Annotated in this window: 100 protein-coding genes (2 of these 100 running past the window's edge); 36 read left to right on the forward strand and 64 right to left on the reverse strand. The window is 71.2% G+C overall.

All coding sequences use genetic code 11. The features are described from left to right. The 4 genes from WMF29_RS30720 to WMF29_RS30735 all read right to left on the reverse strand — a co-directional run. A protein-coding gene (locus WMF29_RS30720; RefSeq protein ID WP_437323687.1) for a sodium-translocating pyrophosphatase crosses the window boundary here: on the reverse strand, window positions 1-370 show its start. The gene continues 1,685 nt to the left of window position 1, outside the view; the window shows 370 of its 2,055 coding nt (coding positions 1-370); the start codon lies at window positions 368-370; the stop codon falls past the left edge of the window. 309 nt (window positions 371-679) lie between these two features. Beyond that, a complete protein-coding gene (locus WMF29_RS30725) occupies window positions 680-1,102 on the reverse strand; it encodes a DUF1810 domain-containing protein (RefSeq protein WP_437323688.1) in 423 nt (140 codons plus the stop codon). 68 nt (window positions 1,103-1,170) lie between these two features. Further along, entirely contained in the window at window positions 1,171-1,851 is a 681-nt protein-coding gene (locus WMF29_RS30730; protein ID WP_437323689.1) for a hypothetical protein, read from the reverse strand. A 326-nt stretch (window positions 1,852-2,177) separates the two neighbouring features. After that, complete coding sequence (locus WMF29_RS30735; RefSeq protein WP_437323690.1) at window positions 2,178-3,683, reverse strand: DUF5050 domain-containing protein; 1,506 nt, start codon at window positions 3,681-3,683, stop codon at window positions 2,178-2,180. A 525-nt stretch (window positions 3,684-4,208) separates the two neighbouring features. Between WMF29_RS30735 and WMF29_RS30740 the strand changes: the two genes are divergently transcribed. Both WMF29_RS30740 and WMF29_RS30745 read left to right on the forward strand, forming a co-directional pair. Continuing rightward, complete coding sequence (locus WMF29_RS30740; RefSeq protein WP_437323691.1) at window positions 4,209-5,084, forward strand: hypothetical protein; 876 nt, start codon at window positions 4,209-4,211, stop codon at window positions 5,082-5,084. 46 nt (window positions 5,085-5,130) lie between these two features. Continuing rightward, window positions 5,131-5,877: a hypothetical protein gene (locus WMF29_RS30745; protein WP_437323692.1), complete on the forward strand. Its 747-nt coding sequence runs from the start codon at window positions 5,131-5,133 to the stop codon at window positions 5,875-5,877. A 147-nt stretch (window positions 5,878-6,024) separates the two neighbouring features. Here WMF29_RS30745 and WMF29_RS30750 read toward each other — a convergent pair whose 3' ends face one another. Then, complete coding sequence (locus tag WMF29_RS30750) at window positions 6,025-6,543, reverse strand: four helix bundle protein (protein WP_437323693.1); 519 nt, start codon at window positions 6,541-6,543, stop codon at window positions 6,025-6,027. A gap of 245 nt (window positions 6,544-6,788) precedes the next feature. On the opposite strand from WMF29_RS30750, the gene WMF29_RS30755 reads away from it, so the two are divergent. Both WMF29_RS30755 and WMF29_RS30760 read left to right on the forward strand, forming a co-directional pair. Further along, the gene (locus WMF29_RS30755; protein WP_437323694.1) at window positions 6,789-7,541 is read left to right on the forward strand and encodes a DNA/RNA non-specific endonuclease; all 753 of its coding nucleotides are present in this window, start codon (window positions 6,789-6,791) and stop codon (window positions 7,539-7,541) included. A gap of 338 nt (window positions 7,542-7,879) precedes the next feature. After that, window positions 7,880-8,824: a hypothetical protein gene (locus tag WMF29_RS30760; RefSeq protein WP_437323695.1), complete on the forward strand. Its 945-nt coding sequence runs from the start codon at window positions 7,880-7,882 to the stop codon at window positions 8,822-8,824. A 137-nt stretch (window positions 8,825-8,961) separates the two neighbouring features. Here the strand turns inward: WMF29_RS30760 and WMF29_RS30765 are convergent, their stop codons facing one another. The 8 genes from WMF29_RS30765 to WMF29_RS30800 all read right to left on the reverse strand — a co-directional run bounded on the left by WMF29_RS30765 (window position 8,962) and on the right by WMF29_RS30800 (window position 19,416). Next, window positions 8,962-9,411 (reverse strand): hypothetical protein, encoded by a 450-nt coding sequence (locus WMF29_RS30765; RefSeq protein ID WP_437323696.1) that lies wholly within the window; start codon window positions 9,409-9,411, stop codon window positions 8,962-8,964. Beyond that, window positions 9,408-9,800, reverse strand: a complete 393-nt coding sequence (locus tag WMF29_RS30770) for a DUF4150 domain-containing protein (RefSeq protein ID WP_012238290.1) — start codon at window positions 9,798-9,800, stop codon at window positions 9,408-9,410. The genes WMF29_RS30765 and WMF29_RS30770 overlap by 4 nt, the downstream gene beginning before the upstream one ends. Window positions 9,801-9,809: 9 nt before the next feature. Continuing rightward, window positions 9,810-10,454, reverse strand: a complete 645-nt coding sequence (locus tag WMF29_RS30775; protein ID WP_437323697.1) for a DUF3540 domain-containing protein — start codon at window positions 10,452-10,454, stop codon at window positions 9,810-9,812. A gap of 19 nt (window positions 10,455-10,473) precedes the next feature. After that, complete coding sequence (locus tag WMF29_RS30780) at window positions 10,474-11,523, reverse strand: pentapeptide repeat-containing protein (RefSeq protein ID WP_437323698.1); 1,050 nt, start codon at window positions 11,521-11,523, stop codon at window positions 10,474-10,476. Next, the gene (locus WMF29_RS30785; protein WP_437323699.1) at window positions 11,520-14,162 is read right to left on the reverse strand and encodes a DUF2169 family type VI secretion system accessory protein; all 2,643 of its coding nucleotides are present in this window, start codon (window positions 14,160-14,162) and stop codon (window positions 11,520-11,522) included. Before WMF29_RS30785 ends, WMF29_RS30780 begins: the two co-directional genes overlap by 4 nt. A 34-nt stretch (window positions 14,163-14,196) precedes the next feature. Further along, window positions 14,197-14,652, reverse strand: a complete 456-nt coding sequence (locus WMF29_RS30790; RefSeq protein ID WP_437323700.1) for a hypothetical protein — start codon at window positions 14,650-14,652, stop codon at window positions 14,197-14,199. Between the two features lie 108 nt (window positions 14,653-14,760). After that, window positions 14,761-17,154: a type VI secretion system Vgr family protein gene (locus WMF29_RS30795; RefSeq protein ID WP_437323701.1), complete on the reverse strand. Its 2,394-nt coding sequence runs from the start codon at window positions 17,152-17,154 to the stop codon at window positions 14,761-14,763. 108 nt (window positions 17,155-17,262) lie between these two features. Continuing rightward, entirely contained in the window at window positions 17,263-19,416 is a 2,154-nt protein-coding gene (locus tag WMF29_RS30800; RefSeq protein WP_437323702.1) for a DUF2169 family type VI secretion system accessory protein, read from the reverse strand. A gap of 281 nt (window positions 19,417-19,697) precedes the next feature. Between WMF29_RS30800 and WMF29_RS30805 the strand changes: the two genes are divergently transcribed. After that, on the forward strand, window positions 19,698-19,862 hold the full coding sequence (locus WMF29_RS30805; RefSeq protein ID WP_437323703.1) for a hypothetical protein: 165 nt from the start codon (window positions 19,698-19,700) through the stop codon (window positions 19,860-19,862). 91 nt (window positions 19,863-19,953) lie between these two features. On the opposite strand, the gene WMF29_RS30810 is transcribed toward WMF29_RS30805, so the two are convergent. Beyond that, window positions 19,954-21,591 carry a glucose-6-phosphate isomerase gene (locus tag WMF29_RS30810; protein WP_437323704.1) on the reverse strand — a complete coding sequence of 546 codons (1,638 nt, stop codon included), beginning with the start codon at window positions 21,589-21,591 and terminating at the stop codon, window positions 19,954-19,956. A gap of 143 nt (window positions 21,592-21,734) precedes the next feature. Between WMF29_RS30810 and WMF29_RS30815 the strand changes: the two genes are divergently transcribed. The 3 genes from WMF29_RS30815 to WMF29_RS30825 all read left to right on the forward strand — a co-directional run bounded on the left by WMF29_RS30815 (window position 21,735) and on the right by WMF29_RS30825 (window position 26,073). Next, the gene (locus WMF29_RS30815) at window positions 21,735-24,668 is read left to right on the forward strand and encodes a 2-oxoglutarate dehydrogenase E1 component (RefSeq protein ID WP_437323705.1); all 2,934 of its coding nucleotides are present in this window, start codon (window positions 21,735-21,737) and stop codon (window positions 24,666-24,668) included. Then, complete coding sequence (locus WMF29_RS30820; RefSeq protein ID WP_437323706.1) at window positions 24,665-25,135, forward strand: PaaI family thioesterase; 471 nt, start codon at window positions 24,665-24,667, stop codon at window positions 25,133-25,135. Before WMF29_RS30815 ends, WMF29_RS30820 begins: the two co-directional genes overlap by 4 nt. Before the next feature lie 215 nt (window positions 25,136-25,350). Next, the gene (locus tag WMF29_RS30825) at window positions 25,351-26,073 is read left to right on the forward strand and encodes a hypothetical protein (RefSeq protein WP_437323707.1); all 723 of its coding nucleotides are present in this window, start codon (window positions 25,351-25,353) and stop codon (window positions 26,071-26,073) included. A 21-nt stretch (window positions 26,074-26,094) separates the two neighbouring features. Here WMF29_RS30825 and WMF29_RS30830 read toward each other — a convergent pair whose 3' ends face one another. Further along, complete coding sequence (locus WMF29_RS30830; protein WP_437323708.1) at window positions 26,095-26,256, reverse strand: hypothetical protein; 162 nt, start codon at window positions 26,254-26,256, stop codon at window positions 26,095-26,097. 327 nt (window positions 26,257-26,583) lie between these two features. Between WMF29_RS30830 and WMF29_RS30835 the strand changes: the two genes are divergently transcribed. Then, entirely contained in the window at window positions 26,584-26,943 is a 360-nt protein-coding gene (locus WMF29_RS30835) for an S-adenosylmethionine decarboxylase family protein (protein WP_437323709.1), read from the forward strand. 55 nt (window positions 26,944-26,998) lie between these two features. On the opposite strand, the gene WMF29_RS30840 is transcribed toward WMF29_RS30835, so the two are convergent. Beyond that, window positions 26,999-28,423 (reverse strand): peptide MFS transporter, encoded by a 1,425-nt coding sequence (locus WMF29_RS30840; protein WP_437323710.1) that lies wholly within the window; start codon window positions 28,421-28,423, stop codon window positions 26,999-27,001. 489 nt (window positions 28,424-28,912) lie between these two features. On the opposite strand from WMF29_RS30840, the gene WMF29_RS30845 reads away from it, so the two are divergent. The 3 genes from WMF29_RS30845 to WMF29_RS30855 all read left to right on the forward strand — a co-directional run bounded on the left by WMF29_RS30845 (window position 28,913) and on the right by WMF29_RS30855 (window position 31,975). Continuing rightward, entirely contained in the window at window positions 28,913-30,046 is a 1,134-nt protein-coding gene (locus WMF29_RS30845; protein ID WP_437323711.1) for a hypothetical protein, read from the forward strand. A 245-nt stretch (window positions 30,047-30,291) separates the two neighbouring features. Beyond that, window positions 30,292-31,716 (forward strand): proteinase inhibitor, encoded by a 1,425-nt coding sequence (locus tag WMF29_RS30850; RefSeq protein ID WP_437323712.1) that lies wholly within the window; start codon window positions 30,292-30,294, stop codon window positions 31,714-31,716. A gap of 103 nt (window positions 31,717-31,819) precedes the next feature. Next, a complete protein-coding gene (locus tag WMF29_RS30855) occupies window positions 31,820-31,975 on the forward strand; it encodes a hypothetical protein (RefSeq protein WP_437323713.1) in 156 nt (51 codons plus the stop codon). 131 nt (window positions 31,976-32,106) lie between these two features. On the opposite strand, the gene WMF29_RS30860 is transcribed toward WMF29_RS30855, so the two are convergent. The 3 genes from WMF29_RS30860 to WMF29_RS30870 all read right to left on the reverse strand — a co-directional run bounded on the left by WMF29_RS30860 (window position 32,107) and on the right by WMF29_RS30870 (window position 36,795). Beyond that, window positions 32,107-33,864, reverse strand: coding sequence for a hypothetical protein (locus tag WMF29_RS30860; protein ID WP_437323714.1), 1,758 nt, complete (start codon window positions 33,862-33,864; stop codon window positions 32,107-32,109). A 349-nt stretch (window positions 33,865-34,213) separates the two neighbouring features. Then, window positions 34,214-35,707: a hypothetical protein gene (locus tag WMF29_RS30865; protein ID WP_437323715.1), complete on the reverse strand. Its 1,494-nt coding sequence runs from the start codon at window positions 35,705-35,707 to the stop codon at window positions 34,214-34,216. 8 nt (window positions 35,708-35,715) lie between these two features. Next, on the reverse strand, window positions 35,716-36,795 hold the full coding sequence (locus tag WMF29_RS30870) for a multiheme c-type cytochrome (RefSeq protein ID WP_437323716.1): 1,080 nt from the start codon (window positions 36,793-36,795) through the stop codon (window positions 35,716-35,718). A gap of 170 nt (window positions 36,796-36,965) precedes the next feature. Here WMF29_RS30870 and WMF29_RS30875 point away from each other — a divergent pair, with 170 nt between their 5' ends. Further along, the gene (locus WMF29_RS30875) at window positions 36,966-37,469 is read left to right on the forward strand and encodes a DUF6368 family protein (protein WP_437323717.1); all 504 of its coding nucleotides are present in this window, start codon (window positions 36,966-36,968) and stop codon (window positions 37,467-37,469) included. A gap of 96 nt (window positions 37,470-37,565) precedes the next feature. Here the strand turns inward: WMF29_RS30875 and WMF29_RS30880 are convergent, their stop codons facing one another. The 7 genes from WMF29_RS30880 to WMF29_RS30910 all read right to left on the reverse strand — a co-directional run bounded on the left by WMF29_RS30880 (window position 37,566) and on the right by WMF29_RS30910 (window position 42,428). Further along, complete coding sequence (locus WMF29_RS30880) at window positions 37,566-38,423, reverse strand: class I SAM-dependent methyltransferase (RefSeq protein ID WP_437323718.1); 858 nt, start codon at window positions 38,421-38,423, stop codon at window positions 37,566-37,568. Between the two features lie 160 nt (window positions 38,424-38,583). Beyond that, the gene (locus WMF29_RS30885) at window positions 38,584-39,354 is read right to left on the reverse strand and encodes a hypothetical protein (protein WP_437323719.1); all 771 of its coding nucleotides are present in this window, start codon (window positions 39,352-39,354) and stop codon (window positions 38,584-38,586) included. Window positions 39,355-39,514: 160 nt separating this feature from the next. After that, complete coding sequence (locus tag WMF29_RS30890; RefSeq protein WP_437323720.1) at window positions 39,515-40,156, reverse strand: hypothetical protein; 642 nt, start codon at window positions 40,154-40,156, stop codon at window positions 39,515-39,517. A gap of 95 nt (window positions 40,157-40,251) precedes the next feature. Next, window positions 40,252-40,677: an alpha-ketoglutarate-dependent dioxygenase AlkB gene (locus WMF29_RS30895; protein WP_437323721.1), complete on the reverse strand. Its 426-nt coding sequence runs from the start codon at window positions 40,675-40,677 to the stop codon at window positions 40,252-40,254. Window positions 40,678-40,881: 204 nt separating this feature from the next. Then, entirely contained in the window at window positions 40,882-41,418 is a 537-nt protein-coding gene (locus tag WMF29_RS30900; RefSeq protein ID WP_437323722.1) for an HNH endonuclease, read from the reverse strand. Continuing rightward, entirely contained in the window at window positions 41,405-41,875 is a 471-nt protein-coding gene (locus WMF29_RS30905; protein ID WP_437323723.1) for a hypothetical protein, read from the reverse strand. Before WMF29_RS30905 ends, WMF29_RS30900 begins: the two co-directional genes overlap by 14 nt. Window positions 41,876-41,966: 91 nt before the next feature. Then, on the reverse strand, window positions 41,967-42,428 hold the full coding sequence (locus tag WMF29_RS30910) for a hypothetical protein (protein ID WP_437323724.1): 462 nt from the start codon (window positions 42,426-42,428) through the stop codon (window positions 41,967-41,969). A 441-nt stretch (window positions 42,429-42,869) separates the two neighbouring features. On the opposite strand from WMF29_RS30910, the gene WMF29_RS30915 reads away from it, so the two are divergent. Next, complete coding sequence (locus WMF29_RS30915; protein ID WP_437323725.1) at window positions 42,870-43,310, forward strand: ArsR/SmtB family transcription factor; 441 nt, start codon at window positions 42,870-42,872, stop codon at window positions 43,308-43,310. Beyond that, window positions 43,307-44,080 carry an SRPBCC domain-containing protein gene (locus WMF29_RS30920; protein WP_437323726.1) on the forward strand — a complete coding sequence of 258 codons (774 nt, stop codon included), beginning with the start codon at window positions 43,307-43,309 and terminating at the stop codon, window positions 44,078-44,080. The genes WMF29_RS30915 and WMF29_RS30920 overlap by 4 nt, the downstream gene beginning before the upstream one ends. Before the next feature lie 67 nt (window positions 44,081-44,147). On the opposite strand, the gene WMF29_RS30925 is transcribed toward WMF29_RS30920, so the two are convergent. The 5 genes from WMF29_RS30925 to WMF29_RS30945 form a co-directional block, all read right to left on the reverse strand. Further along, window positions 44,148-45,326, reverse strand: a complete 1,179-nt coding sequence (locus tag WMF29_RS30925) for a hypothetical protein (RefSeq protein ID WP_437323727.1) — start codon at window positions 45,324-45,326, stop codon at window positions 44,148-44,150. A 733-nt stretch (window positions 45,327-46,059) separates the two neighbouring features. Next, window positions 46,060-46,410: a hypothetical protein gene (locus tag WMF29_RS30930; protein WP_437323728.1), complete on the reverse strand. Its 351-nt coding sequence runs from the start codon at window positions 46,408-46,410 to the stop codon at window positions 46,060-46,062. Window positions 46,411-46,571: 161 nt separating this feature from the next. After that, window positions 46,572-46,931, reverse strand: a complete 360-nt coding sequence (locus tag WMF29_RS30935; protein WP_437323729.1) for an immunity 8 family protein — start codon at window positions 46,929-46,931, stop codon at window positions 46,572-46,574. A 234-nt stretch (window positions 46,932-47,165) separates the two neighbouring features. Then, window positions 47,166-47,717, reverse strand: coding sequence for a hypothetical protein (locus tag WMF29_RS30940; RefSeq protein WP_437323730.1), 552 nt, complete (start codon window positions 47,715-47,717; stop codon window positions 47,166-47,168). Window positions 47,718-47,794: 77 nt separating this feature from the next. Further along, complete coding sequence (locus WMF29_RS30945) at window positions 47,795-48,283, reverse strand: hypothetical protein (protein ID WP_437323731.1); 489 nt, start codon at window positions 48,281-48,283, stop codon at window positions 47,795-47,797. Window positions 48,284-48,780: 497 nt separating this feature from the next. Here WMF29_RS30945 and WMF29_RS30950 point away from each other — a divergent pair, with 497 nt between their 5' ends. The 6 genes from WMF29_RS30950 to tpx all read left to right on the forward strand — a co-directional run bounded on the left by WMF29_RS30950 (window position 48,781) and on the right by tpx (window position 55,213). After that, window positions 48,781-49,320 carry a tetratricopeptide repeat protein gene (locus WMF29_RS30950; RefSeq protein WP_437323732.1) on the forward strand — a complete coding sequence of 180 codons (540 nt, stop codon included), beginning with the start codon at window positions 48,781-48,783 and terminating at the stop codon, window positions 49,318-49,320. Window positions 49,321-49,476: 156 nt separating this feature from the next. Then, entirely contained in the window at window positions 49,477-50,835 is a 1,359-nt protein-coding gene (locus WMF29_RS30955; protein WP_437323733.1) for an endo-1,4-beta-glucanase, read from the forward strand. A gap of 374 nt (window positions 50,836-51,209) precedes the next feature. Continuing rightward, window positions 51,210-52,490: a hypothetical protein gene (locus WMF29_RS30960; RefSeq protein WP_437323734.1), complete on the forward strand. Its 1,281-nt coding sequence runs from the start codon at window positions 51,210-51,212 to the stop codon at window positions 52,488-52,490. 106 nt (window positions 52,491-52,596) lie between these two features. Next, window positions 52,597-53,892 carry an SGNH/GDSL hydrolase family protein gene (locus WMF29_RS30965; protein WP_437323735.1) on the forward strand — a complete coding sequence of 432 codons (1,296 nt, stop codon included), beginning with the start codon at window positions 52,597-52,599 and terminating at the stop codon, window positions 53,890-53,892. Between the two features lie 252 nt (window positions 53,893-54,144). After that, window positions 54,145-54,516: a hypothetical protein gene (locus WMF29_RS30970; RefSeq protein ID WP_272094637.1), complete on the forward strand. Its 372-nt coding sequence runs from the start codon at window positions 54,145-54,147 to the stop codon at window positions 54,514-54,516. Between the two features lie 202 nt (window positions 54,517-54,718). After that, window positions 54,719-55,213, forward strand: a complete 495-nt coding sequence (gene tpx, locus WMF29_RS30975) for a thiol peroxidase (RefSeq protein WP_437323736.1) — start codon at window positions 54,719-54,721, stop codon at window positions 55,211-55,213. A gap of 72 nt (window positions 55,214-55,285) precedes the next feature. Here the strand turns inward: tpx and WMF29_RS30980 are convergent, their stop codons facing one another. Continuing rightward, the gene (locus tag WMF29_RS30980) at window positions 55,286-56,755 is read right to left on the reverse strand and encodes a cytochrome P450 (protein ID WP_437323737.1); all 1,470 of its coding nucleotides are present in this window, start codon (window positions 56,753-56,755) and stop codon (window positions 55,286-55,288) included. A gap of 152 nt (window positions 56,756-56,907) precedes the next feature. Between WMF29_RS30980 and WMF29_RS30985 the strand changes: the two genes are divergently transcribed. After that, on the forward strand, window positions 56,908-57,786 hold the full coding sequence (locus WMF29_RS30985; RefSeq protein WP_437323738.1) for a 1-acyl-sn-glycerol-3-phosphate acyltransferase: 879 nt from the start codon (window positions 56,908-56,910) through the stop codon (window positions 57,784-57,786). A gap of 64 nt (window positions 57,787-57,850) precedes the next feature. Here the strand turns inward: WMF29_RS30985 and WMF29_RS30990 are convergent, their stop codons facing one another. The 11 genes from WMF29_RS30990 to WMF29_RS31040 form a co-directional block, all read right to left on the reverse strand. Beyond that, entirely contained in the window at window positions 57,851-58,894 is a 1,044-nt protein-coding gene (locus WMF29_RS30990) for a glycosyltransferase family 4 protein (protein WP_437323739.1), read from the reverse strand. A gap of 52 nt (window positions 58,895-58,946) precedes the next feature. After that, window positions 58,947-59,210 carry a DUF6755 family protein gene (locus WMF29_RS30995; protein WP_437323740.1) on the reverse strand — a complete coding sequence of 88 codons (264 nt, stop codon included), beginning with the start codon at window positions 59,208-59,210 and terminating at the stop codon, window positions 58,947-58,949. Window positions 59,211-59,218: 8 nt separating this feature from the next. After that, on the reverse strand, window positions 59,219-59,734 hold the full coding sequence (locus tag WMF29_RS31000) for a ubiquinol-cytochrome c reductase iron-sulfur subunit (protein WP_437323741.1): 516 nt from the start codon (window positions 59,732-59,734) through the stop codon (window positions 59,219-59,221). Beyond that, window positions 59,734-60,402, reverse strand: coding sequence for a 4Fe-4S dicluster domain-containing protein (locus WMF29_RS31005; RefSeq protein ID WP_437323742.1), 669 nt, complete (start codon window positions 60,400-60,402; stop codon window positions 59,734-59,736). Before WMF29_RS31005 ends, WMF29_RS31000 begins: the two co-directional genes overlap by 1 nt. Then, entirely contained in the window at window positions 60,399-62,624 is a 2,226-nt protein-coding gene (locus tag WMF29_RS31010) for a molybdopterin oxidoreductase family protein (RefSeq protein WP_437323743.1), read from the reverse strand. Before WMF29_RS31010 ends, WMF29_RS31005 begins: the two co-directional genes overlap by 4 nt. Before the next feature lie 24 nt (window positions 62,625-62,648). Then, a complete protein-coding gene (locus tag WMF29_RS31015; RefSeq protein WP_437323744.1) occupies window positions 62,649-63,734 on the reverse strand; it encodes an MFS transporter in 1,086 nt (361 codons plus the stop codon). Further along, entirely contained in the window at window positions 63,731-64,153 is a 423-nt protein-coding gene (locus WMF29_RS31020; RefSeq protein ID WP_437323745.1) for a Rieske (2Fe-2S) protein, read from the reverse strand. Before WMF29_RS31020 ends, WMF29_RS31015 begins: the two co-directional genes overlap by 4 nt. A 104-nt stretch (window positions 64,154-64,257) precedes the next feature. Then, window positions 64,258-66,795, reverse strand: a complete 2,538-nt coding sequence (nirB, locus tag WMF29_RS31025; protein WP_437323746.1) for a nitrite reductase large subunit NirB — start codon at window positions 66,793-66,795, stop codon at window positions 64,258-64,260. Between the two features lie 644 nt (window positions 66,796-67,439). After that, a complete protein-coding gene (locus tag WMF29_RS31030; RefSeq protein WP_437323747.1) occupies window positions 67,440-67,838 on the reverse strand; it encodes a 6-pyruvoyl trahydropterin synthase family protein in 399 nt (132 codons plus the stop codon). Window positions 67,839-67,860: 22 nt separating this feature from the next. Further along, window positions 67,861-68,829, reverse strand: a complete 969-nt coding sequence (locus WMF29_RS31035) for a zinc-dependent alcohol dehydrogenase (RefSeq protein ID WP_437323748.1) — start codon at window positions 68,827-68,829, stop codon at window positions 67,861-67,863. Between the two features lie 91 nt (window positions 68,830-68,920). After that, a complete protein-coding gene (locus WMF29_RS31040; protein WP_437323749.1) occupies window positions 68,921-69,610 on the reverse strand; it encodes a RibD family protein in 690 nt (229 codons plus the stop codon). Window positions 69,611-70,122: 512 nt separating this feature from the next. On the opposite strand from WMF29_RS31040, the gene WMF29_RS31045 reads away from it, so the two are divergent. From WMF29_RS31045 to WMF29_RS31070, 6 genes are all read left to right on the forward strand, one after another. Beyond that, a complete protein-coding gene (locus WMF29_RS31045; RefSeq protein WP_437323750.1) occupies window positions 70,123-71,196 on the forward strand; it encodes a GH12 family glycosyl hydrolase domain-containing protein in 1,074 nt (357 codons plus the stop codon). A gap of 51 nt (window positions 71,197-71,247) precedes the next feature. Continuing rightward, the gene (locus WMF29_RS31050) at window positions 71,248-71,937 is read left to right on the forward strand and encodes a hypothetical protein (RefSeq protein WP_437323751.1); all 690 of its coding nucleotides are present in this window, start codon (window positions 71,248-71,250) and stop codon (window positions 71,935-71,937) included. Window positions 71,938-72,048: 111 nt separating this feature from the next. After that, complete coding sequence (locus WMF29_RS31055) at window positions 72,049-73,695, forward strand: long-chain fatty acid--CoA ligase (protein WP_437323752.1); 1,647 nt, start codon at window positions 72,049-72,051, stop codon at window positions 73,693-73,695. Window positions 73,696-73,760: 65 nt separating this feature from the next. Further along, window positions 73,761-74,222: a PaaI family thioesterase gene (locus tag WMF29_RS31060; RefSeq protein WP_437323753.1), complete on the forward strand. Its 462-nt coding sequence runs from the start codon at window positions 73,761-73,763 to the stop codon at window positions 74,220-74,222. Between the two features lie 140 nt (window positions 74,223-74,362). Next, window positions 74,363-75,427, forward strand: coding sequence for a 1-aminocyclopropane-1-carboxylate deaminase/D-cysteine desulfhydrase (locus WMF29_RS31065; protein WP_437323754.1), 1,065 nt, complete (start codon window positions 74,363-74,365; stop codon window positions 75,425-75,427). A gap of 268 nt (window positions 75,428-75,695) precedes the next feature. Further along, window positions 75,696-76,562 carry a fibro-slime domain-containing protein gene (locus WMF29_RS31070; RefSeq protein ID WP_437323755.1) on the forward strand — a complete coding sequence of 289 codons (867 nt, stop codon included), beginning with the start codon at window positions 75,696-75,698 and terminating at the stop codon, window positions 76,560-76,562. Window positions 76,563-76,674: 112 nt separating this feature from the next. Here WMF29_RS31070 and WMF29_RS31075 read toward each other — a convergent pair whose 3' ends face one another. Continuing rightward, entirely contained in the window at window positions 76,675-78,975 is a 2,301-nt protein-coding gene (locus WMF29_RS31075; protein ID WP_437323756.1) for a M20/M25/M40 family metallo-hydrolase, read from the reverse strand. A 15-nt stretch (window positions 78,976-78,990) separates the two neighbouring features. Next, window positions 78,991-81,216 (reverse strand): hypothetical protein, encoded by a 2,226-nt coding sequence (locus tag WMF29_RS31080; RefSeq protein WP_437323757.1) that lies wholly within the window; start codon window positions 81,214-81,216, stop codon window positions 78,991-78,993. Window positions 81,217-81,599: 383 nt separating this feature from the next. Here WMF29_RS31080 and WMF29_RS31085 point away from each other — a divergent pair, with 383 nt between their 5' ends. After that, the gene (locus WMF29_RS31085) at window positions 81,600-81,884 is read left to right on the forward strand and encodes a hypothetical protein (protein WP_437323758.1); all 285 of its coding nucleotides are present in this window, start codon (window positions 81,600-81,602) and stop codon (window positions 81,882-81,884) included. Between the two features lie 34 nt (window positions 81,885-81,918). Here WMF29_RS31085 and WMF29_RS31090 read toward each other — a convergent pair whose 3' ends face one another. Together WMF29_RS31090 and yedA are read right to left on the reverse strand one after the other, a co-directional pair. After that, window positions 81,919-83,010, reverse strand: a complete 1,092-nt coding sequence (locus tag WMF29_RS31090; RefSeq protein ID WP_437323759.1) for an SMP-30/gluconolactonase/LRE family protein — start codon at window positions 83,008-83,010, stop codon at window positions 81,919-81,921. Window positions 83,011-83,148: 138 nt separating this feature from the next. After that, on the reverse strand, window positions 83,149-84,333 hold the full coding sequence (yedA, locus tag WMF29_RS31095; RefSeq protein WP_437323760.1) for a drug/metabolite exporter YedA: 1,185 nt from the start codon (window positions 84,331-84,333) through the stop codon (window positions 83,149-83,151). A 154-nt stretch (window positions 84,334-84,487) separates the two neighbouring features. Here yedA and WMF29_RS31100 point away from each other — a divergent pair, with 154 nt between their 5' ends. The 5 genes from WMF29_RS31100 to WMF29_RS31120 all read left to right on the forward strand — a co-directional run bounded on the left by WMF29_RS31100 (window position 84,488) and on the right by WMF29_RS31120 (window position 91,311). Continuing rightward, window positions 84,488-85,948, forward strand: a complete 1,461-nt coding sequence (locus tag WMF29_RS31100; protein ID WP_437323761.1) for a PLP-dependent aminotransferase family protein — start codon at window positions 84,488-84,490, stop codon at window positions 85,946-85,948. A 106-nt stretch (window positions 85,949-86,054) separates the two neighbouring features. Further along, window positions 86,055-87,776, forward strand: a complete 1,722-nt coding sequence (locus tag WMF29_RS31105; protein ID WP_437323762.1) for a hypothetical protein — start codon at window positions 86,055-86,057, stop codon at window positions 87,774-87,776. 102 nt (window positions 87,777-87,878) lie between these two features. Continuing rightward, complete coding sequence (locus WMF29_RS31110; protein ID WP_272094668.1) at window positions 87,879-88,319, forward strand: Rrf2 family transcriptional regulator; 441 nt, start codon at window positions 87,879-87,881, stop codon at window positions 88,317-88,319. 224 nt (window positions 88,320-88,543) lie between these two features. Next, complete coding sequence (gene trxA, locus WMF29_RS31115; RefSeq protein ID WP_437323763.1) at window positions 88,544-88,870, forward strand: thioredoxin; 327 nt, start codon at window positions 88,544-88,546, stop codon at window positions 88,868-88,870. Between the two features lie 467 nt (window positions 88,871-89,337). Beyond that, window positions 89,338-91,311, forward strand: a complete 1,974-nt coding sequence (locus WMF29_RS31120) for a serine/threonine protein kinase (protein WP_437323764.1) — start codon at window positions 89,338-89,340, stop codon at window positions 91,309-91,311. A 6-nt stretch (window positions 91,312-91,317) separates the two neighbouring features. On the opposite strand, the gene WMF29_RS31125 is transcribed toward WMF29_RS31120, so the two are convergent. The 9 genes from WMF29_RS31125 to WMF29_RS31165 form a co-directional block, all read right to left on the reverse strand. Continuing rightward, entirely contained in the window at window positions 91,318-92,712 is a 1,395-nt protein-coding gene (locus WMF29_RS31125; RefSeq protein WP_437323765.1) for a hypothetical protein, read from the reverse strand. Between the two features lie 10 nt (window positions 92,713-92,722). Further along, window positions 92,723-94,468 (reverse strand): sulfate adenylyltransferase, encoded by a 1,746-nt coding sequence (gene sat / locus WMF29_RS31130; protein ID WP_437323766.1) that lies wholly within the window; start codon window positions 94,466-94,468, stop codon window positions 92,723-92,725. A 129-nt stretch (window positions 94,469-94,597) separates the two neighbouring features. Further along, window positions 94,598-95,170 (reverse strand): Mov34/MPN/PAD-1 family protein, encoded by a 573-nt coding sequence (locus WMF29_RS31135; protein ID WP_437323767.1) that lies wholly within the window; start codon window positions 95,168-95,170, stop codon window positions 94,598-94,600. Further along, a complete protein-coding gene (locus tag WMF29_RS31140) occupies window positions 95,164-96,114 on the reverse strand; it encodes a PLP-dependent cysteine synthase family protein (RefSeq protein ID WP_437323768.1) in 951 nt (316 codons plus the stop codon). The genes WMF29_RS31135 and WMF29_RS31140 overlap by 7 nt, the downstream gene beginning before the upstream one ends. After that, on the reverse strand, window positions 96,111-96,449 hold the full coding sequence (locus WMF29_RS31145) for a hypothetical protein (protein ID WP_437323769.1): 339 nt from the start codon (window positions 96,447-96,449) through the stop codon (window positions 96,111-96,113). Before WMF29_RS31145 ends, WMF29_RS31140 begins: the two co-directional genes overlap by 4 nt. Before the next feature lies 1 nt (window position 96,450). Then, window positions 96,451-96,729: a MoaD/ThiS family protein gene (locus WMF29_RS31150; protein WP_012238383.1), complete on the reverse strand. Its 279-nt coding sequence runs from the start codon at window positions 96,727-96,729 to the stop codon at window positions 96,451-96,453. Further along, window positions 96,722-97,654 carry a HesA/MoeB/ThiF family protein gene (locus tag WMF29_RS31155; protein WP_437323770.1) on the reverse strand — a complete coding sequence of 311 codons (933 nt, stop codon included), beginning with the start codon at window positions 97,652-97,654 and terminating at the stop codon, window positions 96,722-96,724. Before WMF29_RS31155 ends, WMF29_RS31150 begins: the two co-directional genes overlap by 8 nt. Continuing rightward, window positions 97,651-98,703, reverse strand: coding sequence for a cysteine synthase A (cysK, locus tag WMF29_RS31160; protein ID WP_437323771.1), 1,053 nt, complete (start codon window positions 98,701-98,703; stop codon window positions 97,651-97,653). Before cysK ends, WMF29_RS31155 begins: the two co-directional genes overlap by 4 nt. A 9-nt stretch (window positions 98,704-98,712) precedes the next feature. Further along, window positions 98,713-99,192 carry an RrF2 family transcriptional regulator gene (locus WMF29_RS31165; protein WP_437323772.1) on the reverse strand — a complete coding sequence of 160 codons (480 nt, stop codon included), beginning with the start codon at window positions 99,190-99,192 and terminating at the stop codon, window positions 98,713-98,715. A 306-nt stretch (window positions 99,193-99,498) separates the two neighbouring features. On the opposite strand from WMF29_RS31165, the gene WMF29_RS31170 reads away from it, so the two are divergent. Next, window positions 99,499-101,187: an acyl-CoA dehydrogenase family protein gene (locus WMF29_RS31170; RefSeq protein ID WP_437323773.1), complete on the forward strand. Its 1,689-nt coding sequence runs from the start codon at window positions 99,499-99,501 to the stop codon at window positions 101,185-101,187. A 498-nt stretch (window positions 101,188-101,685) separates the two neighbouring features. Continuing rightward, window positions 101,686-102,492: a helix-turn-helix domain-containing protein gene (locus WMF29_RS31175; RefSeq protein WP_272094680.1), complete on the forward strand. Its 807-nt coding sequence runs from the start codon at window positions 101,686-101,688 to the stop codon at window positions 102,490-102,492. An 85-nt stretch (window positions 102,493-102,577) separates the two neighbouring features. On the opposite strand, the gene WMF29_RS31180 is transcribed toward WMF29_RS31175, so the two are convergent. The 8 genes from WMF29_RS31180 to WMF29_RS31215 all read right to left on the reverse strand — a co-directional run. Next, the gene (locus tag WMF29_RS31180; protein ID WP_437323774.1) at window positions 102,578-104,395 is read right to left on the reverse strand and encodes a hypothetical protein; all 1,818 of its coding nucleotides are present in this window, start codon (window positions 104,393-104,395) and stop codon (window positions 102,578-102,580) included. A gap of 75 nt (window positions 104,396-104,470) precedes the next feature. Beyond that, the gene (locus WMF29_RS31185; protein ID WP_437323775.1) at window positions 104,471-105,916 is read right to left on the reverse strand and encodes a hypothetical protein; all 1,446 of its coding nucleotides are present in this window, start codon (window positions 105,914-105,916) and stop codon (window positions 104,471-104,473) included. After that, entirely contained in the window at window positions 105,913-108,132 is a 2,220-nt protein-coding gene (locus tag WMF29_RS31190) for a bifunctional metallophosphatase/5'-nucleotidase (RefSeq protein ID WP_437323776.1), read from the reverse strand. The genes WMF29_RS31185 and WMF29_RS31190 overlap by 4 nt, the downstream gene beginning before the upstream one ends. After that, window positions 108,129-110,099 carry a phosphoenolpyruvate--protein phosphotransferase gene (ptsP, locus tag WMF29_RS31195; RefSeq protein ID WP_437323777.1) on the reverse strand — a complete coding sequence of 657 codons (1,971 nt, stop codon included), beginning with the start codon at window positions 110,097-110,099 and terminating at the stop codon, window positions 108,129-108,131. The genes WMF29_RS31190 and ptsP overlap by 4 nt, the downstream gene beginning before the upstream one ends. After that, window positions 110,096-110,380: an HPr family phosphocarrier protein gene (locus tag WMF29_RS31200; RefSeq protein WP_272094687.1), complete on the reverse strand. Its 285-nt coding sequence runs from the start codon at window positions 110,378-110,380 to the stop codon at window positions 110,096-110,098. The genes ptsP and WMF29_RS31200 overlap by 4 nt, the downstream gene beginning before the upstream one ends. After that, on the reverse strand, window positions 110,377-111,438 hold the full coding sequence (gene rapZ / locus WMF29_RS31205; protein WP_437323778.1) for an RNase adapter RapZ: 1,062 nt from the start codon (window positions 111,436-111,438) through the stop codon (window positions 110,377-110,379). Before rapZ ends, WMF29_RS31200 begins: the two co-directional genes overlap by 4 nt. Beyond that, window positions 111,435-112,730 (reverse strand): HPr(Ser) kinase/phosphatase, encoded by a 1,296-nt coding sequence (gene hprK / locus WMF29_RS31210; protein WP_437323779.1) that lies wholly within the window; start codon window positions 112,728-112,730, stop codon window positions 111,435-111,437. Before hprK ends, rapZ begins: the two co-directional genes overlap by 4 nt. Beyond that, window positions 112,727-113,100, reverse strand: partial view of a PTS sugar transporter subunit IIA gene (locus tag WMF29_RS31215; protein ID WP_272094690.1) — the 3' portion only. Its footprint extends 106 nt past the window's final position; the window shows 374 of its 480 coding nt (coding positions 107-480); the start codon falls outside the window, past its right edge; its stop codon occupies window positions 112,727-112,729. Before WMF29_RS31215 ends, hprK begins: the two co-directional genes overlap by 4 nt.

The following is a 113,100-nucleotide window of genomic DNA, read 5'->3' on the forward strand; positions in this document are numbered from 1 at the left end:
CGAGCGCGGTGACGAGCGCGGTGGGCTTGCCGTGCGCGCGGGCAGCCTCGGCCGTGCGAACGTTGGCGTACGTCGCGGCCTTCATGCCGAAGAAGCCGGCGATGAGCGACAGGAACGCGCCGGCGGCGAAGGCGCCCGCGGACAGGAGCCCGAGCGTCGCGGCCAGGAGCGCGAAGACGGCGGCGGCGTAGACGGCGAGCACCTTGTACTCGCGCGCGAGGAAGGCCATCGCCCCCTCGCGGACGTAGCGCGCGATGCGCGCCATCGTCTCGTTGCCTTCAGGGGCCTTCTTGACACGCACATAGAAGGTGCGTGCGACCATGAGCGCGACGGCGCCCGTTACGAGCGACTGGTACGACAATGCATCCACGGGTGATGGTCCTCTCGATCGCCCCCGGCCGGAGCGAGCGCCGGCTCACTCGTCCGTCCACGACGGCGGATCAAGTAGGAAATTGCGCTGCCTCGGTTCCAGACGGCCGCCCGGGGCGAAATCTTGAGCTGGCCTCCGGGAACCTGGCGTCCGCGACGGCGGTCCTGCTGGCTCCCGCGCGAGCCGCTGGAGACCGTGACATCGGAATATTACAGATAGAAACGGCGCGCGCGACGGCGACGAGAGAGAGCGCGCATCGACGCGCTGCGCACGGGGGCGATCCAGCGGCGCGTCCGACGACGGCCAGCGCTACTCGAGCAGCGCGAGCGTTCGCGGATCGGGCTCGCCGCCGCAGTACTTGTCGAGCGCCGCGAGGAACGCCCCCTCGCCGGGGGCCGCGCGGGAGAACAGGGTCATCGACGAGCAAAACTTCATGTCATCGGGGCTATCGAAGATGTCGTAGAGCGAGCGCCCCTCGATCTGGTTCACGAGGCGAGCGCACTCGATCAACCTCGGACCGAGCGTCGGGTGCTGCAGATACGCCTCGGCTTCGGCCTTCGAAGCGATGCCGTACCTCTGGGCCATGGCGCTGTGGCCCAGGCCCTTCAGCTGCGGAAAGATGAACCACATCCAGTGGCTGGTCTTCTCTCCTCGGCGCAGCTCGGCCAGGACGCGGGCATAGACCGGAGCCTGCGCGTCCACGAATCGTTGCAGGTCGTGCGGATCGGACATGGGCGCTCCTCGACCCCGAGAGTAGCGATCGATCGGGCCGCTCGACACCGCGGATCGTCGCGCGCGGATTACAGGCCCGTGTGCGTTCCCGTGATCCAGACGGTCGCGTGGGAGCCGTCGGGCTGCGTGGCCCAGGTGCGGACCCGGTACTTGCTCGTGGCGACCTGCTGCGCGGTGCCGTAGTTCTCGTGGAAGTAGACGAACGCCGGCGTCGAGCAGTGCCCGCGGCCGGCCAGCGGGTTGTCCCAGATCCACGCGCCCGCTTGCTCCTTGTACGTGAGCTGCACGAACTGGCTTGTCGCCGCGTCCCAGCGCTGCACGCGCGTGGCCATCTTGGTGTTCGCGCACTCGCTCATCGCCTGCGACGCGTCGCTCCACGAGGTGGAAGAGGCCCCCCAGAAGGACGGCTGCACGTCGAAGCGGTAGGTCTCCGGGGTCTGGTGCTGGTAATAGCCGGGCACGGGGAAATCCACGATCGTCGTCGCTCGATCCTGCCCGATATCAGGACAGATGCTGTCGATCCACTGGAAGGCGCGGACGTAGTTCTCGCTTGCTCCGACCGCGGTGAGCTGCGCGCTCGTGAAGTTCGGGTTGGTCCCCATCGCGCAGGGGTCGGGGTTTCCGCCGAGCGCCTCGGCGCTCTCCACGGTGTCTTCCTCATCGATGCTGCCGTCGTCCGCCGCGACGCAGCCCGTGACCATCGAGAAGGTGATGAGACCGAGACAGAGATGATACGCAGTGATCTTCATGGTTCGACTCCCCTTGGTATGCTGGCCTCTCGGCCGCGCCCGCACTCCAACAGAGAGCAGGGAGCGTGCCTGGGACGATCCCCTGAGCGCTCCCGTGCCTTCCATGGCCTCGCAGCGCAGGATCGCGATGCGGGCCGTGGGGCAGACCGTCGCTCGCCCCCAGCGATGGAGGCGGCAGCCTCCTCCATCGGCAGGGCGGTGAAGGCTTGCGCCTCCACCTCGGCGGGAGCCTTGGTGAGGTCGGTCCGTTCGTGCCTGTCGAGCCGGCGCTCGATCCCGGCTGGTGAACGCCAGGGCCGCGATCGTGGCAACGGGGACAGGGACGATCAAGGAGCGTGGTAGGACGCGACTTGCCCCTGGTAGCGGTAGTCGCCGGCGTTGGACCAGAACACGCGCTGCCCCTCCGGAGCGATGACGCGCCAGGGGACGGGCTGTCCGAACGCCAGCAGGACGGTCCTGTTGCTCTCGAGATCGTGCGCGTTGACGCTGCGATTCCCGCGCATGTCCGTCGAGAACAGCGTCGAGCCCCGGAGGGCCAGCCCCGACATCGAGCTCCCCTGATGGACCAAGGTCTTCTGCCCTCCGGCGATGGGCGCCTTGAAGACGCCGCCGTCGCCGGCGTTGGCCCAGTAAACGAACTCCGCGTCCACCGCGATCCCGGCCGGCTCGGCCTCGTCGTCGGCGATGACGGTGACCTCCCCGCCCGACTTCGCCACCTTGTAGACCTTGTTGGTCGCGGCTCCGCCGGTCCAGTAGAGGTTCTCTGCGTCCTGCGCGAGGTACGCGGGCCTGCCGGCGTCCGACGCGAGGACGACCGGCTCGCCGCCGTCGAGCGGCATCGTGTAGATGTTCTCGCCGTCGCCGTCGCCGAAGTAGAGGGCCGACGCGTCGCCGATGACGCTCACGACATAGCCGATCTGGGCCAGCGTCTCCACCTCCAGGGTCGCCTTGTCGACGCGCCGGAGCGCCGAGGGGATCACGGGATCATCGTCGCCGCCGCTCGCCCAGTACACGTGGGAGCCGTCGACCCACAGCGCCTTGGGATCGGGATCGGCGGGGATCATCGCCTCTGGCTCGGCGGTGCCCAGCCTCACGCGGTAGATGAACCCGTCGTTGTTGTCCCCGGTCGCGACGTCCTCGGTGCCGCCGCTCGCGAAGTAGAGGAAGGACTCGTCGGCGGCCAGCGCGCTCGGGTAGCGGTGCTGGCTCGCCATCGGGGTCGGCAGGATCATCCCGGGATAGATCCTGGAGAGGCGGTCCGTCTCGGTGACGACGCGGTCTCTGGAGACGTCGTGTCGCTCGAGCGGCGCGAAATCGTCCGAGCCCTGCTGCGCGGTGAAGCCATAGGCGCCGAGGACCGTGTTTTCGCCAAGCTCCGCCTTGAGCTCCACGGTGATCGGCAGCGTGAGCGTGATCGGCCTGGCGAACGTCAGGCCCTCCGGGCCGAGCACGTACAGGGGCCCCACCGCGCCCTCGGGCGCCTCCTCGATGCGCTCGATGGTGATCACCGTGTCCTCGCTCACCGCGCCCGGCGGCACGTCGATCGTGAAGCCGTCCTCCGCGGTGAAGGTCCCGCCCTGCGCATCGACGGAGAACTGCTGCCCGGACCCCGGCTGCGCGCCGGTCCCCGACGTGGCGCCGCCGCCCGCGTCGCTGCCGTTTGCGTCGCCGCCGCTCGCATCGCTGCCGTTTGTGTCGTCGCCCCTGCCCGTGTCGCCGCTGTCCGTGTCGCCGCCGCCCGTGGCCCGATTGCCCTTGTCCGTCCCTCCGCACGACGCGCTGCTCAGCGCGGCAGCCGCGCACGCCAACACCATGAATAAGGTCCTTGTCATCGTCTCGCTCCTCCGCGGGCGGTCGTCGCCGCCATGTCATGGAAGGCCATGGTTCTGCCGAGCTCGCCATGGGGGCGGCTGCGACATCACCCTTGATCAGACAACAGCGTAGCGCCCGATGTGGCGGTGGCGAGCTGAGCCAGAGCAGGTGATAGACATACAGTCTTTACCTGTCAGGGTTATCCCAGGAGTCCACTCGCCATGCCCCTTACCCATCGTGGTTGTCCCACGCGTCCACTCGCTACGGTCCTTGCCCGTCAGGGTTGTCCCAGGTGCCTGGTTGGACCGCGCGTCGCCGGCGGCTCATGACCCGTCGCGGCGGGGCGGCGGCGCCGCGCGGGCGCTCAGGCCACGCTCGACGACGGAGCGGGCGAGCGGCTCGCCAGCGTCGGGGCTTCCAGCGCCGCGCCCGTCGACGGTGTGCGGGCGGATTGAGTTCGTGAACGGTCCGCGTATCCTGGCCTCGCTGCACCGAAGCCCCCCGCAGTTCCACGGAGTCGTCGCGCGAGCGTGACGGGAGCCAGCATGCCGATCGGGCACACGAAAGGGAGTATCGTACCGCTGCGCCACATCGCCGCGCCGCGCGCCCGCGGCGCGCGGGCCGCCGCGGTGCTCGCGGCGCTGCTCGGGCTCGCCGCGCCGGCGGCCGCGCAGGCGCAGGGCGCGCCGAAGCCGGCGCGCGGCGACGCAGCGAGGCCCGCCGCGCCAGGCACGGCGCCCGCGACAGCGGGTGCCCCGCTCGCTCCAGCGCCCGCTCCTGTCGCTCCGGCGCCCGCCCCGATCGCTCCGGCGCCCGCCCCGATCGCTCCGGCGCCCGCCCCGATCGCCCTGGCGCCCGCCCCTGTCGCTCCAGCGCCCGCCCCGATCGCCCCGGCGCCCGCCCCGATCGCTCCGGCGGGTGGCGCGCTGCTGCCCATCGCGCAGGGCTACTACCTGCCGACGCCGCCGCTCCCGCCGTGGGCCAACCCACGGACCATCGAGTACGAAGAGGGGGACCCGATCCCGCGCGGCTACGCGCTCCGGACCAGGGCGGACCGCAAGCTCGTCACGGCGGGGCTGCTGACGTTCGGCATCCCGTACGCGCTCACGTTCACGGTCGCAGGCATCGCGTCGCTCGACAACGACGATTTCGACGAGTTCGGGCCGCTGTTCATCCCGTTTGCCGGCCCGATGCTCGCGGCCGGGACCCTGGAAGCGGAGGGCGCGGGCATCTTCTGGCTCACGATGGACGCCGTGACGCAGGTGGGCGGGCTCCTCCTGTACGCCGCCGGTCTCGCGAACGAGGACGTCTACCTCGAGCGCCAGTTCACTGTGAGCTCACGCGACCCCGGGCCCGCGGTGTCCCGCTGGCCTGCGGTCTCGATCGGCGCGTCCTCCGCTGGCCTCCGATGGCGATTCTGAACCGACGCCCCCGCGCCGACAGCCCTCACCCCGAAGGGAGACGCACGTGACCGCGATCCGCACCGTCCTCTCGCTGGCCGCGCTGGTTGGCGCGCTTGCGCTCGCAGCGCCGGCTACGGCGGAGGGCGAGGCCCCCCCGTCCGCGCAGAGCGCGCCGCCGCCAGGCTATGCGCCGCCCGGCTACACGCCGCCGCCCGGCTACGCGCCGCCTGGCTACGCGCCGCCTGGATACGCGCCGCCGCCTGGCCACGCGCCGCCCGGCTACGCGCTGCCGCCTGGATACGCGCCGGCGCCAGACCACGTGCCGCCCGGCTACGTGCCGTATTCGCCGTCCGTCATCCTCGGCATGCCGCGAAAGCTGACCTACACGGAAGGCGGGATCCGGCCCGCGGGCTATCGCGTCGAGACGCAGATGAACCGCGGGCTGGTGGTCGCGGGGTCGATCGTCCTCGGCAGCGCGTGGACGCTCGCGGCGCTGACGGCGGGGACCATCCTCAGCTCGGGAGACAGGGATGCCGTCAGCTACTCGCCGATGCTCGTGCCCGTGGGCGGCCCGTTCATCACGCTCGGCACGGGCGAGGAGGTCGACGTCGACGATGACGACGGCCAGCTCGCCGCCGCCCTCCTCCTCCTCGACGGGGCCACGCAGGTGACCGGCTGCGTGCTGCTCATCGCGGGCCTCGCCTCCAACCAGCGGGTCTGGGTGCGCGACGATATCCCTCACAAGGTGGCAGACCAAGCCCCCGAGCTCACCGTCGGCCCCACGGGCGCGACCCTGCGCATGCGCTTTTGACCATCGAGCTCGCGTGAGCGAGCGAAACAGTGTAATCCGCTCCCCCCTCGGTCACGAACGCGGTCGTAGTCGTAGTCGTAGTCGTGGTCGTGGTCGTGGTCGTCAACGGCCATTCGTGAACGTGAACGTCCCCAGAACTCCCCTCTCTCATTTCCCACGATTCACCTCGCTCAGCGCCATCTTCGTGAGCATCGAGACCGTCCTCTCCAGCAGCTCGCGAGGCTCCACGAGCTCCTGTGCGGTGACGAGACCCAGGGCTTCGAACACATCGAGGATCGCAGCGAACTCCAGCGCCGAGCCCCTCGCTATCGCATAGAACCGGCGCGCATCTCGCTCCGGCTTGCCGCTGCCCTCTGCGATGTTGAGCGGAACGGAGAGCGCCGCTCGACGCAGCTGATCAGCCAGCTCACCATGACCGCGAGGGGATCGAGCTGCCAACGGAGCGCTGAGAGCGAGGAACGCGATGGCGCAGCGATAGACGTCAAGTCGTTGGAATCCGAACATGGCAGGGATTTCGACGCGTTCCGGAACTCGATTGCGCGGAATCGAACGGGGGGTGGAGAGAATCGTCGGCCGAGGGTTCGGCAGGACGTTCACGTCTACGATCGTGTCGTCGACGACCACGACCACGACCACGACCACGACCACGACCACGACCACGACCACGACTACGACTACGACCACGGCCACGTTCGTGACCGAGGGTGGGGCGGGCGTCGTGACCTCACCCGAACACGAGCGACTTTCAACATTCCTGAAACGCGAACTCAATCAAATCGTATCGGAGTAAAATCCTCTACTTCCCTTAACGTGGCCCGCTCCCGCGATGCCGGGCATGCAGCGACCTGGCTGTCACCAGGTCGAGCGACAGCCGCCCTGGCAGATACGCGGGCCTGAAAGGGAGTAGGACCATGAAGGCGATGTCTGCGTTGCTTTGTGCGAGCTTCCTCGCCCTGGTGGGGTGCGCGGCCGAGCCGATCGGCGACGGAGAGCCGCTGGACGCTCTCGAGCGAGATTTCGGCGGACCCGACGGCGTGATGGACCTCTTCGAGAGCGGCAGCGAGGACGAGATCCGCGCCACGCTCGACGAGTACGGGATCGGCTATGCGGTTCAGGAGCTCATCAGCGACTGCCCGCAGTCCTTCCCTTCGGGCGACCGCAACGTGTGGCATTCCTTCGATGGAGAGTTCTATTACATCGACGGCTCCGGCCGGCCCTACAGGGCATATGCCTATCTTCCGCCGATCGTCGCCGCTCCTCGCAAAGACACCTGTCAGGGGAATGTGGGACGGTGGGGAGACGCCGAGAATCCGTCCAACGACTACGATGGAGGTCACATGATCGGCTCGCAGCTCGGCGGATGGGGAGGGCGGGCCAACCTCGTGCCCCAGGACGCGAACTTCAACCGCGGGAACTGGGTGGCGCTGGAGAACAAGATGGCCACCTGCGGCTCGCTGCCCAGCGGACGGCTGCGCTACTACATCGGCGCGAACTACCCGAACAGCAGCGCGCTCATCCCGAACAACATGACCATGGAGATCACCAACCGCTCCACCGGGAGCAGCGTCTCCATGTCGTTCGCGAACACGGACGGAGGCGGATCGAACGGGACCTCGGAGAAGAACCGCGGGGTGTCGTGGCTCAGCAGCCAGGGCTGCAACTAGACCCTGCGTCGCCCGCGCTGCGATGGGGCCGACCGGGGCCCATTGTTCAAAATTGAGCACTACCCAAGCGGGGGCCCATGCTGCACGTGCATCGTGCGCAGGGCGGGACTACCGCTCGGCGCTGCGCAGCCCTGCTCTCGGGGACCAGCCGGGGGCAGGGCGCTTTGCTAAGTACCCTGCAAGACAGCAACGAAACACCTATGTTCTCGGGCGTTTCTGCGCAGATAGGACACGGGCTGTCCTAGCCCGCGTGCGCTTTTACAGCCTGTTTGACGGCTCTTTCGCGTCGTCGGTTGCGAGCCCAACGGGTGGCGCTCGGCCCGTGGTAGCATCACGATATGCGCGTGCGGCTCATCATGGACACCGAGGGCGGCGGTCGCCCCAGTTCGATGCTCGTGGAACTCGAGGAGCCGCCGGCCGTGGGCTCGATCCTCAAGTGGGAGCACGAGTGGCGCGTGCTGAGCGTGGATTTTCACCCAGTGGTGGTGGATACCAGCGAGGAACTCGCCGAGCGCCGCGCAAGGGCCGATGCCGAGGAGAAACTCGCCGAGCGAGAAGCCGAGGTGGATCGGCTCCTCGCCGTGCTCTCCGCCGACCGTGCCGCCGTGCGTGCGCTGGTGGAAGCGCTGCCGAGATGCGGCACGGATCACGCCGAGGAGTACGAGGCAGCGGCGACCACCGAGATGCGGTGGAACGAAATGGGCTCGCGCGCCGAGCTCTCCGACGGGGGCCGCTGCGAGGAGTCGACGGACCTGCCGTACGCCGCCCCGCTTCGCGTGCTGCTCGAACGGATGAAGACGTGGGGCGATGCGGTGGATGCGCCGGGTGAGCCCATGCCGAGGGAGCCCGCCGACGCCCTGGACCCGCGGTGGGCGGCGGCGCTGGCGCAGCACGCCCGCGAGCTCTGGGAGGACTGGGAGGGCGATGCTGCGAAGCCGATCCTGGCCGCGCTCGCCGTCGGCGTGGCAACCAAGCGAGAGGCGACGCTAGTCCTCACCGCATGCGGGTACACGCCCGGCCGAGTGAGGGGCGTGCTATCCGCCGAGGTGGAGGAGGAGCCGTGCCCCACGCCCGAGGACGTGGGTGCCCACATGCGCGACGTGGCGACCATCGTGGCAGCAGGAGGCGCCCCAGTACCGGACTTTGACTGGGATGAGTTCCTCGAGCGGAGCGAGCGGCTCGGAAGGTCTGCGCTCGTGATCGCGGAGCCGACAATGACCCCGATGGAGCAGCTCCGGCACGAGCAGGAGGTGGAGGCGTCCCCCGCGCGGACCGTGCGCTGAACCCCGCGCCGCGCGCGGGTGCGTTGAGGAACGCCAGTCACGGGGTCGCACCATGCCTGCCGGCCTGCTCTGCGAGGCTCCCGCCCTTGTCGCGACATGCCTGCCAACCCCTCCGCGGGTGTGCGGTGTTCACCGCATCACACGGAGCGGCACGCGAAGATGTGCTCGATCGCGTCGATCACGAGCTGCTCCACCTGGTATGCGGTGATCTCGGCGGGGCTCGCGAAACGCAGGAGATCCATCGGCGGCGGCCTCACGATGAGATAGGCGAGGACCTCCGGCGCCTCGCGCCGCTGGATGACCGCGAAGGCGATGCGGTCCGCCCCCGGCGGGGCGCTCGCTCCCCGGATCCCGAGCTCGAGCGCGACGCTCGGCGCCTCGGGCTCCTCATCGAGCGCAATGCGCGGAACGTGCCCGGCGGAGCGGAGCTCGGAGGCGACCTCCTCGAGGACGGGCTTTATCACCTCGCCGCTCACCGCCCGGAAGGCGTCGTCGAAGGCCCGGCGATCGCTCGCGAGCTTCTCTTGCTGCCGCGCCGCATAGCGGCTCGTGATGAGCGCCAGGCGGTGCCTGCTATGGTCCCTCACGGCGCGAGGAGGAGCACTTTGACCTGGCTCGGGACGATCGAGACGGCCGGGCAGTTCGTCGAGTTCGTGATCGTCATGCTGGTCAGTCGCGTGGCCGGGATGCCGCCGGCGAGCACGGTGAACGACGCCGTGACATGCCGAGACGGGCCCATCACCATGCCCGAGGCGACCCCGAGGGCGACGCCGGGATTGTCGCCGTTCGTGAGCGGCACGGTGGTCGCGAGGTTGTGCGCCGGCGTGCACATGAACAGCACGTTGTAAGCGGCCGGTATGCCCATCGGCTGCATCGCGATGTTCGGGTACGGGACCGGGGTCGGGGCCGGCATCGGCGTGAGGCACACGTCGGGTGCGCCGAGAGACATGCCCATCATCTGCGTGTTCGCGAACATCTCGCCCCCTCAGCCAAGGTGGATCTGGGAACCGTCGATCTTGGTCAGGCCGCCGCTGTTCACGAGCGTCGTCTCCGCCTTCACGTGGAACGCGGCCCGCGCCTCGAGCTCCAGGTACTCGGCGCGCACCGTCTCGGAGCGCGCGATGAAGCGATAGGCCCGGTCGAGCCGCTGGACGAGGCGCTCGGCCACCGTCTCCACCGACTGCGCCACGGTCTTGATGCGGTCGACCTTCGCCGTGAGGCTGTCGCCGAGGAGGCTCAGGACCCCGACCACCGCGTCGGCGCGCGCCGCCGAGAGGCGCGCGGATCCCGCGGCGATCGTGGCCTCGGCGGGCGTGATGAGCTCGACCCCGTCGCGCCCGCTCACCGAGACCCTGCCCGACGCGGCGGCGATCTCGAGGTCGCCCTCGGCCGAGAGCCGCGCCGGCGCCGCGTCGTCGCGCTCGAGCACCGCGAGCACGTGCGAGCCGCGCTCGTGGTGCGCGACGAGCACCTCATCGCCGAGGGCGGGATCGAGCAGACAGCTGGCGGCCCGCCGCGCCTCCACCTCGCCCGAGCTCGACCTGACACGCAGGCTGCGACCCGAGACGCCCACCACGATCGCGACCTCCTGCGCAGGCCACGCCAGCTTCCTCGCCAGATTGTCTCTCATCGGTACCTCCGTGCCGAGCTCATCGGCCCTCCGTACGCCGCTCCGCGTTGCTGAGCTCCTCGTCGTCGCCGAGCGCCGCGGATCGGTTCGTGAATCGTGTGTCCTGCTCGCGCGTCCGGTGGAACCGCGCGCGGAACAGCGTGCAGTGCGAGAAGTCGGCGCCCGCGAGGTCCGCGTACGAGAAATCGGCGTACGTCAGGTCGGCGCCGGCGAACGTCGCGCGGGCGCAGCTCGCGTGCTTGAAGATGGCCTGCTGCGCGCTCGCGCCCGCGAGGCTCGCGCCCTCGAGCCGCGCCTTCACGAAGAGCGCCTGGTCGAGCTTCGCCTTCCTGAGCGTCGCGTCCGACAGGCAGGCCTCCGCGAAGAGGGCCCGCTCGAGGCTCGCCTCGTCGAGGCGCGCGCCCGCGAGGGAAGCACCCTTGAAATTCGTCTGCGCCATCCGCGCGCCCCGGAGGTCGCAGCCGCTGAGGTCGACCTCCATGAGCTGCGCGAGCGTGAGATCCATCCCCGAGAGATCCTGGCCGGCGAGCTTGCCCCCGATCAGCATCGCCTTGTCGAGGCGCGCGCCGCGCAGGCGCGCCGTCGACAGGTCGGCCTTGAGGAGCACGGTCTGCACGAGGTTCGCGCCCTCGAAGCTCACCCGCGGGGCGTCGGCGTCGACGAGCGCGGCGCGGTCGAGGTTCGCCCCCTTCAGGCTCGCCTCCTCCAGACGCGGCTTGATCAGGCTCGCGATGGTCAGGTCGGCGCCGTCGAGCGAGGACCGCGACAGATCGCACTCGACGAGGCTGGCGGCGACAAGATCGGCCTCACGCAGGTCGGCCGCGAGGAACGTGCACCGGTCCCACGTGCCGTGGCGGAGGCGCGCCCCCGCGAGCTGCGCCCCCTCGAACCGGCAATCCGAGAAGATGGCCTCGTGGAGCTGCGCGCCCGTGAGGTCGGCGCCCCGGAACGACACGCGCTCGAAGACGGCTCCGGAGAGATCCGCGCCGCGGAGGTCCATGCCCGAGAGATCCTCGTCGGCAACCGGATCCGCGCTCGCGACGCGGGCGAGGAGATCGTCCTTGGTCATCGCTTTCGCCTCGGGAACAAGGTCCGGACGACGTGGGCGTCCTTGAAGCTCGTGCGCGCGTCGCCCTCGGTGCCCATCAGGTTCGCCCGGAACAGGTTCGCCCGGAGGAACGACGCGCCGTGGACCTTCGCGCCTTGCAGCATCGCCTCCATCAGGTTCGCGTCCGACAGCTCGGCGTCGCCGAGATCCGCGCGCATCAGCCGCGCCCCTTGCAGGCTCGCGCCCGCGAGGCGGGCCTCCTGCAAGTCCGACTCGCTGAGGTCGCAGCCGTCGGCCCGCACGCGCGAGAGCCCGGCGCCCTTCAGCGAGGCGCCGCGCATCGTCGCGAGGGCGAGCTCCGCGCCCGAGAAATCGGCCCCGCCGAGCTGGCACGCGAGCACGAGGCGCAGGTTGTTCGCGCGGGCGGCTCGGAAGCAAGCGCCCTCGGCGGCCGTCTCGACGAGCGCCGCGCCCTCCATCACGGCCTCCGCGAGGCTCGCGCCGGCCATGCGGCACCGGAAAAACGTGACTTTCCGAAGACTTGCGCGATCCAGGCGCGCCCCCTCGAGGTCGCACTCATAGAAGAGGACCTCGTCCGCGAGCGCGCCCGCGAGGTCGCAGCGCGCGAGGCGCGCCTCGAACAGGTCGGCGCCGCGGAGGTCGGCGCCGGCGAAGCGCGCGCCCTCGAGCTCGCCGCGCTGCAGGATCGCCTTGCCGAGGCGCGCGCCGCCGAGGTCGGCCCCGCGCGCCTCGACCTCGCCGAGGTTCGCGCCCTCGAGGCGGACGCCCTCGAGGCGGGCGCCCTCGAGGCGAGCCCGCACCAGCACGGCGCCCGACAGATCCGCGCCGGCGAGCGCGCAGTCGCGCAGGTCCGCGCGCTCGAGGAGCGCCTCCCGCAGGACGGCCCCGGACAGGTCGAGCCCGCGGAGGTCGGCGCCGGTGAGGTCCCAGCCGGTCATCGGGCTCCCCGACGCTACCGCCGCCTCCACGCGCCCGCGGAGGTCGCGCTGGGCGGCGTCGTCCAGGATCGCCGCGGGCGCCATGTGGTGCGCGGCCTGCCTGTAGGCGAGGATCTGCGCCTCCTCGAGCTTGCGCAGCCTCGCGAGGAACGCCGGATCCTCGAGCTGGGCCTCGAGCTCGTCCATCGGGGCGCCGAGATCGCGGCCGATCTGGGCGGTCTCTCGCATGCGGGCGAGGTGCTCGTCCGCGCGAAACCTGGGCGGCCCGCCTGCCTCGCGCTTCGATTTCTCGATCACCTCGTCGATGTCGATGCCGTGCTCGGCGAGGTTCTGGCGCGCCTGATCGAGGGCCTCGGCCTGCTTGACCTTGGCCTCCGCCTCGAGGCGGGCGGCCTCCGCCTCGACCCGCTCCATGTACTCGGGCAGCTCGTCGAGCTTCGGCGGCGCCTCCGGCGGCGGCAGCTCGCGCGGGATGCCCTTCTCGTCCGGATCGAGCCCGAGCACCCGCACGGACATGCGGGCGTTGTCGAGCTCCCGCTGCGCGCGCTCGCGCGACCGCCGCTCCAGCACGCCCTCGCGGCGCAGGAGCTCGTCCATGTCGCTGATCTTCTCGTCCGGCAGCGCGGGGGCGTCGGGGTCGGGGTCCGGGAGCAGATCGCGATCGCGCAGGGCGACGAGGTGCCCCTTCTTCTTGTCGAGGCGCTGCGCCAGGACGGCGTCGTAGTGCTCCTTCGGCCGGGGGGCGCCGCGGCGCTCGAGCGCGGCCAGCAGGCACTTCACGTCGCGGGCGTCGTCCTCCTCGACGCGCGCGACGCCCCGGAAGATCGCGATCATGCGGCGGATGTTGGGCAGGAGCACGAGCGTCTCGAGCCTCGTCCCGATCTCCTCGAGCGCGTCCTCGCGCGAGGTCCGGGTCACGAAGCAACGCGCGACGAGCTCGGTCACGCGGCCCGTCAGCGTGGCCTGCTCGGGGTGGAGCTGCTCGAGCGCGATCGGCTCCCCGCCCTGGAAGAAGCCGGGCAGGCGTTGATCGGGCGGCGCCACCATGAAGTACTCCGGGTCGAGATCGCGGGCGAAGCCCGGGAAGTCGTTCTCGAGCCACGCCGCGTCGTACGTCCCGAGCTTCGCGTGGCGCTCGGGCCAGGTGGGGTCGAGGGGCCCGAACGCCATGGGAGGCGGCCGATCGCCTGGCGAGGTGATGAGGTGCTTCGGGTGCTCGAGCTGCGGGAGCGGGTGGTAGCTCTTCCCGTCCTCCTCGGCCGGGGCAAACCCCGTCCCGATCGGGTTCGGGGCGAAGCCTGGCCCGCCGAAGGCCTTGTCCCAGCCGAGGGCGAGCTCGGTCAGGGGCTCGGGCTCGCTCGGCACGCCGCGCTCCCAGCGGCGCTTGCCGACGACGTACACGGCCTTGTCGATCGGGCCGACCTGGACGCGGGCCCGGAACGCCGGGCGCGGGGTGCCGCCCGCCGCGAAGGCCTTGCCGAAGGCGAGGACCTCGCCCCGCGGCTTCGGCAGCCCCTCGTCGAGCGCGACGTCCTTGCCGAGCTGCTTCGGGATCTCCTGCCACATCGCGATCTCCGGGAGCGGGAGCTCCGGAGCGTCGAGCGGGAGGTACGCCGTGAGGCCGAGCGCGAGGAAGCGCTGCTGCTGCAGCTCGAACACGCGCTGCAGGACGGAGACACGTTGGGGTTTGATGACGCGCATAGGGGATGGGGGGTCGCTCAAGCCGGACGGGCGCTCAGTTGGCGCGAGTAGCGCTATTGGCGCGATTGTCCCTCGCGCCGCGCGCGATGTACGAGCGAGACAGATTGGCCCAGCTCACGTCGGGATAAACGAGCTCGGGGTCGTCACCATCGATCTTGACGGCGACGCGCTTTCCCGGCTCCGCCATCGACAGCGAGCTGATGTTCAGCTCCCACTCCGTCCTCGCGAGGTACACGGCCCCGCCGGGCGGCTGCACCTCCAGCCGGAGCTCGACGAAGGCCATGGCGCCGTCTTCGAAGGTGCCGAGGGTCCGGCTCGACACCACCGTGGCCTGAGCGAGGCTCGCGCGGGCCGCCCTCGCGGCGAACTGGGTCATCCGCTCTTGCCCTGCGCGGATGCCGGCTTCTTCCCTGCGGAAGACGAAGAAGAGGATGGCCGCGAGGACGAGGAGCGGCACGAGGATGGCAGAGAGGACGATGATCGTACCCATGTCGCTGCGCGATCTCCCCTTCGGGCTCACGGGCGCCGAGCCGCGGCCTGGCCGCGGATGCCGGCGGTCGAGGCCGAGCTCCTGGACGAGATGACCTTGCTCGCTCTCTCAGCTGAGCACATGGACGCCGGAGAGGTGATAACGCAGCGCTGTCATCGCGAGCCGCGTCGGCAGCTGAGAGATCTTCGCCGCGCCTGACTGGATGGAGACAGGCTTCACCGTGACCTCGACGGCGCTGTTGATCGCGAGCGAGGCGCCCCATTTGAACGCCAGCGCCACGCCGCCCGTGATGTCGAGCTTGGCCGCGTAGGTCGCGGTGAGCGCGGCCGAGAGCTCCAGCGTCGCCTTCGCGCCGATGAAGGTGGAGACGCTGGCGCCGACGGCGTTGGTGTTCGAGAGGCCGAGGAACGTGTCGGACTTGATACCGGCCGTCACGTTGACGTTGTTCGAGACGAAGAGCTTCTTGAACGGACCGTAGGTCTTGAGCTCTTCAGCCCCCTTGATCTGCCCCATCAGGTTGCCGTCGACCGTCTGGATCATGTTGCTCTTGACGCTGACCTCGCACTGGTCCTGCGTCTCGAGCGTCATCTTGCCCTTGCTCTTGACGGTCGTGGTCCCGGCCTTCGTGTCGACGAGGGTGTCCCCGGCCTCGACGTTGACAGTGTAATTGCCGGTCTTCACCGTCGTGGTGGTGTCGCCCTTCACCGTGGTGGTCATCACGCCCGCGTCGACGTCGGTGAAGAGGTTGCCGCTCAGGACGTGGAGCGCCGTGTCGCCCTTGACCTCGGTGTACGAGGTGTTGGCGTCGACGAAGAGCTCGTGGATCCCGGACTGCACGTGGGTGATCCAGTTGTCCTTGATGGTGGCGACCCAGGAGCCTCCGCCGTTCAGGCCCACGGTCTGGTCGAAGTTCTTGCCCGCGTCGAGCAGCGTGTTGTCGTCCGTCTTCACGATGAGCTCGTGCTCGTCGTTCGGCGCGCCCATGCGAAGGTACGTGTTCGAGTAAGGCGTCGAGAGGGTGACGCGCTGCTGCCCTGTCTTGTCCTCGAGCTCGAGCCGGTTCCGCCCGCCGGTCTGGAGGACGTTCTTCGTGTGGTTGCCGCTCGTGACCGGGCTCGGCGTGAGCGCGTTCGGCACCACGCCCGCGATCACCGGCCGGTCGGGGTCGCCGCCGAGGAAGCTGAGCACCACCTCCGTGCCCCTGCGGAGCGGGAAATGAAAGCCCTCGATACCGCCGCCGTGCGGCTGCATCATGCGCACGAACGTCGAGGCCTTCCCGCTCTTCAGGTTGCTCTCGTCGAACTTGAACTTCACGTTGTAGCGGCCGAGATCGTCGATCTGGGCGTATTCGCTCTCGGCCGGGCCGTCGACGGTGCCGTTCTCGTATCCGTAGATGCGGGGCCAGGGCGTGCGGGACTCCGCGCGGAGCTGCGTCTTCGCGGGGATGGCGGTGATCTCGACGAAATAGGCCTCCTCGTGCGGCAGATCGAGCAGCTCGCGGTACCCGGTGGCCCCGGCCAGCTGGTTGCCGTGATGGTGCGCCTCGATGGTGAGGTGCTTCGCGTTGAACGCCGCGCGCGGGTGCTCTTCGAGCTCGAACGTGTAGCCGGGCCGGAGGTGCAGCCGCGTGCCCGTCCCCTGGTACAGCACCTGCCGCGCGAGCAGCTCCTCGGCCCGGATCTTCGCGAGCCGCTCGCCCGCGGACGGCGTGAAGAAGCGCTCGCCGTACAGGCTCACCTCGCCCGCGCCGTTCGGCGATACGCGCGCCGACCCGGCGACGCTCAGGTTGGGCCGCGCATAGTCGTAATCCTTGAGCTTGATCACCGCCGGCAAGGTCGTGTGCTGGCTGGTGAACGTGCGGAGCGACATCCCCGCGCTCACGTCGTAACCCAGTTGCGGGTGGTACCGGACAGGCTCGCCGATCGGGTCCTCCTCGTACGACTTCGTGTCGCAGAAGACGACCTTGTCGCCGTCGGGCGTGTGCTCGAAGAAGTAGAAGATGCCTTCGCGCTCCATCCACCGCGCCAGGAAGTCGAGATCGCTCTCCCGGTATTGGCAGATGTGCTCCTCGACCTCGTAGCTGCCGAGGCGCATCTCGTACTCGTCGGGTCCGATGCCGTTCTCCTCGAGGACGGCCTTCATGACGTCGGGCAGCGACTGCCTGGTGAAGATGCGGCTGCGCTTGGAGAGGCCGAGCAGCCAGAGCTTCGGGACCAGCACCGCCCGGAGGAGCGAGCGCCCGTCCAGCTCGTGGAGCAGGCCCACGGTCGCGAGGACGCCGGCGAAGACGAAGGGCGGGACGTTGTCTCTGGGCCAGTCGAGCACGAGCGACGCCTTGGCGCCGACGGCATCGGGCAGGTCCAGTGACTCGGCGTCCTCGCCCTGGAGCAGGAGGAAGATCTCGATCTGATACGGGCGCGAGATGGCCTCGACGCCTCGAAAGCCGACGACGCGCGTGGAGCTGGGGAGCACGCCCGATGAGATCTTGATGAGGTCGTCCATGGCCTTCCCTGCGTTGTTCGAGGGCACGCGCCCGATGCCACCAGGTGAGTCGTCCGCCAGTCGTCCCGAGGAGCTCGCTGATAGAACTAGGCAGAATCCGTCAGGCGGTCAACCTGCCGAAGAACCGTCGATGCCGGCGTCTGCCGGTGGGATCTCGACGAGCGCGCGCAGGATAGCGCCGCTCGATTTCGCGCTCGCGAGCTTGACCCCATAGACGTTGGCGCCCGCGAGGTCCGCGTCGCGCAGATCGGCGCCCTCGACGTTGGCGCACGGCAAGCTCGCCTCCTTCAGCTTCGCCGCGCGCAGGACGGCGCCCGCGAGGTTGGCGCCCGCGAGGCTCGCTCGCGAGATGTCGGCCTTCGTCCCGTTGATGTCCGCGAGGCACGCCCGATCGAAGACGGCCTCGACGAGGCGCGCTTGCCGCAGGTCGGCGCCCTCGAGCGACGCATCCTCGAAGCGCGCGCGCGACCCCTTCGCGAAGGCGAGGTCGGCGTTCTTGAGGAGCGCGGAGGAGAGCTGCGCGCGGTCCAGCGTGGCGCGGGAGAGATCGGCGCGCGTCAGATCGGCCGCGTGGAGGCTCGCGTCCGTCAGATCCGTACCGCTCATGTTCGCCCCGGAGAGGCGCGCCGACGCGAAGTTGCATCGGGTGAGTGTCGAGCCGGCGAGGTTCAGGCGCTCGAGCGAGGCGCCGCTGAAGTCGATGCCGTCGAGCTCGGCGCCCGCGAGCTCCAAGTCGTGGAGCGGCTGGCCGCTCCTGAGGCGGGCGAGCAACGTTGCGCGGAGGCCCCGGCTCTCCGGCTCGGGCGACATGGCGGCGGGCGAGGCCGCAGCGGGCGACGCCACGGCGGGCGCGGCGGGCGTGCCGAGCGAAGCCACAGCGGGCGCGGTGGGCGAAGCCACAGCGGGCGCGATGGGCGATGCCACAGCGGGCGCGATAGGCGATGCCACAGCGGGCGCGATAGGCGATGCCACAGCGGGCGCGGCCGGGGCGTGCGGTGGTGCGACAGGCCCGGCAGTGTTCTCGGTGATCGCCGTCACCGTGAGGTCGAGGGGCGCAGCACCGAGCTGCGGTGCATCGAGGTTTGTCGGGCCGCTCGCCATGGCGGCGGGCAGCGGAGGCAGCGGCGCCAGGTGCGGACGGGCGCTCCAGGGCGCCCCCGGGATCGCTGTCACCGGGGAAGCACGCCCGCTGCCGGGCGCGGCGAGCGCGAACGGCGACTTCATCTTCCTGTCCAAGACGAGGCCGCTGTCGCGGGCATCGATCGTGTTGTCGTCGACCACCAGCGTCCTGGCGATCGGCCGCTCGCCCGCGACGGGGCCGGGCGCTCCATGCCGGCGATGGGGCGGCGAAGGCGCGGCCGCAGCAGAAGGCCACGCCAGGGGCTGCCCCGGCATCTCGACGCCCGCGACCACGCGCATGCGGGCCGGCGTGTCGCCCGCCAGCAGGGCGACGTTCCCTCGCCAGAGCACGGAGCAGAGCAGCCGGTCGGCGTCGATGGTCAGCGTGTCGGCGACGAGCTCGACCGGCTGCCCATGGTCCTCCCCTTCCGGCCCGGCCCGATAGAGCCGCGCGAGCCCGCGAGCCGAAGGCAGGCTGGACCGGAGCCACGGCCAATGCGGGTGCAGGCCCTCGAGGAAGATCCACTCGTCGCCGCGGAGGAAATCGATCTGCTGATCCGCGGGCGCGGCGTGGAAGTACCGGAAGTCGAAGCTGCCGTCGAGATCCAGCGCCGGAGGGTCGGCCGCCTGATCCCGCGCAAGGAGATGCCGCCGCGGGGCCCAGTGCCTCGCGATCGGGCCGAAGCCCGCCGGCCGCATCGGATCGCCCGGATCGACGATGTTCGGCAGCGCAGCGTCGGAGCCCACGCCCACCGGGTTCACATCGAGACGTGGGCCGCCGAACGCGCGCTCGTACACGAGCGGCATCCTGCTGAACGGGCGGGGGCTCGGCGCCTCTCGCGTGCGGTCGCCGAAGACATGAAGGGTCTTGTTGAGGATCCAGCGGCCATCGCGGAAGAGCGCGAGCCGCACCGGGAGAGCGGTGGCGGTCGTTCCCGCGGGCGCGCAGGCGTGCCCGCGCACAATGACCCCAGCGCCCGGCAGGTAGGGTGCTGTCTCACTGGCCTCTTCGAGGCTGCCCCACCCCTCCCGAAGCTGGTCGGTGCGGACCAGATCGGCCGCTGCGGCGAGCTCTGCGCTCCTGTCGTGCACGAGGGCAAAGGTGGCCTTGACGATGACGGTGAGCCGCTCTGCGCCCCGCATACGCCACAGAACGGCGCCGCAGGCGGATGGCGACAGGGCGACGACGGAGAGGGGCGAGGGCGATTGCACGACGCGTGGTCACGGGGCCCACGCACCTCGACGGCGGCGAAGGGCTCCGAGCCGCTCAACATAGCCTCGCTCGCCTATCGGGCGCAAGCGCGGGACCTCACCGGAGGCGGCTCGCGGTGGAGCCCTCTCGCGGGAGCATGGCGCGGTGAAGAAGGCCAATCCCGATACACGAGGCGTGTCGCAATCGAATCGAGATGTGCGTTTATGTGAACGTGGTCGTAGTCGTAGTCGTGGTCGTGGTCGTTTACGTGAACGTGGTCGTGGTCGTGGTCGTTCACGGCCTACCGTTGACGACCACGACCACGACCACGACCACGACTACGACCACGACCACGACTACGACTACGACCCACGACCACGTAAATGTTCGGATGTAGGAGAACGCGGCGCGACGCTTGGCTAACGCCTATGCTCCCCTACCGAGCGGCCCTCGACGGCATCGCCCAGCAGCACCGCGCCGGCGCCCCCTCAGCGCGCCAGACGGTACGTCGCGTCGAACGGCGAGCCGCCCTGCGGGACCTCCCGCGCGACGCCGCGCTCCGGGTTCGCCGCGAGGTGGCGCAGGATCCAGAAGACCGTCTCGACGTCGTCCGTGCCCGCCGCCTTCGCGACCTCGGCGAGCGACAGCGCGCGGCCCGCGCTCGCGCCGAGCGCCGCGAGCACCTTGGCCTGCAGGTCGAGCACCTCCTGCGCCGCCTTCTTGCCGGCCTCGACGCCGGGCTGGTGGTACGCGTTGATGCCGACGAGCGACGCATACAGGCCCACCGCGCGCTCGTAGAGCGCGATCAGCATGCCGACGGCGCGCGCGTCGACCGTGTCGATCGTGATCGTGATCGATTCGCGCCCGCTCTCGGTCAGCGCCTTGCGCGTCCCCTGGAGGAAGCCGTCGAGGTAGTCGCCCGTCGTGACGCCGGGGTCGACCTCGATCACGCCGCGCGACGGCGCGCGATCCCGCAGCACCTCGATGAACGTGACGAAGAAGTTGTCGAGCCCGTCACGGAGCTGCTGCACGTACGCGTGCTGATCCGTCGAGCCCTTGTTGCCGTACACGGCGATGCCCTGGAAGACCTCCTTGCCCTGCCGATCGAGCCGCTTGCCGAGCGACTCCATCACGAGCTGCTGGAGGTAGCGCGAGAAGAGCTCGAGCCGGTCCTTGTAGGGCAGCAGCACCATGTCCTTCCGGCCCACACCGCCCGTCGCCGAGTACCAGGCGAGCGCGAGCAGCGCCGCCGGGTTCCGGGGCACCTCCTTCGAGCGCGTGACCTCGTCCGTCTCGCGCGCGCCCTGCAGCATCTCGACGATCGACAGCCCCTGGAGCGCCGCCGGCAGCAGGCCGACCGCAGAGAGCTCGCTCGTGCGACCGCCGACCCAGTCCCACATCGGGAAGCGGGCGAGGAAGCCGTGCTTCGTCGCGTACCGGTCGAGCTCGCTGCCCTCCCCCGTCACCGCGACCGCGTGCGCGCCGAGCGAGAGGCCGAGCCGACGGTACGCCGCCTCGAGCTCGAGCATTCCGTTGCGCGTCTCCTTCGTCCCGCCCGACTTCGAGATGATCACCGCGAGCGTCGCGCCGAGATCGTCCCCGATGGCGTCCAGCGTGCGATCGATCCCGTCGGGATCCGTGTTGTCGAAGAAATGGATCTGCATCCGGTCGGCCGGCGTCCCCAGCGCCGAGGCGACGAACTGAGGCCCGAGCGCCGAGCCGCCGATCCCGACGACGAGCACCCTGCTGAAGCGGGCCGCCCGCTCCGGCCGGACCCGCGCCGCGTGAACGTCCGCGGCGAAGCTCAGGATGCGCGCGTTCGTCTCCTCGATCGCCGCGCGGAGCGCCGCCTCGGGCGCGAGCTCCGGCGCGCGCAGCCAGTAGTGGCCGACCCGGCGGCCCTCGTCAGGATTCGCGATGCTCCCGCCCTCGAGCGCCGCCATCTCGGCGAGCGCCCCCTGAATCCGCGGTTCCATCGTGGTAAAAAAGTCGCTCCCGAAGCGGATCCGGCTCACGTCCAGCCAGAGACCGAGGCTGGGATCGTGGAAGAGGTGGTCCCGGAAGCGATCGAAGGGGAGGACGGCGGGCGCCGGTCCTCGACCCGGGGTTCTGCGGTCTTGATCCATGGCCCCCTTCTACCGCTTCTCCCTACCGTTTCTCCAGGCGGTCGAACCCCTTGCCCGGACGATGTTCCGGCCCACGAGGCGGAGTCATCGGAAAACGACTCTAGCGTGCCGGCCCGACACGCGTTATTTGCAGCCCGACCACGATGCAGCTTGATTTCGGAATCAATGCAGGGCTCGTCGAGGAGCTCTATGCCCAGTACCTCGAGAACCCGGAGTCGGTAGACCCCGGCTGGCGCTCGTTTTTCGAGGGAAAGAACGGCGGAGCGACGCCGAGCAGGCTGCCCGCTCCGGCGGCGCCGCCGACCATCCAGCATCAGGTGCTGCGGCCCGGGAACGGGAACGGGCACGGGTACGGGAATGGCAAGACCAACGGCGAGGCCGCGAAGACGCTGGAGGCCGCGTTCGCACGGACGCTGAGCGAGCACCCGAGCTCGCCCGAGTCCTCGCGCGATCTCAAGGTGCTCGCGGAGGCCGCGATCAAGGCGCGCGTCTACGCCCTCGTGAACGCCTACCGCGTGCGCGGCCACCTCTTCGCGCACGTCGACCCGCTCGGCCTGCCGCCCGCCACGCCGCCCGAGCTCGACCTCACGAACTTCGGGCTCCGCGTCGAGGACCTCGAGCTGCCCTTCCCGACGACCGACCTCGCCGGTGTCCCGCCCGTCCTCACGCTGCGCGAGATCATCCGCCGGCTCGAGGAGACGTACTGTCGCTCGATCGGCGTCGAGTTCACGTTCATCGAGGAGCCTGAGGCGCGCCAGTGGCTCCAGCAGCAGATGGAGTCGACGCGCAACCGGCTCACGCTCGACCGCCAGAAGCAGCTCCGGATCCTCACGAAGCTCTCCGACGCCGAGATCTTCGAGCAGTTCATCCACAAGTCCTACGAGGCGGGGACGAAGCGCTTCTCGCTCGAGGGCGCCGAGAGCCTCATCCCGCTGCTCGACCTCATCATCGAGCGCGCGGGGGCGCACGAGGTCGACGAGATCGTGGTCGGCATGGCGCACCGCGGCCGGCTGAACGTCCTCGCGAACATCATGGACAAGAGCCTGCGGGAGATCTTCGCGGCCTTCGAGGACAAGAACGCGGAGCGCCACCTCGGCAGCGGCGACGTCAAGTACCACCTCGGCTACTCGACCGATCGCACGCTCGAGAACGGGCGCAACGTCCACCTCACGCTCACGTTCAACCCGAGCCACCTCGAGTTTGTGAACCCCGTCGTGCAGGGGCGCGTCCGCGCGAAGCAGGACCGGCGGCTCGCCGATGGCGCCGCCGACGCGCGCCGCCGCGTGATGCCGCTGCTCATCCACGGCGACGCGGCGTTCATCGGGCAGGGCGTCGTCGCCGAGACGCTCAACATGATGAACCTGCCGGGCTACACGACGAGCGGCACGGTCCACGTCATCGTGAACAACCAGGTCGGGTTCACGACCGATCCGATGGAAGGGCGCTCGACCCGCTATGCGTCCGACATCACGCGGATGCTCAAGGTCCCGGTGTTCCACGTGAACGGCGAGGACCCGGAGGCGGTCGCCCACGTCGCGCAGCTCGCGATCGACTACCGCACGCGCTTCGGCTCCGACGTGATCATCGACATGTACTGCTACCGGCGGTACGGCCACAACGAGGGCGACGAGCCGCGCTACACGCAGCCGCGGATGTACGCCGCGATCGACAAGAAGCCCACCGTTCGGCAGGTGTACGTCCGGCGCCTGATGGAGCTCGGGCAGGTCACCGAGGAGAAGGCCGACGAGATCGTCGTGCGGCGCCGCGAGGCGCTCGCCGCCGCGCTCGACGAGGTGAAGCAGAAGGGCTTCGCGCCGGTGCTCTACTCGATGGGCGGCGTGTGGTCGCACTACCGCGGCGGCGCCGACCAGGCGACGCCGGAGGTGCCGACGAGCGTGCCGGCCGAGAAGCTCATCGCGCTGTCGGAGAGGCTCCTCGAGCTGCCCGAGGGCTTCAAGGCGCACCCGAAGGTGCTGCCGACGCTCCAGCAGCGGCACGACAAGCTCGTCGCCGGCGAGCCGTTCGACTGGGGCACGGGCGAGATGCTCGCCTACGCCTCGCTGCTCGCCGAGAAGACGCCGGTGCGGCTCTCCGGTCAGGACGTGCAGCGCGGCACCTTCAGCCACCGGCACGCGGTGCTGCGCGACGTCGAGACGAGCGCGCGCTTCGCGCCGCTGTCGCGCGTGGCCGAGGGGCCGGCGCGCTTCGAGGCGTACAACAGCCCGCTCAGCGAGGCGGGCGTGCTCGGCTTCGACTTCGGCTATAGCCTCGACTACCCGGACGGGCTCGTCATCTGGGAGGCCCAGTTCGGCGACTTCCTGAACGGCGCGCAGGTCATCGTCGATCAGTTCCTCACGTCGAGCGAGGACAAGTGGCACCGGCTGAGCGGCATCGTGCTCTTCCTGCCGCACGGCTACGAGGGCCAGGGGCCGGAGCACTCGAGCGCGCGCATCGAGCGCTGCCTGCAGAACAGCGCCGAGGACAACATCCAGGTGTGCAACCTCACGACGCCGGCGCAGCTGTTCCACGTGCTGCGGCGGCAGGTGCACAGGCCCTGGCGCAAGCCGCTCATCATCGCGACGCCGAAGAGCCTGCTGCGCGTCCCGGCGACGTCGAAGGGCCCGCACCGGCCCGTGTCGACGATCAAGGATCTCTCCGAGGGCCAGTTCCACCGCGTGCTGCCCGACACGAGCGGGGTCGATCCGGCCGACGTGAAGCGGGTGCTGCTCTGCTCGGGCAAGGTCTACTACGACCTCGCGCTCGCGCGGGAGACGCGCGGGCTCAAGGACGTGGCGATCCTGCGGCTGGAGCAGCTGTTCCCGCTGAACGACGAGATCGTGAACGCGCTCGCGCCCTACAAGGACGGCACGCCGCTCGTGTGGGTGCAGGAGGAGCCGCGTAACTACGGCGCCTGGTACTACATCCTCGCGGTGCTCCGGCAGCGCATCGGCGACCGGCTGCCGCTCTCGTGCGTGAGCCGCGCGCCGAGCGCCAGCCCGGCGACCGGCTCGCGCGCGAGCCACCTCCTCGAGCAGAAGATGCTGATGGATGAGGCGTTCGTCGGGGGCAGCCGGTGAGCGGCGGCGCGGCGAGCCTGCAGGACAGGTACTCGCCGCAAGGCCGCTGCTTCGGCTGCGGGCCGGCGAACGACAAGGGGCTCCGGCTGAAGAGCCGCGTCGAGGGCGACGCGGTGGTCTGCGACTTCACGCCGGAGCCGCACCACGAGGCGTTCCCGGGGATGCTCAACGGCGGCATCATCGGGGCGCTGCTCGACTGCCACTCGAACTGGACCGCGGCCTACCACCTGATGAAGGCGCGGGGGGCCGACGCGCCGCCGTGCACGGTGACGGCGGACTTCCACGTGAAGCTGAAGAAGCCGACGCCGCTCGGCGGCCCGGTGCACCTGCGGGCGCAGGTCGCCGAGGCGGAGGGCGACCGCGTCGTGGTCGAGGCGACCCTGGAGGCGGGCGGGCGGGTCACGGCGACGTGCCGCGGGACGTTCGTGGCGGTGAAGGAAGGGCACCCGGCCTTCCACCGCTGGTAGGCGCGGGCCGACGGCGCGGGCGGCTGCCGCCGCTCGTTGACCCACGCGCACGCCGGCTGACGCGCGGCGCGGGCGGGCCGTCCGCGACCGGGAAGGCGTTGCTCGCCGCCTCCGTGGCACACGCGATGCTCGCGCCCCGGCGCGCGGCGTTCCCGGCGTGGCGCGTGGATCGGATCCGCCGTCCTCGCGGCGCCGCGCAGCGAGGAGGATCCGCAATGAAGGCAAACACCGGGGTCGCGATCGCCGCGGGAGCGGTCACCGTGCTCTGCGGGAGCGTCGCCGCTGCGCAGGACTTCGAGGGCGAGGTCCCGCCGAGCTACCTGCGCTCTCCGCTGGGGGCGCCTGGCAACGCGCTCGAGCTCGGCCTCAACCTCGGGTACGCGCAGGGGTTCGGCGATATCGGGAGCGAGCGGCGCCTGCGCGACGTGGCGGGGCCGGGGGCGGGCGTGGGCGTGAAGCTCGTCTACCGCGCGGTGCCGAAGGTCGGCCTCGGGCTGACGTCGCGCTACGAGCAGTACACGGCGCAGGGCGCGGAGCAGGGCGGGGCCGACGTGCGCGGCGTGACGCTGGGCGCGGAGGCGAGCTTTCACCTGGCGCCGTTCGAGCGCGTCGATCCGGTGATCTCGCTAGGCAGCGGCTACCGGGCGCTGTGGACCGCGGCGCCGCCGGGGGTGAGGGGCGGCACGGTGACCCACGGGATCGAACTCGGGCGACTCCAGGCGGTGATCGACGTCCGCATGTCCGAGAGCGTCGCGCTGGGGCCCACGATCGGCGGCGGGCTCAACCTGTTCCTCTGGGAGAACGCCGAGGGGTCGACCCTTGGCTGGGAGGTCCCCGGCAGGCGCGTGAACAGCTTCGTGTTCGCGGGGCTCGAGGGGCGCTTCGACCTGGGTGGGCATCGCGTGCGGGAGGTCGTCCAGGTCGCGCGGCGGCGGTGAGAGCGGCGCGGAGCGGGGATGTCATCGTGGAGGCCGGACGCCGCGCACCTTCCGGACGACGCGCACCTTCCGGACGACGCGCACCTTCCGGACGACGCGCACCTTCCGGACGACGCAAGCGCCGGCGGGTGGTTCCGCGCGGCGCGGGCGGGCGGGCGCGGCGAGCACCGACCGAGGTGCCATAAGGTCTCAGATGGCTCGAGGTCTCAGGCGCGCCTTATGTGGCGCGCGACGAGACGTCCCAGGTGGCAAGGCCCGAAGGGAGACATGCCGGGCGGTGTTCTCAGCGCAAGCTCCTCGGCCCCCGTCTTGGCGGATGGCCGAGCGCCCGCCCGCCCGCGCCGCGCGGAGCCACCCGCCGGCGCGCTCGGCTCGGGATCACCTCGAACCGCCGCCGCCGCACGAGGACGACGCCGCCCCGGCCCTCCCGTTTCCGGCTCCGCGGCGCCCGGCCTCGGCTACGCTACGCGGCCTGCGCGGCGCGGACCGCCGCGCGCGCCTGCCCGATCGATGCAGCTGTTCATCGCGCTCGCACTCTTCGAGGGCTGCCCCTTCGACTTCCTGAACAGCCCGGCCGCGCTGCGCGGCGCGCTGGAGGCGGCCGTCGCCGCCGGGCCGTTCACGCTGCTCGAGATGGCGGTCGTCCCGTTCTCTCCGCAAGGGATCACCGCGTGCGCCGTCGTCGGCGAGTCGCACGTGGCGCTGCACTCCTGGCCCGAGTCGGGGCGGCTCTTCGTCGACGTCGCCTCGTGCAGCACGCTGGAGAGCGTCCGCCGCGCCGTCGCCGCCATCGGGAGCGCGCTGCCCGAGGGGCGGCTCGCGACCCTCGACGAGCGGGTCGTCGACCCCGCCGGCGCGCGGGCTCCCTGACGCGGCGCCGCGCCCTCTCGGAGAGGGCGCGCGGCCGCGCCGGGCGCGGTGTGGGTCAGTGGTGGCCGAGCACGCGGCGGAGCGGCTTGTTGAACGCGAACATCGCGGCGCCCGCGCCCACGCCGAGCACGGTGAGCATCAGGAAGAACATGTCCTTCGACCAGCGCGTGTAGAAGATGCCGATGTAGCCGCTCAGCGTGTTGCCGAGGAAGCTCGAGACGAACCACATGCCCATCATCATCGACACGATCCGCACCGGCGAGACCTTGGTCACGAGCGACAGGCCGATGGGCGACAGGTAGAGCTCGCCGATCGTGAGCAGCAGCGTGCAGAAGACCGGCCAGAACAGGCTGCCCTTGCCGTCGCCGACGGCCTGCGCGCCGAGGATCATCACGATGAACGACAGCCCGAGGATGGTGCAGCCGATCGCCATCTTCGAGACGCTCGTCGGCTCGGAGCCCCGCTTCGCCTGCCAGCGCCAGAAGACGTCGAGGAGCGGGGCGAACAGGATGATGCAGAGCGGGTTCACCGACTGGAACCACGTCGACGGGATCTGGAAGCCGAGGACGCTCGGCCACACCGTCTTCTCGTCGGCCCAGGTCTGCATCGTGTTGCCCTGCTGCTCGTAGACCGCCCAGAAGACGATGTTGAGGGCGCAGAGCGCCACGAGCGCGCCGACGCGCTTCCACTCGTCGCTGGAGAGCGGCTGCTTCTGCTCGCCGGCGCCCTCCGCCGTCTTCATCAGGTTGTCCTTGGCGAGGTACTTCTGCCCCGCCAGGTAGACGACGAGCCCAAGGCACATCCCGACGCCCGCGGCGGCGAAGCCGTAGTGCCACCCGTAGACGGCGGCCAGGGTGCCGCACACGAAGTTGCAGATGAAGGCGCCGAGGTTGATGCCCATGTAGAAGATGGTGAAGGCGCCGTCGCGGCGCGGATCACCCGCCGGGTACAGGCTTCCGACCTGGGTCGAGATGTTGGGCTTGAACGCGCCGTTGCCGAGGATGAGCAGTAGCAGCGCGATGAAGAACGAGTTCTCGAGCGCCATCACGAAGTGCCCGGCGGCCATCAAGACGCCGCCGATCACCACCGTCTTGCGCTGCCCCCACACCTTGTCGGCGAGGATGCCCCCGAAGAACGGCGTGAGGTACACGAGGCCCGTGTACAGCCCGTAGAGCATGGACGCCTGCTCGTTGGGCGCGCTCGGGAGGAGGCCCTTGATGAACTGCCAGGCAAACACCGTCGTCGGATCGCCAGCGACGAGATCGCATGGCTGCGCGTGCTGCCGGCACCCCTGATAGGCCTCTCGCGCGGTGACGAACAGGTAGTTCGCCATATACAGCTTGAGGAGGCCGCGCATGCCGTAATAGGAAAAGCGCTCCCACATCTCCGCGAAGAAGAGGATCACGAGCCCCGGCGGGTGCTTGAAGCGCCTCTCGAAAGCGGTGACGGGCAGGGCCGGCTCGATTGCTTGCACGCTCAATGCTGTCTCTCCACGAGCTGGGACCACGCTGCGTGGTGGTCGGGCGATGCGGGGGATCGTGGGGCGCGCTGCCCCTCGGCACGCGGATCCTAGACGATCCGCGGCGCCCACGTCACGCGCTTGTTGCGCACAGCGTCGAGCCGGGTGAACAGGGTGTCCACGTGGGCGGCCCTTCTACCCCCGCCGGCGGACAGGTGTGCGGGACGCTCCGGTCGGCTCTGCGCTGGACGAAGCGGCCGTGGGCCGACGAGCGGCCGCTGCTGCTGGCGGAGCGAGCGCTGCTGCTGGCGCACCAGCCGCCGCGCGGGCGCTGCCCGGCAACGACCGCCGCCGCGGATGGACCGCGTCAGCCCACGCCATCCTCGGTTGTGCCGGGAGCGTCCCCTTCGCCGCGGGCTCCGCCCTGGCCGCGCGAGGGCCCCTCCCTCCGCAGGGGAGATCCACAGTCGAGGCTTCCGGTGAGAAGCAGTCGGCCGCAGATGCTTTGTGATGCAACATCCCAAAACTCGCTATGTCCCGAGGGACAGAGCATGGTCGACGGGTCTCCTTTGGATTCTTCTTCTCCCTGCCTGCACGGGCGTCGAGCCGTCGCCGCCGGAGGCGTGCTCTCCTGGCGAGGAGCGCTTTCGCGGGCGGTGCGTCCAGCCCGCCGCCCGCTACGAGCCTGAGGAGCGCATCGACCGGGACAACGTCGTCGCCTTCGGCGCCGAGCTCACCCGGCTCGCGCTGCCGGAGCCGCCGCGCAGCGGCTTCAGGATCATCGCGCCGCCTCGGCTCATGGCGCCCGGCGAGGAGGTGACCTTCTGCGTGTCATGGCCTTTCCCGGCGATCGAGAACACGACCGTCCACGCGGCGCGCGTCTACGCGACGAGCGGACTGCATCACAGCAACGTGATCGCCAAGCCGGTCAATCCATCGTTCGGGCCGAACCCTTACCCGGGCTGCCATCCTGGCGCCGACGATCCCTTCGGGACGCTGCCGGCGGCCATCCCGGACGTCCTCTTCGCGAGCTCCACGCAGGTCGTCGGCGAGGAGACGCTCGTGTTCCCGGAGGGGATGGGCTTCACCCTCGATACGTCCCGCGAGATCGCCGCGAACGTCCACCTGCTCAACACGTCGCCCGAGCCCGCGGTCGTCGAGCTCGCCTACGACTTCTTCACCATGCCTCTCTCGGAGCGCAAGGAAGAGCTCGCGCCGCTCGTCTTGAGCGTCAACGACTTCCTCGTCCCTCCGCGCGCCACCCGGACCGTCGGCACGACGTGCTCGACGTTCGGCGGGAACATCGTGTCTCTGATGCCGCACACGCACCGGTACGCCGATGCCTTCGACGTCGACGTCGTCCGCGCGGACGGCGGCGAGGCGCGCGTCTACGAGGGAGGGGCGTTCGATCTGGAGAGCGACATCGAGGTCTACCGTCCGGCGCTCGCGCTCGGCGAAGGCGACTCCCTCCGGTACGCGTGCAGGTTCCGGAACACGTCGGACCACGATCTCACGTTCGGCTACGGGGACAACGAGATGTGCATGCTGTTCGGGTACATGTACCCGCCGGAGAAGCAGGTGGCGGGGATCTCTCTGCATGACGGGGAGCCCTGCATCTCGCTCGGCCTCGGCGCGCTCCGGTGAGGAGCGCCGTCGCCGCCTGATCCTCACGCAGGGCGCGGGCCAACGCCGCTGGACACGCCTCCACCTTCTCCAGGCGAATGGAGTCAGGAGTAAAAGGTATTCTTGCATACATAATTCTAGAAAAAAGCTTGGACGACAATTGAACAACCATGAACAAACGCTATAGATCCGAGCGCTCACAGGGAACATATGTGAGATAAATCACAAACAACTTCGTCCGAAGACGACGTTCAGGAGATTCGACCGTGAAGCAAGAGCTCCTCCGTTCACCGCACGTGATGCTGGGCGCAGCGCTCCTCGTCTCGGCCCTGGGAGGGATTGGCGCCTGTCGAGGGACCGCGGAAGACGCCGCATCGGGGGCTCCGGAGGCCTCCGGGTCGCCCGGTCGGTGCGTCTACACGAGCACCTTCAGCCAGGCCGAGGAGTGCCGCGAGTACACAGGCGCAGGCTGGACCGCAGAGGCCGCGGAGGCCGACTGCAAGGCGCTCCAGGGCTCCACGTTCACCAGGGGCGAGCGCTGCGCCTATCCAGAGACGCTCGGCCGATGCGTGCTCGGCGGCGGGACCGACGACGCTTACACCCTCATCTTCCCCGGCGGCGACACGAGCCAGTGCGCCTCGACCCAGCGCGGCTGCGAGATGTTCGGCGGCGGCCGGTTCGAGCCCGACGCCTGCGAGGGCGCGGCCGAGGAGCCGGGCGGCGGCGTCGGCACGGGCGGCGCCGTCTTCCAGTGGCCCGCGCAGGTCTGCGTCGACCCGCAGGCCGGCGAGCCGGCAGGGCAGAGCGACGGGAAGGTCTGCACGTTCGGCGCGATCTCCGGCTGCACCGAGCCCGGCCGCCTGTTCACCGACTATGCGTCGTGCGAGCCGGTCTTCACGCAGCGCCCGTACTGGCCGGCGCCCCCCTCGGATTACAAGACTCCGAGCGACGATCCACGCCTCTCGGATCCGCAATGGCTCGGCGAGCTCGCCTGGGTCACGGAGCAGACCGAGGCGTGCGGGTGCGTGTGCTGTCACTCGGAGAAGGCCGCGCCGGCCACCGGGCCGTCGAACTGGTACATCGAGGCCGGACCGGTCTGGACCGACAGCTTCTATCCGACGGGCCTCGCGCTGGCCGCCGGCTGGGTCTCCTCGGCGGCGCTCGGCGCGTATCCGCCGGACCAGAACAACGGATTCTCCCGTGACGTCAGCGGCCTGCCCTCCACGGACCCGGCGCGCATGGTCGCGTTCTTCGAGGGCGAGCTCCTGCGCCGCGGATTCACGAAGGAGGATTTCGCGGACGAGACCCCGTTCGGCGGGCCGCTCCATGAACAGAGCCTCTACGTGCCCGGCGACTGCGCGGCGGGGGAAGGCGTGGACGCCGCAGGCAAGATCACCTGGACCGGCGGCGACGCCCGCTACGTTTACGTCCTGTCGGCGGACGCCGAGAACCCGGGCGCTCCGCCGAACCTCGATCTGCCCGAGGGGACGATCTGGCGGCTCGACGTGCCCTCGAGCGCCGAGCCTGTCAAGAGCGGTATCATCTACGGCGAGGTCCCGCCGAACACGAAGCAGGGCTATCCCGCCGAGGGGAGCCCCGAGGAGCTCGTTCCGGGCACGAAATACTACCTGTATGTCTGGGAAGACGTCGCCATCCCGATCACGCGGTGCCTGTTCGAGGTTTCGCCCTGAGAGGGAGCTCCCCGGCGGAGCCCCCTCCATCCCACCATCGTTCACCAACGCGAACGCGAACGCGAACGCGAACGTTTACGTTTACGTTTACGTTTACGTTTACGTGAACGTTTACGTTTACGTTTACGTGAACGTTTACGTGAACGTTTACGTGAACGTTTACGTGGTCGTGGCCGTGGCCGTTCACGGCCTACCGTTGACGACCACGACCACGACCACGACCACGACCACGACCACGACCACGACCACGACCACGTAAACGATTACGTAGTCGTGGTCGTTCACCGCCTACCGTTGACGACCACGACCACGTAAACGTTCGGATGTAGGAGAATGCGGCGCGAAGCCTAATTAACGCTTATGGGCCCCTCCCTCGGGGTTTAACCGGCGTCACTCCGCTGCTTTACCGCCAGCACCCCCGTCGCCGCCGCCCGCTCCGACGGGCGCTTCGCCGCCGCCCGCTCCGACGCCCGCGTCTCCGCCGCCCGCTCCGACGGGCGTTTCGCCGCCGCCCGCTCCGACGCCCGCACCTACGCCGCCGCCGCACTCCTTGGGATAGGCGCAGTAGCCGCCGCAATCGACCAGGGGAGGAACGCAGATGCCGCAGTCCTGGGGAAAGCCGCAGTAGCCGCCGCAATCGATCTGGGGAGGCATGCAGAGCTGCGGCTGCTCGCGGTTCCTCTCCAGCTCCACCGGCAGGACCTCGAGCTGCTGGGTGAGCCAGGCGTCCAGCTCCTTGTACCGCTGCTCGTCGCCCGGCCGGAGCATGCCCTCGTCCGACAGCTGCTCGTAGAGACCCTTCAGCACCGCGTTCGGGTCCAGCGCGGTGAACTCCTCGATCACCTGCTCGCACGCCGCGATCGTGTCGGCCCAGCAGGCCGGCTCGCTCTGGCACCCGCGCGCCAGCGTGTTCGTGCCGGCCAGGGGGACCACCGGATACCAGCTCTGCCCCAGGCTGATGTCGACCGAGTAGGGCAGGTACTGGAACAGACCATCGGCCCGCTCGACCAGCACGACGTTGTTGCTGTTGTGGAGCGCGTCGTCGCCGGTGGCGAGCACCCACGACAGGCACTGGAACCGATGGAACGCCGGCCAGTCGATCCAGCCCGCGAGCGCGGCCTTGAAGCCCTCGCCAGGCGGAGTCTCGGCGATCGCCTCTTCGAGCTCCCTCGCGCGGGTGCTGTCACACTCCTTGAGCTGACAGTTCTCTGGATCGTCGAAGGCGCTCCCGCCGAACGGCACCATGTCGACCGGGAGCGGGATCCCGCCGCCTCCCGGATTGTTGCCGGCGAAGTCTCCGGCGAACTCCCACATGTTGACGCAGCCGCCGCCGAACTTGCCCTCGAGGCGGGTGCAGAACGACTTCTTGTAGCGCTCGACCACGATGTAGGGGATGGCCACCTCCGCGCCCCAGACGTTGCTCGACAGCCAGGCGTAGTTGGTCAGGGGGGCCGGATAATCGAGGCGAGCATACAGATCGAGCGTGAGGCGCTCGCGGAAGATGCTGCCGACCTGGCCGTTGTTGAAGCGCACGTGCTCGAAGCCGCCGAGCCGTTGCTCCTCGACGAACTCGTCGGCGTCGACGTTGAGGTTGGGGATGGTTCGCTTCGTCCAGGGCCGCTGCGTCGACTGGCCGGCGATCCCCACCTGGACCTTGCCGTAGTCGGCCGTCTTGCCCTTGGCGCCGGCCGTCGTCACCCACAGGTGATCCACGAAGGTCGCGTCCTCCCCTGTCGGTGAGTAGATATCTCCGAACATATCCCTCTTGATGGGGCCCCCGATGCCGCCGAGCCCTTCGTTCATGAGCTCGAGCTGCTCTTCCGAGACGGCGAACCAGTAGCGGTTGCCGATGGTGCCGAAGAGGTCGAGCTCATGCTCGGCCACCTCGGTGTCCGCGACAGGCGCTCCCGGGTACTCCTGGGGTGCGCCGCCGGCGCCGCCGGCGCCGCTGGTGCTCCCGGCACCTCCGGCGCCCCCGGCGCCGCCCTCCCCGTTCGTGTAGTAGTAGTTGTAGATGTTGTCCGGCTTGTCAGCGCATCCCGCCGAGAAGGCGGCAGACGGGAGGGCAAGCAGGGCGAGCAGCGAGATGGCTCGCGTGCGAGACGACCATGATCGAGCAGAGGAAGACGACGGCAGCTGATTGGACATGAAGCGCAACCTTTCCGCTCCGCGCTACTGCAAATAACGTACCGTTCGTGGCGAAATTGTAGCGCGTCGGTGTCGGTGCCCTGGAGACAGGTCGAGCCAGCGGATCCGGCAAGTTTGTCGAGGATCTCGAGCCGTCCATCCCGCGGGGCGTGGGTGCGCCGCCGGAGCCCCCTCATGACACGAGGGTCAGAGGCTGGCACACTGCCCGGGAGTTTCGTCCTTGTGTGCCAACGCCGCGACGCGGCGTAGATCCATCGGGCAGCGGATCGCTCCGGCTCCCGGCGTGCGCCGTCGATCGCTCAGGGTACCCTGCTCCAGCCGGTCGAGCGCACGTCGCGCGCTCTCCGCCTCACCGCGCCTTCTTCGCCTTCGTCGCGCGCAGCGCGCGCGAGCTCGGCCGATACATCCCCGTCGTCGCGTCGTAGCGCCACGTGATCTCCACGGCGCGCGGCGCTTCGCCCTCGGCGTCCTGGCGCCACAGCGTACCGCGGATCCCGAAGCGGTCGAAGCGCGTCGAATGGAACTCCTCGACGTCCTTGGCCCAGGGACCGTTCTCCACGGACCCTTCCAGGAGCTCGGTGTACTCGCCGCTCGGCTTGACGCTGATGACCCGCCAGTCCGCGCTCTCGGCCCAGATGTCCGTCGACGTGTATTGATCGTAGAAGAACATGTGAAGCTCCTTGTTGCGCCTCACGATGCCCGTCGGCGCGCCGTAGGTCTGGAGGGTGTCGACGATCTCGCCTTTGCGCAGGATGGCGAGAGCAGGCCGCCGCAGGAAGAGCTCGCCGATCTCGACGTCCCCTATCGCGGATATCGGGCTGTAAAGGCCCTGGCGCGTGGGCTCCAGGGCGGTACCGTCCGAGCCCCGCGCATAGCCGATGACCTCGAGCTCGAGCGGATCTCCAGGCTGGTACGACATGGGGACAGGGCCGATCGGCTCCGGCGCCTGGAACGCCAGGGCGCGGAGGTTTGCGAAGGGCTCGTAGCTCACCGGCTCCGGGATCTCCCGCCAGACCCACTCCTCGTCCGCCGGCGCCGGCGGGCGCGGCGCGTCCGCCGCCCGCGCGAAGAGCCGGATGCTGTCGATGGGCGCCGACGAGGCGCGGGGCAGCGCCGAGGTCGGCAGCGTGGCCTCGATGGTGAGCCTCCCCTCGCCGCCCTTCACCGCCGCCTTCGCGCCTTCGACCAGGCGTCCCTTCCCGTCCTCGCCGATCACCGAGAGGCCGCCGCGATCCAGCCGGAAGAACCGCGCGAAGCGCGCCTCGTAGCCGGCGGTGAACGCGTCATGCCGGGCCAGCGTTTCATGGCAGGCCTTCTGCACGTCGGCCGGGAGCGGCTCGCCGCCCATGTCGGTGTCGCAGTTGAGCGGCATCACCCCGCCCCCGCGCTGGAAATAGCCGATGGGCGGCAGCTCCGGCGCGGCGAAGCCGAGCCCCAGCCAGATCGCGTCCTTTGATCCCTCTTCGAGCTCGGCCGCGAGGGTGACGCCCGCGCTGGAGAGCACCAAGGCGACGTGCGAAGGCGCATCCATCACGCTGGTGGAGGGAGGTGGCGTGCTCTCCCCTCGCGCGGGCCCCGAAGGACGCGGCGGCGGCGGCGGGACCAGCGAGCCCCACTCCGCGACGTCGCCATCGAGCACGAACCCTTCAGGCACGCGGGCCTGGGTCTTCACGCTGACGAGCGGCGAAGGCATGGGCGCGGCCGCCGGGGGCACGGCCACCACGGGGGGCTTCGGCAGCGTGGCGATCTCGGCGCGTGGCGTGGCGGGAGACGGCGTGGGCCGGCAAGCAGCAGCGAAGAAAGGCGCAAGCAGCAGGAGGGCGGGAAGGCGACGGGTTCGCATGGCGGCGCTCATGGTACCCGAGTGGGCGCTGGTCGGCCGATGACGACCGGGCGCGCGTCCAGCGTACCCGCGGCGAGGACCACCTCGTCCGCGGCCGGATCGACGCCGAAGGCCGCGCCCATCGCGGCGCCCATGCGCTGATAGACCACCTCCCAGCGCACCGCGAGCCCGTCGATGGCGGCCGGGAACACGAGCCGCATGACGCGCGACGCCCCCGAGGCGGGGAGGCGCGTATCGCCGGCCGGGACGCGCTCGATGCCTCCGTCGATCGGGCGCACAGAGAACCTTCGCTCGAGGATCACGGGTGCAGCGGTGGCCACGGTCGTTCCCTTCGCATCCACGGCCGAGGCGCGGACCTCGAGCCGGCGGAACATGTCGCCCGTGGGGACGGCGTGCCCCGCCGCGGTCACGCGCGCGCTCACCTCGATGGCGTTCGCGCCGCTCCGCGACGCCCTGGCGTCGATCGCCGAGCGCAGCACGGCGGGATCCCCGAGCACCGAGAAGCGATGATCGCGGTGCGTTCTCCCCGCAATGTCCTGAACCAGTGGCATGTGGCAATCGCCGCAGGGTCGCTCCGCGAGGCGCCCGGAGCGGTGCTCGGCCACGGTGTCCTGCATGGCGACGCCGGGCGCTCGCGGAAAATCGAACTGATGGCAGCGGGCGCAGCCCTCATCGGTCGAGAGCCGCACGTCGCCGCGGACCGCGTGCGCGCCGCTGCGCGCTTCCCGGCCACGCGCGGAGACGACCTCGCCGGCCACGAGGTGGCAGGTGACGCACCCCACGCCCACCGCTTGCGCGTCCGCGCCGGGGTGGTGGGCCGGATCGGCCTCGGGCGCATGGCAGCCACGACAGAAGGGCAGCGGCTCGATCGCGTAGGATCTCTGGAAGACGCGATCCATGAACGCCTGCCGGTGCAGCGAGGCGCGCCATTCGGCCGCGATGTCCTCGTGGCACCCCTCGCAACGCTGGTTCTCGATGCGCGCGGAGAAGCCCTGCGGCCTCACCTGCGGCGCGGGTCCCGGCAGCGGCGGCAGCGGATCGCCGCGCACCCCGGCCGTGGGCGCGAACAGCAGCGCAGCAAGCGCCACGACGGCGGCACCCGCGATACGAGGTGTCCTCCGTTCAGCGGAGGGCGTCCGATGCCACCTGCCCATGTTCGCTCAGGATAGCACTCCTCAGGACGACGGACGGAGCGTCGAAGCTCGGCGGCTGCGACGCCTCGATGGACCGCGATGGCTCGAGAGCGTACGCTCCCGGAATGGCCGGTCCAGTGGCGTCCGTTTTGCTGCCGTCAAAAATGAGCGTGGAGCGAGTCGCCGCGCTTCGAAGTGGCATCTCCCGCATTGCCGACGACGTCCGTGGGGATCACTTCTGGCTCGACCAGCGCCCGTTCATTCTGACCGTTGGGCCCGAATACCCTGAGGCGATATCCGAGATCGTCGAGGCGGGCCTCCCGGAGGTGCTCGGATGGTCGCCAGAAGACGTCGTTTCATTCGCTGCGATGAGCAACGGCGACGAAGATCATCGGTTGCTCGCCAGGTTGTGCATCGACCTGGCCGAGGCGGAAGGTGGCGTCATCGACTTCGGCGGGCGCCTGGCGATCGGTCCACGGCTGGACGGCCTTCAAGACGACAAGCCCGTCAGGGTCGAGAATCCAGGCGGGGTCACGGGTGTGCTGTTCGCGACGGCGCGCTCCCACTACGGAGACGCGGCGCTCGCGCGCTCCTGGCTACGGCACGCGAGCTTCCGCATGGTGAAGTAGGTGCACCTCGGCTCGGTCCAACGACCGGCGTCAAGCCGCGTGACCCAGGCGCAGCGAGGGCCACGTCAGCTCACGGGTCGAGCTGGATCCCTTGGTTCAGGTCGTCGCCACAAGCAGCTCCTCTGAATTGTTTGGCGGACGAAGGCCATCCGTCCTGCCCGCGAAGTAGCGCTCGGCGAGCGCGGCGGCCGAGACATGCTGGACCTCCCTGAAGCCGGCATCTCGGGCCAGCGTCAGCATCTCCGCCGGCGTGAAGAAGCTGATGAAGGGCGTGCCGTTGGCCCTGGCCCCCGCTGCCGCTCGCTCGATCCCGGGACGCACCTCCGGGTCCGCCAGCTCGATCGGAAGCATGAACGACATGGCGAGCGTGGAGCCCGGAGCGAGCGCCGCGACCTGGCGCAGCGTCGCCGCGATCGCGTCCCTGGTCAGGTACATGCTGACACCGGTGGACGCCACCACAGCAGGCCGCCCCGAGTCGAAGCCCGACGCCGCCAGCCGCTCCCACCACGCATCGCCCGCCTCGAAGTCGACCGGCACGAGCCGCAGGAACGATGGGACGCCGAGGCCGAGATCGATGAGGCGCTGGCGCTTCCATGCCTGGGGGCTGGGCCGATCGATCTCGAACACGAGCAGGCGGGAGGCCAGCTCCGGCCGACGCTGGGCGAAGGTGTCCAGGCCCGCGCCGAGGATGACGTACTGCCCGACGCCACGGGCAGCCTGTTCCGCGACGAGATCCTCGACGAAGCGGGCGCGGGCCAGGATGGAGGCGCGGAAGGGCCGAGTGAACGGGCTCATGTCCGGACGGCTGCGCCAGCCGTCGTCGGGAGCCGCCAGCTTCAAGCCGACGTCGTCTTCGAACACGTGCGGCGGCGCATCGGCCTCCACGTGCAGCGCACGCCACAAGGCGACCCGAACCGCCGTGTCGTCCGCCGCGGCAACTTGTCTATCTTGCATGACGTACTCTCTTACGCTCCTGCTTCACCTACGCTCCTGCTTCACCCAATGGTACGCAGATCCTTTCCGTCGCGCAACGCCCCTTGGCCCGCCCAGCGTGAAGGCCTGACACGGACGGGCGGAGCTCGACCATCAGCAGCAGCCGTGAGTCAGGCTCAGCCTATTCCCTCCCGAGCAGCAGATCGATGACCCAGCAGCCGCGGACGTGCGGCCCGTGGCCGCGGCAGTGGCCGAGCACGTCAGCGTCGTCGCACCCGGCGTCCAGCAGGGCGTTCGCGAGGATCGGCATCGGCCCGAACACGCGGCTTTCGTACATCTGCCGGGCCAGCCCGACGGCCGTCGAGGTCCGCCAATCCGGGTCGAATGCCACCGCGCGGAACGGGTTGCCAAAGATGTCGCGGAGCAGGTCGGCCTGCGCGTGCTCTTCAGCGGCGCTGCTGGCGAGGAATGAAGCATCCCCAGGCGCGGCGCCTGGATTGGCCATGGCAGCAGCTGCCAGATGAGCGTTGGACGAGGCGTAATACGCGCCCATCGGAGCCTGTGGCTGAACCACCTGGAAGCTCAGGGCCAGCGCGTCGTGCGTCGGCTGGAGCGAGATACGCTCGGCCCCACCGGACGCCCGCCACCTACCCTCCAGGGAGTCGAGCGCCTGCCGGACCAGCGCCTCGGCCGCCTGAAGTTCTTCCAGCGTGGCCGGGCCATCGGCGTGACGGCTCGCTGTTTCCACTGCCGCCTCTGCGAGCTCATCGGGGAGCAGGGCGCGCACGCGGTGATAGCATTCACAGGCGAACAGCCGCAGCTTGCGGTCAGTCCCCCTGCACGCCGGAAACGTCTTGATGTCCGCAACCCGCACCTCTTCCGGCCCGAGTCCGAGCAGGAAGCGGAGCATGGGTTTGGTCCGATCACACACCAGCCATTCCGTCTCGTTCATCTGGCGACCTCCGGCCGGCATCTTTTCCGATGCGACGACGGGTATTTCTCGCGCTCCGCGGACCTGACGGTTCGGCGTTCACCGGCGTCGGGCCGCAGTTCAGCAGCGGATCAACAAGGTATCGTGTGAATACCGTATCACCGCCCGCTGCAACTGCATGTCATCCGGTGGTCGACCGCGGCGCTGGATGCCCTGTGGCCGCGAGCGCCGCAGCTGCCGCGAGCTTGTGGATGGCCTGCCAGGGTGGCCCGATCGATCGGCCCATCGCGTGCAGAAGATCGTTCACGTCGTCGCGGCCGAGCGCCGTTGCGGCGTCGCGAAACACGCGCTCGCGGTCGTACCAGCGCACGGACCAGCCGCGCGCCTCGGCCGCGGCTGCGAGGGCCTCGCGGTACATTACGGAGTCGGCGACGGTCTGCGCGCGATTGTCGGCGATGCGCTCCTCGGTCGTCGGCGGGAGCTCCGGGCACACGCGGATCGCGATGCTCGCGATCGGCACGGGCACCGCCGCGGCCAGCGCGTCGAGGCCCTCGCGCGCGCCACGCGCGGCGGACGCTCGCACGCGCTCGACGAGCGCCACGGCGTCGGCGAGCGAGAGCGCTCGCGCTCCCGGGGTGTTGAGGTAGCGCCCCACCGCCCACGACCCTTCGTGGTGATGCGGGTGCGTCGGCAAGCCGTCGGTGAGGTCGATGCGCCGGCGATCGAGGAGCTCGCCGCCGGGCGCGACGGTGACGAGCACCGCCGAGTTGCCGTGCTCGGCGACGCCGACGGTCGCGGTTCGCTGCGTTCGTCCTCTCGCCACGTCTTCCTCCTCCGGTGGCGCGCCCCCGCGGCTGACGCCGTCGATCCCTCTCGTCCGGATAACGGCCGGGAGCTTACCAGCGAAGCCCGCCACGTTCACCGAGATAGGGATCGGAATGTGAGGCTGATCCGCGGGCCCGCGGCTTCGACGGCGAGGACCGCATGCTGCCACCCCTCCTGAACGCTGGCGCGCATGATCAGGAGCGAGCCGGGCGCCAGGGCCATGTCGTGCCTCTCGTCCCGGCGAAGGTTCCGGCGGAAGGTGAGGACGCGAGGCGCGCCCAGCGACAGGATCGAGGTCGTCGTTCCAGCGACGACACCGGCGCTGGAATCCGAGTGAAAGCCCATCTTCGCCGTCCCGTCGGCATAGAAGTTGGCGAGGCAGTTGTTGATCGGATGCCCCACCACGCCGGCGAGGCGGGCCGCGAGGTCCTGCACGAAGGAAGGCATCTCGCAGTCCGGGTAAGAGATGCCTGAGTAGTTGTACGCCACCCCGCACGAGGCGGTTCGACGTGAATGCATCCGGTCATCCCACGATAGACTTCGCTCCGCCATGTCGAACATGGCCGCTGGATCCGCGACGAATCCCTCCAGGTGCTGAATGTCCAGGTCTTCCGGCATGAGTCGCTGCGATCGCTAGAGTACAGGAGTGGTTCCCGCCCGTCCAACGGCCGGCGGCATTGGCCTGTTAAGCGCCTCTCGTTGCCGCGGCGTCAAGCTGTCCTGCTACTTTGCCCACTTGTTCCAAAGCCACTCGAGTGCATCCTTATGCGGGATTCGAGCGAGATCAGCAAGCGACGTTGTTTTTACGGAAAGTGTTCGCAGGTCCCATCCCGGCTTGGCATGAACCGTCATGTCTTCGGGTGAAATTCGGATGATCCCGCGGTCCAGCGCCCGGTGGTGGTTCAGACAAAGAACGATCCCATTCCGCGGGTCGTCGCTCCCTTCGTCGGCCACGGGGCAAAGATGGGCCGCTTCAAGCAGGTCGTTCACGGCGACTGCACAAAGGGCACATTTCGGCCCGTATCGCTTCATAACCTCGAAGCGAAAGCGCACCTGGCGCGGTCGATGCGTCGCTGTGGAGGTCGAGCGCGCACGCTTCTGCTGCAACAGAAAGGGCGCGTCGTCGAGTTGTTCGTCGGCTTCCGGGTGCGCGATGCTTTCTGCAATGCTGTCTGGATTCTGGCCGAACTCGATGAGCACATGCCGGGATTTGTCGTCATGGTCTACTACCCATCCGAGTTCGACGTCACGCAAGGACATCGAACTCGAACCATCCGTGATTCAAGGACTCACGGAAAGATGGAATGGATAACCAGAAGCGCTCTGGACCGAACTCGCACGGTAACGCTCGAAGTCGGTCGGCAAGCCAGGCGCGCTTCGGGTTCGGGTTCGGCTGGCGCGGCGGCCCAGCCGTCACGAGGTAGAGCAGGAACTCGATGGTGCGGCCCTCATGGTGGACTTTTTTTATGCGCAAGCGCACGAGCTCAGGCGAGAAACCATGCTCGTGCCCCCAGAAGCAGTCGTCGAGCGACAAGGCCGAGCCCATGACGCTGAGACGACCGTCGGCCTTGTCCACGATCACCCCACAAGAACCGACATGCCCGACCCGAAAAAACCAATACCCGCCACGATCGATGACCGTGCGATCAAACCAAGCTGCCTCTCGCTGCTCCGCATAGACCTGGACGGCTCGGTGGGCTTGTTCCAGTGTTATCATGGGCCTCTACTCGAACGGTGCCGCGGTCATCCGAGCGGCGTCGATGCGGAAGTACAAGGTCGCTGCGGTGGGTGGCGCGCCTGGTGACCCCTCATGGCGCCGCGTCCGGTCGGCCGTAGTCGAGCTGCCGATCCGTGTAGCGATTCGCCTGAATCAACCGCACGTATTCCGTGGGGAAGAGTCCTACGATCTGCCCACGCACATCGGCAGGATAGCCGTACACGACGAACATGTCACCATCATGGATCTGCTCGGAGACGGACTCGAACGCTTCAAGGGGCATGGACCATGCTGCCCTGATGGCCCCCTCCCCTCTTGGAGAGAGGAAGTAGCGAGCCCGCTGAAGGCCAGAGTCTTCGATCCAGTCAAAGTACCGATGCTCGATGTCGAACCGCAGCACCGTGGCGTCGTTCTCCTTCGACACCTTGAACGATCGCAAGACGCCCGCCCAGGCAACCAGTGTCTTGTCGTATCGGCCAGGATTGCCGCGGACGTCGTCCGGATGAATATCCCGCGTCGCCCGGCCGAAGACCGCGGCCTCTTGCTCCGACACCGGGTGGTACGTGCGCGAGCCAGGCGCGAGTGAGGGCAGGCGGCCCGAAAGGGCCAGGAAGGCCAGTCCGGCAAAGCAGACGCCTCCAACCGCGAGGGATACCGCGAGTACTCGTCGGCCAGTCAAATGTCTTTCACCTCCGCAGAGCGATTCCGGTTCAAGGGGGCACGCGTGGCCATGCGATCCGCTGCTCCTGGTCGTCGCGCCTCTGTCCGACGAACTGTCAGTCGATTGGTCAACCAGATCCGCCGGACCAGGTCTGTCGCGATCGTCGCCTTCTGTGCCCTCCCCCACAAAAGTCTCGCAGATCGGCTCTGCGCTGCAAGGCCCAATTGCTGTCCAGCGCTACGGGGTGGGGTAGCTTCGGCTCTGAGGGGATATGCAAGATCCGTCGAACGACGGCGCCAGCCGCGGCCATTTCTGGAAGCCCCAGGCGAACGGGTGCTGAAGCAGGGTCAGCTCTGCCGACGTTGCGCAGCGCACGACCGGCGTGCGCGCACCGCTTCGACGCGCTTGACAAGCTCAGGCCACCGCTATACTGGCAACCCACCGGTTACCGATATGTCACCCGCGAAAGCCGACATCGATGTGTTTTTTGTCATCGCCGATCCGACCCGTCGGGCGATCCTCGACCGTTTGCGCGCGGGTCCTGCCCCTGTGAACGAGATCGCGGCCGACTTCTCTCAGAGCCGCCCCGCGATCTCGAAGCACCTCCGCGTGCTCAAGGCGTCGCGGCTGGTAACCGAGGAGAAGGTCGGGCGCGAGCGGCTGTACACGCTGCGACCCGCGCCGCTGCAGAAGGCGATGGCATGGCTCGAGGGCTACCGCGCGTTCTGGGGTCGCAATCTCGAGTCGCTGAAGCGTTACCTGGAGGATACATGACAGCCAAGAGCATCCACGCCCGTTCGATCGCCGACGTCGCGCAAGGGACGATCCTCGCCCGCATCGAGATCGCCGCGCCACCAGAGCGCGTCTTCCGCGCGCTGACGACCGACGAGCTGACGAAGTGGTGGGGTTCTGCGGAGATGTATCGCACGACCGCCTTCACGATCGACCTTCGCGCCGGAGGCGCCTGGCGGACCGAGGGCGTGGGCGCAGACGGCAAGCCATTCCATGTCGGCGGCAAAGTTCTCGAGCTCGATCCGCCTCGACGGCTCGTCCAGACGTGGGAACCGTCATGGGATGCGGACGCGCCCCCGACGACGGTCTCCTATCTCCTCGACGCGATCGGGACGGGCACGCGCCTCACGGTCCGACACACTGGATTTGGCACGCGTGCAGCATCGTGCGAGAGCCATGCGACAGGCTGGGAGCGTGTCCTGGGTTGGCTCACGAACCACATCGCGCCGCAGCCGGAGCGGAGCTTCTTTCTCTGTCGGCTGTTGCCGTCGCGCGCGACCTTCATGCAGGACATGACGGCTGATGAGCTCGCGGTCATGCAGGCGCACGGCAAATACTGGCGCGGCAAGCTCGCCGAGGGCCACGTGATCGCCTTCGGACCCGTCGCCGACCCGGCGGGCGGATGGGGCGTCGGCATCGTTGCTGTCCGCGACGAAGCCGAGCTCCGTACATTCCAGAGCGAGGATCCTGCGATCAAGTCAAACATCGGGCTGCGGTACGAGGCGCTGCCCATGCTCACGGCCGTGTACTGACGGCTCACGCGATGGCGGGCTCCGGCCGCGCGCTTCGGGGCGCTGCCGGTCCGTCGTGAGGTCCTGCTCAGACCGCTCCGGGGCGCCCCGCTGCGAGCGAGCGCACCTCCTCCGCGTGGATGGGCACATAGACAGGCTCGCCCGACTCGGCGAACACGCAGATGGCCACGGCCCAGCCCTGGCCCGCTCCCCACGAGAACAGGGCCGCGGGCTCCATCCCGGCGATCGCGAAGGAGCCCATCGGCAGCCCGAGATCGCGCGCGCTCGTGAGGAGCGAAGCGTTGTCGGCGTAGACCGCCAGCGCCTCGAAGCCGCCCGGCCAGGCGCGCAGGTGGATCCCGCGGGTCCTCGGGTCGATCATGAAGAGCAGGGGGATCTCGCGGCCGAGCAGCTCGTCATAGAGCGCCGTCTTGGCCGCGGCGCCGCCCTCACCCCCCACCGCGAGGAGCAGCCGACGGAGCCGCGGCGCCCGATCGACAGCCGCGACCCGCCTTGCAGCGCCGACCGGCGCGAGGCGCTCCTCCAGCACGCGACGCTCCTCCTCCTCCAATCGCGCGCGCCGCTCGCGATCGCCCGCGGCGAGATCCTTCTCCGCGTTGACCTCGCGCGCCCAGGCGCCCGCGGCGTGCGCCTCCTCGTACGGCGTGCCGGGGAGCGCGGAGAGGATGACGCCCTCCGGCCGGTGCACCTCGACGAGGACGGCCTGCTTCTTCGGCTCAGGCGCGCGCACCCCGATACCGAGCTCGCGGATCAGCGTCACGACCGCGCGCGCCGGCGCCGCATCGTTGCTCAGCGCGAACACGCTCTGCGTGATCGCGGCGCGCGAGGTGACGTGCATGCGCCGGAGCAGGCGTTGCACGAGCGCGGACGCGCGCGGCGCTCCCGCGAGGGCAGCAGCGTCGAGGGTCCACACGAGGTGACCGGAGATCGGGGTGAGCGCTGGGTCCGCGGGCGCCATGAGGGAAGAAAGAAGCCCGTGGTCCGCGGCGAGGAAGATCTGCGGCCGAGGGCCGCTGAGCAGCATCTCGACCTCGCCGAGGACGCGATCGAGATCCTCCTCCAGCTCGTCGCTGCTGCCGCCCACGTGTGCGAGCCACACGCCCGCAGCGGAGCGAGCGAAGCCCGGCAACGGGCTCACGCGGTGGATGTCGACCCGATGCCCCTTGGGCACGACGACTTGCTCATCGTCCGCCGGCGAAGCCACGGGAGCGTCGGCGCGCTTTCGCCAGCGATCGAAGAGCCCCACGGCGGGACACCTCATCACTCCCCCCGCAGGCTTCCCAGCCTCTCCGGTGAGGCGGAATGCTCACCCACGGTGCGGCTCCGCTCAGGCGGCCCAGGGTCCCCCGCCCGGCCAACACTTCGTCTGCCTGACGCTCGGCTTCAGCGGCGGCGCAAAGCGATGTACGCCGCAAGCCGAGCGTCAGGCGCTCCACCCGTCATGTCTGTGGCTTTCGGCATCGCGGATCCCATCTTCGATCCTCTCTCCCGTCTAGGTCGGTCCTGACCTCCCCGGACTCGTCGAATTGCCAGGCAGAATAGCCGTAGAAGAACCACTTCTTGATCGGGATCGCTCGCATCCCGTGGAGCTCGTCCGGCGTGTGATGCCAGTGAGGTGGAATCACCGAAAAGAAGAGATCGTTCGCGACTCGCCTCGCTCGAAGGGACATCGACGAGAAACAGTGCCTCAAGGTCCCTCGCGCTGCGACCTCATCACAGTCCGGATGGGAATAGAAGTATCGGACGCCTTGCATCACTTGGCCCAAGTTGAGCGCCGTGTGCTTCGCGTACTCCTCCAGAAAGATCGTCCATTTCATTTCTCTGTCCTCGAACGAGCCGGCGCAAAGGTCAGCGGATCTGCGTTGAAATGTGCGGACATCAGAACCCGTACGGGCTTCGCGATGCGCATCAAGACACTCCCTTCACGGCCACCGGTACGCCTATGTGACGCCCGGGGTCGTCGTTCCAGTGAAGGCATCTCAGGCCCGAATGTACGCTCGCGCATCGGCGCCCAGACGAGAGACGACGCGCGCAACGGCGGCAGGGGCATGAACACTCTGGGCGCAGATTGCCTCCAGGAGGCCCGTGGCCACCGCATCGGCCTCCGGGCCGCTCCCTGACAGCGAATGCTCCACGAGCCGCGAGACCTCATCCAGCGTGGCGTCATCGAGGTCGGATTCAAGCTGCACGAGAGCACGACCGATGCTGCCGAAGCCGACCGTGATAGGGACCTCATCGGGCTCCCAGTAGGCGACGACCTCCGACACCGCTTCCCGCAGCTTCGGGTGGCAAGCGGCAAAATCCTGGAACGGGTAGAGCGAGTCTGCCATCGACGTTCTCCTACTTGGCGAGGGCTCCCCTCGACGTTCGGGCGGTCCCCCCCCGGGGCGGCCGCGGGTGCCGACGGGGCGGCAGGCTGGAGGAGCCGCCGCACGCGCCGAACGCCAGCGCCGCGACGAGGAGCGGGGCGAACAGGAGAGCACGCGCCATGTCACGGTTCCCGGTAGCTCTCGTATTCCCAGGCGAAGTAACGCCGGAGGTTCTCGACGCAGGCGGGCCAGGTCTCGGCCTCGCACGACGCGACGGTCCGCTCGAGCCAGCGCCAGAGATCGTCGAAGTCGTACCGGCGCATCACGAGCAGCGGGCGGATGGCCAGGATGCCATCGCGTGCCTCCAGCCGGTCCAGCCCCGCGGGCGTGGCCACCCTGAGGGTGAAGGAATCCGCGCCCGCGCCCTTTCTGGGCCCGATGTCCAGCATCACGAGCTCGGCGAACGCGTCGGGCTCGTCGGGCGCCCACGTCCGGAGATTGGCATGCCCCCAGACGCCGGCGGAGCGGATGACGAGCTTCATGGCCGAGGAAAGCGAAGAGCAAACCGACCCGCACGTCAAGGGCATCACGCGTGTTTCGCCGGTGAGGCGCTCGACGCGACCTGCGCGCGATGCCTGGTGCGCGGAGCCATGAGCACCGAGGCGACCCCACCAGCGCGCTCCGCCGGATCGGCGAGCGCGGGCTCGCAAGATTCCGTCGTCGCATCGCGGATCATCGGGTCACGCGCCGGCTCGCTGTGTTCGCCTTGCGAGCAATCAGCCGCGACCTTGGACATGGTAGCTTCGCACGGTGACAGTCCTGTCTGGTGGGCCCAAGTCGGGCCTCTTCTGGTTGTGGGAGTCGGACCAGCACAGGGGTTCTCCAGTGTCCGACAACACATACCTCTGGTGACAAAAGTCCTCTCGCACCCATTCGTGACGCTCGATGGGCCGCAGGATTTCGCGTTCCATCCAGTCGGCGGCCGCAGTCGCGAGAGCCAAGGGCGACCCGTCTTTGACCACGAGCACGCGTGGATTCTCCTCGTCCAGGTCTGTGGCGGCCTGCATCGTCTCATCCTCTCCAACCACAACGCGTGATTCGTGAAAATCGACCCGGAGCGTTCGGAGGACCTTTCCGTCCGCGGGGACGTCGAGTAGCAGCATGACGAACGGCTCAACCGTGCCGAGGAGATGGTCGCTGGGAACGCCCAAGCTGCGCCACGCCAAGGCTCGACGCGACATCTCCGTGATGAAGGCGCGCTCCGCATCGGTGCGACCCTCGTCCAAAGCGAGCCAAAGATCTTCTTCGCGGAGTTCCGTCTGATTCATCTGCCGGGTGCCTCGCAGCGGCTGCCAAACAACTCAGCGGCCCGTTGGGCGGGAGCCATCCAAGCTCGGATACGAGGTCATGACGTGGGCGTTCCAAGCAATGTTTCCATGGCGCACCAAAATCGCTCCTTGAGCTCAGGAGAATGCGCCTTCATCGCGAGATCGTGAGCACATCCAACGAGCCAGCACCCACAGTCATAGTCAAACGACGCGAGCTCTTCAGATGCATTGTAGATGACCTTTGCGGCATTTTCGGCGACGAGCAGAACGGCTTCCCGAACGTTGTCATCTGGAGTATCGCGCAGAAGCTCAATCGTGAGGCGGCGTATATTCCGAAAAGCATCGTGAGCCTCACGCCATCGCCGCGGGTCCTTGGCCAGCTCGATGACTGACGAGATTTCACCCGGAACGCCAGGAAGCAGCTCGCAGCTCAAAATCAGAAGCTCGGCAGCAAGGCGGGGGCGAGCCGCGTTCGGTAGAGCTTCATAGATCACCCATCCGACCCTCATCGCGTCGCCTGAGTCCCATTGGGTGCGAAGGGCTGAAAGTTCGCGGGCATCGATCATGTCTATACCGGAAGAATCTTGGAGGTTTCGACTCCGCCCAACCATCAGTCAATTGGTCAACCGAAGCCTCCAGACCAGGGCTGTCCAACTCGTCGTTGCTGTGCCTTCCCTCACAAAAAAAAATCTCACGTATCGGCTCTGCGCTGCAAGGCCCAAATGCCGTCAAGCACCGCGCCATAGGGTAGACCTGCCTAACACCGTCGGCAGCACCGCCGCGAGGCGCGCGGGGCGCTTCGCTCGGGTGAAATCGACGTGCTGCGCCAGGGGGAGCGCGAGGACGTGGGTGTAGAGGAAGTTGATGGCGGCGAGGGCCTGGCTGCGTCGAGGCGCTGACGTGCTTGTCGGTCGCCAGCTGCGCGCGGAACGCCTCGACGTGGGCCGGCCCGAGATCGCGCGGACGGCGGCGGCCATCGCCCCTGTGCGGCTCGCCCCCTCCTGCGCGGTCCGCTCGCTCCGTCCGCTACCGCCGGCCGCTCCTCCGCGCTACGTTCGCCGCCGTGGACGCCCCCCGACCGTCCGGCGCTCGTCGCGCGCTGCTCATCGGCCTCCCCGTCGCCGCGCTCGCCGCGGCGGCCTTCCTCTTCGTGGCTCGCGACGAGCGCCCCGCACCGGACGCGCGCCCGCCGAGCGCCGAGTCCAGCGCAGCCCCCCGGCCGCAGCGACGCGAGGAGGCGCACGTCGTCCCCCCCGCTGCCCCGCCGGCCGCTGCCACCGTGAGCGCCGCAGCACAGGAGTCGGAGCCGGCGCCGGACACCGACCCCGAGGCCAGCATCATCGACCGCATGCGCGCCGCCTTGACGAGCAACCCCGAGGAGGTGCTCCGGCTCGACGACGAGGCGTCGCGCGACTTCGGCGACAGCCCCCGCGCCGCCGAGCGCGGCATGCTCCGCGTGCGGGCGCTCGTTCGCCTGGACCGGATCGGCCAGGCCCGCAGCCTCGCGGAAGACCTCATCGAGCGCTACCCGGACGATCCCTCCGCGAAGAGCGCGGCCGCGTACATGGGGATCCACCCGAGACCGCGCGGGCCGTCCAGGTAAGCGGCGATACCGTAGGTGCCTCGCGAAGCTCACGTGATCTTCATCAGGGCCGCTGCGACCACGATCTTGTAGCAAGAGCAGAACGTTGCGCAGTGAGTCACTGAACCGATTAAGAGTTCGGGCTGGTCCGTCGCGCGTTTCTGGTGATAATCGGGCATGCGCAACTGGCTTTTTCTTGTCGGGGTTCTCCAGCTCTCCGTGGCTGGATTCGGCTGTGGCGACGGATCGGACGGCGGCGGCGCCGGCGGCGAAGCGGGGGACAGCGGCGTCACCGGGAGCAGCTCCTCGGGCGCCGGCACGCCCGCGAGCTCCGGCGCGGGCGCAGGCACACCCGCGAGCTCGGGCGCGGGCGCAGGCACACCCACGGGCTCCGGCGCGGGCGCCGGCGAGCCCACGGGCGGACCCGCGAGCACGGGCAGCGGCGACCCCGTGGCAGGCAGCAGCACCAGCAGCGGAGGAGAGCCCAGCGCCTGCGCCGGCGCCGAAGACGAATGTCCGTTCGAGGCAGGGGTCGAGATCGCCTGCCGCCTCCGCTTCATGTACGGCGTGAACTACGCCTGGCGCGACTTCGGCGCCGATTTCGGCGGTCAGTCCAAGTGGAGCCAGGCGGGCATCTCGGGCAAGAAGAGCCAGGTGCTCGCCGACCTGCAGGACATGCGCGCCAACGGCGTGGACGTGGTCCGCTGGTGGATCTACCCCCGCTTCTACGGCGACCAGATCAACTTCGACGCACAGGGCAACCCGACCGGGCTCGGCGGCACCTCGACGCAGGACATCCTGGCGGCGCTCGAGCTCGCGGACCAGGCGCAGGTGAACGTGATGTTCACGCTGTTCTCCTTCGATGGCTTCTACAAGACGTCTTACAATCCGCCGAACGGCCTGTCGGTCGCGAGCATGGGGCCCATCGTCGCGGACGCGGGCCGGCGCGCCAAGCTCATCGAGAACGTCGTTCGCCCCATCGCTCGGACGGTGGCGTCCAGCCCGCACAGCGACCGGATGCTGGCCTGGGACGTCATCAACGAGCCCGAGTGGGCGATGACCGGGCCGAGCCTCTACGGCGGCGACCCGGCGTTCGAGGGGGACTCCAGCAAGTTCGATCTCGTCACACACCAGCAGATGGAGGCGCTCGCCAAGGAATCGGCCGCCGTGCTGAGGGGAGAGACCGGCGCGCCCGTGAGCGTCGGCAGCGCCGCCATCAAGTGGGGTCAGGCGTGGACGCGCTCGGACGTCGACTTCTACCAGGTCCACATGTACGGCTGGGTCAACGATTACTTCCCTTACAGCAAGCCCCTCTCCGAGTACGGCCTCACCGACAAGCCGGTCGTCATGGGCGAGTTCCCCATCAACATGGCGGAGATGGACGTGCGCTACGACAAGTTCGTGGGCGACCTCTACACCATGGGGTATGCGGGCGCGCTCTCGTGGTCGATCACCGATCGGAACTTCCCGTGGTCGTCCAACAAGACCGCCGTGAAGGCGTTCGCCGATCAGCACCCCTGCGAGACGCGCTACTGAGGGCCGGGTGAGCGCCGCTGCACGCGGCGCTCTTCCTCTTAGTTTCCCTGTTTCCCTGTTTCCCTGTCTCTCCGCCCCGGATCCGAACCGGGCCGCCGTGCAGGCCCGGCGAGCTCGTCCTCGACGAGACGAGCCGCGCCTGCGTGACAGCTTGCCCCAGCGTGTGGCGCATTGTCGCGCGGGGGCGCGATCCGGCCTGCGAGGCCGTCTGTCGGAGCGCCGGCGCTCTTCTCCTCTCGACCGGGTTTCAACTGGGTTTCAACTGGGCACGTCGGTTGCTGACCGTCGCTGACCGGGGTGGGCCCGCTGCTCACGGAGGTGACCACCTGCGTGAGCCTCGACAGTTGTTCACCAGCACCCAGAGGGAGAGCGAGATGGCACGAGATCGCTACGAGGGCCGGGACTTCCGTGACGAGGGGCCGCGCGACGACTGGCGTCACCGGGACGAGCGGTGGCGCGCGCCACGGGACGACGATCAGCGCGGATTCCGCGGTCACGAGGGGGAGCGCGACGCGTTCGAGCGAGGGTCGTACAGCCGCGGCAACTACGCGAACCAGAGCGGCGGCAGCCGGCAGGGCGAGCTGGGACAGATGCCGCAGCCGTACGGCCAGCAAGGGCGCGGAGACGGCAGGGGCGCGTGGAGGGCGGGCGGCCAGCACGCACAGGACGATCGCGGCGGAGCCGAGCGGCGCTGGGAGGAGCAGGGCGGGGCCGGCGCGCGCGGCTACCGCGAGCCCGAGGAGCGCCGCGCCTACGGACAGGACAGCCCCTCGTGGGAGCGGATTGGCGGGCGCGACGACCACTTCAGCGGGCGGGGCGCCGAGGACGAGCGAAGAGGGTTCGGCTCGGCGCAGCGAGGGCGGGAGGAGAACCGCGGCTACTACGGGCGCGAGGCGTACTACGGCCGCGACGCGGCCCGCGGCTTCTCCGGGCCGGGCGAGGACCAGGGCCGCGGGGCCTACGGGCGCCACGACCACGGCCGCGACGAGGAGGGCCAGAGCCTGCGCTACCAGGGCTACGACGACGGGCGAGACGACTACCAGGGCCGCGGCTACACCCGGGACGACTACCAGGGCCGCGGCACCACAAGAGACGACTACCAGGGCCGCGAGCGCTACCAGGGCCGCGACTCCACAAGAGACGACTACCAGGGCCGCGAGCGCTACCAGGGCCGAGACTCCACGCGAGGCGACTACCAGGGCCGCGACTCCACGCGAGACGACTACCAGAACCGCGAGCGCTACCAGGGCCGCGACTCCACAAGAGACGACTACCAGGGCCGCGAGGATCGGTATCGCAGCGACGGCTACGGGCGCGGCGATGACCAGGATCGATATCGAGGCGGCGAGGAGCGAAACGCCCCTGGCCACCACGACGGCCGAGGCGACCACGGTGGCGGATACCAGGGCCGCGGCGAGGAGCGCGGAGGCCGCGGCCGCAGCCAGGAGCTCCGCGGATACGGCGACACGTACAATCGCCCGGAGCGCCGGCCCGGGTTCGGCCGCTTCATGGGCGACGAGATCCCGCAGGGGTACTCGACCCGCGTCCACGAGCGCGACGACGTGCGCGCCTCGCAAGGCCGCGACCGCGAGCGCTCCCCCGCCGAGGACGGCGGCCGCTCCAGAGTCCAGAGCCAGGACCGGACCTGGAACTGAGATCAACCGATCTCCGCAGCTCGACGCCCGCGCCGCGGTGTCTGCCCCGGCGCGCAGGAGGAGATTGGAGTTGTCCGCGCCACGGAGCTAGAGCATCCTCGCGCGCATGAAACGACAAGCTTACTCCACCCTCCCGAAGCTCGCTTCCGTCTGCTGCATCGCCTGGTCGGCGCTGGCCGGCTGCGGTGACGACGACTCGAATGGAACGACTGGAACGACGGGCTCCGGCGGCGGCTCATCCACATCGAGCAGCGCCGCCAGCACGGGCGGCGGCGGCACGGACGAAGGCGGCGGAGGCGGCGGCGGCGGCGGCGCGGATCCCGGCACGACCTCGTCGAGCGCGGGCGGCGCCGGCGGCGGAGACCCCTCCAGCGACACCATCCGCTTCATCGGGCGCTTCGATACGACGAACGCCGAGGGCCCCCGCTTCTCCTGGGCAGGCAGCGCGATCGTCACGCGGTTCTCGGGGACGTCGCTCGGCGTCCGCTTCAACGACGAGTCGACCGCGGCTCAATCCAACTTCTTCCAGGTGGTGATCGACGGCGAGGCGAAGGGCGTCCTCAAGGTCAACAGCGAGGAGGAGCTCTACACGGTCGCAGACGGGCTGCCCGACGGCGAGCACGACCTCGTGCTCCACCGCCGCACCGAGCCGCTGGTCGGCGTGTCGCAGTTCCTCGAGTTCGTCCCGGAGCAGGGCGAGGCGCTCCTGCCGGTCCCGGCGGCGCCCGCGCGCCGGATCGAGGTGATCGGCGACTCGATCTCCGCCGGCTACGGCGTCGATGGGGCCAACGAGACTTGCCCGTTCACGAGCGATACGGAGAACAACTACCTCGCCTACAGCGCGCTGACAGGGCGGCTGGTCGGGGCCGACACCACGATCGTCGCGTGGTCCGGCAGAGGCGTGTACCGGAACTACAACGGTGAAGTCGCGCCCACCATGCCGGAGATCTATGGCCGGACGATCGCGGATGAGGAGCAGCCCGCGTGGAACTTCTCGTCCTGGGTGCCGCAGGTCGTGGTGATCAACCTGGGCACGAACGACTTCAGCATCAACGTCCCGGGCGACGCCCAGTTTCGCGCGCCGTTCACCGAGGCCTACGCGGGCCTCGTCGAGACGGTCAGAACGAACTATCCGGACGCGTTCATCTTCTGCACCATCGGGCCCATGCTGAGCGACTCGTACCCGGAAGGCGCCGAGGCGCTCACCAGGGCGCGCGCCTACATCGGCCAGGTGGTGGAGGACCGGAACGACGACGGCGACGACAAGGTGCGCGTCCTCGAGTTCCCCGCGCAGGACGGCGCGGCGAACGGGCTCGGCTGTGACTACCACCCGAGCGTCAAGACGAACGCGCTCATGGCCCAGCAGCTCGCGGAGGCCATCCGCGAAGAGCTCGACTGGTAAGGGCCGCGCGGGGCCGGGGCATCGTGCCACCGGCCCGTCGCGACCGCTGTGGCACGACGCACCACCGATCCCACGCCAGCGCAGCGCGCATCTCGCAGGGAGCGAGCGCCGGTCCCATCTGCTCGCCGTGGCGCGCGCGGATCAGCCATCCAGCGGCATGGTACACGCGGTGCATCTCTCGCCATCAGAACAGCGGAAGGGCGGCGGCTCCGAGAGCGCGTGAGAGCGCGCCGCCGAGCGAGGAGATCATCCATGCAGACCAAGCGAGACAGCACCCTGCGGGCCACGAGCAGGAGCCACAGCCATGAGTTCGTGGAGGCGGCGCGCAGGAGCGCCGGTCGCGCGGAGAGTCGAGATGCGTTCATCCCCGACCCCGGCGACGGCCCCCCCGAGGTGCTCGACGAGCTCGCCGAGCAGATCGCCGAGCAGTACGTCGCCTCGGCGACATCGGGCAGGGGCGACACCACCGAAGACTACGAAGACAGGGTGGAGCCGGAGGAGATCGGGGGCCCCTTCGTCATCACGACGGCCGAGCAGGAGATCGGGTACAGCAGGGACTCGACCAACCCCGATGACGGCGAGGTCGAGCCGTTTCCGCTGGTCCATCGCTCGCCCCTCCGCTGATCGCGCGCGCGGACGATCGACGTTTTCGCACGTTCTCGCACGATCGCGCGGGCAAGACCGCCCGGCCAGCGCAGCGTCCGCACGCCGGACGAGCGGAGCTCTGGCCGAGGCGGTCTGGCTGGTTCTGCTTGGCGTCCGCCCCCGGCGCGCCTACGAGAGGCGCTGCCGCACAGCTGCACAGAGCACAGAGGAGGATGCGACCATGGCTCAGACCAAGTTCAAGGGAAGCCCCATCCACACCGCCGGCGAGCTGCCGTCCGTCGGCGCGACCGCCCCCGATTTCACGCTCGTGAAGACCGACCTCTCCGAGCGCAAGCTCTCGTCGTACTCCGGCAAGAAGATCCTCAACATCTTCCCGAGCGTCGATACCCCGGTATGCGCGAGATCCGTGCGCACGTTCCACGAGCGCGCCGAGAAGCTCCCGGGCGTGACGGTGCTCAACATCTCGGCGGACCTGCCGTTCGCGCACACCCGCTTCTGCGCGTCCGAGGGCATCTCGAACGCGGAAGGCCTCTCGACGTTCCGGGGAGATTTCGGCCAGAAGTACGGGGTCACGCTCGTCGACGGGCCGCTCGCCGGCCTGCTCGCGCGCTCGGTCCTCGTGCTCGACGAGCAGAACAAGGTGCTCCACGTCGAGCTCGTCCCGGAGATCGCGCAGGAGCCCGATTACGACGCGGCCCTCGCCAAGGTGCAGTGAGCCGGAGCGCCGGCGCTTCCCCGCCACGCGCGCGAGCGCTTCGTGAGCCGTACGCGCGAGCGCCTCGTGATCTCACGCGCTCGCGCGCCTCGTGAACCGGATGCGCAGCCCCTCCGGCTGCATCGCGAACGCCATCCGCTCCCCCACCGGCGCGGTGTGATCCGCGAGGTGCACCGTGAAGCTCCGGAGCACCATGCCGACCGTCACCGCGCACTCCAGCAGCGCCATCGCGCGGCCCGGGCAGACGCGCGGCCCTCCGCCGAACGCGAGCGCCATCCTCGGCTCGTGGGGCAGCGTCGCGGGCGCGCCCCCGAGCCAGCGCTCGGGGCGGAACGACTCCGGATCGCCGAAATACTCGGGTTTCCGCCCCGTCGCGCGCGTGAGCGCCACGACGCCGGCGCCAGCGGGCACGGCCACGTCGCCCACCGCGGTGTCGTGGTTCGCCTCGAGGAAGAGCAGCGGGGCGGCGGAGCGCAGGCGCAGCGTCTCCTGCGTGACGGCGCCCGTGTACTCGAGGCGCTTGCACTGCTCCAGCGTCGGGATCAGCCCGCCGCCGAGCACGCGATCGGCCTCCTCGCGGGCGCGCGCCTGCACGTCGGGGCGCGAGCCCAGGTAATAGAGGATCCACGCGAGGGTGTTCGCTGTGGTGTCCTCGCCCGCGAGCAGCATCGTGAGCACGTTCGCGTAGACCTCGGCGTCCGAGAGGCGCGCCCTCGGGTCCTCGCCGTCCCGCGCGGCGATCATGAGCTCCAGCAGCGTCCGCGGGCGCGCGGGCCGGTCCGCGCCGCCCTCGAGCTCGCGCCGCGCGGCGGTCACGAGCTCGAGGATGAGCCGCTTCACCGCGACCAGGGCGCGGTCGTAGGCGCGGTCGGCGGGGAGGCCCAGGTAGCGCCAGTAGGGCAGCGGCGCGAGCATCCGCCGGTTGAGGCCGAGGAACACGCGCTGGAGGTGCTCCTGGAGCGCGTCCGCGCCGCGCTCGAGCGTGTTGAGATCGCGGCCGAAGGCGACGGACGAGGTGACGTCGACCGAGTAGCGCATGAGATCGCCGAGCACGTCGCGGGCGGCGCGCTCGTCGGCCGCCCGCGCCCAGAGCTCGCGCAGCCGGCCCGTGATGTCGCGGATGCTCGGGAAGAAGCCCTCGACGTGCCTCGGGTGGAACGTCGGGTGGATGAGCTGCCGCTGCTTCCGCCACGCGTCGCCGTCCGCCGAGAACAGGCCGACCATGTCCGCCTCGCGCGACACGGCCTCGATGGCGCGCACCCGCCGGAACACCGCGGGGCGGCGCTGGAGCACGTCGCGCACGAGCTCGCCGTCGACGACGACGAGGACCGGCTGTCGGCCCATCCGCACGACGAACAGGTCGCCGTGGGCGCGCCACCACCGCTCGAACTCGAGGTGCCAGCGGTCGGGGTGGAGCGCGAGCAGATTGCCGATCACAGGCAAGCCCGGCGGTCCCGGGAGATCCGCGAGCGTCCGCCGAGGACGCGCAGCGGCGTCGCCGCGGCCGATCGCGTCATCCATGGCAGGGGGCGTGGCGTTCATGGCCCCCTTCATACAGAGGCGGCGCGCCCCGACGCAAACCCGACAGGCGACACAGGTCGCGTCCCATCGCGCTGCCCATCGCGCCGGACGATGTCGGGCGGGCGGAGCGCCGGCGCTGGCGAGGCGGCGTCGACACGGAGTAAGACGCCGACATGACGGAGCCGCTGGAGAGAGAGCTCGCGAACCTGTCCGGCGCGGAGATGGTGGCGGCGCTCGGCCTCGGCGGGGCGCCGGCGTGGGTGCGCAGCGCCGGGCGCGCCGCCTTCGCCATCCCTTCGTGGCCGCTCGGGCGCGTGCTCGCGCGCTTCGATCGGCGCACCGGCGAGGCCGGGCTCCACGTCGCGGCGCGGGAGGCGCTCGCCGGCTTCGGGGCGCGCTGGAGGGCCGACGCGGCGCCGCCGTCGCGCGGGGCGCTGCTCGTCGTGTCCAACCACCCCGGCGCCTACGACGCGCTCGCGCTGATGGCGGCGCTCGGCCGGGAAGACCTCATGATCGTCGCGGCCGAGCGGCGGTTCCTGCGGGCGCTGCCCCACGTGAGCCGGCGGCTGCTCTTCGTGCCGATCGACGAGGATGGCGCGCCCGCGCTCGCCGCGCGGTCGGCCGGCGTGCGCCGCGCGCTGCGGCACCTGCGCCGCGGGGGCGCGCTGCTGCACTTCCCCGCGGGGCGCATCGAGGCGGATCCGGCGTTCGCGGGCAAGGGCGACGCGCTGCTCGCGGAGTGGCAGCCGAGCGCCGGCGCGCTGCTGCGCGCGGCCGCGGCGGCAGGGGGGCGCGCCGCCGTGGCGATCGTCTCGGGGGTGCACTCGCCGCGGGCGAAGCGGCTGGCCATCACGCGGTGGGCCGAGCGCCGCGGGATCACCACGCTGGCGCCGCTCCTGCAGGCGGCGCTGCCGGGCTTCGACGACGTCGACGTGCGGGTGCGCCTGGGCGAGGCGCGGGACGCGGCGGAGGTGGCGCGCGGGACCCGCGACGACGCGGCGCTCACGCGATGGCTGAAGGACGAGGCGGCGGCGCTGCTCGCGGGGGCGTGACGGCCCGGCGCCCCGGCGCGCGCTCCTGGCCGTTCCTCGCCGAGCCGGTCATCGGCTCATCCGCTCATCTGCGCGCCGCGCGCGCGAGCGCCGCGCGCACCGCGGCCGCGGTGCCGTCCCAGGTGGGCAGCGAGGCGGCCCGGGCGGCCGCCGCGCGGCTCATGCTCGCCCGGAGGGCGCCGTCCTCGAGGAAGCGGGCGAGCGCCGCCGCGGGGCCCTCGACGTCGTCCCAGAGCAGCGCCTCCGCGCCGTCCTGGACCGCCTCCGCGATCGCGCCGGCGCGGGCGGCGAGCACCGGGACGCCGGCCCGGACCGCCTCCGTGAGCACCATGCCGTAGCCCTCCAGCGACGAGGGCAGGACGAGCGCGTCCGCCGCCGCGAGCTCGGCCGCGAGCGCCTCGTCCCCGAGCACGCCTGGCGCCGAGACGCGCGCCCGCAGGAACGCGGAGCCGGCGATCGCGCGGCGCACCTGCCCGGCGTAGGCCGGGTCGCGCGCCGCGTCGCCGATGAGCACGAGCGTGGCATGCGCGCTCCCGACCCGCTCGAACGCCGCGAGGAGCTCCAGCAGCCGCTTGCGCGGGATGAAGCTCCCCACGAACAGGAGCCGCAGCGGGCCGCCGTCCCGCCGGGCGCGGGCGAGCAAGGGGAGCCGGTCCGCGCCCGGCGTCGCCACGTCGACCCGGGCGAGCCCGAGCTCGCGCCGGAGCCGCGCCGCGGTCGTCGCGCTCGTCGCGAGGTGCGCGTCGCACAGGCGGATCACCGCCGCCTCCGCGAGCGAGAGCGCCGCGCGCCGCGGGCCGGGCGGGAGCTCCCACGCGCTCAGGTGGTGCACGAGGAGCGCGCGCGCGATCCGCCGCGGCAGCACCGCGAACGCCGGCCCGAGCTCCGGGAAGCAGAGCTCGTCGCCGACCACCACGGCGGGGTCGAGCCGGGCGAGGCGCCGCGCGAGCGCGAGGCCGGCGAGCGCCCGCGACCGCGGCGCCGGATCGAGGGACACGACCTCCACGGCGTCGCCCTGGCCGCGCAGCCGCTCGACGACGAGCCGATCGTAGATGTAGCCGCCCGTGGTCTGGTCGAGGGCGCCGTAGACGATCCAGGCGATGCGCATGCGTCAACCCAGTACCACGGGACCTGGCCAGCCCCGCGCGGACGGCCGGGCGTCACGCGTCGCGCGGCGGCCACCGGCGCGCCCTCCACGCCGACAGCTCCCCCGCCGCGACAAGGCCGGCGCCCAGCGCGAAGCACACCAGCGAGGTCGCGAGCGCGGGCAGCGGGATGTCGCGATCGCCGCCGTTGTACGCCTCGACCGTGGACGTCAGGAGCCAGTACTGGAACGCGCAGAGCATCGCCGCGGCGAGCAGCCTCGCGCCCATCGCGCCCTTCGCCCCAGGGCGCAGATCGTGTTTCGGTCCAGGGATCGGCATCGCTCACCTCACGTCGCACGCCGCCGCGAGAGGCCTACCGCGAACACCTTGCCGCCCTCGACCTCCAGCGCGATGCGCCCGAGCGGCCGCAGGTCGCGCGGCGGACCGGACGTGCCCTCGCCCGAGGCCACGTCGAAGCGGCCGTTGTGGCAGTAGCACCGGAGGCACTCTTCCCCGCCCTCCCGCGCATAGGAGACCGGACATCCGAGGTGGGAGCACTTCTGCTCGAACGCCAGGAGCTCGCCGTTCTCGCGGCGGATCAGCAGCGCCGGCGTCGTCTCGTCCGGGTAGCGAAAGACCACGGCGCTCCCGGGCGCGAGATCGCCGACCCGCGCGATCTCCATGCGGCCGGACGGCTCCGCGGGCGGGCGGCGCGAGCGGAGGTAGACCACGGCGTTGCCGGTCGCGAGCCCGCCGCTCAGCAGCACGAGGAAGCGGGCGAAGTCGCGGCGGGTCACGTGGTCATCGCCCTCGGACTCGTAGGGGAAGTCCTCTCGCCACTTGGGCAGATCCTCCGCGCCCATCACAGAAACTCCGCCTCCGGCCCCGCCTCCTCCGGCGCTCGCCCGTCGCGCGCGCCCGCCGCCTGCGCGACCGCGAGCGCCGCGGGGCCGCCGCCCTCGTCGAAGGCGGGCAGGTCGACCGCCATCTCGTCCACGTCGTGCGGCACCATCACGTGCACGCGCGTCGCGATCCGCTGCTTGCCGAAGCGCCAGCGGTTGATCGGCTTGCTCGCCGGCCGCTGCTGCGCGATCTCCTCGCGCGTGCCGTAGAACAGCGCGCCCGTGGGGCAGACCGTCGCGCACATCGGCTTCTTCCCTGCGCTCGTCCGGTCGAAGCACATGTCGCACTTCTGCATTTGCTGGATCTCCATCTTGATGATCGGGACTCCGAACGGACACGCGAGCTCGCAATTGCCGCACGAGATGCACCGGGGCTTGAGGCTCGAGTGCACGATCCCGTGCTCGTCGACCTTGATGGCGTCCGCGGGACAGACCGACGCGCAGGTCGGATCGGCGCAATGCATGCAGACCATCGGCGCGGTCTGGAGCGACACGCCCGGCGCGACCAGGTCCACGTGCACCATCGGCAACCCGCGGTGCGTGTGGCACTCCGAGCACGCCGCGGCGCACGCCTGGCAGCCGATGCACCGCTGAAAATCGATGAAGAAATCACGCACCACAGCGCTCATGAGGCCTCCAGCTTGAGCTCGGCGAACAGCGACCGCGCCAGCTCGGCCTCGCCGCGCGTGGCGGCGCGCACCCTGCACGCCGCGACCTTGAACTCCGGCATCTTGCTCACGGGATCCAGCGCGCGGACCGTGAGCTGGTTGGCGGCGAGCTTCTCGGGCCAGTGGTACGGGAGGAACACCGTATCCGGGCGGATCGTCTCGACGATCCGGAGCGGGACCGTTATCCCGCCGCGCCGGGTCTCGACCGTGACCAGCTGCCGATCGGCGAGGCCGAGCCGCGTCGCGAGCGCGGGGTGCATCTCGCAGATCGGCCCGGGGCTCTTCTCGACAAGGAACTTGATCCGCCGCGTCTGCGTCCCGCTGAGGTAATGAAACACGCTCCGGCCCGAGGTCATGTACAGCGGAAACTCCGCGTCGGGCACCTCCGCGCTCGGGCGGTAAGGCGTGGGGAGCAGCTTGAACTTGCCGTCGGGGTGGTAGCTCCTCCCGTCCTCGAAGAGCCTCGGGGTGCCCGGGTGCCCTTCCGATGGGCAGGGCCAAAACACCCCCATCTCCCGCTCCACGCGCTCGTACGTGATGCCCGCGTAATCGGCGGTCCCTCCCGCGCTCGCGCGGCGCAGCTCGTTGAAGATGTCCTCGCTGCTCGAGAAGCGGAAGTGCTCCTCCTTCCCGAGCCGCCTCGCGAGCTCGAGGAGGATCCACGTGTCCCGCCGCGCGTTGCCGGGCGGTTCCACGGCGGCGCGGACGCGCACCACGCGGGCCTCCGCCGTCGTCGAGGTGCCCTCTTCCTCCTCGTGCAGCGAGCCCGGCAGCACGACATCGGCGTAGCGGGCCGTCTCGCTCATGAAGAAGTCGATGACGCAGAAGAACTCGAGCCTCTCGAGCGCCTCGCGGGTGAAGCCCGTGTCGGGGTGGCTGACCATCGGGTTGAAGCAGATGTTGAGGAGCCCGCGGATCCCGCCCGCGTGGATCGCCTCGACGATCTCCACGGTCGTCTTGCCCTTGCGCGGCAGCTCGGCGTCGGAGATCCGCCAGACATCGCAGATGTGCTTGCGGTGCTCCGGGTTCTCGATGTCGCGGTTGCCGGGGAGCTGATCGCACTTGTGCCCGTGCTCGCGCCCGCCCTGCCCGTTGCCCTGCCCCGTGATGGTCCCGTAGCCGCAGCCCCTGCGGCCGATCCTGCCGGTGGCGAGCACGAGGTTGATCAGGCCGAGGACGTTCTCGACACCCTTCGTGTGCTGCTCCACGCCGCGCGCGTGCAGGAGGAAGCTCGTCTTCGCCTGCCCCCACGCCGCGGCGACCTCGCGGATGAGCGCCGCCGGGACGCCGCAGATCTCGCCGGCCCACTCGGGCGTGCAGCGCTCCACCGAGGCGCGGAGCTCGGCCCAGCCCGTGCAGCGCTGCTCGACGAACTCCCGGTCGAACCAGCCGTTGGCGACGAGCTCGTGGAGCAGCGCCTGGTTGAGCGCGCTGTCGGTCCCCGGGCGAAGCGCGACGTGGTGGTCGGCGGTGCGGGCGATGGGCGTCTCGCGCGGATCGACCACGATGAGCTTCGCTCCCCGGTCGCGCGCCTTCCAGATGTAGTGCGTCAGCGTCGGGAAGCACTCGCTCACGTTGGTGCCCGCGAGCAGCACGACGCCGGCCTCGGGGATGTCGTCCCACGGGTTCGCGACGCGGTCGATCCCGAACGCCTTCTTGTTGCCCGCGCCCGCGGAGACCATGCAGAACCGGCCGTTATAGTCCAGGTTGGCGGTGCCGAGCGCGAGGCGCGCGAACTTGCCCACGAGGTAGCTCTTCTCGTTGCTCAGCGAGACCCCGCTCAGCATCGCGAACGCGTCCTTGCCCCGCTTCGCCTGGATCGCGCGCACCTTCGACGCGACGAGATCGAGCGCCTCGTCCCAGCCCGCCTTCCTGAACCCGGCCCCCTCGCGGATCAGCGGGTCGGTCAGGCGGTCGGGGTGGTGCGTCTGCATGTACCGCTTGACCCCCTTCGGACAGAGCCGCCCCTCGTTGAACGGGAACTCCTCCCACGGCTCGATGCCGATGACACGGCCGCTCTTGACCTGCAGCTTCACGCCGCACTGCATCCCGCAGAAGCAGCAGTGCGTCTCGACCAGCCTGTCGGGCTCGGGCTTCGGCCCCCACCCGGTCACGGGCGAGTCCGAGACGTGCGGTCCGTACTCACGAATGTAGTCGGAAATAGGCAATCTCAGGTGAGCCATATGTCGTCTCCTCCGCTCCGTCGCTCACGAGAAGCGGCCGCCGCGCGCGCGGTGGTGCGCGCGGCCGATGAGCATCCGCCGGCCCCGCGGGGAGATCTCGCTCCACGCAGGTCCGGTCCCCGTCCGCGCCGCGTAGTCGAACCCCACCTCCTCGAGCACCCCTTTGAGATCGTCGGTCTGGAGCTTCGCCGCGAACGCCTCGCGCGTGACCGGACAGACCGCCTTCTCGCCCCGGTCGCCCGCCTCCTTGTAGAACGTGACGCCCACCGACGCGGGGCGCTGGAACACGTGGAAGAGCTTGCCGAACGGCAGGTAAACGAGCGTCACGATCACGGTCAGCGCGTGGAGCTGGGCGAGCGCGCCGTAGAAATACCCGTGCAGCCACTCGTAGCTCACCCAGAGCAAGAGCCCGCTCGCGCTCACGGCGAAGAGCAGGAGGAGCGGCAGGAGGTCGCGCTCGAAGCGCTGTGCCGCCAGCGCGCCGCCCTCCCGCATGCGGCGGAGCATGGCGAGCATCACCCCCGGCATGACCATGAGGCCGCTGACGACGAGCGCGTGAAAGACCGCCCACCCCACGACGCCGTGGACCGGGATCTCCGAGACGGGGTATCCGAAGAGCACCACGCGATAGACCGCGCCCGCGCCGGACTCGAAGTGAAGCCAGCCGAACACGAGCGGGAACGTCACGGCCGCGGCGAGCGCGCAGCCCCACGCGATGAGCATGTGCGCGATCCACCGGGTCAGGCCGCGGCGCAGGATGAAATCCTGCGCGATGATCTTCGACCACAGCGCCTTGACGACGAGCGTCGGGCGGCGAATGCGCGGCCAGCGGCGCGGCGAGAAGAGCACCTCTACGCCGCGGACCCAGAACTTGCGGGTCGGCGGCTTGCTGAGCCAGACGGAGTACCGGTAAACGACCCCGAAGGTCATGAAGAGGCACGCGAAGGTGTAGCCCACGAGCGCGGAGTCGAAGTCGGCGAGATCGCGGCTGCCGAGGACGATGAGCGCCGCGAGCGCGGCGGCGGCGACGGTCCCGTTGCGGACCGCGCCCCAGTGCGCGAGCGGGGCGCGCTGCGGCGCGAGGATGGCTTGCACCGTGCCGTCGATCATGCGCCGCAAGCTCCGCGCTCGCTCCGCAGCGGCGCCAGCGCGGGTCGCTCCTCGCGCGGAAAGGGGGAGCAGCCCGCCACGGGACGCGAGAGGCGGACGAGGATCTCCCCCGACGCGCTCAGCTCCACCTCGAAGCACGCGAGCGCGCTGCACTCGGCGCCGATCGGGTGACCGGTCGACAGGTCGAAGGCGAGCCCGTGAAGAGGGCACTGGACGACGTTGCCCCCGAGGAGCCCGTCCGCGAGCTGCCCGCCCCGGTGAGGGCAGCGCGCCTGCACGGCGAACAGCTCCCCTGCTCGCGTCCGGAACACGGCCACCTCGTAGCCGTCGACATGAAACGCCTTCCCTTCTCCTTCGGGTATCTGGCCCAGGGGGCCAAGGTTGAAGACAGCCATCTCCTTCAGCGCGACCTCGCTCATCACACGAACTCCTCCCCGGCCGGCGCGTGTGCCGGCCGGATGACACCCCTCGCCTCCGCGGGCGCCGGGCGCTGGCCCGGCGCGCCTCTCCGCCGATCCACGGCCTACTCAGCCTGCGCGGGCGCGCCGCTCGGCGGCGGGAGCAGGGTCGTGAACTGGGACGGATGGATCGGGCTGTCGGCTTCGCTCCAGGGGTCCGCGTAGGCGTCGACCGAAGCCTGGACCTCCGCGTCGAGGCGCGCCGCAACCCCTTCGGCGTCGTCCACGATCACCCGCCGCACTCTCTCGATCCCGACCCGCTCGACGAAATCGTACGAGCGCTCCATGTACCTGGCCTGCTCTCGGTAATACTGCATGAAGCGGCCCGCGTACCTGATGACCTCCTCCTGCGTGTCAACCACGCAAAGCAGATCTCCCTTCCTGACGCGCGAGCCGGCCCCGCCTCCCACGTAGATCTCCCACCGGCCTCCCTCGATGGCGACGGCGCCCACGTCCTTGGTCGTCGCCTCCGAGCAGTTGCGAGGGCAGCCGGCGATGGCGAGCTTCAGCTTGTGGGGCGCCTCGAACCCCTGGAATCGGCGCTCGATCGCGATGCCGAGCGCCGTGCTGTCTCCGACCCCGTAACGGCAGAACTCGCTGCCGACGCACGTCTTGCAGGTGCGGAATCCCTTGGCGTAAGCGTGACCGGACGGCATGCCCAGGTCGCGCCACACGTCCGGCAGCCGCTCCTTCTCGATGCCGAGGAGGTCGATCCGCTGGCCGCCCGTGATCTTCACCATCCTCGCCTCGTAGCGCTCGGCCACGTCGGCGATCTTCCGGAGCTGGGCGGGCGTCGTGACGCCTCCATAGATGCGCGGGATGACGCTGAACGTCCCGTCGCGCTGGATGTTCGCGTGCACCCGATCGTTGATGAAGCGCGCGTCGCGCTCGTCCTCGTACTCTCTCCCCCAGATGCCCTTGAGCAGCGAGGCGAGCCCCGGCTTGCTCGCCAGGTCCTCCTGCCCGCCCGCGAGCTCCCGGAACACGGACGAGACGCTGCGCAGCCCACGCTCCTTGATGAGCCGGACGAGCTCCGGCTTCGCGTAGGGCACGCCGGGCACGTAGTAATGGGCCGAGGGGTCCTCCGCCGCGCCGCTCCCGAGGACCAGCTCGAGGACGGCCTGCACCTGCGGCTTGCACGCCCCGCAGCCCGACCCGGCGCGCGTCGCGGCGCACGCCTGCCGGAGGGTGCGGCACCCGCCCCGCGCCGCCGCGGCGATCTGGCCCTTCGAGACGCCGTTGCAGTTGCATACCTGCGCCTCGTCCGGCATGTCCCCCACGCTGGGCTCGCCCGCGCCGGCGTGGGCCCCTGCGGAGAGGAGAGCCGCGCGATCCTCGGGGATCTTGAGGCCCCGCTCGAACGCCTGGAGCAGCCTCCCGCCCGGCGCCCCGCCGCCGAGCAGGATGGCGCCCGCGAGGGTCCCGTCCCGGATCACGAGCTTCCGGTAAATCCCGCGCGACGGCTCGGCGTAGGCGACCTCTTCCTCCGCGTCGCTCGCGGCGCGCTGCTCCCCCATCACCAGGAGATCGACGCCCATCACCTTGAGCTTGGTGGAGACCTTCGAGCCCGCATACGCCGCGTCGGGCCGGCGCTCCGTGAGCCGATCGGCCAGGATCTGCGCCTGTTCCCACAGGGGAGCCACGAGCCCGTAGGTGCGCCCGCGGTGCTGGACGCACTCGCCGAGCGCATGGATGTCCGGATCGTCGGGCGAGCAGAGGTCGTCTCCCACGACGATCCCCCGCTCGACGGTGAGCCCCGCGTCGCGCGCGAGCTCTGCGTTCGGGCGGATGCCGGCGGAGATCACCACGAGATCGCACGCGAGCTCGCTCCCGTCCTCGAAGCGGAGCCCCTCCACCCGCTCGTCTCCGAGGATCTCCCGGGTGGATTTCTCGAGGTGGACGGCGAGCCCCATGTCCTCCAGCGCGCGCCGGAGCACGGCTCCGCCGGCCGCGTCGAGCTGGACCTCCATGAGGTGCTTCATCAGGTGCACCACGTGCACCTCCAGGCCGAGCCCGAGCAGGCCCCGCGCGGCCTCGAGGCCGAGGAGCCCGCCGCCGATCACGGCGGCCCGCCGCGACCGCTTCGCGTGCTCGAGGATGCCGCTGCAGTCATCGAGCGTCCTGAACACGAAGACCCCGCTCTTGTACCCTCCCCCCTCCCGCTCCAGCCCCTCGATCCTCGGCACGAAGGCGCGGCTCCCCGTGGCGATGACGAGCTTGTCGTAGGCCTCGGCGACGCCCGAGGCGCCGCGGACAATCTTGCTCCTGCGGTCGATCGAGGCGACCCGGACCCCGGCGTGGAGGCGGACGCCGTTGTCCTCGTACCAGGACAGAGGGTTGATGAAGATGTCCTTCGGATCCTGGATTCCCGCGAGAACGTTCGACAGCAGGATACGGTTGTAATTGCCGTACGGCTCATCGCCGAACATCACGATTTCGAAGCGGTTTCTGCCCCCCCGCGCGACGAGCTCCTCCACGAACCGCGCGCCGGCCATCCCATTGCCGATCACAACGAGGCGCTCCCTCTCCCGTTTTGGGACCGCCTGCCCGCTCCTGCCGGTTGTGCCTCCCTCGACGACGGCAGATCCAGGTTCATCGCTCATGAGATCCAGTCCTCCTTGCCCAGGCAACCGTCCGACGCGCGCTGCGCGCGTCCCCGAGCGCTATCGCCCGCGGTCCTACGCGAGCGCTCGTCGGGTCATCCAGTACAGCGGCCCTCCACGTCACGAGGACGCGGCGGAGCAGGCTCGGTCGCGTTCTCGCATCGAGTTGCTGATGCAACAGGAATACAAAAATCGATCCAGCCCCGCGCGGGTCGCCTTGATGTGTTCCGCCTTTGTGGCCCAGAAGACGGAACGGGTGGGTACCGGGTTCCGGGCGTCGTGACGAATTATGGGGTTCCGATCGCATACCGCGAGACACCACGGGTCTCCTCCGGGCGCCCCCGGCCGGGCTACGTGGCGTCTCTGTGAAGATCGCTTCGTCAGAGGAATAAGGGTGTCTCCGCCTTGTTATGCGGCGGAGTCGACTGCCCTGGTCCCGCGCGAGCGCCGGAGCAGGCGCCGAGCAGCTGGCCGCTCGGCCTCGGACGGACAGGCGCGCGCCTCGCCGGGCTCAGGGGCGCTCGGCTCTGCCGGACGAGCGTCGCGAGCGGCCTGAAGCCGGGGAGAGCACGCGAGAAAGCCAGCAGGTCCTGGAGCGGGCTCGGCCGACCGTTCGGACGACGCAGCAGCTCGTCAGACGGAGCCTAGAGGTCGCGTTCGAAGCCCGCGTAGGCCGTGGGCGACTCGCGGACGAGCACCCGCAGCGTCGCGCCCGAGCAAGGCGCCTCGTCCGCGGGCAGCTTCGCGATGTCCGCGGCGAGCAGGCCGGCCACGTGCTCGGCCACGCGCTCGGTCGTGGAGGTGCGCCCGGGGAAGGCCGGGTGCTCGTCGAGGTTCTGGTAGTCGATCGTGTCGAGCGCCCGGCGCAGCGACGCGTGCAGCGCGCCGATGTCCATCACGACGTGGTGCGGGCCGAGCGCCTTCGCGCGGATCTCGATCTCGACGGAGTACGTCGCGCCGTGCATCCGGGTCGCCGGGCCGAAGAACGGATCGGAGAAGCTGTGCGCGATCATCACGTGATCGCTGACGCCGAGGAGGAACATGGCGGTGGTGGGCCTCTACCCTCTAGGTTGCCTCTCGCGTAGCCGATCGTGCGCCGTACCGGAAGACCGTCTGTAGCCGCGCCCCGGGCTCGGCCGCGAGCTCTGCGTACACCGACGGCGCCGCGTCGAGCGGGACGGGCGGGTCCAGCAGCGCGTCGAGCGCCGGATCTTCGAGGACGGCGCGGACGAGCGCGAAGCGGCGCGCGTGGTCCCAGCGGGGCGCGCGCTCCGGCGGGATGGTCGAGACCTGGCTCGCCCGCAGGCGCAGGCGCCGGCGGTGGAAGTCCGCGCCGAGCGCGACCGGGCTCGTCCGCGCCCCGTAGAACGACGCGACCGTCACCGTCGCCTCGCGCGCCGCGTGCGCGATCGCGCGGTCGAGCTCCTCCGGATGGCCGGTCGCGGCGATGACGGCGTCCGCGTCGCCGCGCGGCCGGTCGTCCTCCGGCCGGAGCGCCGCGGCGGCGCCGAGCGCGAGGCCGACCTGGCGCCGCCGCTCGCTCGGCTCGACGAGCCGGACCACGGCCCCGGCGCGCCGCGCGAGCGCCACGATGAGGAGCCCGACGATCCCGCCGCCGAGCACCACCACGGCGTCCCCGAGCCCCAGCCCCGCGTCCCACACGCACGTGATCGCCGTCTCGAGGTTCGCGGCCAGCACCGCGCGCTCGGCCGGGATCGAGCGTGGGAGGCCGCGCGCCGCGCCCGGCCCGAGCAGGTGGAGATCGCCGTGGGGCGCGAGCGCGAAGACGCGGTCGCCCGGCCCGAGCGCCGCGCCGTCGCCGCGGGCGACGACCTCGCCGACCCACGCGTAGCCGTAGCGGCGCGGGTAGGTCGGCGCGCCTTCAGCGTCGGGCGCGTCGAGCGACGGGTCGAACGGCGTCGGCCCCTCGCCGCGGAAGAGCAGCAGCTCCGTCCCCTGGCTCACGCCCGACGCGAGCGCGCGCGCCACGACCTCGCCAGGCCCGGGCGCGCGCGGCGGGGCCCCCGGACGCACCTCGACGAGCCCCGGCCGGACGAACCAGAGCTCGCGGGCGAGGAGCGGGGCGGCGTCGCGCGGCGCGACGGCCCCGGGCGGCGCGGGCGCGTCAGTCGGGATAACGCACCTCCCCTCGCAAGAGCACGTTGCCCCCGAGGAGCTCGACCGCCGGCTCGCGCAGGTCGATCGCCGACGCGAGCGGCGCCTCTCCCAGCGCGCCGACCGCGGGGATCGCCGTGTCGCCGAGGAAGCGCGGCGCGATCTCGACCTCCGCGCGGTCGGCTAGGCGCGCGCGCAGGAACGAGGTGAGCACGGCGCCGCCCCCCTCGACGAGCAGCCGCCGCACGCCGCGCGCGTGGAGCTCGGCCAGCGCGTGCGGCAGCGAGACGAGGCCCTGGTCGTCCGCGGGCACGACGACCACCTCTGCGCCGCGCTCCTCGAGCCGCGCCCGCGCCGCGCGCGGCGCGCGCCCCGCCGCGCCGAAGACGACAACGCGCCCGCCGGCCGGCTGCCCGCTGCCGGACGGCTGCAGCAGGCGCGCCCCTCCCGGCACGCCGAGGGCGCTCGCCAGCACCACGCGCATGGGCTGGCGCCCCTCGCACCCGCGCAGGGTCAGCAGCGGATCGTCGATCACGACGGTGCGGATCCCCACGAGCACCGCGTCGTGCTCCGCGCGCGCCCGGTGGGCGCACACCATCCCTGCGGGTGTGCTGAGCATGACGCGCTGGTCCTGGGCCGCGATGCGGCCGTCGAGCGTCTGGGCGAAGTGGAGCGTGACCCGCGGGCGCGGCAGGCTCATGGCGCGCTCGCTGGTGCGCGTCCGGCGCGAGCAAACGCGCGGGTGAGAGGGGACTTTGCCTCCGTCCCGAGCCGGAAGTGGAGCCTCGGTGGCACGACGGCACTCTAGACCAGAACGTGGGAACCGGGGAGGAGCGCAAGCACCCGGTCACCAGTTCCACGCTTTCCGGGAACGCGTTCATCTCTGCGACCAACGGCCTCATCCGTCATCGAGCGACTCGGAGCATCGATGAAGGTCAGCGAGACACGGTTCGAACGTCTCTCTGGCGACTCCAACCCTCGATGGGCGCAAAAACGATGTCGAGCGGCGCTCCCACGCGAACACGCAAAGCGTCGAGGTCGCCGGAGCGACGTCAAGTCCACGAAGCTCGTGACCCGGGGCACGCCGCATTTTTCGAGTCGAGCGGTGACGCCATCGCTGTTGCTACAATTGTTCAAATCGCGTGCTGCTTTTTTGCGCACGGCCGTGCCGCGCACCGCCGTGCGCCTGTGTGCAGGTGTATGTTGCGCGCCATGCACGCGCATTCCTTGGCCGAATCTCTTGCACTTCTCACGCTGACGGCGACTCTCGCCGCCGGTTGCTCTGGATCTTCTGACGCTGACGGCGGAGACACCGGCGCTGCGGCGAGCTCTGGCGGGCTACCGAGCGCGAGCGCCTCGACGGGCGACGCTGCGAGCGGCAGCGGCGGCTCGATCTCGAGCAGCAACGGCGTCACCAGCGGCGCCGGCGTCACCAGCGGCGCCGGCGGCGCGGACAGCACCGGCAGCACCACGGCCGGAACGGGCGGCGCCGCGGCAGGTACCGGAGGCAGCGGCGACGCGAGCAGCACCACGGCAGGGACGGGCGGCACCGCGAACCCGGGCTCCGAGCTCGGCAACGGCGCCATGGAGGGCTCCGGCAGATCGAGCGAGCGGTACGAAACGGGCCTCGTCTCGCGCGACGGCACGCCGTACGTGCTCATCACCAACGGCTGGGGCCCCGGCTTCGGCAACCACACCGTCTCGTGGGAAGGCACGTCGTTCACGGTGGAGAGCATGAGCGGCTCGGCCGGCTCGATGGGGCAACCCGCCTCGTATCCGACCGTCTTTTGCGGCCGATACTCGGTGAAGGAGGTGCCGGATTGCGGCTTGCCGGCGCCGAGCAGTTCCATCAAGAGCCTGCGCACCGGCTGGCGCTGGGCGAAAAATGGCAACGAGGGCCAGTACAACGCCGCGTACGACATCTGGATGGGCAACGGCACGCAGCTCCGCGGCTACCTCATGGTGTGGCTGCGCGATCCGACGCGCTATCAGCCCGCCGGGCAGCCGAACACCGCGCACCAGGGCGTGACGGTCGCGAACGTCCCCGGCAAATGGAACATCTGGAACGGCATGGTGAACGGCCTGCCGATCGTGAACTGGGTGCGCGCCGAGGGGCAAGACAGCTCGGAGATCGAGTTCGACGTGATGGACTTCGTGCGCGACGCGGAGACGCGCGGCCTCAGCGTCCCCGGCGACACGGTCAACGCGGTCGCCGTCGGGTTCGAGATCTGGGAAGGCCCGATCACGAACCTGAAGAGCCTCGACTTCTACGTCGACGTGAACTGAGCGCCGCCGCTCGCTTGCCGCGCCGGCCCAGGCGCCCTATCGCGGGGCGCGATGCCCATCAGCTGGCCGGATCTCTCCTCGCGTTGCGAGCGCGCTGGCCTCCCGCTCCGCGGCGGCTTCCACCCGCGCGAGGGCGACGGCGTGCCGGCGGCAGGCGACCTCCCCGCGGGGACGCTCGTCCTTCTCGGCAACGCCGGCCCGTCGATGTGGCGCGCGTTCTCGCGCGCCCGCAAGGACGCCCCCGATCTCGCGCTCGACGACTGGACCGCCGCGGTCGTCTCCCCGCTCGCGGCGGAGCTCGGCGCGACTGCCCTGTTTCCCTTCACCGGCCCTCCCTACTGGCCGTTCCAGCGCTGGGCGCAGCAGGCCGAGGCGCTGTCCCCGTCGCCCCTCGCCATCCTCATCCACCCGCGATTCGGCCTCTGGCACGGGTACCGCGCCGCCCTCGTCTTCGCGGAGCGGCTGTCGCTCCCGCCGCGCGAGGACCTGGCGAGCCCCTGCGCCTCGTGCGCCGGCCAGCCCTGTTTGAGCGCCTGCCCCGTGTCTGCGTTCTCCCCTGGCAGCTACGATGTCGCCGCGTGCGTCGGCCACCTCGACGCCGGGCCAGGCGCGACGTGCATGACGGGAGGGTGCCTGTCGCGCCGCGCCTGCCCGATCGGGCAGGAGCACATCTATCCCGACGAGCAGCGCGAGTTCCACATGCGCGCGTTCCGGCGCGCAATGTCGCGCACGGGCAGCTAGACAGAGCTAGTCTCCGTTTCGGGGGGCGGGGCCGCTGTCTCGCGGCGCCTCGAACAGCCCTCCTGACTCGACGGATCCCCGCGCCTCGCGCGGGACGAGGAGGCACCGCCCATGCTCGCCGGCCGCATGATGGATTACCCGCTCACGCTGACCCACTTCCTCGACCGGGCGCGGACGTACCACGCGCGCTGCGAGATCGTGACCCAGAACCCGGACAGGACGGTCTCCCGCTCCACGTACGCCGATCTCCACCGCCGCGCGTCGAAGCTCGCGCACGCGCTCACGCGGCTCGGCGTCCGCGCGGGCGACCGCGTCGCGACGCTCTGCTGGAACCACGCCCGGCACCTGGAGCTCTACCTCGGCGTCCCGGCCATGGGCGCGGTCCTCCACACCCTGAACCTGCGCCTCCACCCGAGCGAGCTCGGGTACATCGCCTCGCACGCCGAGGACAAGGTCGTCGTCGTCGACCGCTCGCTCGTCCCGCTCTTCCGCAAGTTCGCGCCGGAGGTCCGCAGCATCCAGCGCGTGCTGGTCCTCGACGACGACGGGCCCGTGGATCCGGCGGCGGGCGACGGGCTCGACTACGAGGCGCTGCTCGCGCCCGAGCCGGATCACTTCGACTTCCCGAGCCTGGATGAGCGCGCCGCCGCCATGCTCTGCTACACGTCGGGGACGACCGGCAACCCCAAGGGCGTGGCCTACAGCCACCGCTCGATCGTGCTCCACACGCTGGTCTCCTGCATGCACGACGCGCTCGGCTTCCGCGACCGCGACATCGTCCTTCCGGTGGTGCCCATGTTCCACGCGATGGCCTGGGGGCTGCCGTACGCGGCGATCGCGACCGGCGCGAGCCTCGTGCTCCCCGGCCCGCACCTCGACGCCTCGTCGCTGCTCGATCTCATGGCCAGGGAGCGCGTCACGTTCGCCGCGGGCGTCCCCACGATCTGGCTCGGCATCCTCGCGCTCCTCGACGAGCACCCGAAGCGCTGGGATCTCTCGTCGATGCGCGCCATGGTGATCGGCGGCTCGGCGGCGCCGCCCGCGCTCATCGACGGCTTCCGCGCGCGGCACGGGCTCGTGGTCCTCCACGCCTGGGGGATGACCGAGACCAACCCGCTCGGCACCGTCGCCCACGTCCGGAGCAGCCTTGGCCGCCTCCGCGAGGACCCGGCCGCCTCGCTGCAGACGCGCGCGTCGCAGGGCTACCCGGTCCCGTTCATCGATCAGCGCCACGTCGACGCGGGCGACCGGCCGCTGCCCTGGGACGGCAGGACGATGGGCGAGCTCGAGGTGCGGGGCCCCTGGGTCGCCTCATCGTACTTCGGCGGCGAGGGCGAGGACCGCTTCACGAAGGACGGCTGGTTCAAGACCGGCGACGTCGTGACGATCGACGGCGAGGGCTACATGCGCATCGCGGATCGCACGAAGGACGTGATCAAGTCGGGCGGCGAGTGGATCAGCTCGGTCGCGCTCGAGAACGCGCTCATGAGCCACCCGGCCGTCCTGGAGGCCGCGGTGTTCGCGGCGCGCCACCCCCTCTGGGGCGAGCGCCCGCTCGCCGCGATCGTCCTGCGGCAGGGCCAGAGCGCCTCGAAAGAGCAGCTCCACGCCCTCCTCGAGCCGCGCTTCGCGAAGTTCTGGCTCCCGGACGAGTACCTCTTCCTCGAGCGGATCCCGCGCACCTCGACCGGCAAGTTCCTCAAATCGAAGCTGCGCGAGGAGTTCGCCGATCTCCTGGAGAGGAAGGTATCCGGATGACGCGCTGACGCGCCCGGGGAGAAATCGCCGGAAGCTCCCGGCAAGGCGTGTACTACGCTGCCGCCATGGCCGAAGGGGAACCCGAGGATTTCGCCGCCGCGCTGAACACCGCGGCCATCGACGGCTGGATCAGCGCCATGGGTCTCCGGCTGATCCGCGCCACGCGCGACGAGGTGGAGGCCGAGCTCGACATCGGGCCGCAGCACCGGCAGGCCTATGGCATCGTCCACGGCGGCGTCCACGCGGGCATCGTGGAGACGCTGGCGTCGATCGGGGCCGCGCTCCACGCCCTGCCGGACGGCCGCTCGGTCGTCGGGCTCGAGAACCACACGAGCTTCCTGCGCGCGGTCCGGTCGGGGCGGCTGCGCGCCACCGCGCGCCCGCTCGACCGCGGGCGGCGCACCCAGGTCTGGGAGGGCTCGGTCTACGACGAGGAGGGCCGGCTCTGCGCCTCGGGGCGCGTGCGCCTCCTCGTCCTGGAGCCGGACGCGACGCTCGCCGGGCAGCGCGCCGGCACGCCCGGGTGATCGCCGACCGCGCGAGCGCCTGACCGCCACCTCGCCCGACCCCTGATTGCCCGATCGCCGGCTCGCCCGACCCCCGGATTGCCCGATCGCCCGATTGCCCGCTCGCCCGATCGCCTTACACCCTTCACGAGGTCCCCTCGTTGCGCGACGCAGCCGCCCTCCGGATGATCGACGACATTCCCCGGCTCGGCTGGGTCGGCGCGCCCTCGCCGGTCACGGCGCTGCCGCGGCTCGCCTCCGCGCTGGGCATCGAGTTCCTCGGCGTCAAGCGCGACGACCTCTGCGAGCCACTCCACGGCGGCATGAAGATGCGGAAGCTCGACTACGTGCTCGCCGCGCCCCCCTTCTCGACCTCGGCGGCGTGGTCCGCGGCCGGCGGCATCGGCTCGGGCAACGTGGCTGCGCTCGTCGCCGCGGCCCAGCGGCTCGGCCGGAGGGTGCACGCGCACCTCTTCTGGACCGATCTCTCCAGGGGCGTGATCGACAACCTCGCGTTCACCGCCTCGGGCCCGGCCTCGATCCGCTTCTACCCGTCGCGCGCCGCGCTCGCGCTCGCGCGCCCTTCGCTCTTCCTGCCGCTCCGCGCGCGGGACGACGACGGCGCGGCGATCGTGCCGCTCGGCGCCACGTCGGCGCTCGGCATGGTGGGCGCCGCGCGCGCGGCGCTCGAGCTCGGCGCGCAGATCCGGGCCGGCGAGCTCCCCGAGCCCGCGCGCGTCTACGTGCCGCTCGGCTCCGGCGGCACCGCCGCCGGGCTCGCCGTCGGGCTCGCGCTCGGCGGCCTGCGGTCGCGGGTCGTGGCCGTCGCCGTGGTCGAGCGCCTCCTCGCCTCGCGCTTCCGCCTCCGCGCCCTCACCGCCGAGCTCCGCGCCGCGCTCGCGCAGCGGGGCGTCGCGCCCGTGCCCCCCGCGGCGCCGATCGACGTCGTGCACGGCTACCTGGGCCGCGGGTATGGCTCGCCCACGCCCGCGTCGCTCGCCGCCTGCGACGCCCTCGCCGCCGAGGGGATCTCGCTGGAGCCGGTCTACACCGGCAAGGCCATGGCCGCGCTCATGGCGCACGCGCGGGAGCGCCGGCTCGGCCCGGTGCTGTTCTGGCAAACCGCGCGGCGCGAGCCCCTGCCCCGGAGCGACGGTTTCTGCGAGCGGCTCCCGGCCGCGCTGGCGCGGCGCCTCGGCGCCCACTGCGGCGTCGGATCTCGATAAACGACCTACATCTCGGCGCCTCCCCGGCGCTCGTGCGCTGTCGCCCAGCTGCACTTTTCTCCGCTTCGGCCTCGCGCTGCCAGCGCACGGCGGCAATTTTCTGGATCGCGCCGCCATTGCGACGAGATAGAATTGCTGTCTCGCTTGCGTCCTCGGCGACCGCCGGAAGCGCCGCGCCCCGCGCACAAAGAACGCGCAAAACATGCGCAGACCACGCACAACGGACGCGCAGACCACGCGCGATGTCCCCCACAGAAGGAGTCTTCACATGCTTAGGCCGCTACAGTTGAACTGGTGTGCTCCGCTCGCGACAATGCTGGTGCTGGCCGGGGTCGCGTGTGGGGGCAGCACCGATGGAGCGAGCGACTCCAGCAACACCTCCGGCGCCGGCGCCGGCGCTGGCGCGGGCACGAGCAGCGGCGGCGACTTCGGGTCCGGCGTGTCGGCGGGCGCGGGCAACGGGAACGGCAGCAGCGGCAGCGGCGACGGGTGCAACGCGAGCCTCACGGGCATCGTGCGCGACTTCCGCGCCTACGACGGCGGCAAGGGGCACCCCGACTTCGAGACGTTCACGGGCCAGGGCCTGAAAGGCATCGTCGAGCGCGAGCTGGGCCCGGATCAGAAGCCCGTCTATGCGCACCCGGGGGGCACCGAGCACACGACCGGGCCAGACGAGTACAACCAGTGGTACCGCGACGTCGACGGCGTGAACATGCCGATCCAGTTCACGATCACGCCCGTGGTCGGCGCCGACGGCATTGCCACCTACGAGAACCGGGCCTTCTTCCCGATCGACGAACAGGGCTTCGGGAACGAAGGGAGGCAGCACAACTACCACTTCACGTTCGAGCTCCACATGACGTTCGTGTACAACGGCGGCGAGGAGTTCAGGTTCTCCGGCGACGACGATCTCTGGGTGTTCATCAACAACCGGCTCGCCATCGATCTGGGCGGCCTCCACGGCCCGCAGGACGACAGGCTCGACCTCGACGCGATGGCGAACGAGCTGGGGATCACGCCCGGGCAGGAGTACGCACTCGACTTCTTCCACGCCGAGCGGCACACGAGCGAGTCGAACTTCACCGTCCAGTCGACGCTCGCGTTCACGAACTGCGAGCCCATCTTTGTCGACTGAGCTGCTCGACTGAGCTGCTCGGCAGAGCTGCTCGACTGAGCTGCTCGACTGATCCGCTCGACCTATCCTGTGCAGCGAGGGCGGCGGGCCCGCTTCAGCGAGCCCGCCGGTGCTAAGGCCGGAACGACCCGCTGACGAACGTCGAATCGGCGAGGCGGTACGGCACGCCCATGAGCTCGCTGGGCCTCTGCCCGCGCATGAGCTCGCTTGGGAGCTCGTAGGTCTGGTCCATCAGCCGGATCTCGATCGGCCCGGAGTCCTCGACCTCCAGCGACCACTCGATACCTCCCGACGGCAAACCCATGTAGGTGAACCCCCAGCGGACATCCGGCTTCGCGTCGGCCCCGCGCACCGGCTCCTCCACGCCCTGCCCGTCCACCTCGGCGCGGATCACCCGGTTCGGGGACGTCACCTCGGCGAACAGCCAGGGGGCTCCCCGGGATGAGGCGACGCGGAGCCGGAGCGCCCGCACGCCGTCGCGCCGGGTATCACCGAGCACCGTGAGCGACGGCGCCGGGAGGGCGAGGGCCGGCGCCTCGGCCTGGCGCGTCACGCGCACGAACGGCACCGCGAACGAGGGCGCCTGCCCGCGATCGTCCGGGAAGTACGCGGCGGTCCACGGGTCGAGGTCGCGGTCGGCCGAGAGCCAGTGGGCCTTCCCGGCGGCGGCGTCGACCGCGTAGGCGAGGCTCGCCGGCCGGGGCCGCGCCTCGGTGAAGCCCGTGGTGGCGCAGGCGACGAGGAGCGCCGCGAGGCCCGGGAGGGCGAACGCGAGCGAGAGCCGCGTCGAGCGGCCGCCGCCGAGCAGCTCGGCGTGCGGCAGGAAGAGCCCGAAGACGAGCGCGACGGCGAGGGCCGGGACCGCCGCCTTCGGCAGGCCCAGCGCGACGAAGAACAGGTACGGGCCGGGCACGGCGAGCGCGACCGCCGGCACCGCGGCAGCGACGAGGATCGCGGCGTCCGCGAGCGTGGGCGGGGCGTCGCCGCGCCGGATCGTCACCGCCGCGAGCCCGAGCAGGGCGAACGCGAGCGGCCAGGCGAAGTAGAAGCTCGCGCCCGGCATGAAGAGGCTCGCCGCGACGAGGAGCAACAGCCACAGGAGCAGCGCGCCGAGGGCGAGCTCGCAGGCGGCGAGGCGCCGCCGGAAGAACCGGTAGCCCGCCGCGCAGGCCGCGAGCGCGGCGAGCGCGAGCGCGAGCCGGTACACGGGCGCGTTGTACGGCTCGAACGGCATCACCCGGAGGGCCGGGTGCGCGCTGCTGAGGATCCACGCGAGCCCGCCCACGGCCGCGGCGACGCCGAGGAGCAGCGCCAGGAAGGCGAGCAGCCCCGCGGCGATCCGGCCCGGCGAAGCGGCCCGCCGCCGCGCCGCGTGGAGCGCCACGCCCGCGAACAGGCAGGTGACCAGCGCGGCAATCGGGAGCGTCCAGCCGATCGGGTGCGAGACGAGGTGGGCGCCCCACGTGTTGAAGTACACAGCATCCCCGCGCCCGGGATCCCGCAGGTCGAGCGCGCCGAAGCGCCGCGCGAGCGAGAGCGCGTAGTCGCCGGCGTGCTGCACGCTCCGGAGGTCGAGGTTGCCCACGGTGTCGGACGGGGCGTGGTAGTGCGCGACGGCGTCGCTGAAGGCGAAGTTCAGCCCGGGGATCCCGGCCCGCTTGAAGACGCTGAAATCGGTGCTGTGGCCCATGCGCCGCGCGACCGCGGGGAAGAGCGACGACGCCACCGGGTAGGCGGCGGCGCTGGCGAGCTCGCGGACGGGGAAGGCGTCGCCGGGCCCGGTGTCGAACATCGCGACCACACCGCCGGCCCCGCGGGCATCGAAGTTGAGCGCGATCCCCACCTCGCCGCGCAGCGGGTGCTCGTCCATGAACGCCTTGCCGCCGAGGACGCCTCCCTCCTCCGCGTCGGTGAAGAGGAGCAGCACGTCGTTGCGCAGCGGGGGGCCGCTCTTCAGGGCGCGCAGCGCCTCCAGGAGCGCCGCCACCCCGCTGCCGTCGTCGGCGGCGCCCGGGCTGCCGGGCACCGAGTCGTAGTGCGCGACGAGCGCGACCGCCCGGGTGCTGTCCGCGCCCGGCAGCCGCGCCACGATGTTCTCGACGTGCGCCGCGTCGTACGGCAGGCCCCACTGCCGGCTGAGGACCGAGGCGCGCTGGACCTGGGGCTGCACGCCGAGCTTGGAGAGCTCCCCGAGCAAGTAGTCGCGCGCCCGCCGGTGGCCCGCCGAGCCGGTGGGGCGCGGCTCGGCGGCGATCTGCGCGAGGTGCGCCCTGGCCCGCTCGGCCGAGAACACCTCGGGCGGCGCGCTCGCCGGGACGACGTCGGGGGGGCTCAGCTGTGCGATGCGGAGCGCGACCAGGGCGACCAGCGCGACCAGCGCGAGGGCCGCGGCGAGACGAGGAGACCGCGCCATGGCGATCGGTCGATCTCAGCGCGCCGGCGCCGGGGGCTCTCCCTGGGCGAGGTCGTCCTCGGGCCTGCGCGCGAGGCGCGCGGCCGCGCGCCGGTAGAGCGCCGTGAGCGGCGCGCGGTGCGCGGCGAGGAGCACCGTCACCCCGGCCAGCCACAGGAGCACGAGCGGCACGAGCGCCGAGGACGTCGTGTAGACGAGCACGGGGCGGAAGGCGCGCTCGCGCGTGACGAGCTCACGGCGCGCTTGAACGGACCGCTCGTAGTCCGGGAGCGACAGCGCGACCGGCGTCACCCCCTCCAGCACCGCGCCGCCAGGGGCGAGCGCGCCGCCGCCCTTGGCCAGATCGTCGTCCTTGGCCCTGCGCATGGCGGCGGGCGCCGGAGCCGCCGACTCGCTGTACGCGGAGTTCCAGCGCTCCGCCCTGTAGCTCCTCGCCGAGACGGCGAAGAGCCCGACCAGGAGCGCCAGGCCGCCCATGCCCAGCAGCACCACCATCGCGGCGGCGCGGCCACGGCCTCCGAGGAGCCGCCCCGCGAGCCACGCCGCCATGGCCGTCGCGATGCCGACCACGAGCGCCACGAACGTGGCGGGCGCCAGGAACCACAGGCCCGCCATGAGCAGCCCGCCCAGCGCGCGCAGCGCGCGAACGCGCCCGCGGCTCGTCGCCCCGCCGGGGCGCACGGCGATCCACGCGGCCACGAAGCCGATCGCCACCGCGAAGGCGTCACCCGCGTCCGCGAACCACACCGGCCGGTCGCCGCCGAGCAGCGCGAGCGGCACCACGCGATCGGGCAGCCCGACCTTCAGCGCCACCTCGCTCGCGGTGAGCGGGTAACCCGGCATCGGCAGCTCCAGGGTCCCTCCGAGCGCGTGCACCGCCGCCTGCGCCAGCGACTGCACCTGGATCGTGTGGCTGCCCGTCTGCAGCGGCACGAGGACCTCCTCCGCGGCCTTGCCCTGGTGCATGATCCGCTGGGCCTTCCCGTCGGTGGCGAGGTAGATCGGCCGCCCGCCCGGCGCGTAGGTCAGGTAATCGATGCCGTTGTTCTCGTAGGTGAGCGCGTCGTCGGCCACGAGGTCTCCGCGCTCGGTCAGGACCAGGGTGCGGCGGTGGTCGCGCACCACCGCGGCGAGGACCTCGACGCCCGAGAGCGGCTCGACCGCGACCTCGACGCGCTGCCCTCGCTGCACGAGCAGGAGCCGCGACGTCGCCTGGGTCCGCGGGATCGGCGACTCGGCGGCGTCGACCTGGCGCGCGTCGCCCTTCACGGTGAGGCGGTGCTCCGCGTCGGACTCGAACAGCCACCACTCGTAGGCGGAGCGCGGATCGGGCGAGAAGGCGCCGACCGTCGGGAGCGTGCCCGAGATCTTCATCTCCGCGGCGCGGCCCGAGGTGGGCAGCACGAGCTCCCCGCCCTCGACCCGGAAGCCGCTCGCGCCCGCGACGTCGAGCACCTTCTCCCCGAACGCGAGCGGAAGGCGCACGACGCCCAGGTCGCTGCCCGACCGCATGACGAGCCGGTACTCGAAGCCGATCTCCCGACCGACCCGCACCGCGCGCGACAGCTGGAAGACCGTGGGGCCCGCGCTCTGCGACCCCGCGCCCCCGTCGGGGGTGAAGTGGAGCGTCGCCCCGCGGAGCCCCGAGAGCTGCGCGCCCTCGGCGACGGACCCGCCGGTGATGTCGGCCTCGAACGTGTTGAGCGGACCGGCGACCAGGAGCGTGAGGTCGCCCTCGAGCCACAGGGTGCCCCGGAGCACGAAGCGGCGCGCGGCCGTCCAGAGGTAGTAGTGGTCGTCCTCGAAGCTGATCGGCGCGGCCTCGCGGCGCGACGCGGGGCGTCCATCGTCGAGCGTGGCCTCGATGCGGAGGTGCGCCGGCGGCCCGAAGAGCGGCACGGCCACGGGGCGGTCCGTGAGCACCCCGCCCGAGAGCTCGAACTGGAGCGGCCCCTCGCCCACCGCGCCGGTGATGCGCAGCCGATCGAGCGCGTAACATCGCTCCTCGCATCCCCCCGAGCCGCCGCGCTGATCGACCCAGCGAGAGAGCATCTCCAGCTGTCCAGCCCACGAATCGGGCGGAGGCCCGTGCGCCTGCGCCTGCGCCGCGGCGCCCTTCGCCGCGGGCGCTGATGGCGCCGCGCCCGCGGCAGGCGCCGCCGTCGGCGCGTCAGGCGCCTGCCCCATCGAGAGCGACGGAACGGCGAGCAGCGACAGCACCACGAGAAGCCACAACAGCATTGGTGGCGTGGCCTTGTTCCAGCGCGCGAGCGACATAGGGTGACTCCCTTCCTAGACCTGCCGAGCGAACGCGATGGCCGCCGCAGCGTCCTCATCAAACAACCTAGGGAAAAACGACGGCAACAAAATCGACATGAGGCCTTGACAGTTAACGCGTCGCGTCGCAGTGTCGTGGCGTCGCGATTGTGCCTCCGACGAAGCCACAAGGTGGCTCTGTTCGCGGGCACGGCCGTGCGGCGGGGCTCCCCTCGCTCCAGTGCACATCGCGTCTTGCGAGCCCGCGAGAGCGGGCGACGCGCGGGGCACGGGGGTCAACGCTTGATTCATCATTTCTGTGCGCCCGCGGTCGTCGCGGGGGGACATACCGAAGTGGGAGGCAGACCATGAATGAGACCCAGAGCATCACGGAGCCGAAGGCCGAGAACAGCGTGAACGGGAGCGCCGGGCACGCGCAGGCGTCGGACGCCAGCGCCGGGGCGCCGGCGATCAAGCCGCCGTTCGTCGAGACGCTGCGCGAGCTGGGCACCTCCTGGGCAGGGGTGGCCATCGGTTACGGGCGGATCGCGCTGGAGGGCGCTGCGCGCGCCCTCGAGCGGTCGGCGGGGAAGCTCGGCGAGCTTCAAGAAAAGCTCAAGAAGGGCGAAGTGGCCGCGGAAGGCGCCCGCTGAGCCTCCCCTCCAGCGCGCTGCCGAGGAGCGTCCATCACGGCGCTTCCGGCGGCGCGGGGACCGGCGCGCCGGCGATGCCGACGGCAACAGCGTAGATCGAGCCGGCTGCGCCTCCGACGTAAAGGGTCCTCGCATCGAACCCCGGGCCCGCTCCGAACTGCGCATTGGCCACCCCGGTCGGGAAGCGCGCCAGGAGCTCGGCCTCCCCCAGGGCGGCGCCGCCCGCGTCGAGCCTCACCCGATAGAGCGTCCGGTTCTCGCTATCGACCGTGTAGAGGTGACCGCACGTATCGAGAGCGAGCCCGTCGAGCACGGACGAAGCGACCGTCGCCACGAGCAAGGGACGTTCGCCAGGGTTGTTCAGGTCGATCCTGCGGATCTCGCCGGCAGAGGAGTTGGTGTAGAAAACCACCCGTCGCGCCGGGTCGAAGGCGATTCCGTTCGGCTCGCTCACCTCGGGGGCGCCGCTCGCGATCTCGTCGATCGTGGCATCGGGGTTGAGGCGGATCACCCGATCGCCCGCGAGGTCGGTCGCCCAGACGTTGCCCTGCGCGTCCGGAGCGAGGCCGTTCGGGTCCGTGAGGCCTGTCACGTAGTCGTCGACCCTTCCGGTCGCCGAGATCTGGACGACGGCGCCCCGGGCCGGCAGCGCCGCCACGAGGGTCCCGTCGGGCCGGTATCGGAGCCCGGGCACGGGGCCCTGGGGGCCCGGCAGTGACGCGAAGTTCGAGGTCCTGCCCGTGGCGTCGAAGCGAACGAGGTTCGACCCCTGCTTGGCGACGAGGTAGCCCCGGCCGTCGAACGCGAAGTCCTCGCTGCCGCTGAACACGGCCGTGACCAGCGCCGGCTCGAAGGGGCCGGGCGCGAGCGCCGCGCACTCGCCGCTCGGCCCCGCGCCCGCGCCCGCGCCGACCGCCGCCCCGCCGCCTTCGCCGGCGCCCACCGCCGCGCCGCCGCCCTCCCCGGTGCTCGTGGCCGCGCCGCCGCCTTCGCCGCCGCCTGCGCTCGCGCCCGACGTCGCGCTCGCCCCGTTGCTCGACGCAGCGCCGACGTGGCCGCCGCTGCACGCCGACGGCGCCCCGGACAGGAGCAGCGCCCAGCCGAGCAGCCGGTACCCTCGCTTCATCTACCTCGCCTCCTCGCTGCGCACACTACACGCCGCCCCCCGCATTGCCTACGGTCGACGGCGCGCGCGCGGGGCGCGAAGGCGGCCGGCGCGACGCGCCGTCGGAGCGGGGCGGGGTGGTCCGCGAGCGCAGCGCGCCTAGCGCCGCGAGACGATGACGACGCCGGCGCCGACGATGGCCGCGGCGGCCCAGGTCGTCGCGGAGGCCCGCTCGCCGCCGAGCAGGACGCCGAGCGCGATGGCGACGATCGGGTTCACGTACGCGTAGCTCGTCGCGATCGCCGGGCGCGTGCTCCGGAGCAGGTACGTGTACGCGCTGAGGGCCACGATCGATCCGAACACCGCCAGATAGGCGAGCGCGAGGAGCGACCGCGACGAGGGCGCCGCCGCGAGGTGCTCACCCGAGAGCGCGCTCACCCCGAGCATCACCGCGCCGCCCGCGAGCATCTCCGCCGCGACAGCCATCGGCCCTTCCGGGAGCGGCAGCGAGCGGCTGTACAGCGAGCCGAGCGCCCACGACACGGGGGCCAGCAAGATGAGCAGGGCCCCGGCGTGCGCCGCGCGCAGATCGCCGCCGAGGTGGAGCAGCGCCGCGCCCGCGAACCCGACGAGGAGCCCGATCCACTCGCGCCGGGAGACCTCCGGGGCGCCGGCGGCCGCGCCGCCGGCGGCGCCCCGGCCTCGCGCGGTGGCGAAGAGCGCCAGCCAGAGCGGCATCGTGGACACCACGACCGCGGCGACGCCCGAGCTCACCCACTGCTGCGAGACGACGACGAGCCCGTTGCCGAAGACGAGCAGCAGCACCCCGACCCGCGCCGCCGCGCCCCACTGCCGCAGCGTCGGGCGAGGGGCGCCGCGCAGCCGGAGCACGCCGTACAGCAGCGCGCCCGCCGTCATGAAGCGCGTCCCGGCCAGCAAGAAGGGCGGCAGCGTCTCGAGCGCGACCGAGACCGCCAGGTACGTCGAGCCCCAGATCACGTACAGCGCGAGGAGCGAGAGCAGCACCAGCCAGCTCCCCTGCGCCCTCGCCAGCACGGCGCGCGCCGTCTTCGCTGCCTCGCCCCTCGCCACCGCGATCTGCGCCGGCTCGAGCGCCTCCACCACGAGGAGCCCGCGCCCCTCGCCTCCATAGCTGGCGCCGGCCTCCAGCACGACGTCCTCCGGCTCCCCCTCGCGGGTGATCCAGACCGCGCCTGCGGTACAGCTCAGGCGCAGCGGGCCGCCCCGCAGGCGGTGCGTCCACAGGCCCCCCTTCCCCAGATCGATCCGCGACGCCTCCAGGAGGCGCGATGGCGGCTCCGAAACAAGTGAGGTCAATTTCATGGCCTGAAGGGTGGGGTCAAGCGAGCGACCGGTACAGAGGCAGTCGGTCGGTAATTGAGGCCGGTACAGTTTCCGGAACAGGCGACTGTGCTGGTCCTCACGCCTGGCAGCTGTACCGGTACCGCAGCGCCCGCCCGGCTGTACACTTCGTCTCGTGCAGGTGCAGGCGCCCATCGAAGCGGAAGCAGATGACGAGGCCCACCTCTACGATCGCGTCGCCGCGCACATCGCGGATCTGATCGCGCGCGGCACGCTGCGGCCGGGCGACCGGATCCCGTCGGTGCGGCGGCTCAGCCGGCAGCAGGGGGTCAGCGTCGCGACGGTGCTGCAGGCGTACATGCAGCTCGAGAACCGCGGGCTCATCGAGGCGCGCCCGCAGTCGGGGCACTACGTCCGCGCCCGCCGGGGCACGGCGCTGCCCGAGCCCCGGGCCGCGCGCGCCTGCACCACCGCCACGCGGGTCAGCGTGAAGAGCCTCGTCTCCAAGGTCTACCGGGCGTGTCGGGACCCGCACATCGTCCCGTTCGGCGCCGCGTGCCCGAGCCCGGAGCTCCTGCCGACCGACAAGCTGAACCGGATCCTCAGCGCGATCGCGCGGAGCGCGGGCGGCGCCGGCGTCTCGTACGATCCGCCGCCCGGCCTGCCGGCGCTGCGGCGGCAGATCGCCCGGCGCTCGGTCGAGTGGGGCGTCGTGCTCTCCCCCGACGACATCGTGACGACGGTCGGCGCCATGGAGGCGCTCCACCTCTGCCTGCGCGCGGTCGCCCGCCGGGGCGACACGGTCGCGCTGGAGTCGCCCGCGTACTACGGGCTCCTCCAGCTCATCGAGAGCCTCGGCATCAAGGCGCTCGAGGTCCCCTCGCACCCCCGCACCGGCATGGACCTCGACGTCCTCGAGGAGATGCTGGCCCGCCACCGCATCAAGGCGTGCCTCGCGATCCCGAACTTCAACAACCCCCTCGGCAGCGCCATGCCCGACGAGGCGAAGGAGCGCCTCGTCGCGATGCTCGCGCGCCGCGAGGTGCCGCTCATCGAGGACGACATCTACGGCGACCTGCACTTCGGCGACGTCCGCCCCCGCCCCGCCAAGGCGTTCGACAAGAAGGGGCTCGTGATGCTCTGCTCGTCGTTCACGAAGACGGTGGCGCCGGGCTACCGGGTCGGCTGGACGGCGCCCGGCCGCTTCCTCGACGAGGTCGAGCAGCTCAAGTTCGCGCAGAGCGTGGCGACCGCGACGCTGCCGCAGATGGCCATCGCCGAGTTCCTCGAGATCGGCGGGTACGATCACCACCTGCGGACGCTCCGGCGCCGCCTGGCCGCCCAGGTCGCGCGCATGAGCGAGGCGATCGCCGAGCACTTCCCGCCCGGCACCCGCATCTCGCGCCCCGCCGGCGGCTTCGTGCTCTGGGTCGAGCTGCCGTCCGGCACGAGCGCGCTCGACGTGAACGAGCGCGCGCTCGAGCACGGCATCAGCGTCGCCCCGGGGCCGATCTTCTCGGCCAAGCACCGTTTCTCGAACTACATCCGGGTGAACTGCGGCTACCCGTTCACGGAGCTCAGCGAGCACGCGGTCCGGACGCTCGGACGGATCTGCGCCGAGGCGGCCGAGGAATGACGCGGTGGACGGCCGCGGCCACGGCCGGCGCGCCCTGGATGCCGTACCCGCGCTGAAGTAGAACCTTCTCTCTCGATCGAGCGCCCGCCCCGACGAGCCCACGCCCTTGCGCCCCCGACATCCCGCGTCCCTTCCTTCGCCCGCGCCCCTGCCGACGCCCGCCCGCGCCGCCTGGGCGCTCGCGGCCTCGCTCGCTGTCCTGCCCGCGTGCCGCGCCGGGGCGAGCGCCTCCCATGGCGCGCCGGCGCCGGAGACGCTCCGCGCGCTGCCCGATCGAATCGACGGCAGCACCCTCCTCGGCGCGGACGCGCAGCGCGCAGCGCAGGCGGGCGCGAGCGCGCTCCGGGTGATCGGCGCGGACATGGCGTCCGACGGCGATCGGCTCGGCGCCTTCGTCGAGGTGCCCGCCGGCGAGTGCATGCTCGCGATGGCGCGGGTCTCGCCGACGATCAGCGACGTCGACCTGTTCGCCTTCGAGGACGACGGCAGCGCCTTCTCCACCGACGAGGCCGCCGACGCGCGCGCCTCCATCCTCGTCTGCCCGCCGCACCCGCGGAGGCTCTATGTCATGGCGCGCGTCATGTCGGGCGCCGGGGCGGTGAGCGTCGGCGTGCAGAGCGTCCCGGTCAAGGCGGCCGACGCGGTCGCCCGCGCCGTCGGCGCGCGCGGCAGGTCCGGCGACGAGAGCGGGCGCCTCGAGTCGTGGCCCGGCCTGGAGGCGAAGATCAGGGCGCGCCGCGCCGCGGTCGGCGCGCGCTGGGACGACGTCCGGCGCGTCGCGCTGCCCGTCGGCTCCAGGGCCACGAGCCGTATCGGGGCCACCCTCGACGGCGGCCGCTGCCTCGACGTGCTCGTCTCCCCGAGCGACGAGGTCGCCTCGCTCGAGGTGGTCGCGGAGGACGAGAGCGGCAGGGTCGTCGCGCGCGCGCGCGAGCGGGGCCAGGATCGCTCGCTGCTCCTCTGCTCTGCGGTCTCCGTCGAGCTCTCGATCGCGATCCGCTCGCGCGGCACGCAGGGCCTCGTGGCCGTGGTCGTGGGCCGCTCGCAGCCGGGCGCCGAGGCGGAGATCTCCGGCGCCACGCCGATCGAGCGCGTGACCGAGGGCCGCGACCTCGCCGAGGCGCGGGCGGACCACGGCCGCGCGCTCGCCGGCCGGGGCTACGGCGCGCCGCGCGTGTCGACCGGGGCCGCGCGGCTCGGCAGCCGGACGACGCTGCCGATCGAGCTGCCGGCCGGCTGCGCCCGGATCGACGTGCTGGCCGGCAAGCCGCTCGCCGACGTGCTCGCGGAGCTCTGGAGCGAGGGCCACGCCCTCCTCGGCCGCGCCCGGGGCGGCGCCCGGGCGACGCTCTTCACCTGCGGGCGCGGCGGCCCCGCCCGCGTCGACGTCGAGTCGATGGCGCAGCCCGGCCCGTTCGCCGTGGAGGTCCGCAAGGAGCCCGAGGCCCCGCCGGCGCTCGTCGCCCATCCGCTCGCCGCCGCGAGGCTGCTCGGGCGCATGAGCGCCGCCGGCCCCGCCGACGCCGCGGGGGCGGCCGGCGCGCAGGCGGTGGCGCTCGACGCCGCGCGCCTCAAGATCCTCCCGCTCGCGATCCCGGCCAACACGTGCGCCGAGGTGATCGCGGCGCTCGACGCCGACGGCGCGGGCGTCGATCTGCGGCTCGTCGACACCTCGACGGGGGAGAGCTCGCTCGCCAGGGCGCGGCACGTCGTGTCCGACAGCCGCTGCGCCGGCCCGGCGGCCATCCCCGCGTCGATCGAGCTGCGCCTCGCGGACGGCAAGGGAGACGCCCTCGTGTTGATCCGCACGTCGCCCAGGTCGCGCTGAACGAGCAGGCGCCGAGGCGCGAGCGCGCGAACGCCCGGCCGCCCGCCGCGCCTTGACAGCGGAGCCCCGGGAGCCCTCAGATAACGGCCGAGGGGCCGTTCGATGTCCTCGGGTCGCTTCGCCATCGCCACGCACGCCCTCGCGCTGCTCGCCCAGTCCGACGAGAGCTGCGCGAGCGACGCGCTGTCGGCGAGCATCAACACGAACCCGGCCTTCCTGCGGCGCATCCTCGCGCGGCTGTCGCAGGCCGGGCTCATCGAGGCGCGGGAGGGCCGCTCGGGCGGCTATCGCCTGGCGAGGCCGGCGAAGAAGATCCGGCTGAGCGAGGTGTACGCCGCCGTCGAGCCGGAAGGCGCCATCGCGCCGAGCCCGTGCGAGCCGAACGCGAGGTGCCCGATCGGGTCGGGGATCCAGCGGGCGTTCGATGAGGTCGCGGAGGCGGCCAACGCAGGGCTGCTGCGCGGCCTCGCGCAGAAGACCGTCGCGGACATCGCGCTCCGGGCGCAGCACCTCGGCCGCCCAGCGTCGGTCAAGGCCGGCTGATCTCTCGGGCGCCTGGCCGCGCGGCGACGCCGCGCCCGACCACCTGCCGCGGACGCACGCGACGGCGCCACGCCTGCGGGCGGCCAAGCCTCGCCCCTGGCAGAAACTGAAACCGTGCATATAACAGTTGGAGCGAGCGTGGCTGTCGAGGATCGGGCCGGCATCGCGCCGGCGCATCGCAGCCAGGTCCCGCTCAATCCAGAGAAGACCGAAAGGACAGCGCCATGGGCAGCAGCAGCAATGTCATCGAAGTCAACGACCAGAATTTCGCTCAGGAGGTCCTGCAGACGGACACGCCGGTGCTCGTGGACTTCTCGGCATCGTGGTGCGCCCCCTGCAAGCGGCTCGCGCCGATCGTCGATGAGATCGCCGCCGAGACGGCGGGCCAGGTCAAGGTAGTCAAGCTCGACGTCGACGAGTCGCCCGCGGCCGCGCAGCGCTTCGGCATCCGCGGTCTGCCGACGGTGGTCGCCTTCCAGAAGGGCGAGCCCGTCGGGCGGCACATCGGCCTCACGAACAAGAAGACGCTGCTCGCGCTCCTCGGACGTTGAGCACGTTGAGCACGCCGAGAGCATCGAGCACGCCGAGAGCATCGAGCGCGCCGAGAGCATCGAGCGCGCCGAGCGCCTCGCGCGCATCGAGCCTCCGCCGGCGATCGCCCGCGCGGTGACGCGCCCCACATCGCGCCCCCCGCGCGACGGAGACGCCACCACAGCTCGCGCCAGGACCGCTGGACACCCGACATCGACCTTCATTTCGCGAGCGGCCCCCCGCCTTCACCCCGGCCGCACGGGATGTGCGCGGCGCGCGGCCGTCGCATTGCGCGCCGGCCGTCTTCTACGGACGCAGCATCCCGTTGACACGACCACCCGATACGAGATTTTCTCGTCCGAGGAAGCCCAGCACTCCGCAACGCCCCTCGCTGCCGCCTGTCGAGGCGGTCGAGGGTCGCCACGCGGAGCCCTGCCGGTGTGGGTTTTTCTGGCACGGCGCGACCGAGCCTGGCTTCCCGGACGCCATGGCCCTGTTCGACGACGATTTCGAGACGCTCGAGCAGCTCCCCGAGATGCGAAAATCTCGCGGGAAGGGCGGAGATTCGCACGGCCAGAGCCCCACCCCCGTGAGCCTCGGGCGCGCCCGCGCGGAGCTCACGGATCTGTCCAGCGACGGTCCCCGCTACGAGATGCGGTCGCTGCTCGGCGTCGGGGGGATGGGCGAGGTCCACTTCTGCAGGGACCGCCGCATCGGCCGCGACGTGGCCATGAAGGTCATCCGCGCCGAGCACCAGGGCGACACGACGCTGCGCCACCGGTTCCTCCGCGAGGCCCGGGTGCAGGGCCAGCTCGAGCACCCGTCGATCGTGCCCGTCTACGACCTCGGCGTGGACAGCAAGGGCTCGGCGTACTTCACGATGAAGCGCCTCCGTGGCCTCACGCTGGCGAGGATCCTGAACGAGCTCCGCGAGGGCGACGCGACGGCGCTCCAGAGCTTCTCGCGCCGCAGGCTGCTCACCGCCTTCTCGTCGGTCTGCATCGCCGTCGACTTCGCGCACTCGCGCGGCGTGCTCCACCGCGACCTCAAGCCCGCCAACATCATGCTCGGCGATTTCGGCGAGGTGTACCTGCTCGACTGGGGCGTCGCGAAGCTCATCGACACGCCGCTCCAGACCATCGACATGGGCGAAGATCCCATGAGCACGCGGACCATCCCGGGCGACGTGCTCGGGACCCTGGGGTACATGTCGCCGGAGCAGGCGCAGGGGTGCGTCGACACGCTCGACGTGCGCAGCGACGTCTACTCGCTCGGCGCGATCCTCTTCGAGCTCCTCACGCTCAAGCCGCTGCACCCGAAGAAGGACCGCACCGAGATGCTCGACTCGCTCATCCACGGCGCCGACGCGCGGGCGTCGGTGCGCGCGCCCGAGCGCGAGGTGCCGCCGGAGCTCGACGCGATCTGCGTGACGGCGACGAGGCGCGAGCCCTCCGAGCGCTACCCGTCCGCCCGCGCGCTCTACGAGGCGGTCGAGCGGTTCCTCGACGGCGACAAGGACGTGGAGCTCCGCCGCGACCTCGCGGCGCGGCACGCGGGGCTGGCCGAGGAGCGCGTGACGGAGGCGCTCGCCGGCGGCAAGGAAGCCGAGGGCGCCCGGAAGACGCTGCTCAGCGAGGTCGGCCAGGCGCTCGCCTTCGATCCGTCCAACGAGCGCGCCCTGGAGACGCTCCGGCGCGTCCTGACCGAGCCGCCGCGCGAGATGCCGGCGGAGGTGCTCGCCGAGCTGGACGCGGCCGCGGCGGCGCGGCACCGCCTGCAGCTCCGCGCGGGCATGCGCGCCGAGCTGCTCGCGACGGCGATCGCGACGCTGGTCGCCGCCGTGTGGCTGGGCATCCGGGAGTGGCAGGTCTTCGCCTTCATCCTGGGCTTCACCGCCCTCGCGGCGCTGATGAAGTTCCTCGCCGCGCGCGTCGTCCACCGCCCGTCCGCGGAGTGGTACGCCTACGCCGGCTTCGTCTTCAACGTGCTCAGCTTCCTGTGCATCGGCCGCGGCTTCGGCCCGCTGCTCTTCATGCCGATGCTGCTCGTCATCCTCACGTACGGCAACTCGTTCACGTACCGGACCGTCTACCGGGTCGCCGTCGTCGTGACCAGCTGCGTCGCGGTGCTGGCCGCCGCGTGGATCGAGTACTCGGGCGTCCTGCCCCGCTCGTACGAGTTCGCGGGCGGCGCGATGGTCATCCTGCCCCAGGCCGTCGAGCACTCGAAGATCGCGACGATGACGGCGCTGACGCTGACGACCCTGTTCATGCTGGTCGTGCCGGCGTTCATGATGGGCCAGCACCAGCACGCGCTGCGCGCCGCGGAGCGACGCGCGTTCCTGCAGGCCTGGCAGCTCCGCCAGCTGCTGCCGGAGCGGGCCCAGCCCGGCGCCGTGACCAACCCAGGCCCGGAGCAGGCCCCGCGCCGCCGCCCGAGGCGCCACCGCGCCCCGGAGTGAGCGGGGTCAGTCCATCGGCCAGACCGCGACGACCCAGACCGGCGAGCCGCCGCGCGCGGACACGCGGAGGGCGGCGCTCTCCTCGATCTCGGAGCAGAACGCGACGCCGGCGCTCTCGCCGTTCTCGCCGGCGTCGTCGCGCCCGGCGCGGTCGCCGACCTCGACGGAGATCCGGAGCGCGCGCAGCTCGCCCCGGGCCAGCGCCGCCCCCGCGAAGTAGCAGCGGCCCGGCTCGACCTGGACCGGGACGAGCGTGTCGCCCTGCGCGCCGATCGCCTCGGCGATCGCCTGCGCGCGCGGCGCGGGCGCGTGGCGGCGGCGCAGCGCGGCGGCCATGTTGCCGCGGGCGCGCGCGCCGAAGTGCCCCGGCACGAACGCGGACATCGGCCACTGCGCGTCGGACAGCACGACCTTCACCGGCCCCGCGGCCCCGAGGAAAGGCACCTCGACGACCCCCTGCTCGCCCAGACAGAAATCGAGCCGCGCGTCGGGCGCGTCGGACCTGTCGCGATCGAGCACCCTGCCCGTGGTCTCCTCGCGCGCCTCGGCGTCGAGGTCGGTCGCGCGGCGCAACGTGGCGCTCGGCACCTCGGCCATCAGGTCGAGGCGGTGGCAGCCCTCGGGGAGCCTGACCGAGAACTGCCCCGTCCCGATCGACGAGGCGCGCATGTCGGTCGGAGCGACGCGCGGCGCCCCTTCCGCCTGCGCGCGCCGCGCGGCCCGCGCGACCCGGGCGTCGAGCGGCCCCGGCTCGGAGGGCCGCCCAGGGTCGCCGCGCGGCGCGACGGGCCCGGACGCGCGCTCCGGTAGGATGGCCTCGACGCGCTCCAGCGGCGCGCTCGACGCGGCGACGACGACATCGAACGCGCTGCGCGTCGACAGCACCTCGACCGCCAAGCGGCGCAGCCCCTCGCGCTCGGCCCCGCACAGCGTGATCGCCGCGACCCCGGTGACGCTGGGGACGCGGCGGTCGTCCTCGGGCTCCGCGCCGCGCAGCCTGTGGATGAGGCCCTCGAGGGCGGGGACGCCGCCCGACGGCCCCTCCGGCGAGAGCGTGAACTCCGCCGTGCGAGGCGCGAGGAACGCGGCGGTGAGGCACTCGTCCGCCGCCGCGCCGGCCGCGCCTGCGACGCGGGCCGGGCCGGCAGGCGGATCGATCGCCACGACTCGGGCGCGGCCGTGCTCGAGGAAGATGGGGGGGAGGCGCGCGACGCGCGCGCCCGAGAGCGACCACATCCGCGCGACGCGCGCGGCGTCGTCGCTGAGATCCGCGCGCGCCGGCGTCCCCGCGGAGACGCCGGCGAGCGCGGCGAGGAGCGAGAGGACCGCGGCGCGCGCCGCGCGCGCCACGTGAGGGGCCGCGCGGCCCCGCTCCATGGCGCCGCCCGCCGCGGCCCTCAAGCGCCCGGGGCTACGACGAGCTGCGCATCGACTCGATGAGGATGCGCGCGACCTCCGGACGGGAGAACTCCGGCGGCGGCAGCTCGCCACGCTGGAGCAGCTCGCGCACCTTCGTCCCGGACAGATTGACCTGCGTCGACGCATCGCCAGGCGCCGTCTTCGCCGTGGCCATCGCGCCGACCACGGTCGAGTAGAACGCGTTCTCGAAGTTGAGCGTGGTGATGCCGAGCTCTCCGGGGCTGAAGGCATTGAAGATCTCCTGCGCGTCGTACGTGCCGTAGTAGCTGCCGACGCCGGCGTGATCGCGCCCCACGATGAAGTGGGAGCAGCCGTAGTTCTTCCGCGCCAGCGCGTGGAAGATCGCCTCGCGCGGCCCCGCGTAGCGCATCGCCGCCGGGTAGATCGAGAGCAGCACGCGGTCCTTCACATAGTACTTCGCGATGAGCTCCTCGTAGCAACGCATCCGCACGTCCGCCGGGATGTCGTCCGACTTGGTCGCGCCGACGAGCGGGTGGATCATCAGGCCGTCGCAGATCTCCAGCGCCGTCTTGGTGATGAACTCGTGCGCCCGGTGGATCGGGTTCCGCGTCTGGAACCCGACGATCCGGCGCCAGCCCTTCTCGGCGAAGTACGCCCGCGTCGTCGCCGGGCTCCGGTCGTACGCCGGGAACGCCGAGTCGACGGGCCGCTCCAGCACGCGGATCTCGCCGCCGACGTACACGGGGCCCGTGCTCATCAGGTACGCGACGCCCGGGTGCTTCGTCTCGGTCGTCCGGAACACCTCCTGCGCCTCGAGCTCCTTGTTGGGCCGCCACTTGTCGCTCAGCTCGATGACCGCGACGATGCGCCCGTCGCGCGCGCGGAGCGCCGCCTCGGAGCCCACGCGGAGCCCCTCGGCCGCCTGCTCGGAGACGGCGAGCGTGATCGGCATCGACCACGGAAGGCCGCTCTCGAGCCGCATCTCGCGCACGACGCGCAGGTAGTCCTTCGAGTTCATGAAGCCGCGCAGCGGGGAGAACGCCCCGATCGCGATCATCTCGACGTCGCTCTCGGTCCGCTCGTCGAGCTCGATGACCGGCAGCCCCTTCGCCCGCTCCGCGAGCGACGCCTTCGCCGCGCCCTCGACCCACCGGTTCACGAGCTCGCCGCCGTGCGGCGCGATGAGCCCGCGCGCGCCGCCCGCGGCCGCCCCCGCGGCGGCCGCGCCGGACACGGCGACCGCGGCGCCGCGGCGCGGGACATAGCCGAGCTCCTCGAGCTTGGCGAGGATCTTGGCGAGGCTCTCCTCCTTCGTCTCCTTGCCGGTGTCGACGACCACCTCGGGGCTCTCGGGCGCCTCGTACGGATCGTCGATGCCCGTGAAGTTCTTGATCTCGCCCGCGAGCGCCTTCTTGTAGAGCCCCTTCGCGTCGCGCTCGGCGAGCACGGGGATCTCGCAGGAGCAGAACACCTCGACGAAGTGGGGGATCTGGGCCCGCTGCTCGTCACGGATCGCCTTGTAAGGGCTGATCGCGGCCGTCATCGCGCACGCGCCCGACCGGGCGATGAGCTTCGCCACGTATCCGATTCGCCGGATGTTCGTATCGCGGTCCTCCTTCGAGAACCCGAGGCCCTTCGAGAGGTTGGTGCGCACCTCGTCGCCGTCGAGCACCTCCACGTGGACGGAGCGGGCGCGGAGCTCGGCCGAGAGCATCGCCGCGAGCGTGCTCTTGCCAGCGCCGCTCAAACCGGTGAACCAGACAACAAAACCTGACATTTAGGCAACTCCTTCGATGATCAAGTGACGACTACGGACTCGGCCGCTCCGGGCCTCGGGTGCGGACCCCTCGACGAGCGGAGGAGGGCTGCGCGAGAGCGCGTGGACGCGCGCCCCGGCGCGATGAGCTCAATCGACGACGGAGAACGTCGACGCGACGAACGCGGCGCCGTCCCACACGAAGAGGCGGTGCTCGGCGATGCGGGGCGCCTCCTCCGGACGCCCTTCGCCGGAGCCGCCGCGCACGCTGGTGACGAGGAACGCGAGCGGGAACGCCGGCCCGGGCCCCATCACGATCGGGGCCCCTTCCTCGGCCGGCGGCTCGCCGCCGCTCATCATGGCAGCGTCCGTCGGGCTGAAGTAGGCGCCGGCGTCGAGGTGGGAGTGATAGAGCACCTTCACCGGGCGCCCCGCCGAGGCGCCCTTCTCGACGGCGTCGGAGAAGCGCTTGCCGTTGAAATCGAAGAACGTCCGCGCCGTCCGGAAGTACCGCTCCGGATCGACGGCGTGGAGCTTGTTCGCGATGTTGTCCATCCGGACGTGCTCGTCGCAGAGCAGCGGCTCGGCCGCGGGCCCCTTCAGGTACCCGCAGGCCTCCTCGTCGCGCGCGTAGCCCGCGAGCGCCTCGTCCTCGACCGCCTTGAGCACGCTCGCCTTGAGGACGACCCCACCGGCGGTCCACGGCTGTGGAGACATCACCATAAGTAACGCTTCTCCCATTTCATGGGCGCAAAATAGCGGTCGCCCCGGTCCGGGACAATCGCCACGACGCACCCTCCTTGCTGTTCGCGGTGCAGGCGCTTCGCCACCTCGAAGGCCGCGAAGACGGCCGCGCCGCCCGAGTGCCCCACGTGCAGCGCCTCCTCGCGCGCGAGGCGATCGGACATGTCCCAGCCGTCCTCCGTCGTGATGCGCATCGTCTCGTGGTACGCGCCCTCGTCGTGGATGGCGGGCACGAGCGAGCTCGGCAGGTGCTTGAGCCCCTCCAGCCCGTGGAGCGCCTCCGTGGGCTCCACGGCGATGCAACGGATCGGGCGGTGGTGCTCGCGCAGCCGCCGACTCGTCCCGACAATGGTGCCGCTCGTGCCGATGCCGGCCACGAAGTGCGTGATCCTGTCGCCGACCGCCTCCAGGATCTCGCGCGCCGTACCGTGGTAGTGGGCGAGCGGGTTGTCCTCGTTCGAGTACTGATCCGGGTAGAAGTACCGCTCCGGATCCTTCTCGACCAGCGAGCGCACGAGGCGGATGGCGCCGTCGGAGCCCTCCATCGGGTCGCTGAAGATGAGCTCCGTGCCGAACGCGCGCGCGATGTCCTTGCGCGCCTTCGACACGTTCGACGGCATGACGAGCGCCACCTTGAAGCCCATCGCCGCGCCGAAGAGCGAGTAGGCGACCCCGGTGTTGCCGCTCGTCGAGTCGATGAGCGTCTTCTGGCTGGTGAGGCGGCCGTCCGCGGCGGCGCGGGTCATCATCCGCAGCGCGGCGCGATCCTTCACCGAGCCGCCGGGGTTCGCGAACTCGAGCTTGGCGTAGACCTCGACCGACGGCGTCTCGCGGCCGACGCGCGAGAGGCGCAACAGCGGCGTGTCGCCCACGGCGTCGACGACCGACCCCAGGCGCCGGGAGCGGGCGAGCGAGTGCCTCATGACGGGTCGACCTCCCCCGCGCTCCCCTGCCCCGCGCTCCCCTGAGCCAGCACGGCGCGCATCTCGGCGAGCGCCGCGCGCGCGCCGGCGAGCACGGCGCGCGCGGCGGGCGAGGCGACGAGCTCCGCGGGCGCGAGCGCGGCGAGGTCGATCGCGCCCTCCGCGAGCGCGCCGAAGCCGGCGCCGCGCGCGTAGCGCTCCGCCACCTCGTGCGCGAGCGGCGGCGCGTCGCTGCCGCCGCCGAGCACGCGCGCCGTCGCCGCCTTGAGCCTCGCCTGTCCCTCTGGACCGATCTCCGCGAGCAACACCTGGCGGAGATAGCGCGGGTCGTCCACCTCAGCCCCCGGCGATCGCGGGCACGATCGCCACCTGGTCACCGCCCTTCACGGGCGTCTTCAGCCCGTCGAGGAAGCGGATGTCCTCGTCGCCCACGAAGATGTTCACGAAGCGCCGCACGCCCTTCTCGTCGAGGAGTCGGTCGCGGATGCCGGGGTAGCTCTTCTCGAGGTTCTCGATCAGCTCGCCGACGGTGCCGCCGGCGGCTTTGACCTCGTCCTGCCCCCCGGTGAGCGTGCGGAGGGGGGTCGGGATGCGGACGGTCGCGGTGTCAGCCATGGTCTTGCTCTCCAGTCTTGAGGTGGGTCGAGGATCCGCTCTCGCGGTCCTTTTCAACTTCAACAGGGCTCGGTGATCCGCTCTCGCGGTCCTCTTCAACGTGAGTCGGGGATCCGCCTTCGCGGTCCTCTTCAACGTGAGTCGGGGATCCGCCTTCGCGGTCCCCTTCAACGTGAGTCGGGGATCCGCTCTCGGACGCGCACGCGACGACGTAGCGGGATGCGTCGATCGTCGCGATCGCGGCGCGCGCCCCGCAGAGGTCGCAGGCGGGCCGCGCGGAGACAGGGACGCTGCGCAGCGTGTCCGTGAGGCCGTCGTACGTCGCGATCCGGCCGAAGATCGACGCGTCGCCCGCGAGGATCGCCAGCGCGCGATCCGCCGCGATCGCGCCGGCCACGCCGCACACCGGGCCAGCCACGCCGGCCGTGGCGCAATCCGGCGCGTCCCCGGTCGGCAGGTCCTCGAACAGGCAGCGGTAGCAGGGCGCCCCCTCCCCCGCGACCGCCATCACCGTCGCGCGCCAGCGGATCGCGGCGGCATGGACCACCGGCGTCCTCGTCAGGCGGCACACGTCGGCGATCAGGAACCGCGACGCGAAGTTGTCGGTCGCGTCGACCACCACGGAGACGCCCGGCATCAGCCCCGCCGCCGCGCTCGGCGTGAAGCGGCCGTAACGGCGGTCGACGCGGAGCCCGGGGAAGCGGCGGCGCAGCGCCTCCGCGAACGCGTCGAGCTTCGGCCGCCCGACGTCGTCGTCGTCGAACAGGATCTGACGATGCAAGTTCGTCAGCTCGACCTGGTCGTCGTCCGCGACCCGCAGCTCCCGCACCCCGGCAGCGGCGAGCGCGAGCGCGGCGGGCGCGGCGATCCCCCCCGCCCCGACGAGGAGGACGCACCCGCGGATCGCCTCGCCGCCGCCGCTCATCGGAAATACTCGTCCAGGCTGAAGTAGCGCTCGCCGGTGTCGCAGAGGACGGTCACCACGTTGGCGTCGGGGCCGAGCTCGCGGGCGACGTCGAGCGCGACGCGCACCGCGGCGCCCGCGCTGATGCCGACGAGCAACCCCTCCTGACGGGCCAGCGCCGCCTTCGTGTCGTACGCCGCGCGATCGCTGACCGTCCGCACCTCGTCGACCACGCTCGGATCGTAGTTCGTGGGGACGAACCCGGCGGCGAGCCCCTGGATCTTGGTGGGCCCGCGCTCGCCGCGCGAGATCGTCGCGCACGACTCGGGCTCGACCGCGATGACGCGCGTCGCCCGGCGGAGCCGCTTGAGCACGCGCCCGACGCCGCTCACCGACCCGCCCGTCCCCACGCCGGCGACGAACGCGTCGATCGTCAGCGACTGCCGGGGACCGGGCCGCCCCGGCGCGTCGAGGCCGGCCATCGCGTGCAAGATCTCCCGCGCGGTCGTCTCCGCGTGGACGCGCGGGTTGTCGGGGTTGTCGAACTGGCTGAGGATGAGCGCCCCCGGGATGTCCGCCGCGAGCTCGCGCGCCCGGGCGATGGCCCCCTCCATCTGCAGCTCGGGCTCGGTCAGGACGACCTCCGCGCCGTAGGCCTCGAGCAGCTGGCGCCGCTCCAGGCTCATGCTCGCCGGCATCGTCAGGATGCAGCGGTACCCCTTCGCCGCGCACACGATCGCGAGCCCGATCCCGGTGTTCCCCGACGTGGGCTCGATGACCACGCCGCCCGCGCCGAGCAGCCCGCGCGCCTCGGCGCCCTCGATCATCGCGAGGCAGATCCGGTCCTTCAGCGAGCCGCCCGGGTTCTGCTGCTCGGCCTTCCCGAACACGCGCCCCCGGGGCGTCGCCGCGTCGACGCGGCGGATCTCGTAGAGCGGCGTGTCGCCGACGAGGTCGAGGAGGCTGTCGACGACGCGCGGGTGCGACGGCAGCGGCGGGAGCTGCGCTGCGCGCTCCGCGGGTACGCCGGGTGCGCCGGTGGATTGTGCGGATCGTTCGGGGCTGCTCATGGTGTCGGTTCAGATCACGTAGGTCGAGCGCTCTGGCCGCCCCTTGCGGCGCACGCCGAGCTCGACGCCGCGCTCGCAGACGTCGGCGATCGAGACCGAGTCGAAGCAGCGCTCGATCGCGAGCGCCAGATCGTGGAACACGGCCGTGGGCGGGTCGAGCGGCGAGCCCTCCGGCCTGCCGTCGTCATCCGGCGCGATCACGGCGACCGGCCCCTCCAGGGCGCGGACGACGTCGCCCAGGCTGATCTCGCTCGCGGGCCGCGCGAGGTGATAACCGCCGCGCGGCCCCCGCTTCGAGCTGATGAGCCCGGCTTTCTTCAGGTCCTGGAAGATCTGCTCCAGGAAGCGCGCAGGGATGAGCTCTCGCTCCGAGATCTCGCGGATCTGGGTCGGCCGCCCGTCGTTGTGGAATGCGATATCGAACAATGCGCGCACACCGTAGCGACCCTTGTTCGAGAGCTTCACCGCCAGCCATATGCATTGGTGCATCGGAGAAGTCAAGAACCGCACATTCAGCGACTTACGCTTCTTTTCGTGCGTTTCCGTGCGACACAGCACCCGAACAGCGCACAAAAACCGGCGGTCGCGGCGAAATTACCAGCAGAGGTTCACCGTTCGCCGCGTCGCCGCGACGCGGCCTCGGCTTCCTGTTGAACCGGATGGGACGGGTTCAGTAGCTTCGAGCTCTATCGAGGCTGCGAGTCGCCGCGCGTGCATGGAGGGGCGCGCGGAACGTGATCGGCGCGCGGGCGTCGCACGGTTCGGGTTGCGGCGCACCAACCTAGGAGTCGGCCGGTGGCTTTCTATCAAGACCCCCCCACACTCGGGAACCAGTACGACGACGACCGCGTGCTGCGGTCCTATCTCGCGCGGGCCCTGCCGCGCGAGGTGGCCGCGTCGATAACGCCTTCGCTGCGGGAGATGGGCGAGCTCGCCGGCGGCCGCCTGTACCAGCTGCAGCTCGCCGATCGCGCGAACGAGCCGAAGCTCACGTCGTGGGACGCCTGGGGAAGGCGCGTCGACCAGGTGGAGGTGACCCAGCTCTGGAAGGAGGCGGCCCGGATCGCGTGCGAGCGGGGGGTCGTCGCGACGGCCTACGAGCGGGCGCACGGCGCTTTCTCGCGCGTCCATCAGTTCGCGCTGGCGTACCTCTTCGACGCGTCGAGCGACGTGTACACGTGCCCGCTCGCGATGACCGACGGCGCCGCGCGGACGCTCCTCGCGAGCGGCAACCACGCGCTCATCGACCGCGCCGTGCCCCGGCTGACGAGCCGCGACCCCGCCGCCGCGTGGACCTCGGGCCAGTGGATGACCGAGCGCACCGGCGGCTCGGACGTGGGGCGGAGCGAGACGGCGGCGCGCCTCGGCCCCGACGGGGCCTACCGGCTCCACGGGACGAAGTGGTTCGCCTCGGCCGCCACGTCGGAGATGGCGCTCACGCTCGCGCGCCCCGAGGGCAACCCCGAGGGCAGCCGCGGCCTCGCGCTCTTCTACGTGGAGCTCGCGGGCGAGGCGGGCCGCCGCGAGGGCGTGCTGATCAACCGGCTGAAGGACAAGCTCGGGACGCGCAAGGTGCCGACCGCCGAGCTCACGCTCGACGGGGTCCTCGCCACGCCGGTGGCGGGCCTCTCGAACGGCGTCCGGGCGATCGCGCCCATGCTCAACGTGACGCGCACATGGAACGCGATCGGCGCCATCGCGGGGATGCGCCGGGGGCTCGCGCTGGCGCGCTCGTACGCCCAGAGCCGAGTCCAGTTCGGCACGACGCTGGCGGAGAAGCCGCTGCACATGGACACGCTCGCCGAGCTCCAGGCCGAGTTCGAGGGCGCCTTCCACCTGACCTTCCGCGCGATCGAGCTGCTCGGGCGCGAGGAGACGGGCTCGCTCACCGACTCGGAGGCCAAGCTGCTGCGGCTGATCATCCCGCTCGCGAAGCTCACGACCGCCAAGCAGGCGGTGTCGGTGCTGAGCGAGGTGCTCGAGGCGTTCGGCGGGGCCGGCTACGTCGAGGACACGGGCCTGCCGCGCCTGCTCCGGGACGCGCAGGTCCTCACGATCTGGGAGGGCACGACGAACGTGCTCGCCCTCGACGCGCTGCGGGTGATCCTGAAGGACGGCTCGCTCGACATCCTCGCGGCCGAGGTGGCGCGGCTCCTGACCGGCGTGGTCGAGCCGAAGCTCGCCGAGGCCGAGACGTCCGCGTCGCGCGCGGTGTCGCACGCCCGCGCGTGGATCAAGGAGATGGCCTCCGCCGACCGCCCCGGCCTCGAGGCGGGCGCCCGCCGGGTCGCGATCACGCTGGGCCGGGCGCTGCAGCTCGCCCTGCTCGTGCGACACGCCGCGTGGGCCATCGACCGCGAGCGCAGCCGGACCGCGCTGGCCGCCGCCGTCCAGTTCGAGCGCAACGGCGTCGACTGCATCCGGGACCACGATCGCGACACGATCGAGGCTCTCGCCGAGACGCGACAGCGGCCCGATACCTGAACAAACGGTGGGGTCCACCCACTGAACAGATCCCTCCGGCAACCCGGGTGCGGCGACGGCGCGAGGCGGGCGCGGCGCCGTGATCCGCGCCCCATCCGCGCGCCTCGACGATTTTTCCGGGGCCGCGCTGCATTCTGATCATACGGAATTAACTTTTGGTTTCGGACGGTTGCGAATGCCTGTTCGTCATGGAAGCGGACGGCATTTGTCCTAGCGGCTTGCGAAGGCACTAGACGGGACAACCTGAACGGGCTTACAGTAATGCGTAGCTGCGGCGCTGAACGCGTGCCCGACGCGGGCGACGTGCGGGCGGGCCCGTCCATCGAGGCGGGCTCCGCCGGCGCGGCGTCCCCGGTGGGGTGAGATCCGCCTGCGCGTGCCTCCGGCGCGTGCGTGGGACTTCGTCCGCCTCCTGGACGGATCGGGCTCGCGTGGCCCCGGGCACGCGTGCGGCGCGCGGTGTGGGCGAGCGCACACGACGAGCTGCGAAGAGGCGAGATGAAGACGCAATACACGCTGCTGTCCGGCGAGACGGTCGAGTTCCCGACGCCGGCGGGCGAGCTCGGCGCCTTTCTGTCCCGGGTCCTTGTGGCGGCCAGGGATCCGTCGGTGTCCGACGTCGAGCTGCTGGATCTCGTGCTCGGCCAGGAGAACCCGTTGCTGGACAGGACCGCCGTCGCGGGCCGGAGCGTCGCGACCGCCGACGTGTACCGCGACCCGACCTTCCACGTGATGCTCGACTGCGTCGCGCGGAAGCGCCTGCCGCCCGATTCGGCGGTCCTCACGCCGCGGACGCGCTTCACGATGACGGTGCCGGACGCCGCGCAGCAGCTCGGCATCTCGGAGAGCGCTGTGCGCCAGGCGATCTACGCGGGGCGGCTGCGCGCGAGCAAGGAAGGGGGCACCTACTACCTCGATCCGCAGTCGGTGGCGGGCTACCGGGTGAGCAAGCGGGGACCGCGGCGCCAGGACCAGATGGCGAAGGGACCGCCCGGGGCCGCGCTCGACGCGCGCATCGGCTCGGGGCCGGACGCGAGCTTCCGGGTGAAGCACAGCCGCGACGACTTCGAGCTGACGGAGAAGCGCGGCCCCGAGTGGACGGGCATGATCCCGGCGGGGTGGCGGCGGATCGCGGTGCTGGGCACGTCGAAGGACCGCTCGCGCTACTGGGAGATCGAGCCCGCCGACGGCGAGAGCGTTCTGCACTTCGAGGGCTTCTACCTGCGCGGCGGCTTCCGCATCGTCGAGACCGTGAGCACGTCGCAGCGGGCCGTGGCGGCGTTCAAGGATTTCGAGCCGCGATGAGCGGCGGCGGCGGAGGCGCGGTGAGCGGGGGAAACGCAGGCGCGGCGAGCGGGCGACGCGGTCAGCGCGCATCGCGGGCGTCGGGTCAGAAGCGGGCCTCGAAGCTCGTGCCGAGGCCGAAGAAGTCGGGGTTCACGAAGGTGCGCAGGGCCACGGTGCCCTCGGAGGGATCGCGCTCCATGAACGTGCCGTTGTTGTCACGCACGTACTGCGCCCACGCCACCGCGGAGAGGATCTTGCTGATATCCCACTTGAGGCTCACGCGGGCCTGGAAGATGGGCACAGCCGAGGTGTTGTAGGGGAGGATCGACACATTGCCCTGGTCCCGGACGACGGACGTGCGTGCGATCACCGCGCTCATGACGTCGATGGACATCGTCCTGAACGCGGCGGGGAACTGCAGGCCGACGCCAAGGCCGGGCGTGAGCCGCGCGGACGCGAGGTAGTAGTCGGCCGCGAGCGCGAAGAACAGCTCGTCGGCCGTCGAGGTCTGGGCGGTCTTCGGGATCGTCTGGAAGGGGATGAAGCTCGGCTGGTTGCGCAGCACGAACGGCAGATCCCTGTAGATGGCCGTGACGCTCGCGCGCGCGTATCCGGACTTGACCACCGCCTGGAGGGCGCCGGCGCGTGCCGGCTGGTGGGTGGTGGCGCCAGCAGACTCGAAGTCCTTGAGGTTCTGGAAGAGGTTCGTCGCTTCGAGGCTCACTGCCCATGTCGTCTTGCCCGGCGTGTAGAACTCGGGCTTGAAGAGGATCTGCGGCTTGTTTGGATCGTTGCGATAGAGGAGGAAGTCCACCGACTGCGGGATGGGCTCGTTCTTCGCGTGCGCGACGATCCGGGCCGAGCCGCCGTAGGTGTAGACCGGGTCACCGACGACGTCGGACAAGTCGAAGCGGCCCTGCTGAAAGTAGCCGGCGCCGAGGTCGACGTGGACGTAGGGGTGGAGATCGGCGCCCCCGCCAAGGAGAAAGCCCCAGTTGGTCTGAGCGATCCGGATCTCTTCGACCTCGCTCGTGCCGGGGGTGAGCACATGCTGGAGCTGGGTGAGGCTCGCGACCTTGAACCCGGCATACACGCTGAACCGGTCGGCGTCGAACTGGACCTTCGCGCCGGGCGCGGTTCCGATGATGCGCGGGAAGATGGACTGGTTGGCGGAGGCGTTCGTCCCGCCCCACGAGATGTCGTAGAGGTAGCCGAGTCGAAACCGGTCCGTGTCGATGGGCCAGAGCGTGACGCCGATACCGGTCTTCCCCTCTTCCTTGCCATCGGTGTGATAGAAGGCGCGAATGAACGATCCGGCGTCGTAAAACGCCTGATTGACGTTGTTGTTGTTCCTGGACAGCGCGGCGAGGTCGATGCGCAGGACGAGCGAAGCCTCGGTGTCGAGCCGCTCGATGAACCCCGGCATCCGCTTGTAGAGCGCGAGGTGCGTCAGGTTCTCGCGCCCGGTGAAGCGGGAGTTGAGGTTGTCGAAGAAGAGCCGGTATTGCTTCCGATCGCCGACGCTGAGGTCCGGCGAGAGCGGCTGCGCCTGGCCGGTGTCGTGGAGCAGATCGTCGTCCCCGAGCGTCCACGTGAGGCGCGTGTCCATCGCGTCCCCCACGCGGACGGGCGGCTCCTCGGCCGCCGGCGGCAGGTAGGGCTCGAGCCGTGGGAGGGTGGGGACGACGGGCGCGGGTGCGGGCTGCGAGATCGGAGACGCCGTGGCCGGTGCGGCGGCCGCTGGGGCCGGCGCGGCCGTCGCCGCGGCCGGCGCGGCCTGGTCCGGGCCCGGCGGCGCTGGCGCCGGCACCGCAGGCGCAGCAGGACCGGGCGGCGGCTGCGGCTGCCCTAGCGCCGGCGGCGCGAGCGTGAACAGCAAGGCCCCGGAGACAGCAGGGGCGAGGAGCGCGCTTCGGTGCATGTCGAGAGGTGGCTTTCGTGGGCCTGGGGGATCCGGCGGGCGCGGCGCGACCGCGGCGAAGGTGAAGAGAGGTGGCTAGTTGGTCTCGGCGTCGTTGTCGTCGAGGCTGCGCGTCCGGACACAGGCCTCCTTCGAGGGCTTCGTTGCGGGCGCGCAGCCGGGCGCCGCGCAGACGAGGTCGTCCGGGCAGCGGGCTTCGATCGTCCAGTTCAGCGAGCCGCCCGAGAAGTTCCGGAGCGTGCCAGTCACCGCGTCGATCACCTCGCCCCGGTGGGACGTCGGATCGAAGGCGCTCACCGTGCCCGTCTGGATCTGGATCATGCTCGACCCGTCCGTGATCTTGTAGTTGCCGCGCGCGGCGTAGCTCGTCCACTCGCTGCACTCGGGGTCGGCCGAGCACGCGTTCGCGCAGCTCCGCTCGGCCTGGCTGTCGAAATCCACCCGCCCGTCGCCGTTCAGATCGCAGTTCGACTGCTCCGCGGCGAAGACGTTGTCCATCGCGGGCCTAGGACCGAAGCGCTCGCCGATGTGGAACCCCTCGACGCGCACGAGCCCGCTCTCGAGGCGCTCCATGGTCGAGTCGCCGGCGATCGTGGGCCCATCGAGCACCGTCGGCTCCGGGACCAGGCACTCCGCTCCTCCCTGCACGCGCGCGATCTCGTACGAAGGGAACGAGAGCTCGGTGAAGCCGAAGAACTCGTCGACGGTGCCGGCGAGGTACTCGAGCCGATCGCAGACACGCATGTTGGAAGGTGTGTTGAAATTGTACGCGAAGAGGTGGTTGAAGCCGCTCCCCTGGCCCGTCAGATCGGTGACGTAGAAGCCGTCGCTCGAGACACGCGTGACGACGACCTGCTGGGGAGCCGCGGTGTTGATCTGCATCGCTTCGGTCGGGTAGGGCGTCGCCGGGCCGCCGCCCTGCACGTCGGCGATGCGCGGCACGGCGTAAGCGACCGGCTTCGAGACGCCGGCGCTGAAGGAGCCGCCCTCCTCGGTGTCGTCGTCCGCGAAGGCGCACCCGGGATCGGCAGGGAAATCGACGAGCACGTCGCCCGGCGCGTCATCGTTGACACCGTTGGCGCACGCCGGGCGGTCGCCCCGGGGCGCGGGCCGGTACCCGACGTCCTCGACCCACAGCCGGGTGGGCCCGTAGACGGCCGTCACGTGGGCGATCCCCTCGGCGACGCCGTCCCGCAGGCGGATGTTGCGGCCGACCGCGATGCCCTCGTCCTCGGCCGCGACGTCGAGCACCGCCCCGGGATCGACGCTGAGCCTGACCATGCTGCCGAAGGGCGCCCGGCGGCCGGCAGCGTCGCGCGCCTCGATCCTGAACGACCAGGCGTCCACCGTGTCGCCGCGGTTGGCCGGCAACGGCGCCTCGGCGGAGGGCGGCGCTTCCCCGTTCACCTGCTCGACCTGGACCCAGAAGCTCGAGACGCCCCGGGGCGGCTCGAAGTCGCTGCTGCACCCGGCGAGCGCGGCGGCCGCGAGCGCCGCTCGATGCCGCGCCCGCGGCGTCACTGGCCCACCATCCGCAAGCGGCCGTCGGAGAAGTTGCCGAGCCGCCGGTCGACGCACGCCAGGTACTTGCACTGCTCGCCCGCGGCGCTGCACGGGGCGAGCGCGCTCTCGCACCTCTCCCGCACCCAGTCGGTCGGGGCCTCGGCGCAGACGTCGCGCTGGTAGGCGGCGACGTCGTCGCGGCAACGCGCGAGCACACACGCGCCCCGGGAGCACGGCGCGGCGCCTGTCTTGCAGGCCTGCCCCTCGACCACCGACTCGGGGCACGCGCAGACGAAGCCCTCGCCCACGCCCGCGCAGTCGGCGTCCCGCCGGCACGACGCGAGCTCGCCGCGCTCGTCGGCGCCGCACGGGCTGCCCGCGCGGATGTGGTCGATCAGCGCGTCGCGCTGCTGCACCTGGGTGTCGAGCTGCGTCGTGTTGCGCTGGAGCACGCGGAACCCGCTGCCGCCCTGGGCGAGGTAGCTCGACGTCGCGAGCTCGTAGTTCGCGATCGGATCGATCGGCTGCCAGCACCGGCTCGCCTCGACGTCGCAGCTGCCCACCTCGCCGCCCGGACAGTCGGCGTCGCCGTTCGGGCACGCGATCGCCGGCTGGCGCGCGCCGATGTACACGTGGGTCGCGACGCCCGGCGCGGCGCCGCCTTCGGCGCGCGCGGCGCAGTCGATGACGACGCGCGCGCCCGCGATCTGCACCTGCGAGACGCACCCGCGGCCGCTCGATCGGCGCGCCACGAAGTCGAAGAGCTCCTGCACATCGAGGCCGGAGAGCTGCATCTTCGAGATCGAGTTGTCGAAGGGGAAGATGTTGAACATCTGCTCGACCGTCACCGGGCCGGGCGCGAGGTCGGCGCGGATGCCTGTCGTGTTCGTGAGCGCGAAGTCGGTCTGGATGCCGAGGCGCAGCCACATCGCCCCGGCGATGAGGTTGCCGAGCGGCGAGTCGCCGCCGCTCGGCGAGGCGCCGCGGGAGCCGCCCGGCGCGTAGCCGACCAGGAGATCGAGGTTCGCGAGCGCGTCGAGCCCCTGCGCGTACGGCTCGAGCGCCGAGGCGACGATCGGATCGGCGGGCACGTCCTCGGTCACCGGGAAGAGCTCGTACCGATCCGAGAGCACCTCGAAGCCGTTCAGCGGGTCGTAGCCGCCACCGAGCTCGGAGGCGTCCCTGGACAGCACGAGGTCGAGCCGGCCCACGAACTTCGCGAACGCGCCGGAGTGCGCGAGCACCACGTCGCGCGGCGTGCAGTAGCGCCGGCGCTTCGCGCCCTCCCCGGGGGAGCGCTCGTCGTTCAGGAGGATGTAGTGGCTCTGCTGCTCCTCGTCGTAGTACCGCGAGCAGTCGCGGACGCGCTTCGGCGGCTGCAGGACGATGTGGTTGTGCCCGCCGAGCACGACGTCGATGCCCGTCGTGGTCTCGATCATCCGCTCGTCGCCGTCGAGGCCGAGGTGGCTGACGAAGACGATGACGTCCACCGAGGGGCGGAGCAGATCGACGTAGAACTGGGCGACCTCGGTCGTGTTCAGCGGGGTGACGCCGAGCCGGTTCGGCGCCTCGAAGATCGATGTCAGGCTGGAGAGGTTGCCCATCCCGACGACGCCGACCTTGAGGCCCTTGAGGTCGAAGACCGTGAACGGCTGCAGGATGGCGCCGAGCGGAGAGGCGCCGGGCTGCGCGGGGTCCTCGAGCTGGTAGTTCGCCGCGAGGACCGGGAAGCCGGCGTTCTGCTGGAGCTGGATGCCGAGGTTCAGCGCGCCGCGGTCGAACTCGTGGTTGGCGACGATCATGGCGTCGACGCCCATCGCGCCGAGGGCGCGGATCTCGGCCTCTCCGGAGTAGAAATTGAAGATCGGCGCCCCCTGGAAACAGTCTCCTCCGTCGAGGTGCAGCGCGCGCGACGACCGGGCGCGCTCGCGGCCGAGGAGATGGGACATGCGCGCGGCGCCGCCGACGTTGGCGATCGAGGTGGCCGCGCCGAGGCCGAGCCCCGCGTCCACCTGGCCGAGCTGCAGGTTGTACGGGAAGAGCCGCGAGTGGATGTCCGACGTGTGGAGCAGCGTCAGGTGCACCTGGCCGACGAGCCGCGTCGGCGGCGCCTCCTCCTCGCAGCCCGCCGCGCACAGGCCGAGCGCCACCGCGCAGGCGGCCAGCGCGCGCGCCACGCCGGACGCGACCGGCGCCGCAGGCGTCGGCTCCACCGCACCGAGCACGCCGCTCACCGCGTGGCGCGCTCTCCCGTGAGCAGGTCGTAGAGGTCCGGCGCGAACGCGGCGGCGACGCAGCACTCGACCTCCTCCGCCGTCGCGCAGGCGAGCGCCTCGGCCGCGACCGCCTCGGCCTCGGCGACCGTGATGCGCCGGAGCGTCTCCTTGATCTCCGGGATCGCCGCCGCCTCCATCGAGAAGTCGCGGAGGCCGAGGCCGAGCAGCAGCAGGGCGGCGAGCGGATCGCTCGCCATCGCGCCGCAGAGGGAGACCGGCCTGCCGAAGTCCTGGCCTGCCTGGATCACCTTCGTGATCAGCCGAAGGATCGACGGATCGAAGGGCGAGGCCAGGTAGGCGAGCGAGCGGCTGGTGCGGTCGACCGCGAGCGCGTACTGGATCAGATCGTTCGTCCCGAGGCTCAGGAACGCGGCCTCGCGCGCGAAATGGTCGACCATGACCGCCGCCGAGGGCACCTCGATCATCACGCCGAGCGGGATCTCGTCGGCGCACGCCTGGCCGCGGGCGCGCACCTGCTCCTGCGCGCGGTGCAGCAGCGCGCGCACCTGCCGGAGCTCGCCGAGGCCAGCGACCATGGGGATCATGATCCGCACGTCGCCGTAGGCGGAGGCGCGCACCATGGCGCGGAGGTGCTCGAGGAAGACGTCGGGGCGCGAGAGCGCGAGCCGGACCGCGCGGAGGCCGAGCATCGGGTTCATCTCGGGCGGCACCTGGAACGTGGAGACGAACTTGTCGCCGCCGATGTCGAAGGTGCGCAGCGTGACCGGCTTCGGGCGGAGCGCCTCGACGACGGCGCGGAAGATCTCGAACTGCTGGTCCTCCGAGGGCGGGGACGAGCGGTCGATGTAGAGGAACTCGGTCCGGTAGAGGCCGATGCCGTCGGCGCCCTGGTCGCGCGCGAGGATCGCCTCGGCAGGGAGCTCGACGTTCGCCCGGAGCGACACCTTGACGCCGTCCTTCGACTGGGCGGCCCGGTGCCTGGACTCCGAGAGCTCCTTGCCGAGCGCGACGTAGCGTTCGGCGCGGGCGCGCGCGTCCGCGAGCTCGGCGGGGCCGGGGCGAACGACGACCGTGCCGCGCAGCCCGTCGATCACCACGACGTCGCCCGTGATCACGCGCTGCAGCACGTCGCTGACGCCGACAACGGCCGGGATCTCCAGCGCGCGCGCCATGATCGAGGTGTGGCTCGTGCGGGTGCCGACCTCGGTGACGAAGCCGACGACCGGCTCGTCGACCATCGCCGCGGTGTCGGCCGGCGACAGGTCGTGCGCGATGAGGATCGTCGGCCCGGAGAAGCGCGGGAGCGCCGCGCCGAACGTCGCCGGCATGGCGATCGAGTTCTGCAGCTCGATCAGGCTGCGCGTGGAGAGCGGCGAGGTGTCGCGCGACGACGGCGGCTCCTGGGGCGGGAGGCTGAAGGCGCGCAGGAGGCGCTCGCCGACGAACATAACGTCGTGGCTGCGCTCGCGCAGGTACGGGTCGTCGAGCGCGGCGAAGCGGCCCGCGATCGCCTCGCACGCGGCCGCCACCGCCCACTCGGCGCAGCGGCGCTCCTCGGTGACCTGGCGCTTCACGGCGTCGGCGAGCGCCTCGTCGCCGAGCATCAGCAGGTAGGCTTCGAGGATCGACGCCTCGGCGCGGTGATCGCCGACGCGCTTCGCCATGTCGCGCAGTTCGTCCTGCGCGCGCTCGACCGCGGCCTCGAAGCGCTCGAGCTCCGCCGTGATCTCGCTGGAGCCGACGCGGCGGCGCGGGTGGTTCGTCCGATGCCCGCCCATCACGACGGCCGCGCCGATGGCGACGCCGGGCGACCCGGCGATGCCCCGCAGCGTCTCCGTCCGGGCGCCGGGCGGCATCGAGTCGACCCGGGCGCCGGGCGCCGCCGAGTCGCTCCGGACGGCGTCGGCCGGGGCGGGATGCTCGTCCGGGGCGTCCGACGAGAGCGCGCTCGGGCTGCGCGTCACTCGTGCTCTCCGAAGCGCGCGGCGATCAGCTCGCCGATGGCGGAGACGGCGTCGGCGGCCTGATCGCCCGTCGCGCTCACCTCGATCTGCGTGCCCATCGAGCCGCAGAGCAGCAGCACGCCCATCACGCTCTTCGCGTTGGCGGACTGCCCGTCCGGCCCGGTCAGCGAGATCTCGCAGTCGTAACGCCCCGCGAGCTGCACGAGCTTCGTCGCGGCGCGCGCGTGGAGCCCGCGCACATTGATGATGGTGAACCGCCTCGTTACCGCCTCGGTCGTCACCGCTCGCCCCCCGTCACGCTCGTGTCCGACGCCGGGCGAGGCTCCGACGGCGTCGCTCCCGGCTGCGCCAGCCGGAGATCCACGCCGGGCGCCCCGGCCATGCCCTCTCCCACCCCCGAGGGTACACCACTCGCGCTCACCCGGGCGACGTCCCGGTGCACGACCGTGATGGGCAGCCCCGTCTTCCGGCGCAGGCTGTCGCTGAGCGCGTTGGTGAGCACGACGGAGCGGTGCCGACCGCCGGTGCACCCGATGCCGACGGTGAGGTAGCTCTTTCCTTCGCTGGCGTAGCGCGGCATGCAGAACGAGAGGAGCTGCTCTGTCCTGCAGATGAACTCGAGGGCATCCGCGTTCTTCAGGATGTACTCCCGCACCGGCTCGTCGTTCCCCGTGAGCTCGCGGAGGCCGTGGACGAAATACGGGTTGTCGAGGAAGCGGACGTCGAAGAGCAGATCGGCGTCGAGCGGGATGCCGTACTTGTAACCGAACGAGACGAACCGGGTGGACATCCGGGGCACGTCGACCTTCGCAGGGCGCAGCCGCTCGATGACGACGCGGCGCAGGTCGTGCGTCGACAGCCGGGTCGTGTCGAGCTCGATGGTCGCCCTGGCCCGCAACGACGCGAGCCGCTCGCGCTCGAGGAGGACGCCGTCGAGCATCGCGATGGCGCCGCTGCCGCCGGTCGTCAGCGGGTGCGGGCGCCGCGTCTCGCTGAAGCGCCGGAGCAGCGTCTCGTCCGAGGCGTCGAGGAAGAGGATCACCACGTCCCGCCCGTTCCGGATCGAGTCGAGCGCCGCCGTGGCGCCCGCCAGGAAGGAGCCCACCCGGACGTCGATGCCGAGCCCGATCCGGGTGATCCCGCCCGACTCGCACGCCTCGACCGCCGGCTGCACGAGCGACGTGGGCAGGTTGTCGACGCAGAAGAAGCCGAGGTCCTCCAGGGCGTGGAGCGCCGTCGACTTGCCCGCGCCGGAGAGGCCCGTGACGACGACGACGCGCCCCGGCACGCCGTCGGGCCCGTGCAGGCCGTGCTGCTGCTGATCGCCTGCGTTGCTCACCCTCGCCTCCTCGGCCGCGGCAGGCTCACGGACGACTCCGTGGGGCTGAACCCGGAGCTCGGGCGATCAGGGGGCGGCCTGCCCCGATCGGCGGGCGGCCGGAAGGCGCTGCTCGGGGGGTTCGGCGCGTCCACGCCGCGGCCGGGCGGCGGAGGCCGGGGCGGGCCGGGCGGCGCGGCGCTCCGCGAGGCGCCTTCCTCGGCGAGCCTCGCCGGCGGCGGGATCGACGACTCCTCCGGCGAGCGCTCGCGGAGCAGCTCGCCCTCGACATTGCCGAAGAACTCGCGGGCCGCGTGGAACCCCGCGTTCTTCAGGAGCTCGTTGCGGGCGGCGACCTCGAGGATCGACGCCATGTCGCGGCCCGGGCGCACCGGGATGACGAGCTCCCGGATCTTCACGCCGAGGATGGTGTGGTACCGCTCGTCCAGCCCGAGCCGATCGTACTCGGTGTCCTTCGACCACTCGACCAGCTTCACCACGACGTCGATCCGCTTGCGCTCGCGGATCGACGTGACGCCGAAGAGGTCCTTCACGTTGAGGATGCCGAGGCCACGCACCTCGAGGTGGTACCGGAGGAGCTCCGCCGGGGCCCCGAAGACCATGCCGGGCGGGCGGTAATCGCACTCCACGGCGTCGTCGGCCACGAGCCGGTGGCCGCGCATCACGAGATCGAGCGCGCACTCGCTCTTGCCGATCGCGCTCGACCCCATGAGAAGGAGGCCCACGCCGAAGACGTCGACGAGCACGCCGTGCAGGCGCAGGCGCGGCGCCAGGCGATCGTCGAGCAGCGCGTGCAGCGCGGTGATCGTGGCGCTCGATCGCACGGCCGAGACGAGGAGCGGCGTCCCGGTCTCCTCGGCGCACTGCGCGAGCTCAGGCACAGGGACGAACCCGATGCCGGAGCCGTTCGCCTCGAACGGCTGGTCGCCCTGCGTGACGATGACGCAGCACAGGCCGAGCTCGAAGAAGCCGCGCAGCGACAGGAGCCGGTCTTCGCGGGAGAGCTTGTGGAGGAACGAGAGCTCGGTCTGCCCGAGGATCTGCACCCGCGTCGGCACGATGCCGTGGAAGTGGCCGACGAGCGCGAGCCCGGACTTCTGGATGCGGGTGTTCATGATGGGCCGGTCGAGGCCCGCGGCGCCGGCGATGAGCGTGAGATCGATGCCGAGCCCCTCGTCGGCCATCAGGCTCCGCACCGCGATGGCGGGGCGGTCCGCCCGCCCTCCGCCGGTGGAGGGGGGCATCCGGCCGCCTCCTTCCCCTTCCTGTCCGCTGCTGCGCGGGCCGCTCATGACACCGACCTCCCTTCCTCGGCGGCGATGAGCTCGAACGCCGCGCGCCCGGTCGAGGCGCCGAGCAGCCGCCGCCTGAAACTTTCGTCCCGCAGCAGGCGGGAGATGCGCGCCAGCGTCTTCAGGTGCTCGCCCGTGGCGCGCTTCGGCCCGATCACGGCGACGAGGATGGACACCGGCGCCCCGTCGATCGCGTCGAAGTCGATCGGCTTCGGGCAGATCAGGACCGCGCCGATCAGCCGATCGACGCCCTCCATCGCGCCGTGGGGGATGGCCACGCCGCTCCCGACGCCGGTGGACTGCAGGCGCTCGCGCTCGCCGAGCACCCGCTCGATGTCGTCGGCCTTGACCCCCGGCTGTCCTGTCGCGA

It is taken from the genome of Sorangium sp. So ce381, from assembly GCF_051473845.1.
Taxonomy (GTDB): domain Bacteria; phylum Myxococcota_A; class Polyangia; order Polyangiales; family Polyangiaceae; genus Sorangium; species Sorangium atrum.

What these genes read in the sequence shown, in the direction of transcription:
- WMF29_RS30725 (WP_437323688.1), bottom strand. Translation starts at nt 1,102, where the DNA reads ATGTCCGATCCGCACGACCTGCAACGATTCGTGGACGCGCAGGCTCCG.
- WMF29_RS30730 (WP_437323689.1), bottom strand. Translation starts at nt 1,851, where the DNA reads ATGAAGATCACTGCGTATCATCTCTGTCTCGGTCTCATCACCTTCTCG.
- WMF29_RS30735 (WP_437323690.1), bottom strand. Translation starts at nt 3,683, where the DNA reads ATGACAAGGACCTTATTCATGGTGTTGGCGTGCGCGGCTGCCGCGCTG.
- WMF29_RS30740 (WP_437323691.1), top strand. Translation starts at nt 4,209, where the DNA reads ATGCCGATCGGGCACACGAAAGGGAGTATCGTACCGCTGCGCCACATC.
- WMF29_RS30755 (WP_437323694.1), top strand. Translation starts at nt 6,789, where the DNA reads ATGAAGGCGATGTCTGCGTTGCTTTGTGCGAGCTTCCTCGCCCTGGTG.
- WMF29_RS30760 (WP_437323695.1), top strand. Translation starts at nt 7,880, where the DNA reads ATGCGCGTGCGGCTCATCATGGACACCGAGGGCGGCGGTCGCCCCAGT.
- WMF29_RS30770 (WP_012238290.1), bottom strand. Translation starts at nt 9,800, where the DNA reads ATGTTCGCGAACACGCAGATGATGGGCATGTCTCTCGGCGCACCCGAC.
- WMF29_RS30775 (WP_437323697.1), bottom strand. Translation starts at nt 10,454, where the DNA reads ATGAGAGACAATCTGGCGAGGAAGCTGGCGTGGCCTGCGCAGGAGGTC.
- WMF29_RS30780 (WP_437323698.1), bottom strand. Translation starts at nt 11,523, where the DNA reads ATGACCAAGGACGATCTCCTCGCCCGCGTCGCGAGCGCGGATCCGGTT.
- WMF29_RS30785 (WP_437323699.1), bottom strand. Translation starts at nt 14,162, where the DNA reads ATGCGCGTCATCAAACCCCAACGTGTCTCCGTCCTGCAGCGCGTGTTC.
- WMF29_RS30790 (WP_437323700.1), bottom strand. Translation starts at nt 14,652, where the DNA reads ATGGGTACGATCATCGTCCTCTCTGCCATCCTCGTGCCGCTCCTCGTC.
- WMF29_RS30795 (WP_437323701.1), bottom strand. Translation starts at nt 17,154, where the DNA reads ATGGACGACCTCATCAAGATCTCATCGGGCGTGCTCCCCAGCTCCACG.
- WMF29_RS30800 (WP_437323702.1), bottom strand. Translation starts at nt 19,416, where the DNA reads ATGCGGGGCGCAGAGCGGCTCACCGTCATCGTCAAGGCCACCTTTGCC.
- WMF29_RS30810 (WP_437323704.1), bottom strand. Translation starts at nt 21,591, where the DNA reads ATGGATCAAGACCGCAGAACCCCGGGTCGAGGACCGGCGCCCGCCGTC.
- WMF29_RS30815 (WP_437323705.1), top strand. Translation starts at nt 21,735, where the DNA reads ATGCAGCTTGATTTCGGAATCAATGCAGGGCTCGTCGAGGAGCTCTAT.
- WMF29_RS30825 (WP_437323707.1), top strand. Translation starts at nt 25,351, where the DNA reads ATGAAGGCAAACACCGGGGTCGCGATCGCCGCGGGAGCGGTCACCGTG.
- WMF29_RS30830 (WP_437323708.1), bottom strand. Translation starts at nt 26,256, where the DNA reads ATGGCACCTCGGTCGGTGCTCGCCGCGCCCGCCCGCCCGCGCCGCGCG.
- WMF29_RS30835 (WP_437323709.1), top strand. Translation starts at nt 26,584, where the DNA reads ATGCAGCTGTTCATCGCGCTCGCACTCTTCGAGGGCTGCCCCTTCGAC.
- WMF29_RS30845 (WP_437323711.1), top strand. Translation starts at nt 28,913, where the DNA reads ATGCAACATCCCAAAACTCGCTATGTCCCGAGGGACAGAGCATGGTCG.
- WMF29_RS30860 (WP_437323714.1), bottom strand. Translation starts at nt 33,864, where the DNA reads ATGTCCAATCAGCTGCCGTCGTCTTCCTCTGCTCGATCATGGTCGTCT.
- WMF29_RS30865 (WP_437323715.1), bottom strand. Translation starts at nt 35,707, where the DNA reads ATGCGAACCCGTCGCCTTCCCGCCCTCCTGCTGCTTGCGCCTTTCTTC.
- WMF29_RS30875 (WP_437323717.1), top strand. Translation starts at nt 36,966, where the DNA reads ATGGCCGGTCCAGTGGCGTCCGTTTTGCTGCCGTCAAAAATGAGCGTG.
- WMF29_RS30880 (WP_437323718.1), bottom strand. Translation starts at nt 38,423, where the DNA reads ATGCAAGATAGACAAGTTGCCGCGGCGGACGACACGGCGGTTCGGGTC.
- WMF29_RS30885 (WP_437323719.1), bottom strand. Translation starts at nt 39,354, where the DNA reads ATGAACGAGACGGAATGGCTGGTGTGTGATCGGACCAAACCCATGCTC.
- WMF29_RS30895 (WP_437323721.1), bottom strand. Translation starts at nt 40,677, where the DNA reads ATGCATTCACGTCGAACCGCCTCGTGCGGGGTGGCGTACAACTACTCA.
- WMF29_RS30900 (WP_437323722.1), bottom strand. Translation starts at nt 41,418, where the DNA reads ATGTCCTTGCGTGACGTCGAACTCGGATGGGTAGTAGACCATGACGAC.
- WMF29_RS30905 (WP_437323723.1), bottom strand. Translation starts at nt 41,875, where the DNA reads ATGATAACACTGGAACAAGCCCACCGAGCCGTCCAGGTCTATGCGGAG.
- WMF29_RS30920 (WP_437323726.1), top strand. Translation starts at nt 43,307, where the DNA reads ATGACAGCCAAGAGCATCCACGCCCGTTCGATCGCCGACGTCGCGCAA.
- WMF29_RS30930 (WP_437323728.1), bottom strand. Translation starts at nt 46,410, where the DNA reads ATGGCAGACTCGCTCTACCCGTTCCAGGATTTTGCCGCTTGCCACCCG.
- WMF29_RS30935 (WP_437323729.1), bottom strand. Translation starts at nt 46,931, where the DNA reads ATGAAGCTCGTCATCCGCTCCGCCGGCGTCTGGGGGCATGCCAATCTC.
- WMF29_RS30940 (WP_437323730.1), bottom strand. Translation starts at nt 47,717, where the DNA reads ATGAATCAGACGGAACTCCGCGAAGAAGATCTTTGGCTCGCTTTGGAC.
- WMF29_RS30945 (WP_437323731.1), bottom strand. Translation starts at nt 48,283, where the DNA reads ATGATCGATGCCCGCGAACTTTCAGCCCTTCGCACCCAATGGGACTCA.
- WMF29_RS30955 (WP_437323733.1), top strand. Translation starts at nt 49,477, where the DNA reads ATGCGCAACTGGCTTTTTCTTGTCGGGGTTCTCCAGCTCTCCGTGGCT.
- WMF29_RS30960 (WP_437323734.1), top strand. Translation starts at nt 51,210, where the DNA reads ATGGCACGAGATCGCTACGAGGGCCGGGACTTCCGTGACGAGGGGCCG.
- WMF29_RS30965 (WP_437323735.1), top strand. Translation starts at nt 52,597, where the DNA reads ATGAAACGACAAGCTTACTCCACCCTCCCGAAGCTCGCTTCCGTCTGC.
- WMF29_RS30970 (WP_272094637.1), top strand. Translation starts at nt 54,145, where the DNA reads ATGCAGACCAAGCGAGACAGCACCCTGCGGGCCACGAGCAGGAGCCAC.
- tpx (WP_437323736.1), top strand. Translation starts at nt 54,719, where the DNA reads ATGGCTCAGACCAAGTTCAAGGGAAGCCCCATCCACACCGCCGGCGAG.
- WMF29_RS30980 (WP_437323737.1), bottom strand. Translation starts at nt 56,755, where the DNA reads ATGAACGCCACGCCCCCTGCCATGGATGACGCGATCGGCCGCGGCGAC.
- WMF29_RS30985 (WP_437323738.1), top strand. Translation starts at nt 56,908, where the DNA reads ATGACGGAGCCGCTGGAGAGAGAGCTCGCGAACCTGTCCGGCGCGGAG.
- WMF29_RS30990 (WP_437323739.1), bottom strand. Translation starts at nt 58,894, where the DNA reads ATGCGCATCGCCTGGATCGTCTACGGCGCCCTCGACCAGACCACGGGC.
- WMF29_RS30995 (WP_437323740.1), bottom strand. Translation starts at nt 59,210, where the DNA reads ATGCCGATCCCTGGACCGAAACACGATCTGCGCCCTGGGGCGAAGGGC.
- WMF29_RS31000 (WP_437323741.1), bottom strand. Translation starts at nt 59,734, where the DNA reads ATGGGCGCGGAGGATCTGCCCAAGTGGCGAGAGGACTTCCCCTACGAG.
- WMF29_RS31005 (WP_437323742.1), bottom strand. Translation starts at nt 60,402, where the DNA reads ATGAGCGCTGTGGTGCGTGATTTCTTCATCGATTTTCAGCGGTGCATC.
- WMF29_RS31010 (WP_437323743.1), bottom strand. Translation starts at nt 62,624, where the DNA reads ATGGCTCACCTGAGATTGCCTATTTCCGACTACATTCGTGAGTACGGA.
- WMF29_RS31015 (WP_437323744.1), bottom strand. Translation starts at nt 63,734, where the DNA reads ATGATCGACGGCACGGTGCAAGCCATCCTCGCGCCGCAGCGCGCCCCG.
- WMF29_RS31020 (WP_437323745.1), bottom strand. Translation starts at nt 64,153, where the DNA reads ATGAGCGAGGTCGCGCTGAAGGAGATGGCTGTCTTCAACCTTGGCCCC.
- nirB (WP_437323746.1), bottom strand. Translation starts at nt 66,795, where the DNA reads ATGAGCGATGAACCTGGATCTGCCGTCGTCGAGGGAGGCACAACCGGC.
- WMF29_RS31030 (WP_437323747.1), bottom strand. Translation starts at nt 67,838, where the DNA reads ATGTTCCTCCTCGGCGTCAGCGATCACGTGATGATCGCGCACAGCTTC.
- WMF29_RS31040 (WP_437323749.1), bottom strand. Translation starts at nt 69,610, where the DNA reads ATGAGCCTGCCGCGCCCGCGGGTCACGCTCCACTTCGCCCAGACGCTC.
- WMF29_RS31045 (WP_437323750.1), top strand. Translation starts at nt 70,123, where the DNA reads ATGCACGCGCATTCCTTGGCCGAATCTCTTGCACTTCTCACGCTGACG.
- WMF29_RS31050 (WP_437323751.1), top strand. Translation starts at nt 71,248, where the DNA reads ATGCCCATCAGCTGGCCGGATCTCTCCTCGCGTTGCGAGCGCGCTGGC.
- WMF29_RS31055 (WP_437323752.1), top strand. Translation starts at nt 72,049, where the DNA reads ATGCTCGCCGGCCGCATGATGGATTACCCGCTCACGCTGACCCACTTC.
- WMF29_RS31060 (WP_437323753.1), top strand. Translation starts at nt 73,761, where the DNA reads ATGGCCGAAGGGGAACCCGAGGATTTCGCCGCCGCGCTGAACACCGCG.
- WMF29_RS31070 (WP_437323755.1), top strand. Translation starts at nt 75,696, where the DNA reads ATGCTTAGGCCGCTACAGTTGAACTGGTGTGCTCCGCTCGCGACAATG.
- WMF29_RS31075 (WP_437323756.1), bottom strand. Translation starts at nt 78,975, where the DNA reads ATGGCGCGGTCTCCTCGTCTCGCCGCGGCCCTCGCGCTGGTCGCGCTG.
- WMF29_RS31080 (WP_437323757.1), bottom strand. Translation starts at nt 81,216, where the DNA reads ATGCTGTTGTGGCTTCTCGTGGTGCTGTCGCTGCTCGCCGTTCCGTCG.
- WMF29_RS31085 (WP_437323758.1), top strand. Translation starts at nt 81,600, where the DNA reads ATGAATGAGACCCAGAGCATCACGGAGCCGAAGGCCGAGAACAGCGTG.
- WMF29_RS31090 (WP_437323759.1), bottom strand. Translation starts at nt 83,010, where the DNA reads ATGAAGCGAGGGTACCGGCTGCTCGGCTGGGCGCTGCTCCTGTCCGGG.
- yedA (WP_437323760.1), bottom strand. Translation starts at nt 84,333, where the DNA reads ATGAAATTGACCTCACTTGTTTCGGAGCCGCCATCGCGCCTCCTGGAG.
- WMF29_RS31110 (WP_272094668.1), top strand. Translation starts at nt 87,879, where the DNA reads ATGTCCTCGGGTCGCTTCGCCATCGCCACGCACGCCCTCGCGCTGCTC.
- trxA (WP_437323763.1), top strand. Translation starts at nt 88,544, where the DNA reads ATGGGCAGCAGCAGCAATGTCATCGAAGTCAACGACCAGAATTTCGCT.
- WMF29_RS31120 (WP_437323764.1), top strand. Translation starts at nt 89,338, where the DNA reads ATGGCCCTGTTCGACGACGATTTCGAGACGCTCGAGCAGCTCCCCGAG.
- sat (WP_437323766.1), bottom strand. Translation starts at nt 94,468, where the DNA reads ATGTCAGGTTTTGTTGTCTGGTTCACCGGTTTGAGCGGCGCTGGCAAG.
- WMF29_RS31135 (WP_437323767.1), bottom strand. Translation starts at nt 95,170, where the DNA reads ATGGTGATGTCTCCACAGCCGTGGACCGCCGGTGGGGTCGTCCTCAAG.
- WMF29_RS31140 (WP_437323768.1), bottom strand. Translation starts at nt 96,114, where the DNA reads ATGAGGCACTCGCTCGCCCGCTCCCGGCGCCTGGGGTCGGTCGTCGAC.
- WMF29_RS31150 (WP_012238383.1), bottom strand. Translation starts at nt 96,729, where the DNA reads ATGGCTGACACCGCGACCGTCCGCATCCCGACCCCCCTCCGCACGCTC.
- WMF29_RS31155 (WP_437323770.1), bottom strand. Translation starts at nt 97,654, where the DNA reads ATGAGCGGCGGCGGCGAGGCGATCCGCGGGTGCGTCCTCCTCGTCGGG.
- cysK (WP_437323771.1), bottom strand. Translation starts at nt 98,703, where the DNA reads ATGAGCAGCCCCGAACGATCCGCACAATCCACCGGCGCACCCGGCGTA.
- WMF29_RS31165 (WP_437323772.1), bottom strand. Translation starts at nt 99,192, where the DNA reads ATGCACCAATGCATATGGCTGGCGGTGAAGCTCTCGAACAAGGGTCGC.
- WMF29_RS31175 (WP_272094680.1), top strand. Translation starts at nt 101,686, where the DNA reads ATGAAGACGCAATACACGCTGCTGTCCGGCGAGACGGTCGAGTTCCCG.
- WMF29_RS31180 (WP_437323774.1), bottom strand. Translation starts at nt 104,395, where the DNA reads ATGCACCGAAGCGCGCTCCTCGCCCCTGCTGTCTCCGGGGCCTTGCTG.
- hprK (WP_437323779.1), bottom strand. Translation starts at nt 112,730, where the DNA reads ATGAGCGGCCCGCGCAGCAGCGGACAGGAAGGGGAAGGAGGCGGCCGG.